Origin of the sequence: Pedobacter frigidisoli, from assembly GCF_004331675.1 — a bacterium.
Lineage (GTDB): Bacteria > Bacteroidota > Bacteroidia > Sphingobacteriales > Sphingobacteriaceae > Pedobacter > Pedobacter frigidisoli.
Genome location: NZ_SJSN01000008.1, coordinates 1 through 115343, shown reverse-complemented (window position 1 = coordinate 115343; position 115343 = coordinate 1). Strand labels below are relative to the sequence as shown.

General features: G+C 36.6%; 91 protein-coding genes and 1 tRNA gene (1 of these 92 running past the window's edge). 69 read left to right on the top strand and 23 right to left on the bottom strand.

Features of this window, described 5'->3' with window-relative positions; genetic code table 11:
- The 18 genes from EZ449_RS11565 to EZ449_RS11490 all read left to right on the top strand — a co-directional run.
- Positions 1–1149 carry the 3' portion of a nicotinate phosphoribosyltransferase gene (locus tag EZ449_RS11565; RefSeq protein ID WP_131558847.1) on the top strand. It extends 309 nt beyond the left edge of the window, so the window shows 1149 of its 1458 coding nt (coding positions 310–1458); its start codon lies off the left edge, out of view; its stop codon occupies positions 1147–1149.
- 64 nt (positions 1150–1213) lie between these two features.
- Positions 1214–1618 carry a hypothetical protein gene (locus tag EZ449_RS11560; RefSeq protein ID WP_131558845.1) on the top strand — a complete coding sequence of 135 codons (405 nt, stop codon included), beginning with the start codon at positions 1214–1216 and terminating at the stop codon, positions 1616–1618.
- 120 nt (positions 1619–1738) lie between these two features.
- Entirely contained in the window at positions 1739–2587 is an 849-nt protein-coding gene (locus EZ449_RS11555) for a hypothetical protein (RefSeq protein ID WP_131558843.1), read from the top strand.
- Positions 2588–2623: 36 nt separating this feature from the next.
- Complete coding sequence (locus EZ449_RS22660; protein WP_165499743.1) at positions 2624–2776, top strand: hypothetical protein; 153 nt, start codon at positions 2624–2626, stop codon at positions 2774–2776.
- Positions 2777–2825: 49 nt separating this feature from the next.
- Positions 2826–4865, top strand: coding sequence for a BatA domain-containing protein (locus tag EZ449_RS11550; protein ID WP_131558841.1), 2040 nt, complete (start codon positions 2826–2828; stop codon positions 4863–4865).
- Entirely contained in the window at positions 4862–6124 is a 1263-nt protein-coding gene (locus tag EZ449_RS11545; RefSeq protein ID WP_131558838.1) for a dihydroorotase, read from the top strand. Before EZ449_RS11550 ends, EZ449_RS11545 begins: the two co-directional genes overlap by 4 nt.
- 153 nt (positions 6125–6277) lie before the next feature.
- Positions 6278–6946 carry a hypothetical protein gene (locus EZ449_RS11540; protein WP_131558836.1) on the top strand — a complete coding sequence of 223 codons (669 nt, stop codon included), beginning with the start codon at positions 6278–6280 and terminating at the stop codon, positions 6944–6946.
- Positions 6947–6964: 18 nt separating this feature from the next.
- The gene (locus EZ449_RS11535) at positions 6965–7534 is read left to right on the top strand and encodes a DUF4199 domain-containing protein (RefSeq protein ID WP_131558834.1); all 570 of its coding nucleotides are present in this window, start codon (positions 6965–6967) and stop codon (positions 7532–7534) included.
- 45 nt (positions 7535–7579) lie between these two features.
- Positions 7580–7744 carry a hypothetical protein gene (locus EZ449_RS22655; RefSeq protein ID WP_165499740.1) on the top strand — a complete coding sequence of 55 codons (165 nt, stop codon included), beginning with the start codon at positions 7580–7582 and terminating at the stop codon, positions 7742–7744.
- A gap of 125 nt (positions 7745–7869) precedes the next feature.
- Positions 7870–8823, top strand: coding sequence for a glycosyltransferase family 2 protein (locus EZ449_RS11530; protein WP_131558832.1), 954 nt, complete (start codon positions 7870–7872; stop codon positions 8821–8823).
- Positions 8824–8893: 70 nt separating this feature from the next.
- Positions 8894–9862 carry a glycosyltransferase gene (locus EZ449_RS11525; protein WP_131558830.1) on the top strand — a complete coding sequence of 323 codons (969 nt, stop codon included), beginning with the start codon at positions 8894–8896 and terminating at the stop codon, positions 9860–9862.
- Positions 9859–10686, top strand: coding sequence for a hypothetical protein (locus tag EZ449_RS11520; RefSeq protein ID WP_131558828.1), 828 nt, complete (start codon positions 9859–9861; stop codon positions 10684–10686). Before EZ449_RS11525 ends, EZ449_RS11520 begins: the two co-directional genes overlap by 4 nt.
- A gap of 113 nt (positions 10687–10799) precedes the next feature.
- On the top strand, positions 10800–12299 hold the full coding sequence (locus EZ449_RS11515) for a GH3 auxin-responsive promoter family protein (protein WP_131558826.1): 1500 nt from the start codon (positions 10800–10802) through the stop codon (positions 12297–12299).
- A gap of 256 nt (positions 12300–12555) precedes the next feature.
- On the top strand, positions 12556–13716 hold the full coding sequence (locus EZ449_RS11510) for a 1-deoxy-D-xylulose-5-phosphate reductoisomerase (protein ID WP_131558824.1): 1161 nt from the start codon (positions 12556–12558) through the stop codon (positions 13714–13716).
- Between the two features lie 29 nt (positions 13717–13745).
- The gene (gene rseP / locus EZ449_RS11505) at positions 13746–15146 is read left to right on the top strand and encodes an RIP metalloprotease RseP (RefSeq protein ID WP_131558822.1); all 1401 of its coding nucleotides are present in this window, start codon (positions 13746–13748) and stop codon (positions 15144–15146) included.
- An 84-nt stretch (positions 15147–15230) separates the two neighbouring features.
- The gene (gene hscB, locus EZ449_RS11500; protein WP_131558820.1) at positions 15231–15773 is read left to right on the top strand and encodes a Fe-S protein assembly co-chaperone HscB; all 543 of its coding nucleotides are present in this window, start codon (positions 15231–15233) and stop codon (positions 15771–15773) included.
- A 175-nt stretch (positions 15774–15948) separates the two neighbouring features.
- A complete protein-coding gene (locus tag EZ449_RS11495; protein WP_131558818.1) occupies positions 15949–16239 on the top strand; it encodes a DUF3817 domain-containing protein in 291 nt (96 codons plus the stop codon).
- Positions 16240–16327: 88 nt separating this feature from the next.
- Positions 16328–16407 (top strand) — tRNA-Leu (locus EZ449_RS11490).
- 136 nt (positions 16408–16543) lie between these two features.
- Here EZ449_RS11490 and EZ449_RS11485 read toward each other — a convergent pair.
- Positions 16544–17311 (bottom strand): helix-turn-helix domain-containing protein, encoded by a 768-nt coding sequence (locus EZ449_RS11485; protein ID WP_317130432.1) that lies wholly within the window; start codon positions 17309–17311, stop codon positions 16544–16546.
- Between the two features lie 323 nt (positions 17312–17634).
- Here EZ449_RS11485 and EZ449_RS11480 point away from each other — a divergent pair, with 323 nt between their 5' ends.
- The 6 genes from EZ449_RS11480 to EZ449_RS11455 all read left to right on the top strand — a co-directional run bounded on the left by EZ449_RS11480 (position 17635) and on the right by EZ449_RS11455 (position 21783).
- Positions 17635–18207, top strand: coding sequence for a DapH/DapD/GlmU-related protein (locus EZ449_RS11480; RefSeq protein ID WP_131558813.1), 573 nt, complete (start codon positions 17635–17637; stop codon positions 18205–18207).
- Between the two features lie 89 nt (positions 18208–18296).
- Complete coding sequence (locus EZ449_RS11475; protein ID WP_131558811.1) at positions 18297–19367, top strand: alpha/beta hydrolase; 1071 nt, start codon at positions 18297–18299, stop codon at positions 19365–19367.
- 22 nt (positions 19368–19389) lie between these two features.
- Positions 19390–19875, top strand: coding sequence for a cupin domain-containing protein (locus tag EZ449_RS11470; protein WP_131558809.1), 486 nt, complete (start codon positions 19390–19392; stop codon positions 19873–19875).
- 241 nt (positions 19876–20116) lie between these two features.
- Complete coding sequence (locus EZ449_RS23065; RefSeq protein WP_262711126.1) at positions 20117–20362, top strand: cyclophilin-like fold protein; 246 nt, start codon at positions 20117–20119, stop codon at positions 20360–20362.
- A gap of 59 nt (positions 20363–20421) precedes the next feature.
- Positions 20422–21354 (top strand): carboxymuconolactone decarboxylase family protein, encoded by a 933-nt coding sequence (locus EZ449_RS11460; RefSeq protein WP_205942994.1) that lies wholly within the window; start codon positions 20422–20424, stop codon positions 21352–21354.
- A 21-nt stretch (positions 21355–21375) separates the two neighbouring features.
- Positions 21376–21783, top strand: a complete 408-nt coding sequence (locus EZ449_RS11455) for a cupin domain-containing protein (RefSeq protein ID WP_131558807.1) — start codon at positions 21376–21378, stop codon at positions 21781–21783.
- Positions 21784–22228: 445 nt separating this feature from the next.
- Here the strand turns inward: EZ449_RS11455 and EZ449_RS11450 are convergent, their stop codons facing one another.
- Complete coding sequence (locus EZ449_RS11450; RefSeq protein WP_131558805.1) at positions 22229–23119, bottom strand: winged helix-turn-helix domain-containing protein; 891 nt, start codon at positions 23117–23119, stop codon at positions 22229–22231.
- Positions 23120–23237: 118 nt separating this feature from the next.
- Here EZ449_RS11450 and EZ449_RS11445 point away from each other — a divergent pair, with 118 nt between their 5' ends.
- The 8 genes from EZ449_RS11445 (at position 23238) to EZ449_RS11410 (ending at position 38140) form a co-directional block, all read left to right on the top strand.
- Positions 23238–24824: a two-component regulator propeller domain-containing protein gene (locus EZ449_RS11445; protein WP_131558803.1), complete on the top strand. Its 1587-nt coding sequence runs from the start codon at positions 23238–23240 to the stop codon at positions 24822–24824.
- 536 nt (positions 24825–25360) lie between these two features.
- Positions 25361–25705: an alkaline phosphatase family protein gene (locus tag EZ449_RS11440; protein WP_131558801.1), complete on the top strand. Its 345-nt coding sequence runs from the start codon at positions 25361–25363 to the stop codon at positions 25703–25705.
- Between the two features lie 384 nt (positions 25706–26089).
- Positions 26090–29071: a SusC/RagA family TonB-linked outer membrane protein gene (locus EZ449_RS11435; protein WP_131558799.1), complete on the top strand. Its 2982-nt coding sequence runs from the start codon at positions 26090–26092 to the stop codon at positions 29069–29071.
- A 28-nt stretch (positions 29072–29099) separates the two neighbouring features.
- Entirely contained in the window at positions 29100–30707 is a 1608-nt protein-coding gene (locus tag EZ449_RS11430) for a RagB/SusD family nutrient uptake outer membrane protein (protein WP_131558797.1), read from the top strand.
- 11 nt (positions 30708–30718) lie between these two features.
- Positions 30719–31834, top strand: a complete 1116-nt coding sequence (locus EZ449_RS11425) for a SusE domain-containing protein (protein WP_225872293.1) — start codon at positions 30719–30721, stop codon at positions 31832–31834.
- A 24-nt stretch (positions 31835–31858) separates the two neighbouring features.
- Positions 31859–32911, top strand: coding sequence for a glycoside hydrolase family 53 protein (locus tag EZ449_RS11420; protein WP_205942993.1), 1053 nt, complete (start codon positions 31859–31861; stop codon positions 32909–32911).
- A 217-nt stretch (positions 32912–33128) separates the two neighbouring features.
- Positions 33129–35696, top strand: a complete 2568-nt coding sequence (locus EZ449_RS11415) for a membrane or secreted protein (protein WP_131558793.1) — start codon at positions 33129–33131, stop codon at positions 35694–35696.
- 11 nt (positions 35697–35707) lie between these two features.
- Positions 35708–38140 (top strand): DUF4982 domain-containing protein, encoded by a 2433-nt coding sequence (locus EZ449_RS11410; RefSeq protein WP_131558791.1) that lies wholly within the window; start codon positions 35708–35710, stop codon positions 38138–38140.
- A 405-nt stretch (positions 38141–38545) separates the two neighbouring features.
- On the opposite strand, the gene EZ449_RS11405 is transcribed toward EZ449_RS11410, so the two are convergent.
- The 3 genes from EZ449_RS11405 to EZ449_RS11395 form a co-directional block, all read right to left on the bottom strand.
- Positions 38546–39760 (bottom strand): acetate/propionate family kinase, encoded by a 1215-nt coding sequence (locus EZ449_RS11405; protein ID WP_225872292.1) that lies wholly within the window; start codon positions 39758–39760, stop codon positions 38546–38548.
- The gene (gene pta, locus EZ449_RS11400; RefSeq protein ID WP_131558789.1) at positions 39745–41832 is read right to left on the bottom strand and encodes a phosphate acetyltransferase; all 2088 of its coding nucleotides are present in this window, start codon (positions 41830–41832) and stop codon (positions 39745–39747) included. Before pta ends, EZ449_RS11405 begins: the two co-directional genes overlap by 16 nt.
- Positions 41833–42508: 676 nt before the next feature.
- Positions 42509–43207 carry an NUDIX hydrolase gene (locus EZ449_RS11395; protein WP_131558787.1) on the bottom strand — a complete coding sequence of 233 codons (699 nt, stop codon included), beginning with the start codon at positions 43205–43207 and terminating at the stop codon, positions 42509–42511.
- A gap of 158 nt (positions 43208–43365) precedes the next feature.
- Here EZ449_RS11395 and EZ449_RS11390 point away from each other — a divergent pair, with 158 nt between their 5' ends.
- Genes EZ449_RS11390 through EZ449_RS11380 form a run of 3 tightly spaced genes read left to right on the top strand, consistent with a single transcriptional unit; the run spans position 43366 to position 47297 of the window.
- Positions 43366–44439, top strand: a complete 1074-nt coding sequence (locus EZ449_RS11390) for a UDP-glucose--hexose-1-phosphate uridylyltransferase (RefSeq protein WP_131558785.1) — start codon at positions 43366–43368, stop codon at positions 44437–44439.
- A 2-nt stretch (positions 44440–44441) separates the two neighbouring features.
- The gene (locus tag EZ449_RS11385) at positions 44442–45593 is read left to right on the top strand and encodes a galactokinase (protein WP_131558783.1); all 1152 of its coding nucleotides are present in this window, start codon (positions 44442–44444) and stop codon (positions 45591–45593) included.
- A gap of 27 nt (positions 45594–45620) precedes the next feature.
- A complete protein-coding gene (locus EZ449_RS11380) occupies positions 45621–47297 on the top strand; it encodes a sodium:solute symporter family transporter (protein ID WP_131558781.1) in 1677 nt (558 codons plus the stop codon).
- 70 nt (positions 47298–47367) lie between these two features.
- On the opposite strand, the gene msrB is transcribed toward EZ449_RS11380, so the two are convergent.
- From msrB to EZ449_RS11365, 3 genes are all read right to left on the bottom strand, one after another.
- Positions 47368–47877, bottom strand: coding sequence for a peptide-methionine (R)-S-oxide reductase MsrB (gene msrB, locus EZ449_RS11375; RefSeq protein WP_131558779.1), 510 nt, complete (start codon positions 47875–47877; stop codon positions 47368–47370).
- A 79-nt stretch (positions 47878–47956) separates the two neighbouring features.
- Positions 47957–49201: a Na+/H+ antiporter gene (locus EZ449_RS11370; RefSeq protein ID WP_131558777.1), complete on the bottom strand. Its 1245-nt coding sequence runs from the start codon at positions 49199–49201 to the stop codon at positions 47957–47959.
- 102 nt (positions 49202–49303) lie between these two features.
- Positions 49304–49636 carry an RNA recognition motif domain-containing protein gene (locus EZ449_RS11365; protein ID WP_131558775.1) on the bottom strand — a complete coding sequence of 111 codons (333 nt, stop codon included), beginning with the start codon at positions 49634–49636 and terminating at the stop codon, positions 49304–49306.
- 225 nt (positions 49637–49861) lie between these two features.
- Between EZ449_RS11365 and EZ449_RS11360 the strand changes: the two genes are divergently transcribed.
- The 3 genes from EZ449_RS11360 (at position 49862) to EZ449_RS11350 (ending at position 55411) form a co-directional block, all read left to right on the top strand.
- The gene (locus tag EZ449_RS11360) at positions 49862–51847 is read left to right on the top strand and encodes a sialate O-acetylesterase (protein WP_205942992.1); all 1986 of its coding nucleotides are present in this window, start codon (positions 49862–49864) and stop codon (positions 51845–51847) included.
- 111 nt (positions 51848–51958) lie between these two features.
- Entirely contained in the window at positions 51959–54475 is a 2517-nt protein-coding gene (locus EZ449_RS11355; protein ID WP_131558773.1) for a beta-L-arabinofuranosidase domain-containing protein, read from the top strand.
- A 72-nt stretch (positions 54476–54547) separates the two neighbouring features.
- The gene (locus tag EZ449_RS11350) at positions 54548–55411 is read left to right on the top strand and encodes an OmpA family protein (RefSeq protein ID WP_131558771.1); all 864 of its coding nucleotides are present in this window, start codon (positions 54548–54550) and stop codon (positions 55409–55411) included.
- Between the two features lie 459 nt (positions 55412–55870).
- On the opposite strand, the gene EZ449_RS11345 is transcribed toward EZ449_RS11350, so the two are convergent.
- Positions 55871–56392 (bottom strand): RNA polymerase sigma factor, encoded by a 522-nt coding sequence (locus tag EZ449_RS11345; RefSeq protein ID WP_131558769.1) that lies wholly within the window; start codon positions 56390–56392, stop codon positions 55871–55873.
- Between the two features lie 413 nt (positions 56393–56805).
- Between EZ449_RS11345 and treZ the strand changes: the two genes are divergently transcribed.
- A complete protein-coding gene (gene treZ, locus EZ449_RS11340) occupies positions 56806–58680 on the top strand; it encodes a malto-oligosyltrehalose trehalohydrolase (RefSeq protein ID WP_131558767.1) in 1875 nt (624 codons plus the stop codon).
- Positions 58673–62731, top strand: a complete 4059-nt coding sequence (gene treY, locus EZ449_RS11335) for a malto-oligosyltrehalose synthase (protein WP_131558765.1) — start codon at positions 58673–58675, stop codon at positions 62729–62731. Before treZ ends, treY begins: the two co-directional genes overlap by 8 nt.
- Before the next feature lie 18 nt (positions 62732–62749).
- Here treY and EZ449_RS11330 read toward each other — a convergent pair whose 3' ends face one another.
- On the bottom strand, positions 62750–63346 hold the full coding sequence (locus EZ449_RS11330; RefSeq protein WP_131559128.1) for a YciE/YciF ferroxidase family protein: 597 nt from the start codon (positions 63344–63346) through the stop codon (positions 62750–62752).
- Between the two features lie 282 nt (positions 63347–63628).
- Here EZ449_RS11330 and EZ449_RS11325 point away from each other — a divergent pair, with 282 nt between their 5' ends.
- The 12 genes from EZ449_RS11325 (at position 63629) to EZ449_RS11270 (ending at position 82205) form a co-directional block, all read left to right on the top strand.
- A complete protein-coding gene (locus EZ449_RS11325; protein ID WP_131558763.1) occupies positions 63629–63826 on the top strand; it encodes a hypothetical protein in 198 nt (65 codons plus the stop codon).
- 349 nt (positions 63827–64175) lie between these two features.
- Entirely contained in the window at positions 64176–64799 is a 624-nt protein-coding gene (locus EZ449_RS11320) for a Crp/Fnr family transcriptional regulator (RefSeq protein ID WP_131558761.1), read from the top strand.
- 360 nt (positions 64800–65159) lie between these two features.
- A complete protein-coding gene (locus EZ449_RS11315; RefSeq protein WP_131558759.1) occupies positions 65160–68327 on the top strand; it encodes a SusC/RagA family TonB-linked outer membrane protein in 3168 nt (1055 codons plus the stop codon).
- Positions 68328–68343: 16 nt separating this feature from the next.
- The gene (locus tag EZ449_RS11310; protein ID WP_205942991.1) at positions 68344–69879 is read left to right on the top strand and encodes a RagB/SusD family nutrient uptake outer membrane protein; all 1536 of its coding nucleotides are present in this window, start codon (positions 68344–68346) and stop codon (positions 69877–69879) included.
- A 54-nt stretch (positions 69880–69933) separates the two neighbouring features.
- Positions 69934–71025 carry a glycoside hydrolase family 43 protein gene (locus tag EZ449_RS11305; RefSeq protein ID WP_225872291.1) on the top strand — a complete coding sequence of 364 codons (1092 nt, stop codon included), beginning with the start codon at positions 69934–69936 and terminating at the stop codon, positions 71023–71025.
- Between the two features lies 1 nt (position 71026).
- Positions 71027–72073 carry a glycoside hydrolase family 43 protein gene (locus EZ449_RS11300; RefSeq protein WP_205942990.1) on the top strand — a complete coding sequence of 349 codons (1047 nt, stop codon included), beginning with the start codon at positions 71027–71029 and terminating at the stop codon, positions 72071–72073.
- A gap of 47 nt (positions 72074–72120) precedes the next feature.
- A complete protein-coding gene (locus EZ449_RS11295; RefSeq protein ID WP_131558755.1) occupies positions 72121–73197 on the top strand; it encodes a cellulase family glycosylhydrolase in 1077 nt (358 codons plus the stop codon).
- Between the two features lie 52 nt (positions 73198–73249).
- Entirely contained in the window at positions 73250–77287 is a 4038-nt protein-coding gene (locus EZ449_RS11290; RefSeq protein WP_131558753.1) for a two-component regulator propeller domain-containing protein, read from the top strand.
- Positions 77288–77668: 381 nt separating this feature from the next.
- Positions 77669–78238 carry a UbiX family flavin prenyltransferase gene (locus EZ449_RS11285; RefSeq protein ID WP_131558751.1) on the top strand — a complete coding sequence of 190 codons (570 nt, stop codon included), beginning with the start codon at positions 77669–77671 and terminating at the stop codon, positions 78236–78238.
- Between the two features lie 174 nt (positions 78239–78412).
- Positions 78413–79735 (top strand): tRNA (N(6)-L-threonylcarbamoyladenosine(37)-C(2))-methylthiotransferase MtaB, encoded by a 1323-nt coding sequence (gene mtaB, locus EZ449_RS11280; RefSeq protein ID WP_131558749.1) that lies wholly within the window; start codon positions 78413–78415, stop codon positions 79733–79735.
- 468 nt (positions 79736–80203) lie between these two features.
- Positions 80204–81352, top strand: coding sequence for a prolipoprotein diacylglyceryl transferase (locus EZ449_RS11275; protein ID WP_131558747.1), 1149 nt, complete (start codon positions 80204–80206; stop codon positions 81350–81352).
- 61 nt (positions 81353–81413) lie between these two features.
- The gene (locus EZ449_RS11270) at positions 81414–82205 is read left to right on the top strand and encodes an inositol monophosphatase family protein (protein ID WP_131558745.1); all 792 of its coding nucleotides are present in this window, start codon (positions 81414–81416) and stop codon (positions 82203–82205) included.
- Positions 82206–82285: 80 nt separating this feature from the next.
- Here EZ449_RS11270 and EZ449_RS11265 read toward each other — a convergent pair whose 3' ends face one another.
- The 5 genes from EZ449_RS11265 to EZ449_RS11245 all read right to left on the bottom strand — a co-directional run bounded on the left by EZ449_RS11265 (position 82286) and on the right by EZ449_RS11245 (position 85542).
- Entirely contained in the window at positions 82286–82837 is a 552-nt protein-coding gene (locus tag EZ449_RS11265; RefSeq protein ID WP_131558743.1) for a NifU family protein, read from the bottom strand.
- An 87-nt stretch (positions 82838–82924) separates the two neighbouring features.
- Positions 82925–84271, bottom strand: a complete 1347-nt coding sequence (gene purB / locus EZ449_RS11260) for an adenylosuccinate lyase (RefSeq protein ID WP_131558741.1) — start codon at positions 84269–84271, stop codon at positions 82925–82927.
- 120 nt (positions 84272–84391) lie between these two features.
- Positions 84392–84589 carry a hypothetical protein gene (locus EZ449_RS11255; protein ID WP_131558739.1) on the bottom strand — a complete coding sequence of 66 codons (198 nt, stop codon included), beginning with the start codon at positions 84587–84589 and terminating at the stop codon, positions 84392–84394.
- A 381-nt stretch (positions 84590–84970) separates the two neighbouring features.
- On the bottom strand, positions 84971–85189 hold the full coding sequence (locus EZ449_RS11250; protein ID WP_047801271.1) for a hypothetical protein: 219 nt from the start codon (positions 85187–85189) through the stop codon (positions 84971–84973).
- A 134-nt stretch (positions 85190–85323) separates the two neighbouring features.
- On the bottom strand, positions 85324–85542 hold the full coding sequence (locus EZ449_RS11245) for a hypothetical protein (RefSeq protein ID WP_131558737.1): 219 nt from the start codon (positions 85540–85542) through the stop codon (positions 85324–85326).
- A 208-nt stretch (positions 85543–85750) separates the two neighbouring features.
- Here EZ449_RS11245 and EZ449_RS11240 point away from each other — a divergent pair, with 208 nt between their 5' ends.
- The 4 genes from EZ449_RS11240 to EZ449_RS11225 all read left to right on the top strand — a co-directional run bounded on the left by EZ449_RS11240 (position 85751) and on the right by EZ449_RS11225 (position 88616).
- Positions 85751–86317 (top strand): RNA polymerase sigma factor, encoded by a 567-nt coding sequence (locus EZ449_RS11240; RefSeq protein ID WP_131558735.1) that lies wholly within the window; start codon positions 85751–85753, stop codon positions 86315–86317.
- Positions 86318–86325: 8 nt separating this feature from the next.
- Entirely contained in the window at positions 86326–87429 is a 1104-nt protein-coding gene (locus tag EZ449_RS11235; protein ID WP_131558733.1) for a S1C family serine protease, read from the top strand.
- A 158-nt stretch (positions 87430–87587) separates the two neighbouring features.
- Positions 87588–88223 carry a peroxiredoxin gene (locus EZ449_RS11230; RefSeq protein WP_131558731.1) on the top strand — a complete coding sequence of 212 codons (636 nt, stop codon included), beginning with the start codon at positions 87588–87590 and terminating at the stop codon, positions 88221–88223.
- 195 nt (positions 88224–88418) lie between these two features.
- Positions 88419–88616 (top strand): cold-shock protein, encoded by a 198-nt coding sequence (locus tag EZ449_RS11225; RefSeq protein WP_131558729.1) that lies wholly within the window; start codon positions 88419–88421, stop codon positions 88614–88616.
- 60 nt (positions 88617–88676) lie between these two features.
- On the opposite strand, the gene EZ449_RS11220 is transcribed toward EZ449_RS11225, so the two are convergent.
- Genes EZ449_RS11220 through EZ449_RS11205 form a run of 4 tightly spaced genes read right to left on the bottom strand, consistent with a single transcriptional unit; the run spans position 88677 to position 92336 of the window.
- Positions 88677–89861, bottom strand: coding sequence for a THUMP-like domain-containing protein (locus tag EZ449_RS11220; protein ID WP_131558727.1), 1185 nt, complete (start codon positions 89859–89861; stop codon positions 88677–88679).
- A gap of 32 nt (positions 89862–89893) precedes the next feature.
- Positions 89894–91168, bottom strand: a complete 1275-nt coding sequence (locus EZ449_RS11215; protein ID WP_131558725.1) for an aspartate kinase — start codon at positions 91166–91168, stop codon at positions 89894–89896.
- 1 nt (position 91169) lies between these two features.
- On the bottom strand, positions 91170–91637 hold the full coding sequence (locus tag EZ449_RS11210; protein WP_131558723.1) for a GNAT family N-acetyltransferase: 468 nt from the start codon (positions 91635–91637) through the stop codon (positions 91170–91172).
- Complete coding sequence (locus EZ449_RS11205; RefSeq protein ID WP_131558721.1) at positions 91638–92336, bottom strand: YggS family pyridoxal phosphate-dependent enzyme; 699 nt, start codon at positions 92334–92336, stop codon at positions 91638–91640.
- A gap of 69 nt (positions 92337–92405) precedes the next feature.
- Here EZ449_RS11205 and EZ449_RS11200 point away from each other — a divergent pair, with 69 nt between their 5' ends.
- From EZ449_RS11200 to EZ449_RS11175, 6 genes are all read left to right on the top strand, one after another.
- Entirely contained in the window at positions 92406–92975 is a 570-nt protein-coding gene (locus EZ449_RS11200; protein ID WP_131558719.1) for a DUF4296 domain-containing protein, read from the top strand.
- Position 92976: 1 nt separating this feature from the next.
- Positions 92977–95355, top strand: a complete 2379-nt coding sequence (locus tag EZ449_RS11195) for an endonuclease MutS2 (RefSeq protein ID WP_131558716.1) — start codon at positions 92977–92979, stop codon at positions 95353–95355.
- A gap of 91 nt (positions 95356–95446) precedes the next feature.
- The gene (locus EZ449_RS11190; protein ID WP_131558714.1) at positions 95447–96535 is read left to right on the top strand and encodes a PQQ-dependent sugar dehydrogenase; all 1089 of its coding nucleotides are present in this window, start codon (positions 95447–95449) and stop codon (positions 96533–96535) included.
- Positions 96536–96830: 295 nt separating this feature from the next.
- Positions 96831–97532, top strand: coding sequence for a CoA transferase subunit A (locus EZ449_RS11185; protein ID WP_131558712.1), 702 nt, complete (start codon positions 96831–96833; stop codon positions 97530–97532).
- 62 nt (positions 97533–97594) lie between these two features.
- Positions 97595–98257, top strand: coding sequence for a CoA transferase subunit B (locus tag EZ449_RS11180; RefSeq protein ID WP_131558710.1), 663 nt, complete (start codon positions 97595–97597; stop codon positions 98255–98257).
- Between the two features lie 146 nt (positions 98258–98403).
- Positions 98404–100341 carry a glycoside hydrolase family 30 protein gene (locus EZ449_RS11175; protein ID WP_131558708.1) on the top strand — a complete coding sequence of 646 codons (1938 nt, stop codon included), beginning with the start codon at positions 98404–98406 and terminating at the stop codon, positions 100339–100341.
- 143 nt (positions 100342–100484) lie between these two features.
- On the opposite strand, the gene EZ449_RS11170 is transcribed toward EZ449_RS11175, so the two are convergent.
- Both EZ449_RS11170 and EZ449_RS11165 read right to left on the bottom strand, forming a co-directional pair.
- Positions 100485–101129 carry a uridine kinase family protein gene (locus tag EZ449_RS11170; RefSeq protein ID WP_131559122.1) on the bottom strand — a complete coding sequence of 215 codons (645 nt, stop codon included), beginning with the start codon at positions 101127–101129 and terminating at the stop codon, positions 100485–100487.
- 2 nt (positions 101130–101131) lie between these two features.
- On the bottom strand, positions 101132–102652 hold the full coding sequence (locus EZ449_RS11165; RefSeq protein WP_131558706.1) for a muramidase family protein: 1521 nt from the start codon (positions 102650–102652) through the stop codon (positions 101132–101134).
- 284 nt (positions 102653–102936) lie between these two features.
- On the opposite strand from EZ449_RS11165, the gene EZ449_RS11160 reads away from it, so the two are divergent.
- Entirely contained in the window at positions 102937–103416 is a 480-nt protein-coding gene (locus tag EZ449_RS11160; protein WP_131558704.1) for a Dps family protein, read from the top strand.
- Positions 103417–103526: 110 nt separating this feature from the next.
- Complete coding sequence (locus EZ449_RS11155) at positions 103527–105362, top strand: UbiD family decarboxylase (protein WP_131558702.1); 1836 nt, start codon at positions 103527–103529, stop codon at positions 105360–105362.
- A 99-nt stretch (positions 105363–105461) separates the two neighbouring features.
- On the opposite strand, the gene EZ449_RS11150 is transcribed toward EZ449_RS11155, so the two are convergent.
- Both EZ449_RS11150 and EZ449_RS11145 read right to left on the bottom strand, forming a co-directional pair.
- On the bottom strand, positions 105462–106991 hold the full coding sequence (locus EZ449_RS11150) for an OmpP1/FadL family transporter (RefSeq protein ID WP_131558700.1): 1530 nt from the start codon (positions 106989–106991) through the stop codon (positions 105462–105464).
- Between the two features lie 21 nt (positions 106992–107012).
- On the bottom strand, positions 107013–108008 hold the full coding sequence (locus EZ449_RS11145; protein ID WP_131558698.1) for a hypothetical protein: 996 nt from the start codon (positions 108006–108008) through the stop codon (positions 107013–107015).
- 197 nt (positions 108009–108205) lie between these two features.
- Here EZ449_RS11145 and proS point away from each other — a divergent pair, with 197 nt between their 5' ends.
- From proS to EZ449_RS11120, 5 genes are all read left to right on the top strand, one after another.
- Positions 108206–109678, top strand: coding sequence for a proline--tRNA ligase (gene proS, locus EZ449_RS11140; RefSeq protein WP_131558696.1), 1473 nt, complete (start codon positions 108206–108208; stop codon positions 109676–109678).
- 160 nt (positions 109679–109838) lie between these two features.
- Entirely contained in the window at positions 109839–110978 is a 1140-nt protein-coding gene (locus EZ449_RS11135) for a cystathionine gamma-synthase (RefSeq protein WP_131558694.1), read from the top strand.
- 208 nt (positions 110979–111186) lie between these two features.
- Positions 111187–112038 (top strand): TIGR02757 family protein, encoded by an 852-nt coding sequence (locus tag EZ449_RS11130; protein ID WP_131558692.1) that lies wholly within the window; start codon positions 111187–111189, stop codon positions 112036–112038.
- 121 nt (positions 112039–112159) lie between these two features.
- A complete protein-coding gene (locus tag EZ449_RS11125) occupies positions 112160–112774 on the top strand; it encodes a Crp/Fnr family transcriptional regulator (protein WP_131558690.1) in 615 nt (204 codons plus the stop codon).
- 519 nt (positions 112775–113293) lie between these two features.
- On the top strand, positions 113294–115343 hold a 2050-nt coding region (locus tag EZ449_RS11120), incomplete at its 3' end, for an Ig-like domain-containing protein (RefSeq protein ID WP_165499741.1).

Here is a 115343-nt window from a genome sequence, read left to right as displayed (position 1 = left end):
ATGGTTTTTAAATCGCTACCAGAGGGCGCTGAAGTTCCTTTGCGAGTTCCAATGTTTACCATGTACAACACCAAACCAGAATTTTTCTGGCTAACCAATTATTTCGAAACATTACTTTCTGCGGTGGTTTGGTTGCCATGTAATTCTGCTACCGTAGCGAAACAATATAGAATAATATTGGATAAATATGCCGCTGAAACATCATCTGTTCCTGAATTTGTAGATTGGCAAGGTCACGATTTTTCGATGCGTGGCATGGGAGGGATAGAAGCTGCTGTAACTTCGGCGGCTGGTCATTTATTAAGTTTTACCGGTACCGATACCATTCCTGCCATCGAATTTCTGGAAGAATATTACAATGCAAATTCCGATTTGGAGCTGATTGGTGGATCGGTAGCCGCAACCGAACACTCGGTAATGTGTATGGGTACAAACATTGGCGAATTGGAAACTTTTAAACGTTTAATTTTAGAAGTTTATCCGAAAGGAATTGTTTCCATAGTTTCTGATACTTGGGATTTATGGAAAGTTTTAACCGAGTATTTGCCTCAATTAAAGGAAGATATTATTGCAAGACCAGGTAAAGTGGTTATCCGTCCAGATTCTGGAGATCCTGTTGATATTATTTGCGGTAATCCGAATGGCAAAAATGAAAACGAAAGAAAAGGCGTAATTGAGCTGCTTTGGGATGTTTTTGGAGGAAAAACCAACGATAAAGGTTTTAAGGAGTTGGTTCCACAAATTGGCGCTATTTACGGTGATAGCATTACGACAGAGCGTGCAACCCAAATTTGCGAAAAATTAAAGGCTAAAGGTTTTGCCTCTACAAATGTGGTTTTTGGCATTGGTTCGTTTACCTACCAATATAACACGAGAGATACTTTTGGTTTTGCGATGAAAGCAACTTATGGAGAGGTAGATGGTGTTGGAAGAGAAATTTTTAAAGACCCCATTACGGATGACGGTACTAAAAAATCGGCAAAGGGATTACTCCAAATTTTTAATAATGCTGCTGGCGAATACGAACTGAAAGATCAATGTACTTGGGAGGAGGAAGCGCAGGGCGAATTGAAAGAAGTTTTTAGAGATGGCAAACTATTGATCGATTATTCTCTTGCTGAAATTAGAGAAAGGCTAAAGAATAGTTAACTTCGCCAAGTTTTTAATCGACTAGCTTTTTAGCTGGTCGATTAATTTTTTTTAAAGATTATCCATGCAAGAAAATTCCACATTTAACCATCAAGCAGATATCGTAAATAGTTCCACTAGGTTTATAAACTCGTGGTTTAAGCAATCTAAATCGATTACTGAAGAATTGAATGATTTTTTCATTCTCCCAAAAGGCAAAATAATTGGCAAGGATGTAATTATTAGCAGATTGAAAGGCATATTCGGTAAATCTGACGAATATGTGGGTGGAAGATTTGATATTATTGATGTTAATTATGAATTGCTTAACGATGGCAAAGGAATGGGCTTTGTAGAGGGCGTTGCAGGTTATAGAAATGTAGTTCAAAAACAATCGAAAATTGTAAGTGGGCCATTTAAACTGTACTTTGCTTTGCATAATAACACCTGGAAAATCGTGAATATTGAGTTTCCAGGATTTGCTTATTGATTTAAGTATTTAAATGAAAATCTAGTTTATATCATTAAATTGCAAATAGGCTACGCAATGCTTCTGTTTATAAAAGAAATTGCAATGCCATAAAATTTTTGAATTATAAAGTAGAAAGATATGACAGCAGAAAATTTACCTGAAGATTCACTTGGAAGCAGTCCTGAAGAAAATTTGAGGATAGAAAATGAGCTGTTGAAATTAAAAATGCAAGCAGAGTTAGGTGCAAAAACGCATGTAGTTAGTGGCGATCTTCCTCCAGAAATGGAAAACATGTTTTTGAAAAACATCATGGCTTTTCACCAGCAATCTAGCGAGCATAAATTAATAACCATATTCAGAAAACTGAAAAGTCCAGAATTTAAGCCTGCCGAGGACTTGGATGATGAGACTTTATCCAACGAATTAATTAAGCTCGAAAACCTTTTGATGAGCGAAAACATCCAGCTTAGCTACTCAAGCGAATATCCCGACCGAACAAAATATAAATTTATTACAGAAGAGTTTTTCGAACTTGAAATAGATGATGTGGAATTACCGGGCATGATGAATTTTTTTGATTATGAGGAATTTCATCCCAATCATAAAAATGATATAAATGCAAGAGCAGAATCGTTTATTACGGCTTGGTTCGATAAAAACATTACCGATGAAAGTTGGGAGCTGGCAGATAATTTTATCTTTCCTGATAAAAGAGTTGTAGAGAAAAAAGCCTTGGTTAATCAAATTCAAAACATTTTTAACTTATCTATAGAATTTGTGGATGGCAAGTTTGAGATTTTCGATATCAGCTTTGATTTGATTGACGATGAAAAGGGAATGGGTTATGCCGAGGGTTTTGCCAGTTATACTGCAGTTTTAAGTGGAGGCGAAAACCAGCCAATTCGTGGTTCGTTTAAAATCTATTTCTCATTGGAAAATGGTTGGTGGGAAATTGTTTATTTCGTTTTTCCGGGTTTTGAGTATTAATTGACCAAATAATTACGGAGCTTTATTTTTAAAAAAATGAAAGATACTTCAGATGAAATTAAAGAAATTCAACTTAAACTGTGGCTTTCAAAAGAACCACAAGAAAGGCTACGTCAAATGTTGGTCGACAATAAAGCTCTCTATGAATTTTGGAATAATGTAAAACCAGTTAAAGTAAAGCCTCAATAATTAGTAAATTTTACAACACTCTCCATATTTTTTCTATCTTTGATTTTTAATGAATTTCCTTTATCCGGGCTTTCTTTTCGCACTATTATCGGTCGCAATTCCGGTCATTATCCATTTATTCAATTTTAGGAAATTTAAAAAGGTTTATTTCTCTAATGTTCAGCTTTTAAAAGAGGTAGAACAGCAAAATTCTTCAAAGGAGAAGCTCAAAAATTTACTGATCTTATTTTCCAGAATCCTCGCCATAATATTCTTGGTGCTGGCTTTTGCACAACCATATATTCCCTTAGCCGATCAAAAAACAACTTCATTAAACAATACGGTAAGCATTTACATCGATAATTCTTACAGTATGGAGGCCATTAATAAAGATGGAAATCTACTCGATGAAGCTAAACGCCGAGCAAAGGAACTGGTAAAAGGCTTCGGAATGAATGATCGTTTTCAGCTTTTAACGAATGATTTTGAGGGAAAACATCAAAGATTATTAAATGAAGATGAGTTTTTAAAGGCATTGGATGATGTAAAAATTTCATCAGCTTCTCGAAATCTTCAGCAAATTTTAAACCGACAAGGAAATGTTTTAACTGGCTCGGCAAATAAGTACAGCTTTCTAATTTCCGATTTTCAGAAGAATATTGTTGCCAATAAAAAGGTCGAAACCAAACCCGAAATTCAATACGCTTTTCTTAAACTAAATGCTACAACGCTACCAAATGTGGCTGTAGATAGCGTTTGGGTGCTTTCGCCGAATCATCAACCAAATGCTAACGAGAAATTAGTTGTTCAGTTGAAAAACTATTCAGAAGAAGAAGCCAAAAATATCCCACTAAAATTGAGCATCAATAATCAACAGAAGGGATTGAGCTCGGTTACAATTCCTGCTGGAAAGATTAGAAGAGATACTTTAAATTTCTCTGGATTAAAAGCGGGGTGGCAAAAAGGCGTAATCAGCATTAAGGATTTTCCACTAACCTTTGATGATACACTTTCGTTTAGTTTTAAGGTTGATGAAAGCCTGCCAGTACTCACAATTAATGGTGCTGCTTCTGGAAATTACATTAAGGCCCTTTTCGCTGCCGATAACTACTACAAGTTAACCGAAAACTCTGAAACGAACATCAATTACAGCAGTTTTGCAAACTACGGATTGATTGTGTTGAATGGCTTAAAGAGTCCATCTAGTGGTTTGGCACAGCAACTAAAAACCTATTTAAAAGTGGGCGGGGCCATCGTTATCTTTCCCGATCTAGATTCCGATATTCAAACTTACAACTCATTTTTGAGTGGTTTATCCTTGCCCATTATTCAAGCCTTAAATAAAACGGAAACTAAGGTTGATCAGATTGATTTGCAGAACCCAATCTTTAAAACAGTTTTCGAGGAAATCCCTAAAAACCTTGATCTACCTATTGTTAATCGCTATTTTTCGTTCGTAGAAAATAGTTCGGCCAATAAAGAAAATATTTTATCCTTACCTGGCGGAAAACTTTTCTTCGCCAAATATGGTGTAGGCAATGGCTCGGTTTATTTATCGGCGACAGGCCTAAATGCAACAGACGGAAATTTTGCTCGTCATCCAGTTTTTGTACCTTTAATGTATCGCCTTGCGCTAAATGCTGGAAATGAAAGTGCATTATATTACAATCTTGGAAACGATAATGCGTTGGCAAGCAAGAGAATAACTTTAGGTAAAAATCAAACGTTAAAACTGAACGCTAAAAACTTTGAGGCTATTACAGAAATTCGTCAGGCTGACGGTAAAACGCTGATTTATGTTGCCGATCAAATAAAAAATGCTGGATTTTATAACCTCAATTTGGCTGATTCCTTAGTAGCCGTATATGCCTTCAATAGCGGCAGAACAGAATCTGATATGCATTATTTGAGTAAAACGGAGCTTGATAATCTTGCCGGAAAAAGCAATTTGAAAATATTTGATACCGATAAAGATGCTGTAAAATTAATTGCAGGTGCCAATAAAATCGGACAAACTTTATGGAAACTTTGTCTAATTTTGTCGCTGATTTTTATTGCAGCAGAAATTCTGCTCATTCGATTTTTTAACAACCCTAAAAAAACAATATGAATCTCCTAGTTAAAAATGTAACCATCTCCGATCCGCAAAGTAATTTTAACAAGCAACAATGCGATGTTCGGGTAGTTGATGGTAAAATTCAAAACATAGGTAAATTAACTATCGAGAAAAATGAAAGCGTTTTCGATGCTCAAGGTACTTTTCTAACACCTGGATTTTTCGATTTAAACTGCGTGGCTGGCGATCCCGGTTTCGAAACCAAGGAAGATATTCAAACTTTAACAGCCACGGCAAAAGCTGGCGGTTTTACAGGCTTAGCCTTGCTTCCACAAACCAATCCAGTTGTACAATCGAAATCTCAGGTGGAATACATCATCAACCGAGCTAAAAATAATTTGGTTGATGTTTTGCCAATTGGTGCGATCAGTCAGAATCGTGAAGCCAAAGAACTTGCCGAGTTGTTTGATATGCAACAGGCTGGAGCGGTTGCTTTTTCTGATGGCGATCGTGCTTTGCAAGATGATGGCTTTATGAGTCGTGCTTTACAATACGCCAAAGGTTTCAATGCTTTGCTGATGGTTTATCCAGAAAATAAATCCATCGCTGGCAAAGCTCAAATCAACGAAAGTAAAAATTCAGTGCTTTTAGGTATGAAAGGTTTACCTGCCTTGGCAGAAGAAATGCATATTGCCCGCGATATTTTCTTAGCAACTTATAACGAAACTAAAATTCACATCAGCAATATTTCTACGGCTGGTTCGGTTGCACTGATTCGCAAGGCAAAAAAAGATGGTGTTCAGATTTCTTGTGATGTAACTGCGCATCATTTGGTTTTTACCGAAGAACTTTTAGGCGATTTTGATAGCAATTACAAAGTAAAACCACCATTACGTAGCAAAGCTGATGTAAAAGCATTGATAGCTGGTTTAAAAGATGGAACAATCGATGCGATTACTTCGCAACACAGACCGGAGGAAATTGAATTTAAAAATGTAGAATTTGAGATCGCACATTACGGCATCATTGCATTGCAAACCGTTCTGCCATTATTGTTAAGGGCTGGTTTAGATGCGAATTTGATCACAGAGAAATTATCGATTAACCCACGTAAATTACTAAATTTAAATATTCCGGTAATAGAAGAGGGAGCTGAAGCCAACTTTACGGTTTTTAACCCTAACGAAAAATGGCTGTACAATGCAGCTAGTAATCATTCAAAATCGGCAAATAGCCCGTTATTGGGCACTGAGCTTACCGGAAAAGTAACGTTAGTTTATAATAATAGTAAGGTGGAGGGTTTAAAGGCTTAAGGAGTAGAGTTTTCCTCCCTCCACAGATTTTTAAAATTAAATTAATAAAATAGAGGATGTAAAAGTCTTGATCGATTAAGATGCTTTAAATTTAGCATGACGAATCTTTAAAAGATGATCTTATAATCCTTAAATCATATAAATCTTGATCCTATGGATAATAGAGTAAAAAAAGCGCTAGTCGCATCTTTAAATAAATATGCTGAAGTTGCGGCTATAAATGTTGAGGGTTTTGAAACGGAGCTCCTTGCTTCTTTCGAACTCGATGTTAACTTTTTAGATAAAGCAACAGCTTTCGACGAGGTTTTCGATTCCCATCCAAAATTTGAAGAACTGCGTGAAGTGTTTTTCGATTTATTGATGGTTAATTTCTTCAGCAATGATGTTCAGAAACTAGAAGAGGATTATTTGGAGGGCGATGAATGGGCAAAAATCGAAGAAGAAACCATTGATAGGGGTACAGAGTTGTTGAATCTTCTGCTTTATATTAAGGAATGTAAGGATGAAGATTTAGATCCTGAATTGGGCGATTTCTTGAAAGAATTTTTATTAGTCGAGGACGATGAATTTCAGGATGAATTTGAGATTTATGAAGAATTGATCAGCAACCAACAATTGGCAGAAAGTAGTGTAGAAGAGATTTGTGATAGCGCACCAACTTTATTCGTTAGTGAAGAAATGCGGGAATTATTCGTTCCTTTCATGGTTTTCTTCCTTGATGCGGAGGGAAGTGGAGAAACTGTGAAAGATTTAATTAAATTTAGCAGTAACAAATCGTTCGATTCTGCGACTTATATATTAATTACAACAATTAATAACTAAATTAAAACTAAAAAAATTATGGACAAAAGTGCTCAAATTTCCCAACTATCCCTTAAGTATGGTTTCATCCTTGCAGCAGTTTCGATTGTAATATCGTTAACAATGCATTTCATCAATCCCGTATTAGTTTATACAAACGTAATAGTCTCTATTGGTGTTTTTGTGCTGTTTATAGCTTTATTGGTTGTTACAGGAATAAATATTCGTAAAGAAATAGGCGGCTTTTGGACGTTTGGAGATGCTTTCAAAGCATTTTTGATTATCTCATTAATTTTGGCAATAACAGCAACGCTATACAATTTTTTGTTAATGAAATTTATAGACCCAGATCTTCCGGCTAAAGCTGCAGCAGCAATTGAAGATGCACAAAGAGCAATGATGGCTAAATTTGGATTGGGCAACGAAGAAATTGATGAGGCTATGGCAAAAGCTGGCAACATGCAAGAAAAGCTTGAGCCAAGTTTTAAAAATACTTTCACCAGTTTTGGCGTTTCTATAGCATCCTATGGTGTAATTTCACTAATATTGGCAGCTATTTTAAAGAAAAAACCACCAGTAACCTTTAACACATTTCCAACCGAGGCTTAACTATCTTTGAACAAGAAAGATGGTCAAAACTTAATCTAGCATCAAATGAGTAATAAAATCGATAATACTGAAATGAGAGAAAAGATAAGGACTGGTCTTAATTTAGCTTTCAAAAAACTAGTTGATTATAAACAAAAAAATGGTGGTGTTCTGGTGTTTTCAGAGAACGGCAAAATTGTTAAAGTAAACGCTAAAGGCATAAAATTATAATAAAGATCAAAAATTTAGAACGTGCAGGTTTTATCATTTAATTTGATGAAATTTGCACGTTTTAGTTTTTAATGGATTTGGTTGAGAAAATCTCAAATCTCAAATCTCAAATCTCAAATCTCGAAATGGATATATCAGTTGTAGTACCCTTGTTTAACGAAGATGAATCACTGCCAGAATTAACGGCATGGATAGCTAAAGTGATGAACGATAATAATTTCAGTTACGAAATTGTTTTGGTTGATGATGGAAGTACCGATAGATCGTGGGAAGTCATTGAATCATTAAAGCTCGAAAATAATAACATAAAAGGCATTAAATTTCGTAGGAATTATGGAAAATCAGCAGCCTTAAATGTTGCTTTTGAAGCTGCCCTAGGTGATGTAATTATTACAATGGATGCTGATCTGCAAGATAGTCCGGATGAAATTCCAGAGTTATTTCGCCGAATTAAAGAAGAAAAACTCGATATTATTTCAGGTTGGAAGAAAAAACGCTATGATCCGATTACTAAAACCATTCCTACTAAATTATTCAATGCGGCAACCCGCAAAATGAGTGGAATCGAATTGAACGATTTCAACTGCGGCTTAAAAGCATACCGTAACGATGTAATTAAAACCATAGAGGTTTATGGCGAAATGCATCGTTATATTCCTGTAATTGCCAAATGGGCAGGTTTTAATAAAATTGAAGAGCAGGTTGTAGAGCACAGGGCTCGTAAATACGGAACGACGAAATTTGGTTTCAGCAGATTTATAAATGGCTTCTTAGATTTACTTTCGATATTTTTTGTCGGGAAATTTGGCAAGCGTCCAATGCACTTTTTTGGCTCACTTGGCGTACTTAGTTTCTTAATCGGAACATTTATGGCCTTATGGATGATCGGTGTAAAACTATATCATATCGCTGCCGAAATCCCTTATAAAAGAGAAATTACAGATCAACCTTTATTTTACATTGCCTTGGTTGCAATTGTTGTTGGTTCTCAAATGTTCTTAACGGGTTTTGTTGCGGAATTAGTTACTCGTAATGCACCAGAAAGAAATCAATATTTAATAGAAAAAGAACTAAAATAGATGTAAAATGTAATTTGTAAAATGGACTTCCATCCTACATCTTACATTTTCCCTTTTCCATCTTCAAGACATGTTTTTCTCCATCATCATTCCGCTTTATAATCGTCCTCAAGAAATTGATGAGCTTTTATACACCTTAACTAAACAGACTTATTTACAGTTTGAGGTTTTAGTTATTGAAGATGGCTCAAAGCAAGATGCAAAGGCAATTGTAGATTCGTATGCCGGCCAGCTTGATGTTAAATACTATTTCAAGGAAAATGCAGGACAAGGTTTCGCTCGTAATTATGCTTTCGAAAGAGCCAATGGAGACTATTTTATCATTTTTGATTCTGATATTTTAGTGCCGCCAGATTATTTGGAGATCGTTAAAAACTATCTGTATGAGCATAAACTAGATGCTTATGGTGGTCCTGATGCGGCACATGATAGTTTTACACCTGTTCAAAAAGCAATTAGCTACGCCATGACTTCCCCTTTTACAACGGGTGGTATTCGAGGTAATAAAAAACATGTGGGTCAGTTTCATCCACGAAGTTTTAACATGGGTGTTTCTCGCCAGGCTTGGGAAAAAGTTGGAGGTTTTATTCTGACCAGGCTGGGAGAGGACATCGAGTACAGCATTCGCATTCACGAAGCTGGTTTTAAAATCGGATTAATTCCCGATGCCAAGGTTTATCATAAACGTAGGACAAGTTTCAGCCAGTTTTACAAACAATTGCATTTCTTTGGCCGGGCGAGGATTAATATTTATAAACACTTCCCGAAAGAGTTAAAGTTGGTACACTTTTTCCCTGCCATATTTACGATTGGCTTTATAATTACAATCCTTTGTAATATCATTTATTGGCCATTAGGAGTTGTAGGCGATTTTATAGTGCTCATGTTCTTTATGTTGATATTTTTTCACTCATGGTCTGTAAATAAAAGTTTAAAAGTTGCATTTTTGAGCATTATATCTTCATTCATCCAATTAACCGCTTACGGCTTAGGATTTATACAAGATTTATTTAAAAGAGTGGTATTCAAACAACAATGATAAATTACCTAAAAGAAAGTACGTTTGCCGTTAACGATGTAATTCAAAAGGCGTGGGGCATTACCAAGAAACATTATTTTTCTATTGCTACGCTATGTTTTTTAATGTTTATAACCGCGAGCGCATCAAGTTTAATGGCTTTCTTTATTAAGGATGTGAGTAAAGTGCTGAGTGTAATCATGGCCATTGTTTTTGTGTTTTTATATTTCACGATTAATCTTTCCCTTTTCAAATACATTTTTCACCTCATGGATGATGAGGATAATGACGTTAAAATTGTTGATACTTTGCCCACTAGGCAACAAATTATCAGGTTTTTAATAGCAACCTTATACTTTGTTGGATGTATTCTTTTTATCGGATTGATTTTATTTCCAGTCTTATATATTCTAGATCCTGTTTTGAGGTATCTGGTTAAAATTGGTTGGGTAGAGAGCTTTCAAACCACTGGGGTTGTAATTACTCAAATTGCAGTCGGCATAGCTATTCTTGCACTATTTATTACTTGGTTAAGAATTTCGTTTTTCCCTTTCTTTATTATTGACAAAAATGCAGCACCATTTGAATCCATTAAATTGAGTTTAGCCATAACAAAAGGAAACTTTACCAAAATTTTGTTGTTATTGTTGGTGCTTGGTGGTGGATACTTAATTTACTTGTTGTTCAACTTATTACATTGGCCATTTGTCGCATTTGTAGTTAATATTTTGAGCTCTTTTATTATTGTCCCATTATCAAGTGTGGCTTTAACGGTTGCCTATCGCAAAATTGCTGGTGAGTATAAGGGCGATGAACATCCAGATATTTTACATAATATCGTTTAACCCCCAATCTCCTAAAGGGGGAGTTTAAAACCCAGAATAAAGAAAATGTTTATCATCTTTAGTAAATTAAATATTAACATTGGAAAGGAGAAGCCCCTTTGGGGCTTAGGGTTATGGGATTAAAAGCGGCACTTAGTAAGCCATTCGCTGCGTTGGTTGTAAATGGCATTAACAAATGGAAAAAAAACGCCCTAAAAGCGCAGGAAGAAACTTTTAAATCGCTTATAAAATCAGCTGCGCACACCGCATTCGGTAAAGATCATCAGTTTAGTGAGATCAAAAATTACAATGATTTTAAACAGAGAGTTCCGGTACAGGATTACGAGGGATTAAAACCTTATGTAGATCGTGTAGTGGCAGGCGAAGCTGATGTACTTTGGAAAGGTAAACCACTTTATTTTGCCAAAACTTCGGGCACAACTTCAGGAGTAAAATATATTCCGCTTTCAAAGGAATCGATGCCAGAGCATATTAAAGCGGCTCGAAATGCCATTTTAACTTACATTCATGAAACGGGTAAAGCGGATTTTGTAAACGGTAAAATGATCTTTTTGCAGGGAAGCCCTGTTCTGAACGTTAAAAACGGTATTAACGTTGGGCGTCTATCTGGAATTGTGGCGCACCATGTTCCTGCTTATTTACAAAAGAACAGGTTGCCATCTTACGAAACGAATGTGATCGAAGATTGGGAACAAAAGGTCGATGCCATTGTTGATGAAACTATCAATGAGGACATGACATTGATTTCTGGTATTCCACCTTGGGTGCAAATGTATTTTGATAAACTGTCTGAAAAATCGGGAGGAAAAAAAATCAGTGAGGTCTTTAAAAACTTCACTCTGTTTATTTATGGAGGCGTAAACTTCGAGCCATATAGAGCAAAAATTGAACAAAGTATTGGCAAGAAAATCGATTCGATAGAGACTTATCCCGCATCAGAGGGATTTATCGCTTACCAAGATTCTCAGAAAGATAAGGGCTTGCTGCTGTTGGTAAATGCCGGAATATTTTATGAATTTATTCCAGCGGATGAATTTCATACTGAAAATCCAACCCGTTTATCGCTTGGCGAAATAGTGCTAGATACCAATTATGCATTGATTTTAAATACTAATGCGGGTTTGTGGGGTTATAGTATTGGCGATACGATAAAATTTGTCTCCAAAAATCCATACAAAATTGTAGTTACAGGTCGCATAAAACATTTCATATCTGCCTTTGGCGAACACGTAATTGGAGAGGAAGTTGAGCATGCCTTGCTAACGGTTGCGAACGAAGAAAAAGTAGAAATTACAGAGTTTACAGTGGCGCCACAAGTAAATCCAAAAGCGGGCGAATTACCTTATCACGAATGGTTTGTGGAGTTTTCATCAGCACCAAAAGATATGGCGGCCTTTAGTGAAAAGGTAGATCAGGTTTTGCAAAAGAAAAATATTTATTACTTTGATTTGATTGAGGGAAAAATCCTCCAGCCCTTAATTATACGTACTTTGCAAAAAGATGCCTTTGTAAATTATATGAAAAGTGAGGGGAAATTAGGCGGACAAAATAAAGTGCCGAGGTTAAGTAACGATAGGAAATTGGCTGATGGGTTGGAAGGATATATTGCGTAGGATCTGTCATTCTGAGGAACGAAGAATCCCTATGCTATTAACACTGCTCGAAAAAACTTCACTAGCATTTTTTTTTGAGGTGGGTTAATTGAAGATTGTATTTCATCGATTTCAGATTCTTCGTACCTCAGAATGACAGCGTTATTGACGGTTAATAATTGACTGATTAGCATTTTAATAAAGACGAGCTTCTCAGCATGACAAAATGAATTAATTTGATGGTTGAGTTTTCAATCATTGTGATATTATAAATAATTTGAAAAAAATCACCATATTAGGTTCTACAGGAAGCATAGGTACGCAGGCACTCGAAGTTATTCGAGATAACCCGACGATATTTAAGGTTTCCGTATTATCTGCATTAAAAAATTCAGAATTACTGATTCAACAGGCTAAAGAGTTCAAGCCAGAAGTTGTAGTAATTTGTGATGAAAGCCAGTATTTACATGTGAAAGAAGCCCTATCTTCTTTTGATATTAAGGTTCTGGCTGGCGAGGAGGCTTTATCTGAAGTTGCTACTTATCCACAAAGTGATATTGTTCTCACTGCATTAATGGGTTCAGTGGGTTTGAAACCAACCATTTCCGCTATAAAAGCAGGTAAAAATATTGCCTTAGCCAATAAGGAAACTTTAGTAGTTGCTGGTGAATATATTACACAATTAGCTGCGGCGCATCAGGTTAAAATTCTTCCGGTTGATTCAGAGCATTCGGCGATCTTCCAATGTTTGGTAGGCGAGGAGCAGAATGAAATTGAAAAAATTTATTTAACGGCATCCGGCGGACCGTTTCTTGGTAGAGATCAAGATTTCTTATCAACAGTAAAAAAAGAACAAGCCTTAAAACACCCTAATTGGGTAATGGGCGCTAAAATCACAATAGATTCAGCATCGCTGATGAATAAAGGTTTAGAGGTTATCGAAGCTAAATGGCTATTTAATCTTGATGTTGATCAGATTGATGTAATTGTTCATCCGCAATCTATAATTCATTCTCTGGTGCAGTTTACCGATGGATCTATGAAAGCGCAAATGGGCGTTCCAGATATGAAGTTGCCCATTCAGTATGCATTAAATTATCCGGATAGGCTAAAAAACAATTTTAAACGTTTTAATTTTTTGGATTACCCAAGCTTCAGCTTTCAAAAAGCAGACATGAAAACCTTTAGAAATTTAGATTTAGCATTCACATCCATAAGAAAAGGGGGAAATATGCCTTGTATATTGAATGCTGCTAATGAAATTGTGGTAGAGGCATTTTTAAAAGATAAGATTGGTTTCCTGCAAATGAGCGATGTAATTGAACAATGCATGGAAGAGATTAACTTCATCGAAAAACCGCAATTGAGCGATTATTTAGAAACTGACAAACATAGCCGTATCTTAGCGGCCGAATTAGTAACAAAAAGTAAAGTTTAACATCTAACATAAAAATTTTAGAATAGAATATGAATGGATTGATTATGGCGGGGCAGCTGCTGCTTGGATTGTCTTTATTGGTAATTTTACACGAATTAGGGCATTTCTTGGCAGCCAGGGCATTTGGTATTAAAGTAGAAAAGTTTTATTTATTTTTTGATGCTTGGGGCTTCAAGCTTTTTAGTTTCAAAAAAGGAGATGTAGAATATGGTGTGGGATGGTTACCGCTTGGCGGTTATGTAAAAATTGCCGGAATGATTGATGAAAGCATGGATACCGAGCAAATGGCTCAGCCTGCTCAGCCATGGGAATTTAGATCAAAACCTGCTTGGCAACGTTTAATTGTAATGCTTGGTGGTATTATTGTGAATGTTATTGTAGGTGTTTTAATCTTTTGGATGCTAACATTTACTTACGGAAAAAGTTATACAGTAAATGAAAAATTAACCAATGGTATTGCTGTTGGCAACATTGGTAAAGAAATTGGATTAAAAAATGGCGATAGGATCTTGGCTATTAACGGAAATAAACTGATCCGTTTTGAAGATGCCATTTCTAGTAAGGTTTTATTTGATGGCGCTCAATTAACCGTTTTAAGAGCAAATAAGACATTATACATATCAGTTCCCGATACAATTTTAAATAAACTTTCTAAAAATGATAAGGATAACTTTATCTCTCCAAGATATATAATGGAGCATATTGATAAAGTTACTGTTCCAGATCCAAAGGTAGATGAACAATCTTTTATAGGTAAAATACTCGATAATATATTTGGAAGAAAGTTCGAAAAACCTATTTATCCTGCTTATAGTGCAGGAATTAAACCTGGCGATAGCATATTATCCGTAAATGGTAAACCAATCACTTTCCTCGATCAGTTTAAAGAAGAAGTTTCTGCAAATAAAAATAAGAAAATAACGATTGAGGCCTTACGAAAGGGTAGAGCAATAAGTTTTAGTCCTATTGTTGGTAAAGATGGTACCATTGGTGTAGGCCCAAATGTTAAAGAGCCAGAATCTGCACATGTTGATTTTAGTTTTGCCCAATCGTTACCTGAAGGAGCGAGTATGGCTTGGAGCACATTTGTAGATAATGCAAAAGGTATTGGCAAAATGATTACCGGAAAATTGAGTGCCCGCAACATCAGCAGTCCAATTGGTATTGCAAAGGTTTATGGTAGCACTTTCGATTGGATTAAATTCTGGACCTTAACCGGATTAATTTCTATGGCATTGGCATTTATGAATTTACTTCCAATTCCAGGCTTAGATGGTGGTCATGTAGTTTTCCTTTTGATAGAAATGGTGCAACGCAAACCAGTAAGCGAAAAGGTATTGGAAAAGGCGCAAATTGTAGGGTTCGTGATTTTAATTTGTTTAATGGTATTTGCCTTTGGTAACGATATTTTAAAATCTTTCGGGAAGTAAAACCTAATTTATATCATTACCGCAGATGTACTGATCCGATTTATTCGATCTGTATATCTGCGGTTTTTTAATTTAAATTCAATCATGAGCGAACAAAAAAAACAGCTTAATTATTTCGAGTTTTACGATTTACCCATACAATTTAATCCAGATCAAAATGCAATTAAGGCAAAATTTTATGGCCTTAGCAAGAAATTTCACCCCGATTTTTACGCCAATGAAAGTGATGAAAAACAGCAAGAGGTTTTAGATTTATCAACGTTGAATAATAAGGCTTATCAAACGCTCAGCAATCCCAAAAAAAGATTGAGATATGTTTTAGAACTTAAAGGGATTGTAGAAACGGATGAGGGATACAAATTGCCACAATCTTTCTTGATGGAGATGATGGATGTTAATGAAGCGCTGATGGATCTGGAATTTGAGCCAGATGCAATTAAGTTAGCTGAAGTGGGTAATGATGTCGATTCTATAGAGAAACAGTTGGAAAACGAATTAAATATGCTGGTAAAGCAATTTGACGAAAATCCTGATGACTCTGAAAAGCTACTTCCAGCGATAAAAGATATTTTCTATCGTCAGAAATATATTGCTAGAATACGAGAGCGCCTACCGAAAAAGCTTTAGGATAGAGACACATCTACAATCGAAATCACTTAGTGTTTGATTCTCAGTCTTTACAAGGCTATAATTTTCCGTGTTTTCTGCGTTTCCGTGGTAAATATAATCTCTACATTGTAAAATCATTTTTTAGTTTCTGATAGCCGTTTCGTTTACCTTACTTTCGAGCAAAATCAGATTCATGAGTTCACTTTCCATTTTTCGTAAGGTTGCCGTAGCAGAAGGGATTTCCTATTTGCTTTTACTATTTATTGCGATGCCCATTAAATATATTTTTCATTATAAAGAGCTAGTTAAATATACTGGCTGGGCACATGGCTTGCTATTTGTACTTTACGCAGCCACATTAATATTGGCTTGGCAAGAGCAGAAATGGAAATTTGGGAAAGCAGTATTAATCTTCTTGGCCTCACTTTTACCCTTTATGCCCTTTGTTGTCGATCGAAAATTGAAAGATGAACGTCCAAGATAATTGATGTTCAGTGAGTTGAAATTAATTGAAAATAATTTTGTGATTTAGGGTTTCGTTACATACATTTGCAGCCCTACCCAATACAAATGCCCAGTTGGCGGAACTGGTAGACGCGTCGGTCTCAAACACCGATAGGAAACTGTGCCGGTTCGATTCCGGCACTGGGTACGAAACACGTGAGGTACATATACCTTGCGTGTTTTTTTCTTAAATTTACTTCCCGACCCTCAAACGAACTTTATCTATTTATGTTTAATTGAAAGTGGTACATCTCCTCGGTACAAATCAACTTTTAAAAAGGCCATTAATTTAAACCTCTATATTCATTGGGAGTCATCCCTGTTTTTTGTTTGAACAGTCTTGTGAAATGCTGCTGGTATTTAAACCCCAGATCGCTGGCAATTTTATTGAAGGTTTTTGAACGATCAAAAATGTAGGTTTTTGCATGGTCTATCATTTTTGTCTGGATATAATCCAGTGCGGTGCTGCCAGTTTCTTTTTTGATCAGGTCGCCAAAATAGTTAGGAGAAAGGTGCAACTGGTCTGCACAATAGGCCACACTTGGAAGACCCAGTTGTGAAGCCTTGCCAGATTGGAAATAATCGATCAACAGGTTTTCGAAGCGTACCAGAATATCCTTGTTTGCATGGTTACGGGTTATAAACTGGCGATCATAGAACCGCATACAATAGTTCAGGAACAGTTCGATATTGCTAACGATAAGTGTTTTACTATGCCTATCTATATTCTGTTTTATTTCTGCCGAAATCTTTTCTAGGGACTCAATTATCGTCTTTTTCTCCTTTTTTGAAAGGTGGAGTGCTTCGTTAACTTCATACGAAAAGAAGCTGTACTCTCCAATGGTCTTCCCGAGATGTGTCCCCTTTAATAGATCAGGATGAAATATCAGCCCATAACCGGAAGGGATCACCGCTTCGCCGTGGCTATCTATTCCATATACCTGTCCGGGCCGAACAAATACCATGGTGCCATCCTCATAATCATACGTCTGGCAGCCGTAGGTCATGTTTCCACATTTGATGTTTTTGAAGAAGATGGCATAGATATCCATATAATGCCTGTAATGTATAATGGTAGGCACTTCGTGAAAGTTCACAACACTAACAAGGGGATGTAGTGTATGTACCCCAACGTAATCATTATACTGTCGGACAGTGTCCAACCTTTTCACTTCTTCCATATCGTTGTTTTATAATTCAAATTTAGGAAAAATGAACCCTTGTTGCTCAGCCTTGGCGTCGAATCAGTAAAAGTGGTAAACAAAACAGTATTCTGTATAAAACGTAAGCCAGCCCCACTACCGATATTTGCATTATAGATTTTGGGTAAGGCAAGCGCACCCAGAACGGTACATAAAATTTAAAGTTGATAATTATGAATATAGCAGTTGAGCAAGAAGATATTTTAGATAGGTTAAAATCTGGCGAACCCATTAGGTTTAACGACCCTGAATACTACAGGATAAGTGAGGTTGTTGATAGAACGATGAAAATCTCGCAGCTGCTCAATGCTGCAACTGATATCCATTCAGTGCGCAGTATGCTTAGCGATATCATTAGCGCCAGAATTGATGAGAGCACAACCATATTCACCCCCTTTTACACCAACTTCGGAAAGTTTACCAATATAGGAAAGAACGTTTTCATCAATCATGCCTGTTCATTTCTCGATATGGGCAGTATCACCATTGAAGATGATGTACTGATCGGGCCAAGGGTTAACTTGGTAACCGAAAACCATCCATTGGATCCAGCAGATAGGCGTACCCTGATTACAAAACCCATTATTATCAAGCGAAACGCTTGGATTGGTGCTGGAGCAACTATACTACCAGGGGTTACCATTGGAGAAAATGCGGTCGTTGCAGCTGGAGCCGTTGTCTCAAGGGACGTTGCTCCAGATACAATTGTCGGAGGGGTTCCAGCAAAATTTATTAAAAACATTTAAACATGAAACCAACATGAGTATACCACTCACAAACCGAGATGAATATGCTCATGTTAGCTTCATTACCATTAAAAACAAAATTATATTCAATGAAAAAATCAATTCTTATTGCGCTAACTACAGTTCTTTCTTATGTTACCGTAAGCGCACAATCAACATCAAATTCGGTACAGATGAAAGAAATATCAGGAAAAAAATATTCTACTTTTAAGGTAAGCGATAAGGTAACCATATACGCGGTTACGTTCAAGAACCAATATCAGATGGCAGTTGCAGGGCATCTATTTATCCCCAACAACATGGACAGAAAGACAAAGAACCCCGCAATTATTGTCGGCCACCCGATGGGGGCAGTAAAGGAACAAAGTGCCGATGTATATGCTTCGAATATGGCAGACAGAGACTTTATCACTTTGGCAATCGACCTGTCTTTCTGGGGCGAAAGTGAGGGCGAACCCCGCAACGCGGTTTTGCCAGATATGTATGCTGAAGATTTTAGTGCGGCAGTAGACTTTTTGGGCACAAGGCCATTTGTAGACAGGAATAATATTGGGATTATCGGCATTTGCGGAAGTGGAAGCTTTGTGATCAGTGCGGCCAAGATCGATCCCAGGATGAAAGCCATAGCAACAGTAAGCATGTACGATATGGGTTCTGCCAGCCGCAATGCCCTGAACCATTCGCAAACCCTTGAACAACGCAAGAAAAATCAGGCAGAGGCTGCAGAACAGCGATATGTTGAATTTTCTGGTGGCGAGATCAAATATACAGGTGGAACTACCCACAAGCTAGATGAAAATACCCATCCGATACAGCGTGAATTCTATGAATTCTATCGCACCTCAAGAGGCGAATATACCCCAAAAAGCGGTTCGCCAGCAAATACCACACACCCTACACTGAGCAGTAATACAAAGTTCAACAACTTTTACCCGTTCAATGACATAGAAACCATTTCCCCCCGTCCGATGTTGTTCATTACTGGAGATAAGGCCCACTCCAGGGAATTTAGTGAAGATGCCTACAAACGTGCAGGCCAGCCAAAAGAACTGGTCATCGTTCCGAATGCAGGACACGTAGATCTTTACGACAAAACCGACCTGATCCCATTCGATAAGCTGGAAGCCTTCTTTGCTAAGCATCTGAAAGAAAAAAGATAATTATAACCTAAAATCAAAATATATGAAAACATTATCGTTGATCGCATTTACTTCAATGGTGCTCCTGAGCATTAGTAGTAGTGCGCAGATCACCAGTAAGGCAGATAATAATAAACTGAATTTTATATTTCAGAAAGGTGAAATTGGACCTGCTGAAAATTTTACAGGTAAGGCCTGGAACATCGGTCTGGTAGAAAATGATTCAGTTTATAACACAGTTGTGGGAAATGTTTATTTTGAGCCTGAAGCTATAAGCAACTGGCACATACATCCCTCGGGACAGATCCTGATCATCACAGATGGAATAGGCTACCATCAGATAAAAGGGCAGCCAAGACAGACCCTCAAAAAAGGCGACATAGTGATGTGCCCGCCAAATGTAGAACATTGGCATGGTGCAAGCCCCCAAACCGGAATGCTACAAATGTACATCTTGCCAAAGACAGAAAATGGCATGGTAACCTGGTTGCAGAAAGTAACCGTTGAAGAATACAGTAATCATAAATAAATATGAAATATCTATTAATAACCGTTATGATGCTCGTTTCCTTATCTTCAAGCATATCGAGCTGTGGCAAGGGCAATGATCTTAGGCCAACAGTAGAAAATGAGAACAATACTAATGAAAACACCAGCAATCCAACAGGAAGCAAAATGAAGATAACAGTTGGAACCGCTGTTTTTACAGCAACACTAAACGACAACCAATCGCTAATGCATTCAAGGCAATGTTGCCACTCAGTATCAAAATGGAGGATCTCAACGCGAACGAGAAATTTTATAATTTCACTAGCACCTTGCCAACCAATGCTTCTGTGGGAGGGAATATTCAAGTTGGGGATCTAATGTTGTATGGCAATAACTGTTTAGTGCTTTTTTACAAAGGCTTCAATACTTCATATAGTTACACCAGGCTTGGTAAGATTGATAATGTAAGCGGGCTTTTTGCTGCATTGGGTTCTGGAGATGTAAATATCAGGTTCGAATCACAGTAAGAATTATAAGGAATATTGAAGAATTCAGTTAAGCCAAAAAAATTGAAAACAGAAAAATAATGATAAAAACTTCGCTAATTACAATGTTAACTTTGGTTACATTCATAAGCATTGCTTATTCACAGGAAACCAAACAGCAGGTCAAATCGAAAGTAGAAGCAATTTCTCCTACAGACGAGCCCAAAGGCAAGTTAGAAAGCAAGGTCAATAACCAAAAAATAAAAGAGATAACTATTATGACACGTATGGAGAATAGCGAAGAAAAATTTAAACAGTTGTTTGGCGAAGGGATAAATGGCATAGAAGCAACTGATCCTGATTTTCAGGAAATAATGAACAGTTTCATTTTTAAAGAGGTTTATAAACAGGGCAAACTCGATAATAGGATGCGTGAGCTCACCACAATAGTTGTGCTTACAGTAAACCAAAATTTGCTCCAACTTAAATCACAGGTTGCTGTGGCACTAAATATTGGAGTAACGCCCATCGAAATAAAAGAAGCAGTTTACCAGTGCGCACCATATATCGGTTTCCCAAAAACATTGAATGCTGTAAATGAAATAAATGAGGCATTTAAAGCAAATAACATTTTGCTACCCCTTCAAAGTCAAAAGACGGTAACGAAAGAAACTCGTTTAAGTAAGGGAATTGCTGTCCAGACAGAAATATTTGGTGATCTCATACCAAAAATGAGGGCAAATGCGCCTGAAAATCAAAAACATATACAAGATTATTTATCTGGATTTTGCTTTGGCGATTTCTACACCCGTGGCGGGCTTGATTTAAAAACGAGAGAATTGTTAACACTCAGCATGGTAAGCAGTCTTGGTGGCGCCGATAGTCAGGTGAAAGCACATGTACAGGCCAATAAGAATGTTGGGAATAATAAGGCAACTTTGATTGGCGTGATTACTCAGTGTTTACCATATATGGGGTTTCCAAGAACACTTAATGCACTGGCTTATGTAAATGAAATTTTTATCGAAAATTAATATACAATAAAATTTAACGCAATGGCAAAACACGAAGAAGTACAAGATGGAATTATTTTCCCAATAGGCGAAAAAAATGATGCATACGCTCAATACTTTATTGGACAGAGTTATTATAATGCTTTAGTCGCAGACCCTAACATAAGCGTGGCCGTAGGTAATGTTTCCTTTGAACCAGGCTGTAGAAATAACTGGCATCGGCATAATGGTGGATTTCAAATTTTGATGGTAACCGGTGGTGAGGGATGGTACCAGGAATTTGGAAAGTCTGCGCAAGCCCTGAAAGTTGGAGATGTGATCGTAATTAATGATGGTGTCAAACACTGGCATGGTGCCGCAAAAGATAGCTGGTTTGAGCACATTGTAATCACGGCAGGGACGCCTGAGTGGTTGGAACCTGTAGATGATGATCATTACAATCAGATTTAAATTCCTTGTGTTTGTCATTATTACCTTCCTCCAAACCACAACAACTGCGGTTTGGAGGTTCCATTCAGACGCTCTTTTGCTCAGGAAGTATCACTGGTGCTTAATACAAATTAGACAAGCAATTATAGCTTTTGCGTTATACATTTTGCCTAACTATACAAAATTATTTCCGCACGTAATAATCAACATATTAATTTATTTAATTGGTAGTGAGGTGATTAAAGTTAATTAATAAACGAGTTCTACTTCAGTACATTCGTGGGGTACTTCCCCTTTTTACGAAAGTAAAGAGGGTTTTTTTATTTAAAGCCGCTACATTTATCCTTGCAAGAGGTTCTTGTTAGTTCTATTTCTAATTAGGATAAGTTTTTCTGTAAACCACGAGATTCTGTTTACAATGCCCAATTAAATTTTAGCAAGATCAGTTCTTAGCTGGAGATTATTTCTAAACTTCAATCTCAAGCTTGTATCCTTTACCGCGTATAACAACAATATTTATGTTCGGGTCAAACTCCAATTTTTTTCTGAGCTTTGATATGAACATATCCAAACTGCGCCCCACAATAATACCTTCATCTTCCCATATCTCTTTTTGCAGTCGGCTTCTCTCTATAGTTTCATTGGGAGACAGTGCGAAAATGAGCAATAAACGGCTTTCAGTCCCAGTGAGGTCTATTGTTTTTCCATCTATTATAAGCTTACGATTCTTTGAATCAAACAAAGCTGAACCCAAATTAAACATTTCATTATCCAGAATAGCAGGCAAAGTTCTTTGTGGCTTAACCGATCTCAAAAATATAAAGCCAACGAATGCTAAAAATGGCAAGCTAGCTAAAACGTATCTATTCTTCGTTGTGTTTATGGCTGTCGGCTTGAATTTAATGTCGATCATGTAAGATGCTATGGGTTGCTTTCTTCCTTTACATGCTATAATATCATCTTTTTTGTTTTCAGATATTGCGTATCCATAAGCTACGCTAGCATCGCTGCTGTTCAGTACATTAACAATATAATCACCTGCGAGTGGGTCTTTGGCCAACAAACGTCGCGTAGTATTCACCAGAGAATCGGGTTGAAAAGTGAAATCATGCTCAAACTTGATCCGGTATTGATTATCGGCAATCTTTTGTACTGGAAGTACACGTGATATACTGTCGCCCGACTGTAAGAGTGTTTCATGTCCGATTTGGCGTAACAAAACTTCTTTTTTGGCGAAATCAAAATCGTCACTACCCTCCATGCTAAAAGCCACGCAGACTACAGATACAAAGGAGAGTAAAATTAATGCAAATAGGTATTTGTGTTTTCCAGTGCGGATCTTTCGACTAAGATGCATAATGTCAAGTTTTTATTTACAAAGTTTACATTTTTTTTTACAATCCAAATCAATCAAGCCAAAAAATATCAAAGTAATTTTGCTAAATCAATTCTGATAGGATCAATCAATAAAAATTATGAAATACATACACGTACATGCTTTGTTTTTAATGTTTGTTTTTCTCACTTCATGTGGACAAAACCAAACGAACGCACCAAAAGATAACATCAAGTCCGAAATTAAAGACATAGGACCTAATATGATGGTTCGTAATGTAAAAAGAGGAAGAAATGGAACCATTTTGATTGCTGGCCCTAACAACTCATCATTTGGCGATGTTTTTCGATACAATGGAAAATCTTTTACTAATCTTACAAGTCAAATAGGCTCTCACCGCTTTTGGGATGTCATGGAAGATCGACGAGGAAATATTTGGTTTACTTCTACAGATTCGGGCGTTTATTATTACAACGGGAAATCCATTCAACATTTCACAACCACAGAGGGACTTGCCAATAATCGAGTGATGTCTGTTTATGAAGATAAGGCTGGCATTATTTGGTTCGGCACCGGAGATGGAATAAGTCGTTACGATGGCAAATCTTTTCGAAATTTTACCTCTCCGAACGCCCCGCTTTTTTATAAGAAAGGGCATTTGAATAATGATATTAATATAATCATCGAAGATAAAAAAGGAAAATTGTGGGTTGGTACAAGGGGCGACGCCTTTGTTTATGACGGTAAAAAATTTACCACTTTAACCCATAAAGGCGAACCCTTTCTCGACGTTTGGGGTATAATGGAAGATAGCAAAGGCAATATTTGGCTCAGCGGTTTCAATGGCTTTAAAGTAAGCCAAACCGGTGGCCTTTGGCGTTATGATGGCAGTACTTTCACTAAAGCATCGGAGAGAGGTGCTTATGCTATAATCCAAGATAAAAAGGGAAACATCTGGACTACCGGCTCAGTAAATCCTGCAAATCCGGGTGTCCAAGCACTTTCGCGTTATGATGCAAAGTTCCTGTATAGCAAGAGGCCCACCGTAACAGAAATTAAGTCAGGAAAGGCTTTTTTGGGGCTGTTGGAAGCTAAAGATGGAAGTATTTGGTTTGGAGATGCGACAGGAGTGTATCGTTATAATGAAAATACAATCACTGACTTTTATAATAAAGAAGGTCAGAAAAAATATATTATTGATACGAAGCAGAGTGTTGTAATGTGGAAAGGTTCTATGCTACTTGGTACATGGGAAGGTTCTATGTTAGTTAGTGATGGATCCAGTAGCGGGAACGTAAATATATCGAAAGGGGAATTGTTGATCGAAAAAAGTCATCTAGTGGGCGGTGCAGTTGAAGTCGACATGAATACAATTGAACAAAAATTTGATGATCAACCTCTACACAATAAATTACCTGAATTTTTTGATACCAAAAAATTCCCTGTTTCTACATTCGCAATTACTAAAGTTGAAACAGGGAATGGTGAAAATATAAAAGTTGCTGGGAACCTGACCATTGAAGGTAGCACGAAAGCAGTTACTTTTCCAGCTAAAATGTATTTTAAGGACGGAATGGACGGAACTGTCGTGATAAATGGTACGCTGATTATTAATCGAACAGATTGGGGTATCGATTATAGATCAGAAAAGCTCTTTGATAAGTCTGGTGATGTAACCATTTCAGACGATGTTAAACTCTTTATGAAAATCGTAGCAAAAAAATAAGAATCTATAAAAATATGCTAACCTCAAGGTTATTGTATTTCGGTATAATAATTTGAGGTAGATTTTTATTGGAAATAAGGTCAGTTTCCGAATAAGTTGGTTTGAATTTAGTGGGTATGGAGTAAAATAAATAGGGATCCTCAACAGGATCCCTATTTATTTTACTCCATGATCTTGTTTTGACAATCAATTACTGCATAGATTACCCACTAAATTTATTAATTATTTTCATTGGCGATCTCAGCAAACCCAAATTTAGGTTTAGTCAGTTCTACTACATTATGTTTAGCTCCCCGCTAAAGTATATGACCTATGAAAACTCAAATCGTTTTTATTAAAAATTCCAAACTAACATAATCAAAATCAACAATAAGTTTAATTTGTACATAAAGCAAATGATTGTCAATGGTATTTCTGTGCGCCAGATTTTATAGCACGTGAATTAAATAATCAGATTCGAATCAAAACGAAATATAATCAATCAACGTAAAAAACACGCTATAACCGTGATTAATAAAAATTTTAATTTGAAAAACATGAAAATTATATTATCCCTTGCAGTACTCCTCATTGGCAACTTTGCTCAGGTACAAAATACACCGACACGAATTTTGGTACTTGGATTGGATGGTTTTAGTTCTGAAGGATTTAGAAAAGCTAAACATCTAAATTTAGATAGAATGATCGCAGATGGTGCGTTATCGCTAACAACTAGGCCGGTAATGCCATCAGTAACTTTACCAAATTGGACTAGCCATTTACGGGTTCTGGACCTGAAGAGCATGGAATTACTAATAATGCGTGGACCATTGAAAAACATGATCTTCCTGGAGTTGAAAATGATCAAGATGGTTATTATCCATCTATATTCAAGGTATTAAAGGATCAAATCAAAAACGTAAAAATAGGTTATTACTATAATTGGAAAGAATTGATTTATCCTATAAATAAAAAATATATAGATGAAGTATTCTTTGAAGAGAATGATTCTTACAAAGGCAACTATGCAAAAGCCTATGATTTTATTATTCAAAATAAGAAAGCTTTCAAAACCTTTCTCAGGATACATCATGTGGGCAATATAATAGGTGGAGTAATTATATTCCTCCATTCATCATCTATAGTTAAAATAGCTCTTATGCACATAATCACTTGCTTTTTAAGCTAAATTATGTCCATTTGCACAAAAGAAATGTACAATAGAACAAAGGGAAATAACAGATATAAACGTGATTTGTACAGTTAATTTCTAACCATATATTTCTATGCACATTTTTACATCTTTTCTCAAGAGTAACAAGCGAACACTAATGCTTTTGCTATTGATTTTTACCAACGGATATCTTTTTGCACAGCAGGCAACCATTACCGGTGTTGTAAAAACAGCTCCCGATAATTTGGGGATGCCCGGCGTAAGTATTCGCCTAAAAGGCACAACAATTGCAACCTCATCAGATGCTAACGGAAACTTTAGCATTAAGGTTCCGGCTAAGGCAGGGATCTTGGAATTTACTTCTGTAGGTTACAAAACGCAAGAAATTCCAGTCTCTAAAACAGCAACACTGAACGTAACCTTAATTGAGGATGCATCTAACTTAAATGATGTTGTTGTGATTGGCTACGGAACAACTCGTAAACAAGATTTAACGGGCTCGGTAGCGGTAATTGGCGTAAAGGATTTCCAAAAGGGAAGCATCAGTACACCAGAGCAAATGTTATCGGGAAAAGTCTCTGGAGTTGCAATCACTTCAAATAGCGGGCAACCAGGAAGTGGAAGTACAATCCGCATTCGTGGCGGTTCTTCGCTAAATGCGAGTAACGATCCCTTATTCGTTATTGATGGCGTACCATTAGAAAGCGGTGGCGTTTCAGGAGCATCAAATCCTTTAAGTTTTATTAATCCGAACGATATTGAAACCTTTACCGTTTTAAAAGATGCCTCTGCTGCGGCCATTTATGGTGCTAGAGCGGCAAATGGCGTCATCATCATCACCACAAAAAAAGGTGTTGGTGATGCGCTTAAAGTGAGTTTCAATTCAGTAAATTCTATTTCCAAATTAACCAAACAGCTCGATGTTTTAAGCGCCGATGAAATTCGTTCCATTGTAAATTCAAAAGGAACAGTTGCGCAAAAAGCGCAGTTAGGAACTTTTAATACGAACTGGCAAGATCTCATTTATCAAGACGGTTTCTCTACAGATAATAACATCAGCATCAGCGGTGGTATAAAAAAACTGCCTTACCGCTTATCCGTTGGTTATCAAAATCAAACAGGTGTTTTAAGAACCGATCAATTGGAAAAAACTTCAGCTGCGCTGGTTTTCAATCCAAGGTTTTTTGATAATCATTTGAAATTGGATATCAACCTAAAAGGAAGCATGCAGAAAACACGTTTTGCAAATACTGCCGCCATTGGCGGTGCAGTAAGTTTCGATCCAACACAGGCCACTTACACCAACAAAACAGATTATAATGGTTATTGGGAATGGGTGAACCCTAGCACAGGGGAATTGGTAAACTTGGTGGGTCGTAATCCGGTAGGTTTGTTAGAGCAACGTGAAGATAGAGCGAAGCCGATGCGGAGTATTGGCAACGTTCAATTGGATTATAGTTTTCACTTTTTGCCAGAATTGCATGCCAATTTGAATGCTGCTTATGATGTCGCTTCGGGTAAGGGAACGGTTTATGTAGATCCAAATGCTGCAGAATCTATTTTGAGCAACGGCGTTAGCAATCAATACAAACAGAATAGAAGAAACACCGTTTTGGATTTTTACCTGAATTATGTTAAGGAATTTAAATCAATTAAAAGTAGGGTAGATGCAACTGCGGGATACTCTTACAACGATTATTTAACGACACAATATTATTTCCCTAGCTTCGATGCTTATGGAACTAAGGTTGCGAATTCTGATCCCGCTTTTGCTTTTAACAAGCCGCAATACAGATTAATCTCCTATTTTGGTAGGTTAAATTACAGCTACGATGATCGGTTTTTGTTAACGGGAACCATTCGTAGAGATGGTTCATCTCGCTTCGGTCCAGCCTTTAAGTATGGTGTATTTCCATCAGTAGCTTTAGCGTGGACAGTTAAGAATGAATCATTTTTAAAGGATAGCAAAGTTATTTCTGCATTGAAATTTCGTGCAAGTTTCGGTATTACTGGCCAGCAGGATGGGATTGGAAATTATAGCTACATGTCTACTTATGGCTTAAGTTCGTTAAATGCATCTTATCAATTTGGAAATACTTTCTATCAAATGTATCGCCCAAGTGCTTACATCGCAAATATCAAATGGGAAGAAACGGCGACAACCAACATCGGTTTAGATTTCGGTTTGTTCGATAATCGTGTAACAGGAAGTTTAGATGTTTACCAAAAGAAAACAAGCGATTTATTAAACCTGATTCCTCAGCCTGCGGGCACAAACTTTTCTGCAAATGCCATTGTAAATGTTGGCGATATGGAAAATAAGGGTGTGGAGCTTACATTGGGTTTTATCCCGATTAAGGGTGAAGATTTTAACTGGGATTTCAGTTTTAATGCGACCTACAATAAAAACACCATCACCAATTTAACAGTTGTGCCGAACGATCCAAACTATGCGGGTTTCCCTAGCGGAACCATTGCTGGTGGTATTGGCGGGCAAAATGCTTTCATTAATGCTGTCGGCGGACCGAAAAGTACGTTCAACCTATTCGAACAAACTTACGATACAAATGGAAACCCAATAGAGGGTGTTTATGTAGATCAAAATGGCGATGGAATTATCAATGAAAGTGATTTCAAAAAGGGAAAACAAGCTGATCCTAAATTGTTCTTGGGCTTCAGCAATAATTTCAGCTATAAAAAGTGGAATTTATCTTTCACACTTAGGGCAAATCTTGGTAACTACGTTTACAATAATAATTTTAGCCAAAGTGGAAATTTAAATCAGATTTTGGGTACCGCAGTAATCTTAAATGCATCACCAAACTACTTGACAACAAACTTTAAAGCGCAACAATTACTGAGCGATTATTATCTTCAAAATGCCTCTTTCCTGAGGATGGATAACGTTAATCTTGGTTACGCATTCGGGAAAATTCTGAAAACAAAAGCTAATCTACAATTAACGGCTAGTGTTCAAAATGTATTCGTGATTACTAAATATCAAGGTTTGGATCCAGAGGTTGCTTCGGGTGTAGATAATAACATCTATCCAAGACCACGCATTTTCTCTTTGGGCTTAAATGTAAATTTTTAAGATTATGAACTGCTTTAACAAAAAATATATGAAACTACGCGTTTTACAATTATTCATTCTGGCTTGTACGACTGCGGTTTTTACCTCATCGTGCAACAAGTTAGATTTGGTACCAACAAACGATCTTACTGCTGATAAAGTTTATACTTCGGCGGCGGGTTACAAACAATCGTTGGCAAAGGTTTATGGCGCTTTCGCCTTAACGGGAAATGCATCTACAGGTCTGCCAGATATTCCAACTGAGATTATTAAGGATGAAGGAAATTCAGATTTTCTTCGTTTGTATTGGAATTTACAGGAAATTACTACTGATGAGGCCGTTTGGTCTTGGCAAAATGATGCAGGTATTCAAGGTTTGCATGAACAAAGTTGGTCGTCGATTAACTCGATTATCAATGGATTGTATTATCGCTCGTTTTTCCAGATTACGCTTTGTAATGATTTTATCAATCAATCATCAGATGATAATTTGAGCAAAAGAGGAATTGTGGGTGTTGATGCAGATCAGGTTCGCAGATTTAGGGCTGAGGCTCGCTTTATTAGAGCATACCAATATTCAGTTTTAATGGATATTTATGGCAACCCACCAATGGTAACCGAAACCACTGAAATTGGGGGCAAGGATTTACCAAAGCAAATTGCCCGTAAAGATTTGTTTGCTTATGTAGAATCAGAACTTAAGGCCATCGAAAATGATTTAGCAGCGCCGAAAGCGAATGAATATGGTCGTGTAGATCGTGCTGCTTCTTGGGCTTTGCTTTCGAGAATTTATCTAAATGCTGAGGTTTATACAGGAACAGCCAGATATACAGATGCGATCACCTATTGCAATAAAATTGTTGCTGCTGGATATAAACTTCATGGAAATTACCGTGAATTAACCATTGCCGATAACCATTTAAATACTGATGAAAATATTTTCACCATTAACTACGATGGTACAAGTACTCAAAATTATGGGGGTACAACTTACCTAATGCATGGACCTGCAGGGGTTCCAGGAGATGTATCTGGATCAAGCGGTAATTGGGGTGGACTTAGAATTACACAACAATTTGTGAATCTTTTTGCTGATAAAACAGGTTCGACCGATACCAGGGCACAGTTCTATATGTCTGGCCAAAATTTGGAAGTGAATGATCTTTACGTATCAACCGATGGTTATTCGAGTACAAAATTTAGAAATAAAACCAAAACTGGCACACCGGCACCACACCAAGATGTGGCCAAGGATTTCTCTGATATTGATTTTCCACTTTTCCGTATGGGCGAGACTTATTTAATTTATGCAGAGGCAGTTTTGCGTGGCGGTTCTGGCGGAAGTTTAACAACAGCTTTGGAATATGTTAACAATTTACGTACTCGTGCTTATAATGGAAGTTTAGCTGGAAACATCACTTCTAGTGCCCTAACAACCGACTTCATTTTAGATGAACGCGGTCGTGAACTTTGGTATGAGGCAACCCGTAGAACGGATTTAATCCGTTACGGAAAATTTACTACAGCAGCTTATTTATGGGCTTGGAAAGGTGGGGTGAAGGGCGGTTCTGGGGTAAACAGCAAATACAATTTGTTTCCTTTGCCTCCAACTGATCTCTCAGCCAATCCAAATCTTCATCAGAATACAGGTTATTAATTCTCTACAAAATGAAAAAAATATCTCTTCAAATGATATACACTTTCCTTTTTATCAGCCTATTTTTCGGCTGTAAAAAAGATGCAAGCACAAATATCATAACGCCGCCAACCGCGGGTTCACTGGCTTTTAAAACTTCAGTATCAAGTGTGGTTTTATCAGCCGCTACAGATGCAAGTACGGTGGTTACCTTTAATTTTAAAGCAGCAAGTTTTGGTGCAAATGTAGTTCCGACTTATTCTTTGGAATTTGATCTGCCAGCAGATACTTCTGGCGCAAACGCTTGGGCGAATGCAGTGATCGTAAAACTTCCGGCAGGTACATTAAGTAAAGCTTATTTAGGCTCAGATTTTAACTCGCTATTGGCCAATCAATTGCTTTTGCCTACTGGTACAGTAAGTACGCTAGCCATCAGACTTAAAGCAGAAGTAAACCAAAATACCGGTGCAGTTTCTGTCATCAAGCCAATTTATTCGAGCTTAACAATGGCCGTTAATCCTTACAAAGCAACCATTGAATATCCTGCCTTAATTGTTAAAGGTGGTAACTCATGGAAAACCCCAACGGTTAGATCTAATGGTTTTGTGTTAACGTCTAGTAAATTTAATTCGAAGTATGAGGGTTATTTGAACTTGCCAAATGCCGATGGTTATGGTGGCGATGCTTTTCAATTGGTTTCATCAAAAGATGCAACCAAAGTGTATGGTTGGGGCGGAACAGCAACAACCATGAATTTAACTGGCGGTAATTTGTATCTTTCTCCGTCGCCAGCTTACATGAAAGTAAATGCCGATGTAGATGCGTTAACGATCACTTATACACCTGTTAAGTTTTTCATTTCTGGTGATGATAATGGTTGGAGTACTTCATCAACACCCTTAGTTTATAATGCAACAACGATGAAGTGGGTAGCGGCAAATGTATCTTTAACCGCCGGAAAGACGTTTGTTTTTACTGCAAATGGAGGATATGATATCAGTTACAAGGTTGATGCAACTGGGGCATTGGTTTATTCTGGTGCACCAACTTGGGGCGGAATTAATATACCGATTACCAAAACAGGAATTTTTACCATTACTTTAGATCTAAGTGCTGGTGATGGAAATTATACTTACTCAGTTAAATAAGCAGTGATGTTAAAAGGAAAGAGAATGAACCGAATAAAATGGCTAGGCCTTATCTTATTGTTCGTGATTACAAGTGCTGCTTGTAAAAAATCAGTAAAAGGTGAAACACAGGTTTACCCAACTCCAGATCCTGTTGGCACTTATGCTTTAGGCGCTGACGTGAGTTGGATTACTGAAATGGAGGCTGCAGGAAAGAAGTTTTATAATGCTGCTGGTGAGCAACAAGATTTACTTAAAATATTGAAAGATAAAGGTATCAATACTATTCGTCTTCGTGTTTGGGTAAATCCAACTTCTGGTTATTGCAATACGGCTGATGTTTTGGCCAAAGCAAAAAGAGCCAAAGCGGCTAATATGAGGCTATTAATCGATTTCCATTATAGTGATTCTTGGGCTGATCCTGGGCAGCAAAATAAACCTGCAGCCTGGGTTTCGCAAGATTTTGCTACCTTAAAAACTTCTGTTTATAACCACACCGTGGATGTATTGACGGTTCTAAAAATCAATAAAATCGTTCCAGAGTGGGTTCAAGTAGGTAATGAAACCAATAATGGTATGCTGTGGAATGATGGAAAGGCATCAACAAACATGAAGAATTTTGCTGATTTAGTATTATCAGGATATAATGGTGTAAAGGCGGTTGATCCGGCGACGAAAGTTGTTGTTCATATTTCTAATGGTTACGATAACAGCTTGTTCCGTTGGATATTTGATGGATTGAAAAATAACGGTGCAAAGTGGGATGTAATCGGCATGTCGATGTATCCAACAGCAACAGATTGGTCGGCAAAAAACACGCAATGTTTAACCAATATGACTGATATGGTTTCTCGTTATGGTTCGGAAGTGATGATCTGCGAATTGGGAATGCCAGTTACGGATGCCGTTGCCTGTAAGGCTTTTATTAAAGATTTAATAGCTAAAAATAAATCACTGTCAAATAACAAAGGTTTAGGAGTTTTTTATTGGGAACCACAATCTTACAACAGTTGGAGTGGTTACAAATTAGGTGCTTTTGATGATACAGGTAAACCCACGGTGGCGATGGATGGGTTTTTGACACCCCCAACCCCCTAAAGGGGACTTTTAAAACCCAATTGGAAATACGTCATCGTAATTTGCTCAGCCATTAATAGTTGTGTTTTACCATTTTGACGATGTGGAATATACCATAAACGATAGAAAGTCAAAGCCCCCTTTAGGGGGTTGGGGGTTTACTTACAGTTGATTTCCTTTTGTTTAATAAAAACTAAAAAAGATTACTTATAATCGAACACTTTACCACATTGTCTGTATGAAATATTACATAAACGATAGAAAGTCAAAGCGCCCTTTAGGGGGTTGGGGGTTTCTTTTACTGATGCTTTTACCTGTATTTTCTTTTGCCCAAAACAAGCAAGGAATATACGTTGATGCATCTGGTGTAATCCGTTGGGAGAAAGACAACAAAAAAGCAGCATTTTTCGGTACAAATTATACTGCGCCATTTGCCTATGGCAATCGGGCAATTTTGAGAGTGGGGCAAAACGCAGAACAGGCGATTAAAGATGATGTTTATCACTTCTCCCGACTAGGTTTTGATGCTTTTCGTGTTCATGTTTGGGATCAGGAAATTTCAGATGCCAAGGGAAATTTAATCAATAACGAACATTTGCGTTTATTCGATTTTCTAATTGCTGAACTTAAAAAACGCAAGATCAAAACTTTAATTACCCCGATTGCTTTCTGGGGAAATGGCTATCCTGAGAAAGATGAAAAAACAGGTAGCTTTTCCAACATTTATGGAAAGCAAAAAGCTTTGGTTGATGAAAATGCCTATAAAGCACAAGAAAATTATTTAACGCAATTCTTTAAACATAAAAATCCTTATACAGGTTTAACTTATCAGGCAGATACAGATATTTTAGCCGCTGAGGTAAATAACGAGCCGCAACATAGCGGACCAAAAGAGCGGGCTACAGAATACGTTAATCGTATGGTTGAGGCTATAAAAAGTACTGGCTGGACTAAGCCCGTTTTTTACAATATCAGTGAATCGCCTTGGTATGCCGATGCTATTGTTAAGGCCAATGTTCAAGGCCATAGTTTCCAGTGGTACCCAACAGGATTGGTTGCTGGGCATACTTTACAAGGGAATTATTTGCCCAATGTTGCACAATACAAAATCCCTTTTGATACGATTCCTGCGTTTAAAAACCGTGCTAAAGTGGTTTATGAATTTGATGCTGGCGATGTGATGCATCCGATTATGTACCCGGCAATGGCCAGAAGTTTTAGGGCTGCAGGTTTTCAATGGGCAACGCAATTTGCTTACGATCCAATGGCAACCGCTTACGCCAACACCGAATATCAAACGCACTACTTAAATTTAGCTTACACGCCATCAAAAGCAATAAGTATGTTAATTGCCTCAAAAGTTTTTCATCAGAATAAAAGATTGGAAAATTCGAATGATGAAAATGCTTTCGGATCTTTCAAAATAGATTACAAAAATTCGCTCAGTGAGATGAATAGCGACGAGGAATTTTATTATTCAAATTCGACATCTTCGCAGCCTTTAAATTCTAAAAAGTTAATGCATATTGCTGGAGTGGGTAGCTCAAAAATTATTAAATATCAAGGTAGAGGGGCTTATTTTGTTGATCAAGTTGAGGCTGGAGTTTGGCGTTTAGAAGTTATGCCTGATGCTATTTTAATAAAAGATCCATTCGAAAAAGCATCGCCAAAAAAAGCGGTAACGCTAATTAACTGGGCAACTTTGCCAATAGAGATTAGCCTGCCAGATTTGGGTGATGGGTTCATTGTAAAAGGTTTAAATCAAGGAAATCTTATTAATTTAATTGCATCGAAAAGCGGTTTTATGGTTTCCCCTGGAAGTTATTTGCTGATAAAAAAGAAGCTAAAAACCAGTTTGAATGCACAAAGCAAGTATGAATGTATAACTTTGGGAGAATTCGTTGCACCGAAAGCCTCAGCTTCAACTGTATTGGTGAAGCATCAGGCTTTATCAACCGTTTCAGAAAACACACCTTTTAGTGTAAATGCTGAAATTATTGGTTTAACACCAAACGACTCCGTTTTTGTTCAATTGAATGCTGCAAATCGCTGGAATAATATCCCAATGCAGAAAGCGGATGGTTACAGTTTCTCAACTGAAATTCCTGCGGAACAAGTTAAAAATGGACTGATGAAATACCAAATTATTATTCATCAATCAAATGGCGATTATGTAACTTTTCCTGCAAACGAAAAAGGAAATCCCTATGCTTGGGATCGATTGGAGTATGCAAGTTATGAAACCTTTGTCGCAGGAAAAGAATCAGTACTGGAGATTTTTAATGCGACCGAAGACGGTAAAAACATCAATATTTACAATCCCGATTGGGCAAACAATAAGGTCGAATATCTTTCAGATGAAAATCCATCGGAACTCAGTTTAAAGCTATCGATGAATCAGCCTCAGGCAAATCAATTGATGGGTTTTCAAAGTTTTTTTGCCGATAAAATGGCTGGAAGATTAACTGAACTTAACCAATTCAAAATGTTAGTCATTAAGGTGAAATCCAATGTTGAAAACGCAAAAGTTAAGATGGGTTTAATTGATGCTGATGCACATTTCTTCTCCACTGAAATTTCATTAAATAAAGAATTTCAGTTAATTGAGATTCCGTTAAACCAACTGAAATCTGATGCTCAACTTTTACTGCCAAGATCATATCCTGGTTTTTTACCGCTTTATTATCAAGCTAAAAACCAAGCTGTTTTTAATTTGAAAAACGCAGAAAAAATTGAAGTTACTTTTGGCTATAATTCCAATAAATTACCTGTTAATATTTCCATTGAAAATATTTATTTAAAATAATATCACCATACATGTTGCGATTTAAAACCATCTTCCTCACGCTTATCATTTCCAGTTGCGCTTATTTGAATGCCGTTGCGCAAAGAACCGAAATCTTGTTGGATGAGGGTTGGAAGTTTTCTAAAGGAAGTTTTCCAACCGCAGCCGAACCTAATTTTAACGATAAAGCTTGGGAAACAGTAAGTGTACCTCATGATTGGGCAATCAGTGGTCCGTTTGATAAGGAAATCGATAAACAGATAACAGCAATTACGCAAAACGGAGAAAAAGTAGCAAGTGAAAAGACAGGCAGAACTGGCGCTTTACCTTATATAGGAGAGGGTTGGTATCGGAAAAACCTTAATCTTCCAATATTAAAACCGAATCAAAAAGTGCTGTTGCAAATCGATGGTGCCATGAGCGAACCTCGGGTTTATCTCAATGGAAAACTTGTTGGACAATGGAATTACGGGTACAATTATTTTTATATCGATATCACTAATGATTTAAAATCGAACGGAAATCAATTGGCTATTCACCTTAATAATAAACCGAAATCTTCTCGTTGGTATCCTGGAGCTGGATTATATCGCAATGTTCATTTAATTATTAAGGATGAAAAAAGTGTCGATCAATGGGGAATAACTGTAACGACGCCAATTGCAAAAAAGGAATTTGCCAAGGTTAATATCAAGACTAAAATTACGGGCAACAATGTTCGGTTAGTTACTCAGATTTTAGATCAATCAGGAAAGCAAATAGCTATAGATACTGCGAAATCATTTTTTGGTAATGAGGCTGATCAAAATATTCCGATTTCCAATCCAAATCTTTGGTCGCCAGAAGCGCCTTATTTATACACTTCGGTTTCGAGTGTTTATGATGGGAATGTGCTTAAAGACGTAGTGAAAACCAGGTTTGGCGTAAGAGAAATTAGCTATCAAGCCAACAAAGGATTTAGTTTAAACGGACAAGTGAGAAAGTTCAAAGGCGTTTGTTTACACCACGATCTTGGTCCGCTGGGAACTGCCATAAATACTGCCGCATTACGGAGACAACTTACTATTTTAAAGGAAATGGGTTGCGATGCAATCAGAAGTTCGCACAACATGCCATCGCCAGAGCAATTGGAATTGTGTGATGAAATGGGTTTTATGTTCCTTGCAGAAAGTTTCGATGAATGGGCAAAGGCCAAGGTAGAAAATGGTTATCATTTATACTTCGATACAGATGCCGAAAAGGATATTGTAAATTTAGTCAAAGCGACAAAAAATCATCCATGTATTGTAATGTGGAGTTCGGGCAATGAGGTTCCAGATCAGTTTGGTGCTGAAGGTGTAAAAAGAGCAAAATGGTTGCAAGAAATTTTCCATCGAGAGGATCCAACTCGTCCGGTAACGGTTGGAATGGACCAAGTTAAAGCAACCATGCAATCTGGTTTTGGTGCTTTGCTGGATGTTCCCGGTCTAAACTATCGTGTTCACCTTTATAACGACGCCTATACAGCATTTCCCCAAGGATTCATTCTAGGATCAGAAACGGCCTCTACAGTTAGCTCCAGGGGAATTTATAAATTTCCGGTAGTAAAAGGATTCGATAAACAGTATGAAGACTTCCAATCTTCATCGTATGATATGGAATATTGTAGCTGGTCTAATTTGCCAGATGATGATTTTGTAATGCAAGATGATAAACCTTGGGTTATTGGCGAATTCGTGTGGACAGGCTTCGATTATTTGGGAGAACCAACACCTTACGATACCAGCTGGCCATCAAGAAGCTCTTATTTCGGGATTTCTGATTTAGCAGGTTTACCGAAAGATCGCTACTATCTATACAAAAGTAGATGGAACAAAACCGAAGCAACTTTGCATATTTTACCACATTGGAATTGGGAGGGAAGAGAAGGACAAACCACTCCAGTTTTTGTTTACACCAGTTATGATAGCGCAGAACTTTTTCTTAACGGTAAAAGTTTGGGCATTCGGAAAAAAGATAAATCATCACCTCAAAACCGTTACCGTTTAATGTGGATGGATGTTAAATACGAACCTGGAACGCTTAAGGTTGTCGCTTTAGATAGCAATGGAAAACCAGTAAAAGAGGCGCAAGTTAAAACAGCAGGTAAGCCAGCGAAGATTATTTTAACAGCCGACAGAAATGAAATTACTGCTGATGGAAAAGATTTGTCTTACGTAACTGTTTCTGTCGTTGATAAGAATGGTAACATTTGTCCAACTGCTACTGATCAACTAAATTTTGAAGTAACAGGAGCAGGGAAATTTAAGGCTGTTTGTAATGGCGATGCAACTTCGCTTGAATCATTTGAGATGCCAACCATGAAATTGTTTAGTGGGAAGCTTGTGGTTACCATTATATCTGATAAAAAAGGCGGTAAAATACAATTGAACGTAAAAGGTAAATCGCTAACCAGCGGATTAATAGAAATTGTTTCGACTAAATAATGGATTAAATTCAATTTCAGGAGGACTAAGCATGAAAGATGCTGAATCAAGTTCAGCATGACGAGGTGGTTAGGCATGGTTGTAATGGCGATGGGTAGGCAAAATGCCAAAACAACTTACATAAACGCTCGTCCTCCTGAACTTGGTTCAGGATCTTAATAGCAGGAACGCTTAGCATGAAAGATGCTGAATTAAGTTCATCAGGAGGAATTGACTGAACCAAGTATTAAAACACTTTACACGAACTGTCGTCTTCCTGAACTTGATTCAGGATCATAATAGCAGGAACGCTAAACATGAAAGATGCTGACCATGAAGTAGCTACAAGACCTAACAATAAAATAAATAATACTTGTAAATCAAATTCACCATTACGTAATCGGCAAGAAACCGAAATCCTCAAACCTAATTCAACAAACCATAACACTGTGAAGCAATTTCATACTCTTCATTTGTTGGAATCACCAAAATCCTAACTTTCGAATTACGAGAACTTACATCCATAATGCCTCCATTATATTGCGCATTTGCATCATTATCTAGCTCAATTCCCAAATAATCCAATTCCCTACAAGCACTCTCACGCATTGCCATATCGTTTTCGCCAACACCTGCCGTAAAAATAATTGCATCTACACCATTCATAACCGCGGTGTAAGCGCCAATAAACTTTTTAATTCGGTAAGCGTAAAGCTCCAGGGCCAAAATTGCATCATCATTTCCCTCAGCTACCAACTTTCTAATGTCACGCATATCACTCGATCCGCCAACGCCTAACAAGCCAGATTCTTTATTAAAAAGTGTGCTCAGTTGCGAAAGACTATAACCGGCATGTTCAATTAAGTGAAAAATAACCGATGGATCAATATCGCCAGATCTTGTGCCCATTACCAAGCCACTTAGCGGCCCAAAACCCATACTGGTATCAATCGATTGACCATTTTTAATGGCTGTCATGCTACATCCATTGCCTAAATGAATACTGATAATCTTCGATTCCTTTTTATCAAGCCACATTATAGCTTGCTCACTTACATATTTGTGACTTGTTCCATGGAAACCATAAACCCGAATTCCATCTTCCTTATAATATTTATCTGGAATGGCATACCTAAATGCTTCTGCTGGAATGGTTTGATGAAAAGCAGTGTCAAAAACGGCTACTTGAACAGCATTTTTGAAAGTTTGCTCTGCTACCTCAATGCATTTTAAATTAACTGGATTATGTAGTGGCGCAAGCGAGAATAATTTTTTTATCTGCGCTTTCACCTCATCAGTAATCAAAGTTGGGCCCGAAAAATGTTCTCCGCCATGCACAACTCTATGGCCGACGGCAGCAATATCTTCAGGACTAGCGATTACCGGTTTTTCACCGCCAGAAAGCATTGCTAAAACTTGTTTAAGTGCCTCGCCATGATCTGCAATACTTCCCGATTTTTCGGTTACCAATTTCTCTCCGTTGGAGAAAACAGTATGTTTAATATATGATCCATCGATTCCAATTCGCTCAACCAATCCGCTGCAAATTGGCGATTGGTTTGGCATTTTGAAAAGTTGATATTTTAGGGAACTGCTTCCCGAATTGATTACTAAAATGTTCATTTCTAAATTTCCTGACATTGAATGGCTGTAATTACAACCGTGTTAAAAATATCATCTACCGTACAGCCACGACTAAGATCGTTAATTGGCTTATTCAATCCTTGCAGCATTGGGCCAATGGCCAATGCACCTGTTTCTCGCTGTACAGCTTTGTAAGTGTTATTTCCTGTATTTAAATCGGGGAAAATTAATACACTTGCCCGGCCTGCAACTTCAGAATTTGGCAGCTTTTGCTTTCCAACAATTGGATCAACAGCGGCATCATATTGTATCGGACCCTCAATTTTTAAATCTGGAAACCGCTCGCGTACAATCGCGGTAGCTTCTCTAACGCGTTCCACATCTTCGCCCTCGCCAGATGTTCCCGATGAATACGATAACATGGCAATTCGTGGTTCGATGCCAAATCTGGCGCTACTTTCTGCTGATGAAATGGCAATCTCTGCCAATTGTTGTGCCGTTGGATTAGGGTTTACCGCACAATCGCCGAAAATAGCAACACGCTCTGGTAAACACATAAAAAAGATTGACGAAACCACCGAAACACCTGGTTTAGTTTTTACAAATTGAAGCGCTGGTCTGATGGTGTGTTGCGTAGTATGTACCGCTCCAGAAACCATTCCATCGGCATCGCCCTTGTAAACCATCATCGTTCCGAAATAAGAAACATCAGTCATCATATCTCGAGCCATTTCCATGTTTACGTTTTTGGCTTTTCGAAGCTCGTAAAGGGTTTCTACATAATTATCATAATGTGCTGAAGATGCCGGATTGTGGATGTGAATGGCATTAAGGTCAAGAGTTAAACCTAAACGTTTGATCGAATTTCCAATCTCAATCGGGTCGCCAAGCAAAGTAATATCCACAATATCTTGAGCAATTAATTTTTCTGTCGCCTTTAATATTCTATCATCATTTCCCTCTGGAAGAACGATGTGTTTTTTCGATCGCTTTGCCCATTTTACCAATTGATATTGGAACATGTGCGGCGTAATCCCTTGATAACTAAACGTGATTATTTTATCGTCTAACGCTTTTAAATCGACATGTCTTTCAAAAATATCGATTGCCAATTCGATTTTCTTTTTATTATCTATCGTAATTTTGGAGTGGATAGCACCGATTGTGGTGGTGGTTTCAAATGTTCCCTTTTGAACAGCAATAATCGGAATAATGGTTTGCAATCCCTCGATTAAGCGAATCATAGGTTCATCGGGCAAAGTTCCAGCGGTCAAAACGATTCCTGCAATTTTTGGGTAATTGGCCGATAGATTTGCCTGCAAAGATCCAATAATAATATCTCCACGGTCGCCCGGTGTAACAATTAGGAGATTATCCTTTATGTGCCTCAAAAAATTGGGAAGCATCATGGCACCCGTCACGAAATTATCTACCTGATTATCCATTAAATCGGCGCCAAAAAGTACATCTGCATTTAGCGCAGCGGTAATTTCTTTCATCGTCGGACTTTGCAAACCGCTTTCAATTGGTATCACAGCAATCAACAATTCCGGCGGAAGCTGGTTTGTTAACGCTTGCTTAATGCGATCTGCTTCCTCTGGATTAACCATGTTTGCTACTACGCCTAAAACCTGAACATCCCTCAATAAAAAGTTACGGTAAATATTAATGGCCGATTTAAAAGTTTCGCTTGCCGTTTTATTCTTTCCAGAAACAACAATGAGTACAGGAGCACCCAAGTTTTTCGCCATCAAAGCATTCGATTCAAACTCAAAAGCACTGCCTTCGCCAAGAAAATCGCTCCCCTCAATTACGGTAAAATCATAATTATCTTCGAGTTTTTTATACTTACTAATAATGGTATTGATGATTGCACTACTATCTTCCGATTGATGAAGCATATCTTGTCGCGTAAAAGCGAAAGCATCTTCATAAGGTACAGGAAGTGAAAAATAATCAAGCATGGCTTGAACATGTTCATCTTTTTTATTCGGATCTTCTTGCGCAATAATTGGCTTGAAATAACCAACCTTTTGTGTTTTAGCCAGTAACATATTAATCATGCCAAAGGCGATCACTGATTTTCCGGTATAAGGCTCTGCTGATGCAATAAAGATGTTTTTAGTCATGGGTAGGATCGTAAGATATGAAAACCAACAGCGACGAATATAGTTGTAAAATTTATAAATCGGTTAAAAACAAATGTCAATCGTTTGCATTTTATTTTCTTTGATAAGCATTAAAATCCATTCGCCTTGCGGCATGTAACGATGTTTGGAAACCGCAATTGATGATTGAAAAACCTTGGCTGTGTTATTGTCGGGGCTGAAGCTACCATAAAAATGCTCCCGTTCATTTTCAAGAAACACTTGCAAATCAAATTCTGCTTACGAAACTTTATTCCGTTTATTATAACGCCAACCAAGGGCTTAATTTTTAAGGCTTAGCTAGCTTGATGTGGTTATTATTTGGAAATGAATGGTTCTGAACCTTTGGCATCTTCCGCCCCGCTTTACCTATTGCCGTGAAAAACGGCATTCGTTCAATCGGGTTTAGGTACATAGTACAGTGCAACAACGCCTTTGTTGAAGTAATAAATGTTTAAAAAAACATGCCTTCTTAGGAACGGCAGCCCCCGATTTAAGCATTTGTCATTCATTTTTTAGGTATGCTTGCTTGTTGTATAGGTTTTCTATCGGGGCTAAAGCAGCCATAAAATGCTACCGATCATTTTTAAGAAAAAAATGCCAATGAACCCCAAAAGTTCAAAACGCTTTAAAAGGTTTGCCACAGATTATAGCAAAATCAGCTTTTTAGATTCGGCATCAAGTTTAAAAAAGCCTGAGAATTTGCACTGTATTTCTTTTTATCAAGCTTAAAATAGAAAGCACCTTTTTTCGAGCCTGAACGATCTTTTTCTTCGAGTTTGATTAATAAACCCGTAGAAGTGATTTTACGACTGAAATTTCTAGTATCGATTTTGGTATCATTTACTTCCTCAAATAAGGTATGAAGTTGCGGGATGGTGAATTGTTTAGGCAGCATTTCGAACAAAATAGGGTGTAATGCAGCTTTATACCTTAGTTTTTTTCTAGCATCGGCAACCATTTCATTGTGATCGAAAATTAACTTCGGACGATCGTTAATCAAAAACCACTCCGCTTCGTAATCATCGTTCAACTGCGTTTCATATTTGTGAATATCAATTAAGGCAAAGTAACCAACCGAAAGCGTTCGCTCAATTGGATCGCGGCTAGGTTCGCCATAAATTTGCAGTTGCTCCAAATAAACACCTTCCAAGCCGGTCATTTTTTTAAGCACACGGTTTGCTGCATCATCCGGACTTTCATCTGCACCAACAAAGCCACCCATTAAACTCCACTTGTTTATTTCGGGCTCCAAACCCCTTTTAACCAATAAAATTTTAAGGTGTTCGCCATCAAATCCAAATACAATGCAATCTACAGCAACTAAGTAATGCGGCTGTCTGGAATACTCTATCATCTTTTATAAGTGGTTTGAAAGCTTAATATGTCTATTTTTTTACGAATATAAAAATTATTATTAATTGTCGTTTTGACAATTAATAATAATTTTATAATTTGCGCCGTAGATAACTAAACCACAAATAGTTTTAGGTTCTAACCAATACAAATAAAAACATGAATCAAACATTCGAACTGGACAATAATCCGCATACACGATTAAATATTTTAACAGGCGAGTGGGTTTTGGTATCTCCACACCGCACTAAAAGACCTTGGCAAGGTAAGGTTGAGGATATTACTCCTGATGACCGCCCCGAATACGATCCGAAATGTTATTTATGTCCGGGAAATGGTAGGGCAGATGGCGAAACCAATCCAGATTACCAAGACAGTTTTGTTTTTAACAATGATTTTGCTGCATTGTTGGCAGATACGCCATTGGGGAAAATGAATGAGGATGATTTGCTGGTTGCGAATAACCAACGAGGTGTTTGCAAAGTAATCAGCTTTAGTCCGAAACACAACCTCACTTTACCAGAAATGAGTGTGGAGGCCATTACTGCGGTGGTTAATGTTTGGCAAAGCGAATTTAATAGCTTAACAGAAAATGAATGGATCAAATACATTCAGATTTTTGAGAATAAGGGCGAAATTATGGGTTGTAGCAACCCACATCCACATGGCCAAATTTGGTCGCAAAGCGATATTCCTTTAGAAATTGTAAAGGAAACTGCTCGCCAGAAAACTTATTATGCCATACACAGAAGAAGTTTGCTTGCTGATTATTTGAAATTGGAGCTTAAAAAAGCGGAGAGAATTGTTTTTGAAAACGATCATTTTGTGGTGCTAGTTCCATTTTGGGCAGTTTGGCCTTATGAAACAATGATCATCAGCAAACGCCATATCAACAGCATTAAACTTTTTACCACTACTGAAAAAATTGCCTTAGCCGAGGCAATAAAAATCACTACTACGAAGTACGATAACCTTTTCGAAACCTCGTTTCCATATTCTGCAGGAATGCACCAATCGCCAGTTAACAATGGCGATTACCCAGAATGGCACTGGCACATGCACTTTTTCCCACCGTTATTACGCTCTGCCTCCGTAAAGAAATTTATGGTTGGTTACGAAATGCTGGCAAATCCGCAACGCGATATTACGCCAGAATTTGCGGCAAATCGCTTGAGAGAAATGTCAACCGAACACTATAAAATCAGCAAGTTAGCTGAAAATCAAAATAGCTAAAAATGAATTTAGAACATTTAAAGGCAACATTTAAAAGCCTTTTCCATGCAGATCCATTGGTGGTTCGTTCTCCGGGACGAATTAATATTATTGGTGAGCATACCGATTACAATGAGGGTTTTGTAATGCCTGCAGCGATAGATAAGGCAATTTACGTTGGCATTTCAAAAAGAGATGATCATGAAGTTCATTTATTCTCAGAAAGCTACCAAAAGCTGGATGTATCGTCAATAAAAGACCTTAAAAAATCGGATAACGATTGGGCAAACTACATTCTTGGTGTAGCAGATCAAATTCAAAAAAGAGGCTACATTTTGGGTGGTTTCAATTTTTATATTGATGGCGATGTGCCCTTGGGTGCAGGTTTATCATCATCTGCAGCTGTTGAATGTGCTACAGGTTATGCATTAGATCAACTGTTCGGACTTTCCATTTCAAAAATGGATATTGCCTTGATCGGGCAAAAAGCCGAACAGATTTTTGCTGGTGTTAACTGCGGAATTATGGATCAGTTTGCCTCTGTTTTTGGTAAAAAGGACCATGCCATAATGCTCGATTGCCGCTCGATGAAATACATTTACATTCCGCTGGAATTAGATGGTTATAAATTGGTGCTACTAAATACCAATGTTAAACACTCGCTTGCAGATTCTGCCTACAATAAAAGAAGAGCAGCTTGTGAGCAAGGCGTGGAATGGGTTAAGGAAAAATTCCCAAATGTAAATAGTTTACGTGATGTAGATTTATCGATGCTGGAGGCTTACGTAAAACCAAAAGATCTTGATGTTTACACCAAATGCAGTTTTGTAGTACAAGAAATCGGTCGCCTTTTAAATGCCGCAGAACAATTGAAAAACGGAAACTTGCCAGCTTTAGGTAAACTGATGTTCGAAACGCATAAAGGTTTGAGCGAAGATTACCAAGTAAGTTGTGCTGAATTGGATTTTCTTGTAGATGCGGTAAAAGATCTTGAGTATGTTTTGGGCGCCAGAATGATGGGCGGTGGTTTTGGTGGTTGTACCATCAATATCGTAAAGGAAGAAAATATCGACGATTTAATTGAAAACCTTACTGCTCAATACGCAGAAAAATTCGGACTAAAACTTGGTGCATACACCGTAACTACAGATATGGGAACGAGCGTTGTAAGCTAAAACTATCATCATAACCAAATAAATAAAATGAAACATAATTTACTAGACACGAAAGATTACATTGTATTTGCAGTGTATTTCGTTATTGTAGCGGCTTACGGTCTCTACATTTACAATAAGAAAAAGTCTGAATCTACAGGTTCGAAAGATTATTTCCTTGCCGAAGGTTCTTTAACATGGTGGGCAATTGGTGCTTCGCTTATTGCTTCGAATATTTCTGCCGAGCAGTTTATCGGCATGAGTGGCTCGGGCTTTAAAATGGGTTTAGCCATTGCTACTTACGAATGGATGGGCGCCGCAACCTTAATTGTTGTTGCTGTGTTTTTTATTCCGGTGTATCTAAAAAATAAGATCGCTACAATGCCCCAATTCTTGCATCAACGCTATAACGGAACGGTTGCCATGATTATGGCGGTGTTCTGGTTATTGCTTTATGTGGTAGTTAACTTAACCTCAATCCTATATTTGGGCGCATTAGCAGTGAGCAGTATTTCTGGCTTCGATCTCGATTTCTGTATGTACGCTATTGCTGCATTTGCTATCATTATTACCCTTGGCGGGATGAAAGTAATTGGTTATACCGATGTTATTCAGGTTTTCTTTTTAATTCTTGGTGGTTTAGCAACAACCTATTTGGCCTTAAATTTGGTTTCAACACATTATGGAACCAGTGGTATTTTAGAGGGTTATAATTTAATGACTTCTAAAGCTTCGGAGCATTTCCACATGATCTTAAAACCTGATAATGAAAATTACATCGATTTACCGGGTTTGAGTGTGCTTGTTGGTGGTATGTGGATTGTAAACCTAAACTATTGGGGTTGTAATCAATACATTACGCAACGGGCTTTGGGCGCAAACTTAGAAACCGCTCGTGGCGGACTTCTTTTTGCAGCGCTATTGAAACTCTTAATGCCAATTATTGTGGTTTTACCAGGTATTGCGGCTTATGTTTTATACAAGGACGGTGCTTTTCAGGCAGAAATGATTCAAGATGGTGCTGTGAATCCAGATCGTGCCTATCCAGTTTTATTAAATCTTCTTCCGGCAGGATTAAAAGGGCTTTCTTTTGCGGCTCTAACGGCTGCAGTAGTGGCTTCATTGGCTGGTAAGGCAAATAGTATCGCTACCATTTTCACTTTAGATATTTATAAGAAAGTATTAAAGGTAGATGCTACAGAGAAAAACTTGGTTAACACTGGTAAGGTTTCTATTGTTGTGGCGATGATTCTCGGCGTTTTAATTGCTCCACATTTAGGTATCGATAAAAAAGGTGGTTTCCAATATATTCAAGAATATACAGGTTTCGTATCGCCAGGTATTTTTGCCATGTTTATTTTAGGCTTCTTCTGGAAAAGAACTACTTCAAGCGCAGCTTTATTTGCAACAATTGGTGGTTTTGGTTTATCAATATTCTTGAAATTCTTACCAACCATGGCCGATCTTTCGTGGTTATCAGGTATGGGATTCTCGGTAAAAAATGCAGTTGGCGTTTATGAAATTCCTTTCTTAGATAGAATGGGCTTTGTATTTGTATTCTGTATTGTTGGAATGTTCATCATCAGCATGTTATCAAACAAACTTAAAGCAGAAGAAAAAGGACTTGCTATTGATGCTAAAATGTTTAAAACCTCTACAGGTTTTGCGGTTGGTGCATTATTAGTTTTAGGTTTAATCGTAGCGCTGTACAGCGTTTATTGGTAGAAATCCAAACCAAATAAATACTATGTGTAGGGATAAAGTCTTTTGATTTTATCCCTTTTTTATGAAACGATTATTTACCCAGACCATCAGGATCAAAATCCAAGGAAACCGAATTCATGCAATAACGTTTGAAAGTAGGGGCAGGACCATCATCGAAAATATGACCCAAATGCGAATCGCATCTTCCGCAACGTACTTCAACCCTTTCAAAGCCTAAGGAATTATCGGTTTTGTAAATGGTACTTCCTTTATGGGTAGTTTCGAAAAAACTTGGCCAACCGCAATCACTGGCGAATTTGGCTGTTGATCTGAATAATTCATTTCCGCAAACAGCACAATAATAAGTTCCCTTTTGTTCCGAATTCCAGAGCTTTCCTGTAAAAGCTCTTTCAGTTGCATTTTCTCGAGCCACAGCATATAATTCTGCTGGCAAAATCTTCTTCCACTCCGAATTTTTTACTTTCAGCTTTTTGGTATCCGTTCTCGAATAATAGGGGTTCTTAACTGGGGCTGACTTTTCCTGGGCAATTGCAGCACAGCTGATGCTGATTAGGATGATGATATTCGCTAAAAGTTTCATGATGTCTTTTTAAATCTTAATCAATGTAACGATAAAGATTGCTTATTGGATTTGGCGAACCGTAAATATTACACAGCGCTTATTTAGGTGTAAGCTTTCTCACCAACCAAGGCAAGGTAAGTCCTTGGCCAATTAACGTAAATAATACCACAACTATCGAGATGAAAATAATGGCGTTCCGTTGTGGAAAAGCACTTCCATCTAATAAAGTTGCAGGCAATCCAATCGCAATGGCTAAGGAAACAATTCCCCTCATACCAGACCAGCTGATGATTAAGCTGTCTCTTAAATCCAATAATGCTTCTTCTTTTGCATTTTTTCTGCCCTTATTAAATGCTTTCTGCAAACTAAACCGATGAAGAAACACCCGTACAATTCTAATTAGAAGTGCCACAATGGTAATCACAAAAGAATAGCCGATGTATAGGAAAATATCATTCGTATTAAAACTTTTGTAGATGTATGGAAATTGTAAGCCAATGAGGATGAAAATCAAGCCATTAAGCAGAAATATGATAATGTCCCAAATGTTTTTTGATTGCTTTTTAAATTCTTCAGGGAAAACCTGATTGCTTAATCTAGAAATTCCCAAGCCTAATATAACTACCGCGATAACACCCGATACATGAACTTCTTCCGCAATAAGATAGGTAACAAATGGTGTTAAAAGCATTAAGCCAATGGTTGCTAACCTATTATTGTGTATTCTTTTTATAATAAATTCTAGGGTTTTAGCCATGATCACACCAATCAATAATCCACCTGCCATTAATGCCACAAATGTTAAAGAGGCTTTCCAAAATACAAATGCAGTTCCGGTTACGGCAGCCACCGCAAAACGATAAGCTACCAATGCCGAAGCATCGTTTACCAAACTCTCGCCCTCTAAAATGGTGTTCGCTTTGTGCGATAATCCTAAACCTTTTGTAATGCTCATCGCCGCAACGGCATCGGTAGCAGAAAGTATAGCACCCAAAACGAAAGATAACGGCCAGGTCATGTTTGGAATCATGTAATGCGCCACAACCGCAATCCAAATGGTGGTTAAAAATACGAGTGTTATAGAAAGGGTAGAAATGGTGCTGATGTTCGTTTTAAATTCCTTAAAAGAAATATTAAAGGCGGCATCATATAAAAGCGGCGGCAAAAATATTAAGAATATAATATCGGGATTAATGTCTATCGCTGGCAAAGATGGTATAAATCCAACCGCAATACCAGCCACAATTAATAGAATAGGATAGGGGATTTTAATTTTATCGGCAACAGCCGATAAACCAATCATCACCACTAAAATAAAAATAACAATGCTGTAGTTTTCCATGCTGGGATCTCAAAATTATGGATACCTACTTAACCATTTCATCCCATAGTTTATGCCATGAGGTTTGCAAGAATCCCCTAGCAGGCAAAGGATAGGGAAAAATTAACGTTGTACTCTTGGCCTTTTACTTTTGTAAGCTTGACTAGCAGCTCCAACCCCGGCTGGTTTTGGTTTAAAACTTTTCTTAGGCGCTTCATCCTCACAAAGTTTAACTGTGATTACATTTCCCTTAAAAGTTTCTCCATTCAACATAGAGATGATGTTTTTGGCATCCTCAATATTTAGCAGTTCGATAAAAGCATAACCCTTACACTTTCCTGTAGCCCTATCGCGAACAACTTTAATCGTTTCAATTTTGCCATGAAGACTAACAAAAACAGCCAAATCCATCTCTTGAATATTGTCTGCAAGACCACCAATAAAAATTTTAACCATTGATTATGCGTTTTTAGACCTAACTGAATGTGGCCATTTTTAGGCTGTTATTCAGGAGAATTTTTTAACATGCGCAAATTAAGTAAAATGATGCTTTAACCCAAACTAATTGATAAAATTTAACTCATATTTTAACATTTTTTGAAGCTTAACAATACACATATATTGATCTTCATTGATATTAGCTGTACATTAGCTTATCTAATCATCTATAAGTTTTAAAAAATGAGCAATTTTAAGTTTCGAATATCCTTATTTATTTCCTTTATAATTTTTAGTTCTCAATTTGTTAGCGCAAAAGTTGTTTTGCCATCAGTTTTTAGTGATAACATGGTACTACAACAAAAAACAAATGCCGCAATTTGGGGTAAGGCAAATGCCAAGAAAGCTGTAAAGATTACAGTATCTTGGAATAAGGTAAATTATGGAACCATAGCCGATGCAGATGGAAATTGGAAAATTAAGGTGGCTACACCGAGTTACGGCGGGCCATACATCATCACCATTTCTGATGGGGAAACCATCACCCTAAAAAATGTATTAATTGGCGATGTCTGGGTTTGTTCTGGGCAATCGAATATGGAAATGCCTTTGGCGGGTTGGGGTAAAATTGCCAACTATGATCAAGAAATTGCAGATACTAATTACCCTAATATTCGCCTTTTACAGGGTGAAAAAATTACCAGTAATGTTCCTTTAAGCGATGCAAAAGTAGCCAATGGAGGTTGGCAAGAATGCAGTCCGAAATATATTGCAGAGTTTTCTTCTACGGCATATTTCTTTGCTCGAGAAGTTTATCAAAAAACAAAAATTCCAATTGGCTTAATTCATACTTCTTGGGGAGGAACAATCGCCGAAGCGTGGACAAGTGCAGAATCGCTGAAAAAAATGAGTGATTTTTCTGCTGCAGTTGATAAAATTCAAAACGCTGCGAAAAACTCATCAACAACAACTTATGAGGATAAATTAAGCAATTGGATGAAATTATCTAGTGCCAAGGATTCTGGATTTGTAAATGGTCAGCCAAAATGGAATGCCACTGATGCCGCACAATGGAAAACGATGCAAATTCCAACGCTTTGGGAAGATGCTAGTCTTAAGGATTTTGATGGAATTGTTTGGTTTGCTAAAAAGATAAATGTACCTGCCAATTGGGCAAGCGGAAATATCCAGCTTAATTTAGGTGTTATCGATGATAATGATATCACTTATGTAAACGGTCTTAAAGTTGGAGAATCAATCGGCTATAACGTAGGCAGAAAATATGCGCTTCCAGCAAATTTGCTTAAGGCTGGCGAAAATGTGGTTATGGTTAGGGTATTCGATTCTGGTGGTGGCGGCGGACTTTATGACAATGCCAAGGAAATATATCTGGCCAATGCCGCTGGTGAAAAAATCTCTTTAGCTGGAGATTGGAATTATAAGGTAGGGTTAGACTTTAAAATGCTGGAGCCTATGCCAACAACAGAAAATGGACCGAACCGACCAACTGTGCTGTATAATGCAATGATTCATCCTTATATTCAATTTGCTATAAAAGGTGCAATTTGGTATCAGGGAGAAAGCAATGCCGATAGAGCTTACCAATATCGCGAACTTTTCCCTACAATGATAAAAGATTGGCGCCAGAAATGGGGACAAGGGGATTTTCCTTTCTACTTCGTTCAATTGGCAAATTTTATGAAAGTTGATGCTGAACCAGTTGAATCTGCCTGGGCCGAACTACGTGAAGCACAACTCAAAACCTTATCGCTTCCTAATACCGGAATGGCAACCATTATCGATATTGGTAACGACAAAGATATTCATCCAAAAAACAAACAAGATGTTGGTAAAAGGTTGGCATTTATAGCTTTGGCTAAAAATTACGGACAAAAAATAAACTACGCCGGACCAACTTATCTATCTCAAAAAGTTATTGGAAAACAAATTGCGCTAAGCTTCAGCAATGCTGATAGAGGATTAAAAGCAGCCAGTGGAAGCGAATTAACAGGGTTTGCAATCGCTGGTGCCGATAAGAAATTTTATTGGGCAAAAGCTGAAATTAAAGGAAATCAAATTTTAGTGGGTAGCGATAAGGTACAAAATCCTGTAGCGGTGAGGTACGCCTGGGCGAACAACCCAACTTGTAATTTGGTTGATGATGCTGGTTTGCCCGCTTCACCATTTAGAACCGATACTTGGCAAGGAATCACTTTCAATAAAAAATAATTTTAACATAGAATAAGAGAGATTATAATTCCAATGAGCTTTACTAAATCGTTTTATTATTCGAATTGATTTAGTAGTTTTATGGCTATTATCTAACCGGTTAGAATTTTTATGAGAAAACTTATCAATACAATTTGTTTCGTTGTTCCATTTTTATCGATTCAAAGTTTAAGTGCACAAGTAAGTCAGAACGAATTTAATAAAGCGCCCCTAAAGCAAAATGTTTATGTGCAATTGCCAATTGGCAGCATTAAGGCTAAAGGTTGGTTGCTCAAACAATTGGAGCAACAAAGAGATGGTGCAACAGGCATAGCCGAAGCTTTATATAGTGATGATAACGATCTTGGGAAAGGAACCGACTGGTTAGGTGGAAAGGGCAGTGGCTGGGAGCGTGTTCCTTATTATGTGAAAGGTTTGGTTGCCCTGGCCTACACTTTAGATGATGCCGCATTAAAAGCGAAAGCTCAAAAATACATCGATTGGACGCTCAATAATCAGCAGGCTAATGGATTATTTGGTCCGCCGAAAATGAAAGATTGGTGGCCTCGAATGCCTATGATGTATGCTTTGCAAAGTTATTACGAAGCCACAAGCGATAAAAGAGTAATCCCTTTCCTTACCAAATATTTCAAATACGAATTGGCTAATCTCGATGCAGATCCGCTTAAGGAGTGGGGAAAATCGAGAGCTGGCGATAATATGGAAATTGCCATTTGGCTTTACAACAAAACTGGCGATCAGTATTTATTAAAGCTGGTAGAAAAATTAAAGGATCAAGCTTATCCTTGGATAGATATTTACACCAATAATCAGTTTTACTTTTATGGCGATGATTTTCAGCCAAAACACATGGTTAACGTGGCGCAAGCGTTAAAATTTCCTGTAGTTTACGCCCAACTGAAAGATACCCAGATCAACCGAGATGCGTTGATGAAAGGCATCAATCACATTATGCATGATCATGGTCAGCCAGAAGGGTTGGGTTCTGGAACAGAATTTTTGGCTGGAACAAGTTCTATTGAAGGAGTTGAAACCTGTACCGTTTTAGAGTGGATGCAAAGTTTGGAAACTGCCGCTAAAGTTATTCACGATGTAAATATTGGAGATCAGTTGGAGAAAGTAGCTTTCAATGCTTTGCCGGCACAGTTTGATAGAGAATTTAAAAATCATTCTTATTATACCTTGCCCAATCAGGTGATAAGTGTTCACGGTGAACATGGTTTTAATCAAGATTACAGCACGGGGATTGTTTCAAGTCCGTATTCTGGTTACGGTTGCTGCCGATATAACATGCACATGGGTTGGCCATATTTTGTAAAAAGTAGCGTTGTAGCCACGCCAGATAAAGGTTTGGCCATGATTACTTATGGTCCGATGGAAATAGAGACCTTGGTAGCTGATCAAAAGAAAATCAAAATCACAGAGGAAACAAATTATCCGTTCGAAGAACAAATACAACTTAAACTTTCACTTTCGGGATCGGCTTCATTCCCGCTGATTTTAAGAATTCCGACTTGGAGCGTTAAGCCGACTGTTAAATTAAACGGTTCGGTTTTGAAAGACGTTAAAGCTGGCGAAATGCTTAAAATCGATAGGGTTTGGAAAGATCAGGATCAACTGGAGCTAAACTTTCCGATGGAGATATGCACTCAAAAACAAGTAAATAATTCGGTAAGTATAGAGCGTGGACCAATTGTTTATGCTTTAGAAATTAAAGCTGAGGCTAAAAAAACTAAAACACACTCAGTCGCAGGTTTTACTGATTACGAAATCTTGCCTCAATCTGCATGGAATTATGGATTGTCACTTGGAAAAGGAAATTTAAGTACTTCGATTAAAGTTATTAAATCGGCAATGCCCGAGAATCCATTTGTAGCAGCAAATGCTCCAATTAAATTGAAAGTCCAAGCTAAAAAAATTCCATCATGGGGATTAAACTATAACAAGGTATCGGCTTTCGATGTTCCTTTTAGTCCAGTAGCATCAACAGAAAAAGAGGAAGAAATTACTTTGGTGCCATATGGATCAGAAAATATTCGTTTAAGTTGCTTCCCAACTATTGGGCAACCAAAAAATAGGAGTGCCAGCTTAATAGAGAATTTTGAAAATGGAATGGCAAACGATTGGGTTTTTTATGGCGGCGGTTGGTTTTGGAAAGATGGGTCAGTTAATTCAGCCTCAAATGCCGGTTCTGGAGGTTTCGGGATAAATGGCTCCAAGTACATTGCGAATGGAACAGATTTCAAAAATTTCACTTACCAGGCTGATGTTAAAATTAATACCGCTGGAGATGCTGGCTTAATGTTTAGGGTTTCTAATCCAGCAATTGGTCCTGATGCTTACCAAGGGTATTACGTAGGCTTGAATTCTACTTCGGGAGAAATTCAAATTGGAAAAGCAAGCGACCAGAAATGGATGGTGATTAAATCTGCCAAATATCCAGTTGAGATGAATAAAAGTTACCAACTTAAAATTGTAGCTAATGGGAATAAGTTTGATGTTTATATTGATGGTGCTAAACAAGCAATTCTTAATGCTATAGATAGTCAATATCAATCTGGAAGTATAGGATTAAGAGCATATAAGGCATTAGCAACTTTCGATTCGGTTAAGATTAATACGCTTTAACATAGTTAGATTGGTATTTAAAACATTGCGGCAAGGAATTTGTTAAAGTATAATCTATAAAAAAACAAGATTATGAAATTTTACAAATCAATCCCCATAATGCTCTTTTCAATTGTTCTTGTTTCTGGTTGTGTAAGCAATAAGAAATACACAGAACTGCAGGATACCTATTCTAAGTTAAGGGATAGGAATCAAGAATTAAGTAATAAATACCAAGATAGCCAACGCGAACTCACTGGCGCAACCAGTAGGGTTAAAAGTTTAGAAGAACAAATTGCCTCAGAAAAAGCAAATACTGCTGCCTTGCAAGATGCCTTGAATAAATGTTTAAACTCTAGTAGCCAAGGAAATGTAAATATTTCTAAATTGGTTGATGAGATTAACAGCTCAAACAAATACATTAAACAATTGGTTAACGCCAAAAACAAAAGTGATTCGCTTAATATGGTGTTAACCAATAACTTAACCCGTTCATTAAGTAGAGAAGAGTTAACAGATGTTGATGTTCAGGTTTTAAAAGGCGTAGTTTACATCTCGTTAGCTGATAACATGTTATTCAAATCTGGTAGCTACGAAGTATCTGATAAAGCTGGCGAAACATTAAGTAAAATCGCTAAAATTATCACTGACTACAATACATACGATGTTCTGATTGAAGGTAATACCGATAATGTTCCGATCTCGCAAACGAATATTCGTAACAACTGGGATTTAAGTGCTTTACGTGCATCATCAGTTGTTCAGGTTCTGCAAACCAAGTATTCAGTAGATCCTAAACGTTTAACTGCTGGCGGTAGAGGAGAATTTAATCCAGTTGCAGAAAATACAACACCTGCTGGAAAAATTAAGAACAGACGTACGCAAATTATCATCACCCCTAAATTAGACCAGTTTATGGATTTGATTGGTAAGGCACCGGAATCATCGCAGAAATAAAAATTAGATATATTTTCAACAGGGCGGCCTAAACTTTAGGCCGCTTTTTTTATGCGAAAAATTATGGTTCACTCAAAATCTTTAAAGGAAATTATTATATTTTGAGCATAATTTAATGTTCAATTCCTATATGAAACTTCGCTCTCCAGAGTACATAGGCCCTAAAACCTAACTGCTTTCTTGTTTTATTTTCGATGAATACAGCTGCAACAGTGACTACGAATTGAATAAGATAATTGGATTCATTAAGCTAAAAAATTTATTTCTATTTTGAAGAAAGATTTATTGCTGAAATAGATGAAAATTTGTCACACATTGGTGAATTGAAGTTCTCGATCTTCTTAGGGATTACTGAGTAATGTATCAGAACTCAAGTATTTGGTCAGATAAATCCAATAACAAAAAAGCATGGCTTCTTTTTGCGGAAACCATGCTCTTATAGGTAAAGGTTATTTTTTATTATGCGTAGCTTTCAGTTTTAGAATACATTTTTAAGTATTTCTTAAGCATTTCGCGGGCAACATGAATACGAGTTTTTACCGTTCCCAATGGAATTTGTAGCTCATCAGCAATTTCATGGTATTTAAAACCTTCAAAATACTTAATAAAGGGAACACTGTAAGCTTCGGGGATGTGATTCAAAGCTTTTTGGATGTCATCAATAATTAATTTACTCACACTGCCATTCTTTTCAGCACTCATCATTAAATTGGCCGAAGAAATTTCATCGTCTTGCGTAATTAAGGTTTTTGCTTTTGCATTCTTACGGTAATTGTTAATGAATGTGTTTTTCATTATCACAAAAAGCCAACCTTTAAAATTTGTACCCTCTTGAAAGTTTTGGTAAAATCTAATGGCTTTTAGCATCGTGTCTTGAACAAGGTCGTTTGCATCTTCAACATCTTTAGTAAAATTTAAAGCATGCATTCTGAGCGATAATGAATGGCTGTTTACCATGTTGTTAAATTCGATTTGAGTCATGATGTTTTAGGGTTTGGATGATGATTATGTTTTAACAAATGTTATACCAATTTAGTAGGAAATAAATCTATCTGTATGCAGATTTTGGATCAAAAACATCAATTGGAGGTGTTTAAGGGCTTTTTTGGTTTTTAATTGTACCTGCAATAGTTTAACTTCTAGTATTAATACCCAGAATTTTCACTTACATAATATTTCATTCTAGAATATTGAATATTAATTAATACAATGATGTTTTTAATTATTCGCAAAACATTTTCAACAGATTTCCGCTTTCATATTAGTGAATCGAAACCATTTAAGCATTAATTAATCAGCTTTTAGAATTTAGCGGTAGGATTAAGATCATTTTACCAAGATAGAATTCTTAAAACAAGACGCATTTTAAATCAAAAAATCATAGCTCGGCATTAATGGAAATTGATATCCTTAAAAGAAAGATAGGCTTAAGTTTTGCAGAAAATGGAAATGCAGAAATCTGGCTTTGGGCACCTTTTGCCCTTAGCATTTCTGTTCTGATTAAAGCAAGTGGCTTGAAATTAATAATGCACAATGAGGATTTCGGGTATTGGTTTATTCAAACCGAAGAAATTAAATTAGAAGATGAATACGAATTTGAAATTTGTTCCGCCGATGCAACTGAATCTGATTCTTCAAAAATTAAATACCTACGCCAGGCAGATCCAGCTTCAATTTACCAAAAAGATGGTGTTTCTGGTCTTTCAACCGCAGTAAACCTGGACGCTTTTCATTGGACAGATCAAAATTGGAAAGGGTTATTGGCTGAGGATTTTATAATTTACGAATTGCATACAGCCACATTTACATTCAACGGAGATTTTGAATCTATCGAAAGCAAACTTGATTATTTAGTGGATTTGGGCATAACCGCAATTGAAATTATGCCGATATCACAATTTCCTGGAAATAGAAATTGGGGTTACGATGGTGTCTATCCATTTGCTGCTCAAAATACTTATGGTGGGCCAAAAGCGTTACAGCACCTGGTAAATGCTTGTCATGAAAAGGGCATTGCTGTAATTCTTGATGTGGTATATAACCACATGGGGCCAGAGGGTAATTTCCTTAATGATTTTGGACCGTATTTCACTAATAAATATCAAACGCCGTGGGGTAAAGCGATTAATTTTGATGATGCCTACAGCGATCCTGTCCGAGATTTTTTTATTGAAAATATATTGATGTGGTTTCGAGATTTTCATATTGATGCTTTAAGATTGGATGCGGTACATGCTATTAAAGATTTTAGTGTTTTACACATTCTTGAAGAAGCTAGAAGTTATGTTAATAGGCTTTCTGCCATCATGGGGAGGATTTATTACTTGCATGTTGAGTTGGATTTGAACGATAATAAATACATCAATCCCCATTCAGAAAAAGGTTATGGCATGGATGCACAATGGCTTGATGAATTTCACCACGCCTTGAGAGTTGCCGCAGGACAAGAAAAAATAGGTTACTACTCAGATTTTAACGGTATTGATCATTTAGCGAAATCCTATCAAGACGCTTATGTTTACGATGGGCAGTATTCAGAGCATAGAAAGAAGAAATTTGGCATAAAAGCCGATGAAAATCAAGGCAAACAATTTATCGTTTTCTCACAAAATCATGATCAGGTAGGAAACAGAATGCTGGGAGAACGAACCAGTAAACTTGTGAGTTTCGAAATGCTAAAACTAATGGCTGCGGCAGTATTTTGTAGTCCTTTTTTACCATTGATTTTTATGGGTGAGGAATATGGTGAAACCAATCCATTTCAATTTTTTACCAGTCACAGTGGGAAAGATTTGATAGAAGCGGTTAAAAAAGGTAGAAGAGATGAGTTTGCAGCTTTCCACAATTCAGCTGATGTTCCAGATCCACAAAGTGAGGCAACCTTTAATGGATCTAAATTGAATTGGGATCTATTAAATGTAGGTAAGCACCAAAAACTGTTATCCTATTACAAGGCGTTAATTAATCTTCGGAAAACAGTCCCAGCTTTAGCTAATCTCAATCGAAACCAATTGGAGGTTAAAGCTTTTGCAAACCAAAATAGTTTGATACTTAAGCGTTGGCACAACAATCAGCAGATAATGTGTTTAATGAATTTCTCCGCTAAAGAACAAGTCTTACCCTTTAAAATTGCGTCTAACTATAAAATTATTTTCAATTCCACAGCTCAAAAGTGGGGAGGAAAACAGACCGAAGAAATACTTTTATCAAGTACCACCATTCCAATTTATCCAGAATCGATCCTAATTTTTAAAAGCGAACATGTTTAAACCAAATATTACCTACAGAATTCAATTTCATAAAGATTTTAATTTTAAATCGTTTAATAAAATCATTCCTTATCTTAAAAAGTTAGGTATCGATACCATTTATGCATCACCCATTTTTGCTGCTATTCCAGGAAGTACTCACGGTTACGATGTTATAAATCCACTTATTATTAATCCAGAAATAGGAACCGAAGCAGAACTTTTTGCTATTTCTGAAAAGCTGAAAAAGGCTGGAATAAGTTGGCTGCAAGACATTGTTCCTAACCACATGGCTTATCATCCAAAAAATATGTGGTTAAAGGATGTTTTAAAAAATGGCGAAAAATCTGAGTTTGCTTCGTTTTTTGATATCGATTTCTCGAATGGTGGAAAGGTAATGGTTCCCTTTTTAGGCGATGATTTGGAGAACGTTATTAAAAATTTGGAATTAAAAATTATCAAAATTGAAGATCAATTTTACCTTAATTATGCAGAAAGTAATTGGCCAATTAACGCATCGTCACTTAAAAAACTCGCTAAAAGAAACATCGAAGAAATTAATAAAGATCAAGCTGCTTTAACATCGATTGCCAAAAATCAATATTATAGATTGTGCAATTCGAAAGAAACAAATAGCCTTATAAATTACCGAAGATTCTTTACCGTCAATAGCTTGATCTGTTTAAATATTCAAGATGAAAAAGTATTTAATGTTTACCATGAATATATTTTCAAGCTAATCAAAAAGGGAATATTTCAGGGACTAAGGATTGATCATATTGATGGACTTTATGATCCAAAACAATATTTAGATCGCTTGAAGAATGCAGTTGGCGATGATATTTACATTGTGGTAGAGAAAATTTTAGAAAGTGATGAGCAAATGCCTCAAAACTGGAAAACGAAGGGAAGTACAGGTTACGATTTCTTGGCTATAACCAATAATCTTTTCACAAATAATGGAGCGAAAAATACTTTTAATAAACTTTACAAGAAAGTAATAGGCAAGGATCTAAATCCGCAAGCACTTATTCATCAAAAGAAAACTGATATTCTATTCCAGTACATGCAAGGAGAATTGCACAATCTTTTCAATTTGTTTGTTAAGCTTAACCTTGCAGAAACGAGTGAGATTGAAGAAATAGGGAAAGAAAATATGGTACAGGCAATTGGTGAAATGCTGATTCAAATGCCCATTTATCGATATTATAATTATGATTTTCCACTAGAAGCAGAAGATCAACAAAATGTTGAAAGGTTATTGAAGCCCATTATAGAACATGCGGATTTGGCGGATGCTGGTAAATTATTGTGGCAAGTTCTATTGGAAAATCCATTAAAAGGAGATGAAATATACAATCAAAAATTAAAGCAATTCTATCAGCGCTGCATGCAATTTACTGGTCCTTTAATGGCAAAAGGCGTAGAGGACACCGTGATGTTTACCTACAATAGGTTTGTTGGCCATACCGAAGTTGGCGATGCACCCGATGCTTTTGGTTATACTGTTGAAGAATTTCACGAGAAAATGATCTATCGAAAAGAGAAGTGGCCATTAGCATTAAATGGCAGTTCTACGCACGATACCAAAAAGGGAGAAGATGTTAGGGCAAGGTTAAATGTTTTAACCGATATTCCTGAAGAATTGGGAAGTGTTGTCTCTCAGTTTTTTAGTGACATACAAGATTTGAAAAAGAAAAATCCAACTGATAAATTGCCTCATCAAAACGATTTGTACCTAATTTTCCAAACCATTTTAGGTGCTTTGCCAATGCCTGGTGAAGATGAGGATAACTTAAAAGAGCGCTTAGCACAATACATCGAAAAAGTACTTAGAGAAGCCAAAAAAAGATCAGACTGGGCAGAACCTGATGAAAATTACGAACAAATTGTAAAAGCATTTGCAGATAAAATGCTTAATAAAACCGAAAAAATTTACGCAACCATAGACTCGTTTTTAAACAGAATTGCAGATTTTGGCATTATAAATAGCTTGGCCCAATTGGTGTTGAAATTTACTTGCCCGGGTGTGCCCGATGTTTATCAAGGTACAGATTTGTGGGATTTGAGTTTGGTCGATCCAGATAATCGAAGACCGGTTAATTACAAGAAAAGAGCTGATTTTATATCTGAATTGAAAGCTGATGTCACTTTCAAACACTTGTGGGAAGAAAGATATTCGGGTAAAATAAAATTGCGGTTAACTCAGCTTTTAATCAATTTTAGAAAAGAGAATTCGCTTGTTTTTGAGAAGGGAGATTATTTTCCAATCGAAATTACTGGCAAATATGCCAAACATATCATCGCTTTTGCCAGAAAGTACAAAGATAAAAGCGTTATAGTCATACTTCCGCTCGGACTTGCGGCAATTGCGAAAAATCCAGAACCCGAAGCGTTCAATTGGCTTGACACGCAAATTATTCTGCCAAAAGATTTACCAACTAGCTGGAAGAATATGGTTTCTGGCAATAATGGTGTTAAGGATTTCTTAAATAATGGAATCTTAGTTAATCAGATTTTTTCGGAAATTCCAATTAGCTTACTAGAATTAAAGCAGAAAAAGAATAATCGTTCTGCAGGGATTTTAATGCATATTACATCTTTGCCATCGGCTTTTGGAATAGGCGATTTAGGGATTGAATCCAAAAAATTTGTCGATTTTCTAAATGATACCAAACAAAAGTACTGGCAAATATTGCCCATAAATCCTACAAAGGCAGAAAATGGACATTCGCCTTATTCGAGTAATTCTGCAATGGCGGGTAATATTTTGCTAATTAGCCCATCGCTTTTAGTAGATGATGGCTTACTTAATTCAAAAGAACTCGAAAATGCTAAAACTGAGGTAACTGATAAAATTGATTTTCCTACGGCTGAAAAAACGAAACGTAAGCTATTGGCCAAAGCCTATCAAAATTTTTTATTAGATAAAGATTCCACTTTAAGAAAAGCTTATGATATTTTTTGTGAGAATGAAAAAGATTGGCTCTATGATTTTGCCATTTACACAGCCATTAAAAAGCATCACCAACATTTGGAGTGGTACAATTGGCCAAATCATTTTAAAAAGAATGATCCCAAAACAGTTTCTGCTTTCAGCAATAAATATCAACTAGAAATTGATGAAGTAAAATGGCAGCAATTTATCTTTTACAAGCAGTGGCATCAGTTAAAAGAGTATGCAAATGGGAATGGTGTAGAAATTATTGGTGATCTTCCTTTTTATCTAGATCATGATTCTGTAGAGGTTTGGTCGCACCCCGAACTTTTTATGTTAGATCAAAAACTCAATCCTGAGAAAGTTGCAGGTGTTCCTCCTGATTATTTTAATGAGAAAGGGCAGCTTTGGGGAATGCCAATCTTCAACTGGAAAAAGATGAAAGCTGATAATTTTAATTGGTGGATTAAACGTTTGAAGAAAAACATGGAGCTATTCGATTTGCTTCGTCTTGACCATTTTAGAGCATTTTCATCTTATTGGGAAATTCCTGCCGGAGATACAGATGCCATTAATGGAACTTGGAAGAGTGGAGTAGGGGAAGATTTCTTTAGAGTCGTTAGAAAAGAATTGGGTGAATTGCCTTTTATCGCTGAAGATTTGGGAGAGATTTCTGAAGCTGTTACAGGTTTGAGGGATCATTTTAAGTTACCAGGAATGAAAGTATTACAGTTCGCCTTTGGAGCTGATTTGGTTTCTTCCATCCACATTCCCCATAATTATGAGACAACAAATTGTGTAGTCTATTCTGGAACACATGATAATAACACATTAAAAGGTTGGTTTGATGAAGAAATAGATGAGCATACTCGCGATCGAATTAGCGCCTATTTCGGTATCAAGATTGGAGAAAATAATATTAATGAGGTAATTGCTCGTTTGATTTATGCTTCTTCGGCAAAAACTGCAATTTTACCCATTCAGGATGTTTTAAGCTTAGGTGAAAATGCTAGAATGAATGTTCCAGGAACTGCTAGTGGAAATTGGCTGTGGAGATTAGCTCCAGAAATGCTAACTATTGTGTTGCGTAACTGGTTATCAGCCCAAACAGAAATGTACGGAAGAAGTAGTTAACTTCTTCCGTACAAAAAATTATTCAGCAGCTGCTTCTTCATTAACGAAGCTCTCTGCCACTACGGTTAAGGCAACATCAGTTGCTTTTTCGTTTTCTAATGTCTGATTTAACAAATCAGCAACCGCTGTATGTCCCATGTTTTCTGCAAAAACTTTTAACGTTCCATAAGTTGCAATTTCATAATGCTCAACTTTTTGAGCTGCAAGAGTAAGTCCTGCATCTCTAATCATTGTACCTTTATCTGTTTCTTCAATAATGCCATTGGCTTCCTCAAGCAGTCCCGCCATTGCGTCACATTTTTTAGCTACGGCTTTTTCTTCTAAAAGGGCAAATACCTTTTCTAAGGTTTCGATATGTGTTTCTGTTTCAGCAGTATGTTTTTCAAATGCTTGGGCCAACTCGGTACTAGTCGCCGCTTTTTTCATTTTTGGTAAAGCCTTAACCAAGTGTTTTTCTGCCCAATAAATATCCTTTAATTCATCAACAAAAAACTTATGAAACTCTGAATCTTCCATTTTGCCTGTTTTATTTTGAGGCTTTGTCGATTTTGCTTTCTGACTAACTGAAGATGTTACAGTTGTTTTTGTTGATGCTGATTTTGTTGTAGTTGCCATATTTATAATATTAAGATGTTGCTTAAAGAACCATTTCAATTTGAGAAAGGTTTAAGAAATCTTAAATAAGATAGCCATGTGCGGCAATAGAAAATTCCGTATGTCAGACTAATTAATTCTTGATGTATGTGGCAATGGTTTGATCAGATTAATTAAAAGCTTCTCTTGAATCTTATAATTTTATAGCTTTTAGTTGTGCAAATATTGCCATCTGTGTAATTTTAGATATACAAATTTTGCTATAATTGCGAAGTTTTTTAGATAATAATTCCATTGGAAATAATGAGTGACTTCTTGATAGGAGCCGTAACAGTAATTAATAAGGATTTAGGCGTTGGAACCATAATGGATGAAAATTGCCAAGACATTCCTTTTTTTGTTAAAGATGCACCACATAATATTGAATTGAATTCGAGGGTAAATTTCGAAATCATATTGGGGGAAGCAGGTTTAATGGCATCTAATATTAAATTGATTTAATTAAGTTATCAAAATAAAATTTTAATAAACCTATTTCTTTAACACCCTCATCTACAACATATTACCTAATATTAGCCTTTTTTATATTGGTTACAGCTTACTAACCTTTCATACGAGAAGGACTCATACAAATCAGGATTAAAATATGATGCCAATATGCACGATTTGGTGATCGTGAGAATTAGCTATATGTAAATTATGGGTGATCTTAAATTCATTTAATCTCTTATCAAATTTGATTTTTTTTTAAACAAATTATTAGTGTATATGTTACTATTTAACAGATAGATAAACTAAATTAGTGCTCTCCGAGTAATAAAATATTTGCAGTTACCTAATAGTTTAGAAAATGAATCCCGATAAAATTTACACTCAAGACAAGTGGGCCGCTTTCGATGGTTTCTCTCCAATTATTTCTTTGTTCAGAAGCTTTCATAATTTAACCCCTGAGATAGAATTTATACTAAATACACAAACTTTTCCTGTAAATTTTAAAAAGAACAAATTCATCTCCTCGCCGCTGCACAGAAACAAATACATTTTCTTCGTTTTAAAAGGTACTGCGAGAGGATACATGAAAGAAGATAATAAGGAAATTACTACTTGGATAGCCAAGGAAAATGAACTTATTGGCAACATCCGTAACCTTTGGGATGAAAATGAACCTACGGAAGAGTACGTACAAGCAATAGAAGATGTGGTTGCCATAGCTGTGCCGCATGCTATGTCTCGTCTTTTATATACAAATTTCGATATTGCTAATTATATAGGACGAAAGATGACGCAGCTTCATTATCTTCAAGCTTGTGAAAGGGCTTACATTTCTAGATTGCAATCTGCAGAGAAGAGATATATTCGCTTTATTAAATCTTATCCAGAGCTTGTCAATAGAGTCCCACTCAAACATATTGCCTCATTTTTATGCATGCGATTGGAAACTTTAAGTCGTATTCGCTCCAAATTGGCAGATTAATTAATTTTGCCATTTCCTTTTCCGTATTTCTACTTAAAATAATTTCATGTAACAGATTGTTTTGTATAATGCTTTGATTATCTTTTAGTTAAGGTATTGTTTTGCTTGTGTGTAATTTTTTGTTAGGCTTAAAAATCAACAATTGTTATAGCTTTAGATACAATTTTTACATCAATTAGTCTGCTAATTCTCTAAAATTGCTATGTGGTAAATGATCCAAAAATTTAGCACACTAACTAACCAAATATTAACTTATAACTCATGTCATGAAAAGGAGCCAGTCATGTATGCTAATGAATGATCTCGTCGCAGATCTTTCACCCAATCCATCTACTAACCAAAATCAAATGTAAATCAATTATGAAAAAAGAAATTTTACTTAATGTATTTCATAATCATCAGGTAAGTAATTTTAAGAGGATACTCATTTTACCGCTAGTTGCAGCGGCGATGGTATTTCCAAATTACGCCCAAGCGATTAATAAAAATGCCTTTGAAATCAAAAAAAATAAAGCTGATATTCAAGTTACAGGTACCGTAACTGCATCATCTGGAGAAACTTTACCAGGCGTTTCGGTAAGTTTAAAAGGTGGTAATAAAGTTGTAGTAACCGATGTAAACGGAAGGTACAGCATCTCTGTACCAGAAAACTCAACACTTGTTTTTAACTATATTGGTTATACAGCTAAAGAAGTTGCTGTTGGATCAAATACAACAATCAATATTGCCTTGGAATCATCTAATACAGCTTTAGATGATGTTGTTGTTATCGGTTATCAAACCATCAGAAGAAAAGATTTAACTGGTGCAACTGGTTCAGTTAATACTGGAAATACAGAAAAATTGGTCTCACGCTCTTTACCAGAGGCATTGCAAGGGCAAACGCCAGGGGTTGCTGTAAGAAATGGCGGTGCGCCAGGTCAAGAAGCTGTTGTAAATATCCGTGGTTTAGCAACTTTTGGTAATGCAAGTCCACTTTATGTTATCGATGGAATGATTGCTGATCCTAATACTACGGTTAGCCCAAATGATGTAGAAGATATCCAAATTTTGAAAGATGCTTCTGCAGCAGCAATTTATGGTTCTAGAGCAGGTAATGGTGTAATTTTAATCACCACTAAAAAAGGTAAGGAAGGGCCAGCTAAAATTTCGATCACATCGAGATATAGTATTTCTCAAGTACCAAAAACTTACGATATGATGGATGCGGCAGAATATGCGGCAACCAATACTAAGGCATATCAAAATTCTGGAATGGCGGTTCAGCCAGGCGTTGCGAATTACAATGGGAGAGTAAATACCGACTGGGTAGATGAAACACTTGGAACGGGATCTGTACAGGATTACAATGCCAGCATTTCTGGTGGTGGTAACGGATCTAAGTATTTAATTTCTGGCGGTTATTTTAAGGATAAAGGTGTTTTAATAGCAAGAGAATTCGAACGTGCATCTTTTAGGGTAAATACAGAAACCACCAAAGGAAGATTCAAATTTGGAGAAAACATTGCTTTTTCATCATCTACTTCAAGATCTCCATTTCAAGGTGGCGCATTTGCTGGCAATCCATGGTATGATATGTTTAGCAGCGTACCCTTAATTCCGGTTCAGGATAATGCCTTAATTAGCACTAACAATCCAGGCGGTTGGGGTTATGGCTCGAATGCAAGCATCAATACATTTTCTCGTAATCAAACTGCAATTGCAAACATCACTTCAGTAAAATCGAACTTTGCCAAGCTTTTAGGAAATGCGTATGTAGATTTCAAAATTATCGATGGTTTAAACTACAAGTTTAACGCAGGTATAGAAACTAGTTTTGATAAAAGCAAGTCAATTAGAAAAGATGGGTCATGGTATCAAAACCAGTCGCCAGATTTTAGTCAGCTAAGTGATAATCGCAGTCAATTCCTGAGTTATCTTTTAGAACATACACTTAATTATAATTACAATTTCGGTAAGCACAGCATCAATGGTGTAGTTGGTTACACAGAACAAACTACACAAACTGATAATACATTTGGTAGCGGAGTTAGGCTAACACAATCTGGTAATGATTACTTTACGACGTTAACTACTACATCAGGCGACGGGCGAAACTCATCAGGTAATTTGTCTAAATACCTTTTAAATTCTTATTTGGGAAGGTTTAATTATGCATACGCTGATAAATATCTCGTGTCACTAACTTTTAGGGCAGATAAGGATTCACGTTTTTCTCAAGATTTCAAGACTGGATATTTCCCATCAGCAGCGTTAGGCTGGAGAATTTCTAAAGAAGATTTCTTTAAGGTTGATTGGATCTCAGATCTAAAATTACGAGGCTCATTTGGTATATTAGGGATTAATACATTGGCCAACTATGAATATATCGGCGTACTTAATCAAGCGCCAGATGCTGTATTTGGAACTGGTCAAACAACTTATCCTGGAGCAATACAATCAAGATTAGCATCAGGAGATTTAAGATGGGAAGAGAAAAAAACAACCAACTTGGGTTTCGATGCAGGGCTTTTTGATAATAGGTTAACTGTTAATTTTGATATTTTCAGATCAATCTCAAAGGATGTTTTACTTAACCCGCCATTACCGGCTTATGTAGGCAATCTAGGGCCAACACCTCTCGTTAATATTGGTTCAGTCCAAAATCAGGGTATAGAGTTAAATGTAGGTTATCGTCCGAAATTAGACGGTGATTTTAAATGGGATATTGCAGGGAATATTAGTACAGTCAAAAACAAGGTTTTATCATTGGGTAATTTAGGTATAGATGCCGAAACTGGCCAGCCTAAAAACTATATTCAATCAGGTAATACCAGAACACAAGTTGGACGATCAATTGGTGAATATTATGTTTTAAAAACTGATGGTATCTTTCAGAACCAAGCTGAAATTAATGCACACAAAGCACAAAGTGCCTACGCAAAACCGGGAGATATTCGTTACGTTAACACAGTTGATGGTGGAACAAACGATGATATTAATGATAAAGATCGTGTTTTTGCTGGGTCAGCTTTTCCGAAATTTACCACAGGTTTGCAGTTCAATTCTAGCTATAAAAACTTTAGTCTTTCGTTACAACTTTATGGCGCATTTGGGCAAAAATTATACAACGATGTATTGAGGGAGTTAGATAGTTATGGCAACTCCAACTATAGAAAAGACATTAATCCTTGGACACCAACCAATACTGATACGACTTTCCCAAGATTAGGATATCAATTTGCGGCTAACGATAGAGGCATAAATGAAAACGCAAGAGGAAACACAGATCGTTGGGTTGAGGATGGCTCATTCTTAAGATTGCGTAATGTAGAATTGGGATACAGCTTCCCAACAAAACTTATTTCCAAAGCAAATATCAGCAGTGTTCGCCTATATGTAAGTGCACAGAATTTATTCACCATAACAAAATATAGCGGGCTAGATCCTGATGTTGTTGGCGCAAACGCTAACCTTGAGCCAGGTGTAGATAATGGAAATTATCCTTCATCTAGAATTATTTCTTTTGGTTTAAGTGTAGGATTCTAATTAAAATATAACAATCATGAAAAAATACATAATCATATTAGCTGCATCATTTATAGCCATTTCGGGATGTAAGAGAGATTTTGAAATGGATAATCCAAACGCACCAACTTTAGTAAGTTTTTGGAAAAATGGAGCAGATGCTACTAAAGGAATTAACGCAGTTTATAGCACGTTCTACCGCACGGCAAGTTTATATTCTCGTTGGATGTTCTATCATGGAATTTTAAAATCTGATGAGGGCTTCGGCTCTGGAGGAGACGGAGGATTAAATAACCTTATGCGTTTCAATCAAACCAACTATGACGACGGTTTAACTGCACAGACTTGGGCTACCTTATATGTTGGCGTATTCAGAGCTAATCAAGTGATTACAAATGTACCCGCAATTAGCATGGATGATACCAGTAAAAAAAGAATAATTGCGGAAGCGAAATTCCTAAGGGCGTTGTTTTATTTCAATTTAACATTGTATTACGGCAGGCCACCATTAATGTTGCAACCATCTCAACCAAGAGATGTGCCTGCCAATGCAACAACAGAACAAGCTTATGCTCAAGTAGCAAAAGATTTAAATGAGGCTATTGCGGATTTACCAGTGAGCTATCCAGCTACTGATTTAGGAAGAGCTACAAAAGGTGCTGCTTACGCACTCTTAGGGAAAACTTATCTTCAGCAGAAAATGTATCAACAAGCTGCAGATGCATTTTCATATTTAGTAACTGGTGCCGGAAGTTCTACTTATAGTTTAACAGCAGATTATCGTGATAACTTTATTATCACTAAGGAAAATAATAGCGAGTCTGTTTTTGAAATTCAATTCAGCGAAAACTTATCCGAGAGTACAGATGATGATACGGATGAATCGAGAATCAATAATACCGGAACTTCTATTTCTCAATTTTTTGCACCTCCAGGTGTAGGCTTCTCCGATGGAGCTGCACGTAGGTGGGTGGTTGACGAATTTTTGCAGGAAAAAACAACTACAAATGCTCAAGATCCGCGTTTAGCTGCGTCGTTTATTTTTAATAACGCAAACCCAGCTGGTCCAACTGCTACAATTGTGTATGGACAAACATTCCAAAGCCGTTACGGAACGGGACCTGATGCGAATGGCGTTTGGTTTCGTAAATTGTTAAACGATCATTGGAAAAATCAAGAAGGTTTTCGTTCTCCAAATAATTATCGCTTAATTCGTTATGCCGATGTTTTGTTGATGTATGCGGAGTGTTTAAATGGTTTGAATAGAACTGCTGAAGCTTATCCTTTTGTGGATAGAGTAAGACAAAGAGCTGGCTTAGCGACATTAACAGTTGCTAAACCAGGCCTAAATCAAACTCAATTTTTAACCCAATTAAAACATGAACGACTTACCGAACTTGCCGGCGAAGGATGGCGTTGGGCAGATTTAGCTCGTTGGGGAGATTTAGGTCCAGGTTTGGCCTCAAGAGATGCAGATTTTTCTGGCTTTATTGTTGGTAAGCACGAATTGTATCCTATTCCACAAACCGATATAGATTTGAATTCTAATTTAAAGCAAAATCCTAAATACTAATTTTATAAAGCTAGCGACCTTATCGTCGCTAGCTTTTATCAATATCAAATACCTATGATGAACAATCTAAAACTCAAGAAAATCAAACTTTACCGTCTGATTTTTGGATTTATGATCATTTCCGCATCTCTATCCTGCGGGAAATCAAGTACACCAACTCCAGAAGTTCCCGTTAATCCCCCAACAACGGTAAGCACATTTTCAAATCCATTAATGAATGGTGCCGATCCTTCGGTGTTTCAAAAAGATGGTGTTTATTATTATTTGCAAACCAATGGTAGCTCAATTAATTTGTGGACAACCACAGCAATGTCTAAATTGAGCTCATCTATACCAAAAACAGTTTATGCACCACCAGCTGGCGGCCAAAACTCAAGAAATGTTTGGGCACCAGAACTATTCTATCTTGATGGCAAATGGTATATTTACTACACTGCTGGTAATGGGGCCGATATTAGCCAAAGAACATGGGTTCTAGAAAATAGCAGTGCCGATCCAACTACCGGAACTTGGGTAGATAAGGGAAAAATATTTAGTACTAGTGCCGATTTTTGGGCAATCGATGGAACGGTTTTCGAATCGGGCGGGAGCAGATATTTTCTTTGGTGTGGAAGACCAGATTTAACGAACGTTAATTTGACACAAAATATTTACATATCAAAAATGACAAATCCTTATACCTTAGAGGGCGTGGCAACGAAATTAACGGAACCAGAATTTAGCTGGGAAAAAAATGGATTTGGCGTAAACGAAGGTCCGGAAGTATTGGTTTCTTCTGATAATAAGGCGTCTTTAATTTATTCTGCAAGTTTTTGTGGAACAGACGATTATGCATTGGGAATGATGAATTTAAAAGTAGGTGGAAATCCATTGGTTAAAGCTGATTGGACAAAATCTACTCAGCCTGTGTTTACCAAACAGCCTCAAAGTAATGCTTTTGGTCCGGGCCATAATTCGTTTTTTAAATCTCCAGATGGAACTGAAAACTGGATTATTTACCATGCAAATTCTGCCACCAACCAAGGCTGTGCAGATCAAAGAAACATAAGAATGCAAAAATTTACATTTAATGCAGATGGAAGTCCGAATTTTGGCCAGCCTGTAGCCACCGGATTACAAATCGCTAAACCATCTGGAGAAAAATAAAATGGTAAGAAAAAAAATCCTCCTTAAAATTAGCTTAGTATGCTTCATATTGTTTGGTGCTCAATTCAGTTTTGCCCAAACTTTTACCAATCCTTTATTGCCTTCAGGAGCCGATCCATGGAGTATTTATAAAGACGGCTATTACTATTACACCAATTCTATGCAAAACCGATTGGTGATTTGGAAAACGAAAAACTTAGCAGATTTAAAGACTGCCGAAAAGAAAACGATTTTTATTCCTCCAGCTGGCAAAGCTTATTCTAAAGAATTGTGGGCGCCAGAGATTCATTTCATTAATGGTAAATGGTATGTTTATTTTGCTGCCGATGATGGTAACAATAACAACCATCGTATGTATGTACTGGAAAATTCAAGTAAGGATCCTCTTAAAGGAAATTGGGTTTTCAAGGGCAAAGTGGGCGATGCGACTAATAAATGGGCCATTGATGGTTCAGTATTTACTTATCAAAATCAGCTTTACATGATTTGGGCAGGTTGGGAGGGAGACATCAACCAAAAGCAAGAAATTTTCATCGCTAAAATGAAAAACCCTTGGACGATTGATGGTGAAAGACATAAAATCTCTTCTCCTGAATTCGAATGGGAAAAACATGGCGACTTGAATGACGCTGGCAATCCTCCACATGTAGATGTTAACGAGGGTCCGCAAATTTTAATCAATAAGGGAAAGGTTTTCTTAATTTATTCAGCTAGTGGATGTTGGACAGATTTTTACGCTTTAGGCATGTTAACTTTGAAAGGAAAAAATCTTTTAGATGTTTCTTCATGGGAAAAAAGTACGCAACCAGTTTTTAAGCAATCTCCTGAAAATGGAGTATATGCGCCTGGCCATAATTCATTCTTTAAATCGCCTGATGGAAAGGAAGATTGGATTCTTTACCATGCTAATTCTGCTCCTGGGCAGGGCTGCGGTGGAAAACGTTCGCCAAGGGCACAAAAATTTACTTGGAATGCAGACGGTTCCCCGAATTTCGGAATCCCCGTTAAGGCTAATCAAGAATTAAATATACCTTCACAAAAAAAATAATTATTGTCGGCATAAGCTGATTATTCAATCATTCTAAACATTACACAATGAAAAAGTATTTCAAATATTTACTGTTAGTCGGCATGTTTTTTACGGCAACAGCAAATGCTCAAACTGCAACGCCAATAGTTGGCAATGTATGGTCCATAGAAAAGGCCAATGCTTGGTATAAACAATACAAATGGATAAATGGAGCCGATTTTTTGCCAAGTACAGCGATTAATCAATTGGAAATGTGGCAAGCAGATACTTTCGATCCTACTACAATTGATAAAGAACTTGGCTGGGCAGAAAGCATTGGTTTCAATACCATGAGGGTGTACCTGCACAGTTTAGCGTGGACGCAAGATAAAGAAGGTTTTAAGAAAAGAATCGATCAATATTTGGCCATTGCCGATAAACACAAAATCAAAACTGTCTTTGTATTTTTTGATGATTGCTGGAATAAGGAAGCCAAAATAGGAAAACAACCTGAGCCAAAACTAGGGATACATAACTCTGGGTGGGTTCAAGATCCTGGAGATCCTAATTCCAAGGAAGCAGCAAATTTCCCTGCTCTTGAAAAATATGTTAAAGATGTAATGACCCGTTTTAAATCTGATAAACGCATTCTTTTATGGGATTTATACAACGAACCAGGAAATTCTGGCAAGCTTACAACTTCATTGCCACTTTTAAAAAGTGTGTTCACCTGGGCAAGAGCGGTAAATCCTACCCAACCCATTAGCGCTGGTCTTTGGGCTTGGGATTATGAAGAGTTAAACGCATTTCAAGCATTAAATTCTGATGTAATAACATACCACGATTATGAAGAACCACAATGGCATCAAAGGGTAATTGATATGCTAAAATCTCACGGCAGACCAATGATTTGTACAGAATACATGGCCAGAACTCGTGGTAGTCGTTTCGAAAATGTAATGCCAATGCTGAAGAAAGAAAATATTGGTGCTATTAACTGGGGTTTAGTAGATGGAAAATCAAATACAAAGTACGCTTGGGATACCCCATTAAAAAATGGTGAAGAACCAAAAGAATGGTTTCATGAGGTTTTCCGTAAAGATGGAGCGCCTTACAAAAAAGAAGAAACTGATTTGATTAAAAAACTAAATGATATTAAATAATCGGTCAGCTGTATAAAGATCGCTATATTGTCTTTATTGATCCTAACCATGTATGATAATTAAAAAATTAAGCAGGGCATTAGCCCTGCTACTTTTTTTTGGCTTTTTTGCAGTTCAGCCAGCACTTGCACAAAAAATATTTTTTAGGCACTATACCGTTACCGATGGTTTGTGCGCCAATACTATTTGGGATATCGAGCAAGATGATCAGGGTTATATGTGGTTCGGAACCAAATATGGCTTAAGCAGATTTGATGGTTACAACTTCAAATCTTTCCAATATCAAAAAGGGGTTGTTGGTAGCTTGGGGAATAATTTCATCAGAAAAATATTTAGGTATGATGCTAAAACGTTTTGGATAGGTACTGATGAGGGAATTTATATCTTCAACTTGGAAACGGAGAAATTTGCCTTATTTGCCCCACTTAAAAACATTTTTATCAACGATATTATTAAGTCGAAAGACGGAGCTATTTGGATTGCTACTAAAGAAAGAGGCGTTTTTTGCTTCAACACCAATACAAAAAAAATCAATAATTTTTCTGTTTCATCAACACTCAAAATATCATCAAACGAGGTTTCTAAACTGCTACAAGATAATGATGGAAATATTTGGATTGGAACCTACGGGAAAGGTATTGATGTTCTAAATCCACATCATAACCAAATTCGGCGTTACACATCTTCTACCACTAGCGGATCGTTATCCAGTAATGTTATTTTGGATTTGTACAAAGACAGTAGTGGAAGCATTTGGATTGGCACAATGGCGGGCGGCTTAAATGTTTGGCTTAAAAATTCTGATACTTTTAAAGTTTATCAAAAATCTACTAGCAATTCCATCAGCGATAATATTGTTAGGGCAATCTATGAACCAAAACCTGGTTTCCTCTATTTAGGAACAGAAAAGGGGTTGAATATTTTTGATCTTAAAAATCAACGGTTTACAGTCTATCAAAATAAAAATAATGACCCTTTTAGCATTAACGATGATGCAGTTTACAATGTTTTTAAAGACAAAGAGGGTGGCATTTGGGCTGGAACTTATTTTGGGGGCTTAAATTATTACCACGAAAGCAGTTTGGGTTTTGAGTTTTATTATCCATCGGGTGTAAAAAATTCCTTATCAGGGAATGCCGTAAGCGCTTTTTTAGAAGCAAAGCCCGGTAATATTTGGGTGGGTACCGAAGATGGTGGCCTAAATTATTTCAATGCAACTGATAAAACCTTTAAAAAATTCCCATTTTCTGCTGGTCAGGATAGTTTATCATATCACAATATCCACAGTTTATATAAAGACAAAACTGAAAATATTTGGATAGGGATGTACACTGGCGGATTAAATATTTTAAACCCAGTAACAGGAAAAATTAAGCGTTATAAAAGTGATCCCAACAACCCCAATACGCTTAGCGATAACAGTGTTTATTCCATTGATGAAGACAGGCAGGGTAGGGTTTGGGTTTCTACAATTTCTGGACTTAATCTTTACGATAAAGCAAACGATAGATTTATCAGAATAAAGGGAAAAAATCTCGAGAAAAGCTGCATTTATCAAGTTTATCAAGATAAGGATAATATCATTTGGATAGCAACTTACGATAATGGCTTGATTAGAATGGATGAGCATAATCAGCTCACTCAATATGCTTATTCAAAAAAGGCTGGTTCCATCAGCTCAAACAAAATCATTTGTATGCTCGATGATGATCAAGGTAATTTATGGTTAGGAACCGATGGCAGCGGGCTAAATGTTTTAAACAAGAAAACAGGAAAGTTTAAGGTTTACGATGATGAAAATTGGATAAAAAGTGCGGTAGTTTATGGGATAATTAAAGATGATGCCGGTAAAATGTGGTTTTCTACCAACAATGGTGTTTTCGAGTTCGATCCAAAATCTAAAAGCAAAAGAAGCTTTGGTAAGTGGGATAATCTTCAAAGTCAGCAGTATAATTACAAGGCCTATTACAAAGATTCTTCTGGTAAGTTATATTTTGGAGGCATCAACGGCTTTAATGCATTTTACCCAAATAAGGTTAAATCCAGTGTTTCTATTCCCCAAATATCGTTTACCAATTTTCAGTTGTTCAATAAGGATCTGGCTATTAATGATGGCAAAAGTCCTCTGGAAAGGTCCATTAATTATGCAAATGAAATTGTTTTAAATCATGATCAATCTGTTCTAAGTATCGAATATGCCTCACTAAGTTTCATTGCACCCAACAAAATTCAATATGCCTTTAAAATGGAGGGATTTGATAAAAATTGGAATAATGTTGGGAGCCAAAGAAAGGCGACTTACACCAATCTTCCTGCAGGAGATTATGTTTTTAAAGTTAAAATTGTAGATGATTTAGGGCTTTCTAAACCTCAAATTTCTACTATTCAGATCAAAATTCTACCACCTTTTTATAAATCAATTCCTGCATATATTTTCTACTTTATTATTCTTGTAGTAACCGCAGTTTTGTTGCGAAGATATATTTACAATAAAGAACAGAAGCGTAATGAAATTAAGTTAGAGCGTTTAAAAAATAAGAGTGAGCAAGATTTTTATAAACAAAAGATTGAGTTTTTTACTGCAATGGCGCATGAAATCCGAACGCCATTATCGCTGATTATTGCGCCATTGGAAAGACTTCTTTCCAAAAAGGAAAAAGATCCAGATAGTTTGGATCAACTGCAGGTAATGGAGGAGAATTCTGATCGCCTGCTTACACTGGTCAATCAATTACTCGATTTCCGTCGAATTGAAAGTGATATTTTTGAGATTCATCCCGAGCCAATCGAGCTAATTTATTTGATCAATACCATTCGTGATCGATTTTCGCCGATTGCCATTAAAAGAGGATTGGAATTTTCGGTGAGCAGTGAATTTAAAAAACTCGATATAAATGCAGATCCTGAAGCCTTAATGAAAATTTTGAGTAACCTGCTCATAAATGCATTCAAGTTTGCTCGTAAGAAATTGGAAATTAAAATTAATGATCTTGATGTAAGCGAAAACGGAGAAAAGATGATTTCTATTAGCGTGGAAGATGATGGAATTGGGATTCCGAAAACACAGCTAGACTCAATCTTCAAAAAATTCTTCAAGGTTTCTACCGAAGAACATCAATACACCAACCTCGGTGGAACTGGTATCGGACTTGCCTTGGCAAAATCGCTAAGTGAAAAACACGGCGGCTTGCTAAAAGTAGAAAGTGAAGAAGGCGTTAAAACCACATTTACGGTGCTCATTCCATTTAAACAAAATGAAGTAGGCATGGGGTCAGAGTCTGAAGATGTTATTGATGAAGCCGAAGGACAGCAAACCGTATTGGTTGTGGAGGATGATCCATCTTTACTGGAGTTTTTATTTAAGAGTTTCGTTGCTGAAGGTTACCATACTTTAAGATCGAAAAATGGTAAGGAAGCCTTAAAACAGCTGGATAAATATCATGTTGATATTGTAATTTCTGATGTAATGATGCCAATTATGGATGGCATCGAATTGTGTAAAACAATTAAAAACGATATCAATTATAGTCATTTACCCGTAATTCTACTTACCGCAAAAACAAATACCGATGCAGAAATTGAGGGCTTGGAAAGTGGTGCAGATGCGTATATTTCAAAGCCATTTAAGTGGAAACAGCTTTCTTTGATTATCAAAAACCTGCTTGAACTACAATCCAATTTAAAACAACGTTTTGCCCAAAATCCTTTCGAGGGTACAGATATTTTAATCAGCGGCAATCGTGATAAAAAGTTTCTTGATAAAATCACGGAAATTATTGAAGAAAGAATCTCCGATCCACAATTATCAATCGAAGATCTAGGCAAAGAGCTGGGTTTAAGCCGATCTAGCTTGTATAAGAAAGTAAAAGCGAAAACAGGTTATGTGCCGAATGAATTTGTAAGGTTAATTAGGTTAAAGGCTGCGGCAAAACTTTTAACGCAACAAGAATATAATATTTCAGAAATAGGTTATATGGTTGGTTTTAGTTCGCATTCCTATTTTTCAAAATGTTTTTACACACAATTTAAGCTAACACCAACAGAGTTTTCTGATAATTATAAGAGAAATAACGCTGTAGACCAAAATTGATCACGATGGCGTGATAATAAATTTAATATTTTTTTTAAGTGACTTTATTAACCAAATCTGTATGCTTTTCTACAATAATACTTATTAATTCTACAAAATAATTACCAAAAGCATCTATTTTTAGATCAAAATTTGCCATTACTTTAAATTGTTTCAATTTTTATATTTTTTATTTTACTGATAATCAGGGTTTTGCAAATTATGTTAAATTTATGTTCGTGATTTGTACGATTTAACACTTCACCATTATCTTTTTTTAAAAAATTATATATATTTGTTCTTACCCTTTCGAGGGTATGTTTTTCATAGGTAGATGTAGGGTCAGAACTTTGTTCTGGCCCTTTTTTGTTAATTGTTTCTATATAAAGCTTATTTTTGTATATGATTAAAAAGAAAGTAGTTGTTGCAGTTACCGGAGCAAGCGGATCTATTTATGCAAAGGTTTTATTCGATCAGTTGTTAGAACTAAAAGATCAAATTGAAGCAGTAGGGGTGGTAATGAGCGATAATGCTAAAGAGGTTTGGCAATTCGAACTCGATAATGAAGATTATAACCACTACCAAGACTATACTTTTTACAATAAGAATGATTTTAATGCACCTTTTGCGTCTGGTTCTGCCAAATACGATACCATGATTATTATTCCTTGTTCTATGGGAACATTAGGCCGAATCGCCCATGGTATTTCTAACGATCTAATTTCTAGAGCTGCTGATGTAATACTTAAGGAAAGAAGAAAATTACTAGCAGTAGTTCGTGATACTCCATTCAGCTTAATTCATATCAATAATATGAAAACGGTAACCGAGGCTGGAGGAATTATTTGCCCTGCAAACCCATCTTTTTACAGCTTGCCAAAAACTATAGAAGAAGTTGCTGGAACAGTGGTTAGTCGCGTGTTAGATTTGGCTGGCTTTGAGCAGGAAAGTTATCGTTGGCAGGAGAAATAGTTAGGAGGCTTAGAGTTTAGAAAGCCCAAAATATTTTTTCCAATTTCATACGAATACCTTACCGTTTAACATACTCCAAATGCCCGGCTTAATTGTTATCTAACTGTAATTTACCTTTTATCTTAAATCTCCTATCTTCATAGTCAAATCTATTTTCCTATCTTTGCAGCCTCAATGAAAAAGGTCGCATTTTATACATTAGGTTGTAAATTAAATTTCTCAGAAACATCTTCCATCGGTCGTTTATTTACCGATGCAGGTTATGCTGTGGTAGAATTTCAAGATCAAGCTGATGTGTATGTAATCAACACTTGTTCGGTTACCGATCATGCAGATAAAAAATGCCGCAAGGTTGTTAAGGAGGCATTAAAATACTCTCCAAATGCTTTTGTAACCATCGTTGGTTGCTATGCACAATTAAAACCACAAGAAATTGCCGAAATTGAAGGCGTTGATATGGTTTTAGGTGCTGCAGAAAAATTCAGGATTGTGGAATATATTACCGACTTAACCAAGCAGCCAAAAGCTATTGTGCATCAACAAAGCATAGAAAAGGTAAATCATAACTTCATTGCATCTTATTCTTTTGGCGATAGAACGCGTACTTTCTTAAAGGTTCAGGATGGTTGCGATTATCCTTGTACTTACTGCACTATTCCATTGGCTCGTGGCGCAAGTCGTAGCGATACCATTGAAAACGTAGTTAATCGTGCTAAAATGGTTGCCGAAAGTGGTGTTAAGGAAATTGTGCTTACGGGAGTGAATCTTGGCGATTTTGGTATTCGTGATGGTGAGCGTGAGGATAAATTCTTCGATTTAATTAAAGCCTTAGATGAGGTAGAGGGAATCGAAAGAATCCGTATTTCTTCAATCGAGCCAAATCTGTTAAGTAATGAGATTATCGAATTCGTATCAACTTCTAAAAGATTCGTACCGCATTTTCATATTCCTTTACAATCTGGTTCCGATAAAATTTTAGGCTTAATGCGCCGTCGTTACCGTAGTGATTTATACGTAGAGCGTGTTGCTAAAATTAAGGAAGTGATGCCGAACTGTTGTATTGGCGTTGATGTTATCGTTGGTTTTCCAGGCGAAACTAAAGAAGACTTTCTCGATACCTACAAGTTCCTAAACGAACTCGATATTTCCTATTTACACGTATTTACCTATTCTGAGCGTGAGCAAACTGCCGCTGCCGAGATGAAAAATAAAGTTGCGGGCAGCGAACGTAATGACCGAAATAAAATGCTTCACATTCTTTCTGATAAAAAACGTAGGGCATTTTATGAGTCGCAAATTGGCGCTAATGCCGAGGTCCTTTTCGAGGCCGATCATAAATTGGGTTACATGCATGGTTTTACCAAAAACTATGTTAAGGTTCGAGCTAAATACGATCCATTAATGGTTAACGAGTTAAAAGCAGTAAAGCTTTTAGAACTTACTGCCGATGGAGAAGTAGATGTTGCAGAACTGGAAACAGCTTACGCTCATCATTAAACTGAATTATTTTTCTGAAAAGCATTTGTCTAACACCTTTTAAGGTTAGGCGGGCTATTCGCTAAATCTTTTTGTCATTGTTAGTAATCATAATTAAAGTTTTTACAAACAAAAAGGATATCGCTGCTATCCCGTTTATTTTACTCCGGGCACCACTCTAAAATTTGGCTTGCTCTTGATATCTTGCCAAGACCCACAGAAATACCCCATTTTAAACCGGATCGGAGCGAACATGAGCATTAGCCTTTTTCTGGCTGATGCGAATAAAGCATAGAGCAGGGCAGGTATAGCCAATGAAAAGCCGAACATTGCTTTCCAAGTAAAAAATTTAAGTTTTTAAATAAAAAATCTCTCCTCGAAATCTTAAAAGTAAGACTTCTTACACGCTCTCAGCTTTGGTCTTTAATCCGTAATCTTTGGCCTTTAGTCTTTCAGCTTTCTTTCCTATCTTCGCAACAAATATTTTTTATGTTTCCTACCGTTTCACATTTTTTAGAATACTTATTTGGGATTAATTTGCCCTTGCCATTTAACACATTTGGCGTTTTTGTAGCGCTTGCATTTGTTGCTGGCTATTGGGCATTTACTAAAGAATTACAACGGAAAGAAGCCTTGGGTGTGTTGCATCCATTCAAGAAAATTGTTGTTGTAGGTAAGTCAGCAACTACTTCAGAGATGATTATGAACGGCCTTTTTGGTTTCATTATTGGCTACAAGTTGGTTTATGCGTTAGTGAATTATAAATTGTTTGTTAACGATGCACAATCAGTTTTAATGTCAACCAAAGGGAATATTATTGGCGGCTTGTTTTTCGCTGGCTTATTTGCCTATTGGGATTATAAAGAAAAAGACAAGCATAAATTAGCGAAAACAAAAGAAGTAGAGGTTACTGTTCATCCTTATCAATTGATGAGTAATTTAATTGTTTGGGCAGCAATTTGGGGCTTTTTAGGTGCTAAGTTTTTCGATAATTTGGAGTATTGGGATGATTTTGTCGCACACCCAATCGAACGACTTCTATCCTTTAGTGGTTTAACATTTTATGGTGGCTTAATCTGCGGTGGTGCTGCAGTATTAATTATCGCTAAAAGAAATGGGATTAGGCCACTTCACATGCTTGATGTAGGTGGACCCGGAATGATGCTGGCTTACGCAGTCGGACGAATAGGTTGCCATTTATCTGGTGATGGAGATTGGGGAATTGTGAATCCAAACCCAAAACCATTTTCTTGGCTGCCAGATTGGTTGTGGTCTTACAAATACCCAAATAACGTGGTAGGCGAGGGAATTCCAATCCCAGGCTGTAGTGGCAAATTTTGTAATGAATTGGCGCAAGGTGTTTACCCAACACCAATTTATGAGGTTATCGTCTGCTTAATACTATTTGCTTTTTTATGGAGCATTAGAGATAAAATAAAAGCACCAGGTTTGATGTTTGGTATCTACATGATATTGAATGGTGTTGAACGTTTCTGTATCGAATTATATCGTGTTAACTCTAAGTACCATGTTTTTGGCTTATCATTTACTCAAGCTGAAATGATCTCGACTTTCTTAGTTATTGGCGGTATTGCGTTAAGTGTCTATGCCTTAAGAAACAAAAATAAACTGGCCTAATTTTCTGGACAATAAGTTCATTTTAACTCCAACAACCTGTAAAGGTTTTTGTTAAATAACTATGAATTACGAATTACTATGCAACAAAGTGATATCGATTGTAAAGCTTACCGGAAATTTTATCCGCAAGGAAGCGATGCAATTTGATGCCAACAAAATCGAATATAAAGGTTTAAATGATATGGTTTCTTATGTTGATAAAACAGCAGAACAGAAACTTGTTCAAAATCTCGAAAAACTCATTCCAGATGCTGGATTTATAACAGAGGAAAAAACGATTAGTCGCGAGGGTAAAACTTATACTTGGATTATTGATCCACTGGATGGCACCACAAATTTCATCCATGGCATTCCAGCTTACGGGATTAGCGTTGCGCTTTACGAAGATGGCGTTTCAGTTATCGGTGTAGTTTACGAGCTAAACAGAGGGGAGATCTTTTATTCCTATAAAGGTGGAAGTGCTTTCTTAAATAAAAAAGAAATACGGGTTTCAATCAATCCTGATTTAAAATCGAGTTTATTGGCGACGGGCTTTCCTTATTATCAATTTGATAAACAACCGCAATATTTAAAGTTGTTGGAAGAGATGATGCAAAAAAGCCATGGTGTTCGCCGTATTGGCGCTGCAGCAATTGATTTAGTTTACACAGCTTGTGGTCGCTTCGATGCTTTTTTTGAGTATAATTTACAACAGTGGGATTTTGCTGCAGGCTGTTACATCGTTCAGCAAGCAGGAGGAGAGGTTTTCGATTTCTCAGGAGGAAACGAATATTTTACCAAGCGGGAAATATTGGCAACCAATGGAAAGTTAACAGCTGAAATGTTAGAAGCGATAAAAAGGCATTTCAAGTAATTCTTAAAATTTTAGTGCATAAAAAAGTCCCGATTCTCACCGGGACTTTTCACTATATATGTACTATGAAAAATGCTAAATTATAAAGCTTCAGAAACTACTTCTGTAACTTCAGGTACCATTCTTTGTAATAAGTTTTGAATGCCTGATTTAAGTGTAATGGTAGAAGATGGGCATCCACTGCAAGATCCACGTAATTCTACGGTTACAACACCCTCATCAAAAGATTTGTAAGTAATTGCACCACCATCTTGCTCTACAGCTGGACGAACATAATCATGCAAGATTTGCTGAATCTTAATTTCAGTTTCCGAACCTTCAAATGCAGGAGCTTCTTCTGCTGATTCTTCCTTAATTTTTAATTCTGATTCTACAGCACCTTTAACAAATTCTTTTAAAATGGCTTCTATATCAGCCCAATCTGCATCCTCAGTTTTGGTAACTGTTACAAAATTACTGGCGAAAAATACACCAGATACAAAGTTAAACTTGAACAATTCTTTAGCAAAAGGAGAATGTTCGGCACTTTCCTTAGTCGCAAAATCTTCACTTCCGTTAATTAACAGCTTGTTAACCATAAATTTCATGGTTGCTGGATTAGGAGTCTGTTCTGTATATACGTTAATCGTCATGTCTTAATCAATTTGAATAAACAAAATTAACAATTACTCATCAATAAAGCCTTGGCAAGCTGTCGGTTCTACGTCAATTTAATTTGACTAGAAAACGCCAGTATAATTAAATGGTGTAATCGTTCTCAGCTGTATTTTCACAGCCTCAGCAACTTCCAATCCCTCAATAAATGTCGCAATGCTTGTTGCATTAATTTTAGAATTTGTTCTGGTTAACTCCTTTAAGGCTTCATAAGGATTTGGATAATTTTCCCTGCGTAAAACAGTTTGAATCGCTTCGGCAACAACTGCCCAATTATCATCTAAATCTGCGTGTAGAGCAGCTTCGTTCAATAAAATTTTATTCAATCCACGCAAAGTAGAATTTATAGCAATTAAGGTATGTGCTAATGGAACACCAACATTTCTTAAAACTGTAGAATCTGTTAAATCTCTTTGCAAACGTGAGATAGGAAGTTTCGCTGCAAAGAATTCAAACAAGGCGTTTGCAATTCCTGCATTTCCCTCTGCATTTTCAAAATCAATAGGGTTAACCTTGTGTGGCATTGCCGATGATCCAATTTCCCCAGCTTTGATCTGCTGTTTGAAATAATTTTTGGAGATGTAGGTCCAAATATCTCTATCTAAATCTATAATAATATTGTTAATACGCTTTAAGGCATCACATTGAGCCGCGAATTGATCGTAATGCTCAATCTGTGTGGTATGTTGGGCACGAGTTAAGCCCAAAGTTTCATTTACGAATTGATTGGAGAAATCGACCCAGTTTACTTGCGGATACGCAATATGATGTGCATTGAAATTCCCTGTTGCCCCACCAAATTTAGCACTGTTCGGTATGGCTTTTAAATTTTTTAATTGAATACTTAATCGCTCTGCGAAAACCAAAAACTCTTTACCAAGTTTGGTAGGAGAGGCTGGCTGACCATGAGTAAAAGCTAGCATTGGAATATCTTTCCAGTCTGTTGCCAAAGCATTAATCTTTTCAATTAATGATGATATTGCTGGATAATAGCTATTGTTTAGGGCTAATTTTATTGAATAAGGAATTGCAGTATTATTAATGTCTTGTGAGGTTAATCCGAAATGGATAAATTCCTTATAATCTTGGAGCGAAAGCGAATCAAATTTATTTTTGATAAAATATTCAACTGCTTTAACATCGTGGTTGGTTACTTTTTCAGTCTCTTTAATTTCTAAGGCATCGGTCTCCGAAAAATTTTCGTGTATTAAGCGTAGTTGCGTATAGAGAGATTTATCAAAATTTTCTAAACCTGGTAGGTTAATTTCGCATAATGCAATGAAGTATTCAATTTCTACAAAAACACGGTATTTAATTAGTGCCTCCTCAGAAAAGTAAGCGGCTAAACTTTCTGTCGTTTTTCTGTAACGACCATCAACTGGTGAAATTGCTTGTAGTGCGGTTAAATTCATTATGCAGATTATAATTTTGGCGCAAATTTACTACAATTGATGGATTTTAAGGTTATTAAAACAGTTAAAACAAAAAAAGACCTATGGTTGCCCATAAGTCTTTTTAAAATGTTTTAAAAACTACATTTTTTTAGTAGTATCGGCCATTGTAGTATCAACCGCACTAGTGTCAGTGGTAGTGGTGGTGATGGTTGTATCAACAACAGTTGAATCGGTAACCGTTGTATCAGCACCATCAGCTTTTTTATCAGAGCTACAAGCTACTACAGATAACGACAAAGCTAGACCTAGAAAACCTAATTTGAATGAATTTTTCATGTTTTTTTGTTTTGTTGTGGGATGTGAGATTGATTATTTACAATTAATACGATTTAGAACCTAAAGTAACCCAAATTTTCTGTTAAAAAAAACATTCTTAACGAGTTTAAAGTTTTTTTTATTTATAAATTGAGATAAATTTAGATCTTTTATTGAGTTTGAGGAATAACAGGTTTTAACCAAGCAGTTTTATGTTAGAATTAAAGAAAAGTGCAATAAGTAGTTGCGGATAAAAAGATTTAATACTAAAGAGATTATTTTTTCAGCATATTTTATTTTAGGTTAAAGGTTTAATTTCTCTTAAAGAAAAATGAAACTAAATTTATTTCATAAAAAAAGGCTTTAAGCGAACTTAAAGGCTTTTCTATGAGTAAAGTTAGACTAGTGTTTAACTTCAGTTTTTTCAGTAGTTACAGCAACTGTAGTATCTTTTACAGTAGAATCTTTAACTGTAGTATCTGTTGCAGTAGTGTCAGTAACGATAGCTGAAGAATCAGTTAAAGTAGTATCAGCACCGTCAGCTTTTTTTTCTGAGTTACAAGCAACAACTGATAAAGATAAAGCTAAAGCTAAAAAGCCTAATTTGAATGCATTTTTCATTTTGAAATTCTTTTAAGTAATTAATTAATTCAACCTTAATACCAGAAACCTAAAAAGGTAACCCGAAAAAAGTAAAAAAAACAAAAAAGGCTTTAGGAGAAATCCCAAAGCCCTTTTGTATAAGTAAAGTTAGACTAGTGTTTAACTTCTGTAGTAGTTGTTGTAGCTTTTACTGAAGTATCTTTTACAGTAGAATCAGTAACTGTAGTATCAACTTTAGTTGTATCAGTAACGATAGTAGAAGAATCAGTTAAAGTAGTATCAGCACCGTCAGCTTTTTTTTCTGAGTTACAAGCAACAACTGATAAAGATAAAGCTAAAGCTAAGAAGCCTAATTTGAATGCATTTTTCATGTTTGAATTTTTTTAAGTAATTAATTAATTTTCTTGTTAATGCCGCAAAGGTAAAAAGGTAACCCAATAATTTATAAAAAAGTGAAAATATTTTTTATCGCATCGTTGGGTTACCCTTAATGTTGAGATCGTATTAAGCAATCATAGTAGCAATAAATATTTTTTTGTCTAATATTGGGTTACTATTTTTAGAAAAATGTATTAACTAGTGAATAACAGTTTAAAGAGTTCAGTTCCAACAGATAGAGAAGTTATTTTAGGTATTCTAAATAACTCTGAAGATATACTTAACAAGTTATATAAGGCTTATTATGCAATGGTATTGCAATTTATCCTTAATAATAACGGAAATGAAGACGATGCAAAGGATGTTTACCAAGAGGGAATTATCGTTTTATATAACAAGATTAAGGAAGGTAACTTTGAGTTAAGTAGTAAACTGAAAACATATATTTACTCTGTTTGTAGAAGAATTTGGTTAAAGAAACTAAGCCAGAATAGTAAAAAAGCTGGCAACATAACAGATTATGAAGATGTTTTTGCGGTAGAAGAGGATGTTGAGCATCACGAGGAAAAAGATGCAGCTTTTGTTAAAATGCAATCTGCTCTCGATCATCTAGGTGAACCCTGCAAAACTATTATTCAGGATTTTTATATCCACAATTTATCCATGCAGGATATTTGCGAAAAGTTTGGTTATACCAATACTGATAATGCAAAAACGCAGAAATATAAATGCTTACAGCGGTTAAAGAAAATATTTTTTCAACCATAATAATTGAAATGAGAAACGATTTGGAGTTAGATGCAATTATTGAAGATTATCTTTTAGGTAAACTTAATCCACAAGAAACGGAGGCTTTTGAAAATCTGCGTCGCAATGATGCTGCTGTAGATCATAAAGTGGTTTCACATAAATTCTTTTTAGAATCTATGGAGGTGTTTGCTGCACAATCTCGATTGAAAGAACAGTTAAATAATATTCATTCAGAAATTGATGTAGAAAATCTAGCTTCTACATTAAGGCCACATCCATCTAAGGTTGTTCAATTATGGCGCAAACATAAATCTGCAATAGCGGTTGCGGCGTCATTTTTGGTGTTGTCATTGGTATCTGTTTATTCTATTCAGCATAATACCAAACAAGAAGAACGTTATTCCCAAATGCGTAGTGAACTTTCTAGAGTTAGAAATTCTACAAAGGATTTGATTAGAACAATAAACTCTAATACTACCGCTGATGCAACCACGAAAAATATAAAACCAGGTAATTATGGAGGAACAGGCTTTGCAGTTTCTACTAACGGCTATATTTTAACAAACTTACATGTTATTAATGGTGCAGATTCTTTGTATGTACAAAATAATAAAGGTGAGTCTTATAAGGTAAAAGCGATATATTCTGATCCGCAAAATGACATCGCTATACTTAAGATTAGTGATAAGAATTTTAACAATTTATCATCTATCCCATATACCATTAAAAAGAGCACAAGTAGCATCGGCGAAACGGTATATACCTTGGGTTATCCGAAAGATGATGCTGTTTTAGGTGAAGGTTATGTAAGTTCTAAAAATGGATTTATTGGCGATACTACACAATATCAGGTTTCTATTCCTGTTAATCCAGGTAATAGTGGTGGGCCATTATTGGATAACAACGGTAACTTGGTTGGTATTATTTCTGGTAAGCCAGATCAAACTGAGGGTGCTGCGTTTGCGATTAAATCAAAATACATTTTAGAGGCTATGAGGGCTATTCCACAAGATTCTCTAGGATCAAATAGAATTTCATCATCTAAAAAAAGCGTACTATCGGGATTAAAACGTACCAAGCAAATTGAAAAATTGCAAGATTATGTTTTCATGATTAAAGTTTATAATTAATTTACCCAAACAAATTAATATTCTTGAAACCCTGTTGATTAAACTCTTCAGGGTTTTTTTATTGATTTATAATTTGATTGTATTAAAATTATATTATGTCTATGTATTTACTATACTATTGTTTAAGTTTGTGCTAATCAATTAAAAACAATAATATTATGAGCATAAGATTAGGCGATACAGCACCAAATTTTCAGGCAGATACATCAATAGGAGAAATAGATTTTTACGATTATTTAGGTGATGGTTGGGGAGTGCTATTTTCTCACCCAGCAGATTATACACCAGTTTGCACAACAGAACTCGGTCGTACGGCTGCGCTAAAAGACGAATTTGATAAGCGCAATGTAAAGGTATTGGCATTAAGTGTTGATACCGCAGAATCGCACAAAGGTTGGATTAGCGATATTAATGAGACGCAAAACACATCAGTGGAGTTTCCGATCATTGCAGATCCTGAAAAAACTGTTGCGAACTTGTACGATATGATTCATCCGAATGCATCCGAAACGTTAACCGTTAGATCGCTTTTTGTGATTAGTCCTGATAAGAAAGTGAAATTAACCATTACCTATCCAGCCTCTATAGGTAGAAATTTCAATGAGGTGTTAAGGGTAATCGATTCTTTACAGCTTACTGCAAATTATAGTGTGGCTACACCTGCAGATTGGAAAGATGGAGAAGATGTAATTGTAGTAAATAGTATAAAAACTGAGGATATTCCATCGAAATTTCCGAAAGGACACAAAGTTATTATGCCATATTTGCGTACTACTCCTCAGCCGAATAAATAAATTAATTTTTTTCTTTTTAACCGCAATTTTATAATCAAATTGCTGAGATAAGATTGGATTATAGCTATAAATTATTATATTTGATAGTTTAGTTTCATTTATTGGGATTTAATTTGATATTTTATACTATAAATCACAATAATTTTGAATCAGATAGTAATTAAAGTATAAAATTTTATTATTAATACAGTTTTTATGGCAAACGGAAAAGTTAAGTGGTTTAATACTCAAAAAGGGTTTGGATTTATTGTGCAAGAGGACAATAAAGACTTATTTGTTCACTTTAAGGATGTTTTAGGTGGGATCGAAACCTTAAAAGAAAATGATCCTGTGGAATTTGAAGTAGCTGATGGCAAAAAAGGTTTGCAGGCAGTAAATGTTAAAAAAGTTTAGTCAAAATATATTGTTTCATTCTACATACATCAAGCCTTTCTTTAGAGAGGCTTTTTGCTTTTAATAGTATTGAACAATCGTGGCTTTCACAACAAGATTCTCCCCATCAGCTACTTTTGTAAATATCAAAAATTGATCTTTACTTGATTTTATTTTATGTTTTTTTACTAAATCTTCTGGCTTAGCCGGATAATTCCTAACGATTACATTTCCAGTTAACTCATGCGATTTCTTAAGGTCTCCGGTTGATAGCACCTCATCAATTTTAAAAATTCTTCCGGGAAAATCTCTGTTTACCGTATTCGATAAATATAATTGTGTTTGAGAATGAAGTTTTTGTAGTTCGTGTCTGTTCCCAATAAGATTAAAGGCACCAGACTTTAACAACGCTGCATCTGGCTCATATAAATAAGAATTAGCTTTAATTTCATTGCTAAACTGAGGACTAACATTGGCCTCCGATTTAAAAAAAGAAAAATGTTTTTCTTTTTCATTTAAGGTTACCGCAATAATTTTTGTGTCACCAGTAAAATCTTTATCAAGTACCCAAAGTAATTCTTTACACTCATTTTTTACGCTTAAAATATAAATTTCACTTACATCTCTCAATTCACTTAAGCCAGCGGTAATATCCAGTAATGGTGCCGTTTTTATAATGATTCTTTTAGTCTTAGTTAAGAGCTCATCAAGATTACTAATTATATCAGGTGTACAATCTTTAAGCATAAAAACTTTGCCTTTCTCTGCTCGTCTTGCCGGATCGACGTATATGTTGTCGAAAGCTTTTTCGCTTGATTTAATATAAGAAATACCATCTGTAGCTAAAAATTCGATATTACTTACAGCAAGAACATTAGCATTATGTTGCGCAATATCTGATAAATCACCATTGATTTCGCAATGTGTAACCTGCTTTAAAACCTTGGAAAAATAATAGCTATCAACGCCAAAACCTCCGGTAATATCGATTAAGGAATCTCCTTTTGCCAATTTGGACTTATATTTTGCTGTAATTTCTGAGGAAGTCTGTTCGATGGAGAGTGGCGGAGGGTAATAAATGTGCCCAGCATTAAACCAAGTTGAGAGCTTTTTTTCGGATTTTTTCTTCGCTGCTATTTGTCCCGCAATTTCTGCAGAAGTAATTCCATCGAATTGGCTTTTAGCTAAAGCGATTTGGTTTACATCAGCATTTAAGTTTGCATTAATGTAATCCTGTACAGCCTCAGCTAAAATATTTTTATTCATGATTATATTTTTCGACCAAATGGAAAAGCACTTTAAATGTTAGGCTTTCTGTTTTTCATCACCATTTGGCAAGTATGTCTGCTTTTAACTTCTAATAAAATATCTTTATCAACGGTTACTCTATCAATGGTTTGCTGGTTATAATAGCGAATGGTTACCAACTCCAGGCCTTTATTGTATTTAACTGTAAATTCTTGAGCCAAATCCTTAATCAACTTTTCAATTTGTGCAGGATGATCATCAACACTTACCGAAAAACTAATCGCAGAATTAAGCATTGTATTAATCTTGATTTTGTGCTTATGGAAAAGCTCAAAGATATTACTCAAGTTTTCCTCAATAATGAATGAATAATCTTTTGGGAAGATGGAAATTAAGGCTTGATCAATTTTAAAAATAAACGACGGAATGGGTAATGGATTATTATCTTTAGTAATGGCTGTTCCGGCTCCATCTGGCTGAATAAAAGACCTTACAAATAATGGGATCCCTTTGTTTTGTAATGGCTTTATTGTTTTTGGATGAATAACTGTTGCTCCGTAATAAGTTAATTCTATTGCATCGTGATAAGATAGCTGAGCAATTTTTTCAGTTTCATCAAACCATTTCGGGTCTGCGTTTAAAACACCTGGAACATCTTTCCAAATGGTTAATGCAGTGGCATCTAAACAAGAAGCGAATATTGCAGCAGAATAATCAGAACCCTCTCTTCCTAAAGTGGTGGTATAATTTTCACTGGTGCCACCAATAAAACCTTGAGTTACAATAATATTATCTTCTAATAATGGCATTAAATCCTTTTGGATAATTTGATTAGTTTTGATCCAATCAACTTTTCCTTCACGGTAGGTATTATCTGTTTGGATGTAATTTCTTGCATCGGCCCAAAGCGCCTTGTTACCGGTTTTATTTAACCATGCGGCAACAATTTTAGTAGAAATAACTTCGCCAATAGAAACAATTTGATCATAAATATAATCATGGTTACCGTCTGGTTCATCCTCAATTAACCAATCAATTTCGACAAATGTGTTAGCAACATCATCATAAACAGCATTGGCCTGGCCCTCAAATAACTCTTCAATAATATTAAAATGGAAGTGTTTTATCTTTTCGAAAATATCATGGGCATCCTCATTATGATTTAAATAAGCATGTGTTAAATCTTCTAATCTGTTCGTTATTTTTCCCATTGCTGAGATTACGATGACCAGTTTTCCCTTTTTATAATCTTGAACAATGTTAGCTAAATTTTTTACTCCTGCTGCATCTTTAACCGAGGCACCACCAAACTTAAAAATATCCATATTAAAATGCCTTAACTTGTGCTGAAGAAAGGCTAGCGTTAAGCCAACCATTTTCTAAATGAGCAGTGTATTTATTGTAAAAGTTTATGGCAGGTTCATTCCAATCTAGCACTTGCCATACCATTCCAGTATATTTATCGCTTTTGGCTTCTTCAATTACTTTTTCAAAAAGCGTTTTTCCAATTCCCTTACCACGCATATCTTCGGTAACAATAAAATCTTCTAGGTATAATCTGCATCCTTTCCAAGTAGAATAACGAGTGTAAAATAAAGCGAAGCCAACAATAACATCATCTATTTCTGCCACAAAGGCTTTCCAAACGGGGTCATTTCCGAAGCCTGCTTCAACAAAATGATTTATATCAACCGTTACCTCTTCGGGCGCACGTTCATAAACAGCCAATTCATTTATCAACTCTAAAATTCTTGGGCAATCTTCTGCAATTGCAGTTCTTATCATTAAATTCATTTAGTTTTCTGATAGATTTTTAAAGTGTTTGATAATTCTTTTTCCGAATATGCTGCTGCCAATTCTAACCATTGTACTTCCTTCTTCAATAGCGATTTTATAATCAGCGCTCATTCCAGTAGAAATCTCCTTAAAAAAATCATCCTCACTAAAGAAGCTCGTTTTAATGCCATCAAAAAGTACCTTTAGTTCACGGAATTCGATTGCAATCTGCTTTTCGTTTTTAGTATTCGTGGCAATCCCCATTAAGCCTACAATCCGAATATTCTTAAGCTCTTGATATTCTTCAGATCTTAAAAGCTCTATCACTTCATCAAAACCTAAACCAAATTTTGTGTCCTCATCTGCAATGTAAATCTGTAGTAAACAATCAATTATTCTTTTGTTCTTTGCTGCTTGCTTGTTTATTTCCTGAAGTAATTTAATGCTGTCTACGCCATGAATTACTTTAACAAATGGTGCAATATATTTTACCTTATTAGATTGTAAATGTCCGATTAAGTGCCACTCAATATCTGCAGGAAGTTGCGCTTGTTTATCTACCATTTCCTGCACATGGTTTTCTCCAAAAATGAGTTGCCCCGCATTGTAAGCTTCTAAAATTGCTTCTGTAGATTGTGTTTTTGAAACGGCAATCAGTTTTACATTACCTGATTCGACTTCGTTTTTATATTGTTTAAGATTATCAGCTATGCTCATTTATAACTATTTTTGGTAAAATTAATAACCTTGCCGCAATTTGGGCAAAAAATAATATTTTAATTGACAATGAAACGATTAATGTGGGCTTTGATGGCATCTGTTTTGTGGTTTGGGTGCAAGCCAAGCATACCATCTGATATAATTCAAACAGATAGAATGGAGAAGATTCTTTATGATATGCACATTGTAGATGGCTATCTTTCTACAATTTACGTTGTGGATTCGGCAAAAAAAGTTGCAGCTTCATATTACAATGGTATTTATAAAAAATTTGATACCGATTCTGTAGAATATAACAGGAGTTTAATTTATTACAATAACAACCCGAAAGAGTTGGAGTTGATGTATAAGAATATTCAAAAGGCCCTAGCGAAGCAAAAGAAAGGTGTGGATGTTGCAGATGCAATGATTAAGAAGAAAAAATTCAAGGCAGATTCTTTAGTCATCGTAAAAAAGTTTAAAGCAGATTCTATATCCATTAAGAAAAAAATGAAGCCAGATTCCTTATCAAAGGTTAAGGCCATAGCAGAAATCGCCAAGAAAAAGAAAAAGGCAGATTCGTTAATAAATTTAAAAAAATCTGGAGAGTTAGTACCTGTTCCTACGCTCGCTCCAGCACCAATAGCAGTACAATAATATGTTATATCCCGAAAATTGTTTAGAACGTTTAGGATTTGTAGAGATAAGGCAGCTGATTAGCAAACATTGTTTAAGCCCCATGGGGCAGGCAATGGTGCAAAAGATGCAAGTGATGAACCGTTTTGATCAAATTGATAAATTTTTACGACAAACAAATGAGTTTAAAAGTATTCTGCAAAATCAGGAGCCTTTACAAATAAATACCTTTTTTGATATTAAATCCCTAGTTGATAAAATTAGGGTAGAAGGAACTTATCTTTTAGAGGATGAGTGGTTTCAGGTGTACACTTCCTTGCAAACCGTTTTTTCTGTTTTGCGCTTTTTTGAAGAAAGGGCGGAGGTTTACCCAACACTAGAGGCTTTGTTTGAACATTTGCCCATAGAGAAAAATATTCTTCGAAAAATTGAATCTGTAATTGATCAAAAGGGAAAGATTAAGCCAAATGCATCGAAAGAATTGCAGGAAATTACTTCTTCAATTTCAAAAGCGGAGCAAGATGTTCGTAAACGAATGGATTCAATCTATAAACAAGCCATTGCCAACAATTGGGTTGCCGATGGAAGTTTAACTATTCGCGATGGAAGGATGTGTATTCCGGTTCTAGCAGAAAACAAGCGTAAGTTAAAGGGCTTTATTCATGATGAATCTGCCACTGGCCAAACCGTTTATATCGAACCAGAGGAGGTTTTTACGTTAAACAATAAGCTTCGGGATTTAGAATTCGATAAACGGCGTGAGATTATTAAGATTTTAATTGCCCTTACGGATGATTTACGTCCATATTCTGCTTTACTACTTTCTTACCACGGGTTTTTAACCAAGTTGGATTTTGTAAGAGCCAAAGCCTTATTTGCTTTAGATATCGAGGCTGAAATGCCTGGTTTATTAAAAGAACCTAAAACGAAGTTAATAAATGCAAGGCATCCTTTGTTGGCAATATCATTTGCAGCTGAAAAGAAAACTGTAACACCATTAAATATTCATATTGATGCAGAAACTCGTGTTGTATTGGTTTCTGGGCCTAATGCTGGCGGTAAATCGGTTTGTATGAAAACCGTTGGCTTACTCCAAATTATGTTGCAAACAGGTTTATTAATTCCGGTTGATGCAAATAGCGAAGTTGGTATTTTCGAAAACATTTTTGCCGATATCGGTGATGATCAATCTATAGAAAGCGATTTAAGTACCTACAGCGCACACTTGAAAAAGATGCGCTATTTCGTTGAACATGCTTCGCCAAAAACGATGGTATTAATCGATGAATTTGGTACGGGAACTGATCCGCAATTTGGCGGACCAATGGCTGAAGCTGTATTGGAAGTTTTGAATAATAAAAAAGTTCGGGGTGTAATCACCACTCACTATTCTAATTTAAAGCTTTTCGCTGGAAACACACCAGGATTGGAAAATGCCTCAATGCTTTTTGATAATGCTAAAATGAAGCCACTTTACATTCTGGAAATGGGTAAACCCGGAAGTTCTTATGCTTTCGAAATTGCGCAAAACATCGGTTTGCCGAAAGAAGTAATTCAATTGGCCAGACAGAAAACAGGTTCGAACCAAAACCGTGTAGATACCATGTTGGTTGATTTGGAACGAGAAAAGAAAACCATTTACGATGCTAAAGTTAGCTTGGCCAATCAGCAGAATAAGGCTAAAAATCTAGTAGAGGAAAATGAAAAGCTGAGAACTTTTTTAGATGAAAATAGACGAGTTTTGATTAAGGAAGCCAAACAAGAAGCGCAAAATATTATAAAAAACGCCAATAAACTTGTAGAAAATACCATTGCAGAAATTAAAGAAAAGCAAGCGGATAAGATTGTTACTAAAGAACTTCGCCAGAATTTGCAACGTGAATTGGTCAAAAATACTGTGCCAAAAGAACGACCAAAACCGGTTGAGGTAATTGTTGGCGGTGAAATTGAAGTAGGCGATTGGGTGAAATTTACAGACAGTGAGACCACGGGACAGGTATTAGAAATTAATCGGAATGAATTAGTTTTGGCCATTGGCGATTTACGTTCGAATGTTAAACGCAACCGCATACAGAAAATAAGCAATAAGGAAGCAAAAAAAGTAATTCAAAGTAGCGCAGGTTCTTTTGCTGGCAGAATGAATGATGCGGTTTCAGGATTTAGGGCGGAATTAGATCTTCGTGGGAAACGTACTGAAGATGCGCTCTTCGAAGTCGAAAAATATTTGGATAAAGCCATTATGCTTGGTTTTCCATCAATCAAACTGATACATGGTAAAGGCGATGGGATTTTAAGAAAAATGATTAGAGAATACTTAAGGAAATATAGTCAAGTAAATAGGATGGAAGATGAACATGCTGATAGAGGTGGGGATGGAATTACTTATGTTTATTTAAATTAAGAGGTAGTTGTAGCTTTATAGAAGCAAAGATAGATTTCAATTTTTAAAACCAACTTCTTGTAAATGTGTTGTTTATTAAAACGTTACGGTTATGAGAAGAATCTTAATCTGTCTTTTTGTGGTATTGTTTACTACAACTTGCAAAAAAGATAATAATAGTAATGAAGATCCAGGTTCCCTACCTGATGTCAATCTTAAATCAAAAGTATTAGTTTCGGGCCTCAATTTACCTTGGGAGATCGTTTATGGCCCCGATAATTCCATTTGGTTTACTGAAAAAGCAGGTAAAATTAGTAGGCTAAATGTTTCAACTGGGCAAGTAACGAGTTTGCTCACCATTACTGAGGTAAGAACGAATGGCGAGGGTGGATTATTGGGCATGGTTCTACATCCAGATTTTGTAGCTACCCCATACATGTACATTGTTTATGATTACGGAAACGCATATAAAGCGAAAGTTGTTCGTTATACCTATTCGGGCGGAACTTTAATAAATCCTCAAACGCTAATTGATCAAATTCCAGCCTCATCCATTCACAATGGCTCTCGGCTATTAATTAATGGTGGCAAATTATTTATTACCACTGGTGATGCTTCAGATATGTTGTTGCCTCAAAATGTAAATTCAATCGCAGGAAAAATTTTAAGGTTAAATTTAGATGGCTCTATTCCATCAGACAATCCCTATCCAAATAATCCGGTTTGGTCTTTTGGCCACCGAAATGCCCAGGGCTTAGTACAGGTCGGGAATAAAATTTTCGCCTCAGAACATGGTCCAGATTCTGATGATGAAATCAATATAATCGAAAAGGGTAGGAATTATGGTTGGCCAAATATTAAGGGATTTTGTAATGAAAGCGGCGAGCTACCATTTTGTGCTAGCAATAATATTGCAGAACCATTAATTAATTGGACGCCAACCATAGCGCCAAGTGGCTTAACCTATTACAATTCGAATTATATCCCTCAATTTAAAAACTCATTATTGCTTGCTGTATTAAAAGGAACAAAATTAATGCAGCTTAAGTTAGATGATTCGCAATCTAAGATTACCGAGACAAAAGATTTTTATGTTAATACCTACGGTAGAATACGAGCAGTTTGCCAATCTCCAGAAGGAAAAATTTATATCTGTACCAGTAATGGAAGTGATGATAAGATTGTAGAGATTTCTAAATAACCGTGTTATTTTTTATTTCCAGGGCACTTTTTACAACGTTTGCCCTTTTTAAATTTCTCACAACACTTTTTATGCTCTGCGGAACAGCTCAATATAAATCCCATACCTTTTTGAAATTCAGGATCGTTGGGTAGGATAAATGTGTTTTCTTCTCTCTCGTAAATCATTGCAGTACAAAGGTAAGCGTTGTTTAGAACAATTCCAATTAAAAATTATTCCTCAGGGATTTAAAGCTAAAAATGCTGTGTTCTTAAAGTCAATTAGTAATTTAGCGAACTAACCAAAAATTCATAAAATGATAAATAAAGTCGTTTCTGGTGCAGAAGAGGCAATAAAGGATATTTCAGATGGCGTAACCCTTATGCTCGGTGGCTTCGGACTTTGTGGAATTCCCGAAAATTGCATCACTGCCTTGGTTGATAAAAAAGTGAAGAACTTAACTTGCATTTCAAATAATGCTGGGGTTGATGATTTCGGCATTGGGCTGATGCTAAAACAGCGTCAGGTCAAAAAGATGATTTCATCTTATGTGGGTGAAAACGCGGAGTTTGAAAGGCAATTACTGAGCGGAGAGTTAGAAGTTGATTTAATCCCTCAGGGAACCTTGGCTACAAGATGCTTGGCTGCAGGATATGGGATGCCCGCAATATTCACGCCTGCGGGTGTTGGTACGGAGGTAGCCCAAGGTAAGGAAGTTCGAAATTTCGATGGTAAAGATTATTTATTGGAATATGCTTTTGATGCTGATTTTGCCATTGTAAAAGCTTGGAAAGGCGATACCGCCGGTAATTTAATATTTAGATCTACCAGCAGGAATTTTAATCCAGTTATGGCAATGGCAGGCAAGATAACCATTGCAGAAGTTGAGGAATTGGTAGAAGCTGGAGCGCTAGATCCCGATCATATTCATACCCCTGGAATTTATGTTCACCGAATTTTTCAAGGTAAAGATTATGAGAAAAGGATAGAGCAAAGAACTATTAGGAAAGCGCAATAATTCATTAGTCATCATTCTTTTCACTCACTCATTCATACTCATTAATTCAATAATTTGTTAATATGTCGTTTTCTAAAGAAGAAATTGCTCAGCGTATTGCTAAAGAAATAAAAGATGGTTACTATGTTAACTTAGGCATAGGAATACCTACACTCGTGGCAAATTATATCCCAAAAGGAATAAATGTGGTTTTACAATCCGAAAATGGTTTACTCGGAATGGGACCATTTCCATTTGAGGGAGAAGAAGACGCCGATTTAATTAATGCAGGTAAACAAACAATAACTACGTTGCCAGGCTCATCAATTTTTGATTCGGCGATGAGTTTTGGAATGATTAGGGCGCAAAAAGTAGATCTCACCATTTTAGGCGCTATGGAAGTTTCAGAAAATGGTGACATTGCCAATTGGAAAATTCCCGGCAAAATGGTGAAAGGCATGGGTGGTGCGATGGATTTAGTAGCTTCTGCAAAAAATATTATTGTGGCCATGCAGCATGTAAATAAAGCTGGTGAGAGTAAATTGTTGCCAAAATGTACATTGCCTTTAACTGGAGTTAATTGTATTAAAAAGATTGTAACAGAATTGGCGGTTTTAGATATTTTGCCTGGCGGAGGTTTTAAGCTTTTAGAAAGAGCTCCAGGAGTGAGCGTTGAATTTATAAGGCAATCTACTTTGGGCAGGTTGGTTGTTGAGGGAGAAATACCAGAGATGAGAGTGGATTAAAAAAAACTATTTAAGCGAGGTAATATCTTCTTAAAATCAAGGATGAAATATTGTGATTCTATCAGGATAAATATTACGGATATCCACTGAAAGACATATTATTACTAAATTGGTAGTTAAAATGAGTAAACTGTAATAATTTAGTAATGAAAGGATATCTATTATCGCTCGTGTTAATGCTCATTATCGTAATCAATACTGAGGCTCAAACAACAATATTTTTAAATGCCAACGACAGTGGGAGGGTTTTTGAGGGTATAGGTGCCGTTAGTGCTGGGGCATCGAGCCGTAATTTAATTGATTATCCAGAAAAACAGCGAAATGAAGTGCTCGATTTGTTATTTAAACCCAAATTTGGTGCTGGTTTACAACATCTAAAAGTCGAAATAGGAAGTGGTGAAAATTCTACCTGCGGGAGTGAGCCATCTCATGCCATTACAAAGGAGGAGTTACTTAATCCAAAAGCGAGGGGCTGCGAATTTTGGCTTATGTCTGAAGCTCGTAAGCGCAACCCCAATATAATTTTGGACTGCCTCCCATGGGCTTATCCGGAATGGGTGGATGATCGATTTTCACAGTCATCTGCCGATTATATTGTATCTTTTTTAGAAGTGGCTAGGAAAAATTTCGGGATTGAGGTTGATTGGGTTTCTGCTGCTCAGAATGAAATGGGTACAGATCTTAATTGGATAGTAAAAAAATTACGACCAACCATGGATGCTCATGGTTTTCCAAAAGTAAAACTTCAAGGACCCGACGATGACAGTGAATATTGGCAAGTATTTGATGAGCTAGAAAAGAATACAGAGGCTAATAAATTAATCGGAGCCGTGGGTTACCATTATGTAAATGGGCGTGAGCCTTGGGAAATTGATCAGAGCAACAATCATCCTGTAACTGATAAGGCTAAACAGTCTGGTAAAGCGCTGTGGGCTAGCGAAGAATGGAGCCAAAGTGGAAAGGAATGGGGAGGAGTGGGTGCACTTTATCTTGCTCGTTTAATGAATAAAGTATATACACGCGATCGAATAACCAAATATGAAATTTGGTCGCCATTTGATGGCATTTATGACCAGATTATTTGGCAGAGTACTGGCGCATTACAGGCCGATTCGCCATGGGACGGAAGCTACACCGTATGGCCAGCTGTTTGGACGCTCGCACATACTACTCAATTTGCTGAGCCAGGCTGGGTATATATGGATAGCGCATGTGGACAATTCGACTCCTCTACATGGAAAGGAAGTTACGTGGGAATGAGAAATCCTAAAACAGGTGATTGGTCTGTGATAATGGTTACCGGAGAGAAAAGGAAAGTGAAGATTAATATAGGCCAAGGTCTTAAAAATGGATTGGTTTATACATGGAAATCAACAGAGAAAGAACAATTTATTAGGCAAAAGCCCTCAAAACTAGTTAATGGTTTTATAGAGATTGAACTTGAACCTAATGCAATTTACACCGTTACAAATACAACCGGGCAAACTAAAGGTTCCTTTGAGTCTTCACCAGCAAAAAAACTGTTCCCATTTCCTTACAGGGAAAATTTTGAGGGATATTCTGCAGGAACCACAGCGAAATATTTTTCCGATCAAAAAGGTACTTTCGAGGTGGAGAAATATTCAACAGGAGGGATGTGCCTAACCCAAATTGTACCTGAACAAGGCATACTATGGTACAATAACTGGTTATTAAAGCCGCATACTTTATTTGGTGATGTTCAATGGAATGATTACGCTATCGAAGCGGATGTTCTACTCACCGGCGGCGATGTTGAGATAGGCGGCAGATACAATGGACGGGATCAATTGGGTTACCGATGGATTCTTACCCGAGATGGTCGCTGGCAGTTGAACTATCAATATGTTTGCCTTGCCTCTGGTCAAATTTTGGAATTTAAGCCAGGAGAATGGTACCATTTGCGTCTTGAAATGAATGGTAGCCAGATTATAGGGAAAATAAATGGAATAACAACAACAACTGTTCTCAGCACATTAGGTGCTAAAGGAATGGCCGTTTTGGCGAGTACTTACAACCATAATAAGTTTGATAATATCTTTGTGGAGCCTCTTTCAGTGAAATAGAAACTAGAAAGGTAATGCGTTTAGACTGAACTTTGTTTAGACTGTTTTTGTGAAATAACTTAACATAAAACGAAAGAATATTTTTATAAACGAAAAGGGGGTAAGTTTTTTAAACTTACCCCCTTAATATCGAATATATTTTTCTATTGTATATCCACCAAAATACTATTTCTCAAATCATTTGAAATATCTTCTGTAATGGCGATAATTTCATCTGGTTCGTTCGTATTATTCATCACTACTTTATGGCATTGTTCTTTGTAGGGCAGCAAAAATTCTTTGTAGGCGGGCACAACATGATTATGCCATTTGTATAAAACATCTTCTTCAGGGTATCCACGTTCCAAACCATCGCGTTTAATGCGGCGATCTAGTGCAACCTGTTCATCAGCATCAACAAAAATAGTATGATCTAATAAAGCTGCAATTTCCTTAAAATGAAGAATAAAAAGTCCTTCAACAATAATAATAGGGGCAGATTTAATTTCTAAAATTTTAACAACAGCCAAAGGGTTATTAAAATTGTATTCTTTCTTGTAAACAACTTCACCGCTGGTGAGTTGCTTAATATCTCTTAGAAATTGTTCGCTATCAATTGTTGATGGAAGATCGAAATTAAATAACTTATTTTCTTCTTGAGACATGTCTCCGGCAGGAATGTAATAATCATCCTGCGAAACCAAGGTAACTTCATCCTGTTTAAAGTGATGAAGAAAGCAGTTTAAGAAAAATGTTTTACCCGATCCGCTACCACCGGCAATCCCAATTATAAATGGCTTTTTGTTCAAACTCATTGAGCACTATATGTTAAATTGCAGAAAAAACGTTTGTCTAGAGCACCTAATGAATCGGCAACTGCTTTAGTCATTACAATTATAACATCTTTTGTGGATTCGTTCTCAGTAAATTTACCAACAACTTTTGCGAATGTTGTTCTGTTGGTCATTGGGTTGGTAATTTTAATCACCCTACCTACTGGTGCAGTACGGTGTAGGACCAACATTTTCGATCCATCCAAATCGGCATCAGCTATCCAAACTGCAGCACCTTTTTCCTCAATCTGGCTTAATCCGTAAACACTTGGATCGCGGCGAAGCTTAGGATCCTTAACCATCGTACTGTCAGGTTCGTTTTCTTGATCTTCTTTGGATAAATCGTTAACCGATTTTGGTTGAGGAGGTTTTGGAATAATTAATTTTTGATCAACCTTGATCGAATTATCATCTAATTTATTAGCGGTTCTAATTTGGTAAGCCGTTAGGTTATATTTTTTAGCAATGGTAAATATGCTTTCACCTGTTGCAACAGTGTGGATAAAGCTTTCTTCTTTCGAGGTGGAAATAGGAACTTGTTTAACTTGCTCCGCTTGTTTCTCCTTTGGAACTTGTACGTCTGTAATTATTCCACCCGGAACTTTTATAAGCTGCCCAATAGTGAGTGCATTATCAGGTAGATCATTTAATTTTCTTAACTGATAAGCCGTAACTCCGTATTGCTTAGCAATGGTGAAAATGGTTTCGTTTCTTAAAACTGTGTGAGTTCCAACTGCGTCAGCAGATTTATTTTCTTGAACAGGCTTTTCTTCAGCAACGCTAACCACTTTACTTTCCTCAATATTTTTTGTAGCAGGAATTTTTAATTTTTGGCCAATACGAAGATTATTTCCTGATAAATTATTGGCCCTTTTAACTTCTTCTACAGTTGTTCCATACTTCTCTGCAATCTTCCCTAAAAATTCTTTGGGCGCAACAGTGTGCTCAATCATGGTTTGGTTGTATTCTGATGAAGTTTCTTGAACCGCTGGAGTAGGATTTGCTTTTGCTATTTGTGTAATTGGTTCTGGCGTTTGGCTTTGTACACTTCCTTTCACTGGTATTTTTAAAACTTGCCCAATACTTAAATTATTGCCAGAAAGTTTATTGATTCTTTTAATCTCGTTGATTGTTGTTCCATACTTTTCTGCAAGCATGTTTAGGTTTTCCTTTGCCTTAATGGTGTGTTCAATTATGCCACCATCCGCAGTTGTAGCAGGGCTAGAAGAACTGGTAGATCCCCATGGAATATTGGTTGGAACCTTTATAATAACCCCAACTTGTAAGAATTTGTTATCGTTAAAAGACATGATATCTTTTGGCGAAACATTGTATCTTCTGGCAATAGAGTAGTAGGTGTCTTTGGCAACAGTTTGGTGTACGATAAGTTTCTTGCCATTGTTGTTTTCTACGCCGATAGAGTCTCTCGACGTATTTGCTTTAGCATTTGCAATGTTTAGTGCAAATAGAACTACAGCTGATAAATATATTTTGTGCATTTATTTTTATATAAATTTCAAAGTCAAAGAAAGCAATTATACGAATAATATTGTTAACCTTATTGTGAACAATGAGTGGTTTTTAAGCAAAAACAAGTATGCTCTCCTACACTAAAATTTGTATGTAATTCATTCACAATTACTTGTAAAAGCCACTATTCGCATGGTATTGCTTAATAAACGAAGTAATAAATAAGGTATTGTATTGATGAGAATTTAGATTAAAACTTTTATAAATTTGGTTTGTTACGTAGTCATCAAAATAACAATAAATTACAATTAAAATGGACGCTAAAGAAATAAGCTTAAACGAAAAAGAGGTAAAACCTGTTGTGGATCTTTTAAATGATTATTTGGCTAATTACCATATTCATTACCAAAAATTAAGAGGTTGCCATTGGAATATTAAAGGACAAAACTTTTTTACACTTCACGTTAAATTTGAAGAATTATATACCAACGCACAATTAACCATTGATGAAATTGCTGAACGAGTTTTAACTTTGGGAAAACCACCTCACAGTCGTTTTGCAGATTATATAAAAGAATCTCAAATTAAGGAAATCGATACCATTGGACTAAAAGACCTAGATATGGTTGATGCCGTTTTGGATGACATGGCTAAATTAATAGAGATTGAAAGAGAGTTACTGGAAGCCACCGATAAAGCTGGAGATGACGGATCGAATGATATGGTGAATCGTTTCATGCAGTTTAAGGAGAAAAATACCTGGATGTTACGTTCTTTCGCAGGAAAGAAATAATAACCGATAAAAAAAAGGTTAAAGAAGCCTCAAGTAAATAGATTAAATGTAAAATCTGTTTATTTGAGGCTTTTATGTTTTATAGAAATTCTAATTATTTATCTTTGAGCATGGCGTACAAAAGTTTAGCAGAATGTGTTTCCGATCTAGAAAAACATGGTCACTTAATTAGAATAAAAGAGGAAGTAGATCCTTATTTAGAAATGGCTGCCATCCATTTAAGGGTTTACGAAAATCAAGGTCCAGCGCTGTTATTCGAAAACATTAAGGGAAGTCCATTTCCAGCGGTTTCAAATTTATTCGGGACTTTAGAGAGATCAAAATTCATTTTCCGGAATACTCTACCCAAAGTGCAGCAATTGGTTTCGTTGAGGAACGATCCGATGAAAGCGCTTAAAAATCCATTCAAATATGCTGGCTCTGCTATGTCTGCATTGTCGGCTCTGCCGATGAAAACAACATCGGCAAAAAAGAAATTCCTAAAAACCTGTATTAGCAAATTACCACAAATTGTAAATTGGCCGATGGATGGCGGCCCTTTCGTTACCATGCCACAAGTTTACACTGAAGATGTAGATAAGCCAGGAATTCTAAATGCAAACTTGGGTATGTATCGTATTCAGCTTGGCGGTAACGATTATATCCAAGATCAGGAAATAGGGTTGCACTACCAAATTCATAGGGGAATTGGTGTTCATCAATCAAAAGCCAATGCTTTAGGTCAGCCTTTAAAAGTTAGTATTTTCGTCGGCGGACCACCATCACATCCTTTAGCAGCGGTAATGCCATTGCCCGAGGGCTTATCTGAAATGACTTTCGCTGGTGCGCTAGGGGATAGGAGGTTTCGTTATTTTTACGATGACGAGGGATTTTGTATTTCTGCGGATGCCGATTTTATCATCACAGGAACTGTTTATCCGAACGAAAATAAACCAGAAGGGCCATTTGGCGATCACTTAGGATATTATAGTTTGATGCATCCATTTCCGCTAATGAAAGTGCATAACGTTTATCATAAAAAAGATGCAATTTGGTCGTTTACAGTTGTCGGGCGACCGCCACAAGAAGATACAAGTTTCGGTGCATTAATTCATGAAATTACAGGTTCGGCCATTCCACAGGAAATTCATGGTTTGAAAGAGGTTCATGCGGTTGATGCTGCAGGAGTTCATCCCTTACTGTTCGCAATTGGCAGCGAGCGTTATACACCATATTTAAAAGAAAGACGACCGCAAGAAATCCTCACCATCGCCAATCATATTTTAGGAAAAAATCAATTAAGCCTAGCTAAGTACGTTTTTATTGCAGCTAGGGAGGATAATGAGCAATTAAATACACACCATATTGAGGAATTTCTTACGCACATTTTAGAAAGAATAGATTTTACTAAAGACATTCACTTTTACACCAATACCACCATCGATACACTTGATTATAGCGGAGATGGACTAAATAGCGGATCGAAAGTAGTTATAGCGGCGGCAGGTAATAAAAAACGTGATTTGTGGAGTCAGATTCCAGCTGATTTGAAATTTGGAAATGGTTGCTATCAAGCACACCTTGCAATACCAGGAATTGTTGTTGTAGAATGTGATAAATATGTAAGTGCAGAGAAAACTGCTGCTGAAATTGCCTTATTGAACATTGCCTTGATCGATCAAGATATTTCTGGTTTACCATTAATTGTTATTTCCGATGATTCAGAATTTACCGCTAAGACTATTGATAATCTAGTTTGGGTAACTTTTACCAGAAGTAATCCCGCGGCTGATATATACGGAATAAACGATTTTACCATAAACAAACATTGGGGTTGCAAAGGTTCATTGATTATTGATGCTCGAAAAAAACCTCACCACGCACCTGAATTGATAAAAAGTGCTGAAGTTGAAAAAAAGCTAGATAAGATGGCTGAAAAAGGGAAACCGCTTTTTGGAATAATTTAATTGATATAGTCATTTTATGAAACTGAAGTAATTTCCGTAAAAAACCCATAAAAAAAGCCCCTGAAAATTTCAGGAGCTTAAGAAATATTTTAATAATTACTAAAATCTAACACCAAAAGTTAGAAATACATTATTTCTGTTGCTTTTTACATCTGCAACTGGTTCAGTATAATCATCCAATAGGTATGGACTAGAACTGAAATTTGTTTTATAATTTTGATAAGCCAAATCGAAATAATAGTTGTCAACTCTATATCCAAGACCGGCAGTATAATATTGGCCTTGATAGAAAGAGTTATCGCCACCTTTAATTCCATTTCCATTTACTCCATAGCCACCTCTTAAACTAATCTCGGTGTTTACTTTCACCTCGGCACCAACTCTGTAATTGATGGCCTCTTTGTATGATGCTTTTATGAAAGCATTATTATCACTAATTGTTGATGAGTTTCCGCCATCATCGGCAGAGAAGCGCATTGATGAATAATCAATGTAATCTACATCTGCAGAAATTAATGCCATACCACCAATAACATAACTTAAGCCAGCAGATGCCTTTAACGGCGTACGTAAGTTATAGCTGAAATCATAATATTGAGTTGGATTATTTGATGTTGATGCTGTATTAGTAGCATTTCCATATAAGCTAGCTTGTAGGGTTTCCGCAGTTTGATCTTGAATATTCATCCAAGTTGGCGTTTGAAAATTCAATCCAATTCTCAATTCACTAACCGGACGATAAATTAAGCCTAATTTTAAATTGAATCCACCACCTTTAGTGATCTGATTCCTCAAATGTGATAATGTGTAATTTTCATTTCCTGTATAAGCTGGTACAGTTAACTTGTCATCAAAGGAATTTACAATTCCAGATTCTGTATATACTGCGTCACTTGTATATTTAACATTTACAAAACTCGCTGTTGCTCCAATATAAACTTTATTAGCGAAATTTAATGCTCCAGCTACGTTAAATTCTGATGTTGAGCCCAATCTGCTCTCACTCCAATTTTGCTTAAAAGTTGCATTATTATAAGGTTCGGCAGAAAATCCATTAGGAAAATTAGTAGCATTTCTATTAATTAAATAGCTATTATATGCATCTCCAGCGATTGAATTTTGAATTCCAAAACTATTTGCTTGATCAACATAAGAATCCCTAATAGAACTATTGGTGTTAGTACCATTGTAATCGATATTGTTTAAAAAGTCGTTGTTCCTAGTATAGCTTAACCCAAATACACTACTCACTAAACCCTTATCAACGTTAGCACCTTTTAATTTAGCCACTGGGCTGTAAAAAACAGCACCGATATTATTCAAGTTGATCTGACTTTTGCTCGATTTAATGTTATTTCCCAAATAAGCACTTTCATTTGAAACACTGTTAAATTCGGGGGTAATGCTAAATTCTGATTTAGTAAAAAGACCTAATCCTGCAGGATTCGCATTGATAGAGCCAATATCACCACCAACTCCAATCTGTGCACCACCCATTCCTTTAAATCGTGCTGAACTACCGTAATTAGTTTGAGAAAAACGAAAGGCATCAGGAGCATAACTTTGTGCGTATGCTGAGCCAATGGTAGCTACTGTAGCTACCAATGACGCTAAAATATATTTTTTCATTTGTTGTGTTTCTAATTGAAATTAACCTCTGCCAGCTCTTGATGGGCGTGAGCCACCTCCGCCGCCACCGCCACCGTTTGATCCACCGCCACTACTTCCACTACTCGATGGTGGTGGAGAGTAGGTTGGTCTACTACTTTCGGTTCTTTGAGGTTGTTGAGGTGTATAATTTTCGTTTCTAGTAGGTCTGCTGCTTTGCGTACCTTGAGATGGACTGTATCCATTATTGCCGCCAGATTGTGCATTACGTGTAGGCCTTCCTGCATTGTTATTAGGAGCATAACTTTGCATAGTTTGTCCGTTTTGATTAACTACTCCAGATCTTGATGGTCTGCCAACGTTTCCTGCTGATGAGCCGCCAAAATTATTGCCATTTCCTCTATCATTGCTTCCAGGTCTTGGTCTATAGTTGTTGTTTGTGTAAACTCCGCCACCATAATAGCCGCCGCCTACACCCCAGCCACCGCCGTAGTATCCGCCACCGCCCCAACCGAAACGATCATAGTAAGAATACGGACCCCAAGAATTCCAGCCAAAATTATTGTATCCGTAGCCATAATTTCCATAGTAAAAAGGATTGTTCCAAATGCTGCCGTAACCGAAGCCACCGCCAAATCCGCCACCCCAAGCACCTAGGCCATACCCATTACTCCAACTATTTCCATAGCCTAAATAATTAGTAGCACCATAGCTATTTCCACCATAGTAATTATCAAAATAAGGATCGTAGTAACCTTGGAAGCTATATCCATTATAAAAACGGTTTATTCTTGAAGAGTAATCCATATCATAATAAGGATTACTGGTTCCATAATATTCATCATCATAAGCGGGTTGACCTTGTTGCGTCTGTGCTTGATTTTGAGGTGCAATATATGGTTCAACCTCTCTCGCTTTTGCGACAGTGTTGTAAACATCATCAGATGGCTTAACTGACGCCAACTTTGATGTAGAGCATGATGCCACCAACCCAGCGGTGGCAATCATAACAATGGGTAAAAATTTAATTGGTTTCATTGTGTTTATATTTAGTTGTGTGTGTTCACAATTTAATGATAATCTTCAAAATTAACTAATTATTAACTATTTAATTAGTCAAAAGAGTGTTATAAAATAAATGCTAGTTAATCTTAATTGTTTGTAGGCATAAATTTATAAATTTGCCTACCAATTTTACATTTTTTAACACACAAATTACGTTCCAAATACATAACATGAGCAAAGAAATTACAAGCAGAGCAGCCGATTATTCCCAATGGTATAACGATATCGTAATTAAAGCGGATTTAGCAGAACATTCTGCCGTACGAGGATGTATGGTTATAAAGCCAAATGGCTATGCAATTTGGGAAAAAATGCAAGCCGTGCTCGATAAAATGTTTAAAGATACAGGGCATCAAAATGCCTATTTTCCCTTATTCATACCAAAGTCATTTTTTTCTAAGGAAGCCTCTCACGTTGAGGGCTTTGCAACCGAATGCGCAGTTGTGACACATTATCGCTTAAAAAACGATGGTAACGGAAATATTGTGGTAGATGAAACTGCAAAATTAGAAGAAGAATTAATTGTTCGCCCAACCTCAGAAACCATTATCTGGAATACCTACAGAGGCTGGATTCAATCTTACCGAGATTTGCCAATTTTAATTAATCAATGGGCAAATGTTGTGCGTTGGGAAATGCGTACGCGTTTATTCTTACGTACTGCAGAATTTTTATGGCAAGAGGGGCATACTGCTCATGCAACTGCACAAGAAGCCATTGAGGAAACTGAACGCATGTTGCATATCTATGCAGATTTTGCCGAAAATTGGTTAGCCATTCCGGTTATCAGAGGTAAAAAAACGACCAATGAACGCTTTGCTGGTGCTTTGGATACTTATTGTATTGAGGCATTAATGCAAGATGGTAAGGCTCTTCAAGCCGGAACTTCTCACTTTTTGGGTCAGAATTTTGCTAAGGCTTTTGATGTAAAGTTTACCGGAAGAGATGGTAAGTTGGATCATGTTTGGGCTTCCTCTTGGGGTGTTTCAACACGTTTAATGGGTGCATTGGTAATGGCGCATAGCGATGACTCTGGATTGATTATTCCACCAAAGTTAGCGCCAATTCAAGTTGTTATTATTCCAATTTATAAGGGCGATGAAGATTTGGCAAAAATAACAGCTTATGTAAATGAGCTGAGCATGCGTTTGAAAGGAATGGGCGTTTCAGTTAAGTTTGATGATCGTGATACACAGCGTCCTGGTTTTAAGTTTGCAGATTATGAGTTAAAAGGCGTTCCAATTCGCATTGCCATTGGTGGTCGCGATTTAGAGAACAAAACGGTAGAAATTGCCCGTAGAGATACTAAACTTAAACAAACTGTTCCTCAAGAAGGCTTGGATATTTACATCGTTAAATTATTGGAAGAAATTCAATCAGCAATGTATAATAAAGCCCTAGCTTACAGAGACGAGCACATTACTGAAGCCAATGGCTACGAGGAATTTAAGCAATTGCTAGATGAAAAGGCTGGTTTTATTTCTGCCCATTGGGATGGAACACCAGAAACTGAGCAAAAAATCAAAGAAGAAACTAAGGCAACGATACGCTGCATTCCTTTAGATAATCAATTGGAGGATGGAATTTGTATTTATTCAGGTAAACCATCAATTCAAAGAGTACTGTTCGCAAGAGCGTATTAAGGGAGTCTGGAGGCTTGAGTTGGGAGTCGTGAGTCTCCTTGCTAAGTTTTAAAAAGTCTGGAGTTAGGATTCTTCTTGCTTAGGTTAAAAAGTATAGAATCTTGATCTTAAATACTCCAGTCTTGATACTAAGTACTCGATACTATTACAACATATAAAAATGAAATTCGCAACAAAAGCTATACATGCAGGTCAAGAGCCTGATCCAACAACCGGTGCCGTAATGACACCCATTTATCAAACATCAACTTATTGGCAAAAATCTCCTGGAGATAACAAGGGTTACGAATATTCTAGAGGAACAAACCCAACACGTAAAGCGCTTGAAGATTGTTTAGCTGCTTTAGAAAATGCTAAATATGGTTTGGCTTTTTCTAGCGGAATGGGCGCTACAGATGCCGTTTTGAAATTGCTTTCTCCTGGCGATGAAGTGATCACTGGTAACGATCTTTACGGTGGTTCGTACAGAATTTTTACCAAGATCTTCACTAAATATGGCATTAAGTTTCATTTTCTTGATCTTTCCAAGCCAGAGAATATGTTACCTTACATCAATGATAAAACGAAGTTGGTTTGGATTGAAACACCGACTAACCCAACCATGCAAATTATTGATATCGAGGGTGTAGCAAAGATTACTAAAGAGAAAAATTTAATCTTAACAGTTGATAATACTTTTGCATCTCCATATTTGCAAAACCCGATTGATTTAGGTGCAGATATTGTAATGCATTCTGTTACAAAATACATTGGTGGTCACTCAGATGTGGTAATGGGCGCTTTGGTAACTAACGATGAACAGCTTTACAAAGATCTTTGGTTCATTTACAATGCTTGTGGCGCAACACCTGGTCCACAAGACTCGTTCTTGGTTTTAAGGGGAATTAAAACCTTGCATTTGCGTATGAAAGCACATTGTGAAAATGGCGAACGCATTGCCCATTACTTAAAAAACCATCCAAAAGTTGATAAAATTTATTGGCCAGGATTTGAAGATCATCCAAATCATGATGTTGCTATAAGACAAATGCGTGGTTTTGGAGGTATGATTTCCATCACTTTAAAAGGCGCAGATTTGCAGGAAACTTTCAGAATTTCTTCAAACTTTAAGGTTTTTACCCTTGCAGAATCTTTAGGTGGTGTAGAATCTTTAATTAATCACCCAGCAACTATGACTCATGGCTCAATTCCTAAAGAAGAGCGAGAAAAAGTGGGCGTTATCGACAATTTGTTGCGTTTAAGCGTTGGGGTAGAAGATATTGATGATCTTTTAGAAGATCTTGAAAATGCTTTGGCATAAAGTAAAACTTTCGGACAGATCACATTTATTTGTCCGAAGGTTTTTTTGTAAAGCGAAATTCTGCAACTATCAATGCTGCTCCGGCTTTACACTAAATCTTTTTTGTGAGCGCTTTCTGTAATATAAATTAGTACGCAAAAAAGGATATCGTTTCAATCCGGTTTAGGTGGCAGCATTTGTGCTGCTATTTTTGTATAAACAAACCCAAATGCAATTTCTAGAGTTAAAGAATTTTCTTGATAGCAAAGTTGATCAGTATAATCGGCCAGATTTCATTGCGAATGACCCTATTTGTATTCCTCATCAATTCGAAAAGAAACAAGATATAGAAATTTCGGGCTTTTTTGCGGCAGTTTTGGCTTGGGGGCAGCGTAAAACCATCATCAATAAATGCCGAGAATTGCTAAATCGAATGGATAATGCACCATACGATTTTGTGCTGAACCATTCCGATGATGATTTGAAAAAACTCTTGAATTTTAAGCATCGCACATTTAACGATACCGATCTGCTTTATTTTATCTCATTCTTTAAAGCACATTACGCTAAATGCCAAAGTTTAGAAGAAGCATTTGTTCCCAACCAGACTATTACTTATCCCTTAAAAGTAATAGTTCCCTCATCAAAACAAAAAATAAAACGTTTACCGATTTTAGAAGTTAATATAGAAAATAACTTCAGTATTGAGGAGGCGTTAAATTATTTTCGAGGTTACTTTTTTTCTTTAGAGGATTTCCCACACCGTACTAAAAAGCACATTTCTTCTCCTCAACAAAAATCAACCTGTAAACGCTTAAATATGTTTTTACGGTGGATGGTGAGGCAAGATAATAATGGCGTCGATTTTGGGATATGGAATACGCTAAAGCCCAGCAACTTAATTTGCCCTTGCGACGTGCATGTAGATAGGGTGGGGCGATTATTAGGGTTAATCAATCGGAAACAAACAGACTGGCGAACTGCGGTTGAACTAACAGAAAACCTAAGGCAATTCGATCCTGCCGATCCAGTTAAGTACGATTTTGCACTTTTTGGCCTAGGAATTGAAAGAATTATGTAAATATTGTACATAAAAATTGAGAAAAGTCAATTAAAACTTCTTTTATTCAATCAAACTTCATATACTTACATAGTAATTCTACAAATATCGTAGTATTAAAGTCTATCCTTAGCTCACAAACATGATTGCAGTTAATTTATCTGATGAAGATAGGTGGAAAAAATACAACAACTTTTCCCCTTTAATTTCAATTTTCAAAAAGTTTCATCCACTCAACGGTGAAATTGAAAGACGCATCAATCAGCATACTTTTCCAATAAGCTATAAAAAAAACAAATACTTAGTATCACCCGTTGATCGTAACAAATACCTTTTTTTAATTGTAAAAGGCGTTGTGCGAGGTTTCATTAAAGATGGGAATACCGAAATTACAACTTGGATTGCGAAAGAAAATGAAGTCGTGGGTACCATTCGTAATTTGTGGATAGATGGAGATTCTGAAGAGTATTTGCAAGCATTAGAAGATGTAGATTTAATTGCCATACCTCATGTACTATCAGAATATCTATATGAGAACTTTCCAGAAGCAAATGTAGTTGGCAGAAAAATGATGGAACTGTATTACAGGTCGGCCGAGGAAAGGGCTTACTTGTGTAGAATATCTTCCGCAGAGAAACGATATAAAAGATTCTTACTTTCATTTCCCGATTTAATTAATCGAGTTTCACTTAAGCACATAGCTTCATTTCTTGCTATTAGATTAGAAACGTTAAGTCGCATCAGAGCGAAAATTTAAGCGATTAAAAAATATTCAATATTACAATTTCTTTATACGGCAATGGGTCGAGATTTAATAAATCTGGGCCTTTTTTTTTGCTTTAAAAATTCATTTCAGCCTCTAAAGTGTCTTATAAATTATACATGTGATTAGATAGTTGTTGATTTTTATCAAAAAAACTCTATCGCATTACCTAATTATAAGTAGTCTTACAAGAAATTAAATTCTTTTTTAGTTTACTTTGTAGTATTGATAAGACAGTTTTTAGCAATTAAAGTATAATAATCTACCCCTAAATTACTGGTTTTAGCCACTTGCGAGAGCGCAATAAATAATATACTTTTGCCGCCCTCAAAAATAGAGTATTTAAAAGTCGTTTATTCTTGTAAAAGTGATTAGTTATCAGCTCCTAAAGCTGATTAATTCGTTATTTCAAAACATCAATCTTCAAGCTTTTAACTTGCACTTCGAGAAGATTTTGTGCTCATCGTTTGAGAAGCTTAAATACGTTTTTACTATGTTATTTCCATTTGGAAAATGAATAAGATTATACAACGCTTTCCTTTTACAATTACGTCTACTTTTAAATTATTAGGCTTATTAATTGCGATCTTAACAGCAAGCATATCTAAAGTATCTGCTCAGTACGGTGCGAATGCACTTTATACAGACTATAATGGATATTGGACATCAGCTGTAGGCGCCATTAATCCAATTCAGCCAGATAATAAGCACAACCTACTTGGTTTTACCTGGAATGGAAAAACTTATTCAACAGGGGCAGGAGACGCGATTTTAACAAACAAGGGTGTAAATTTTTCTCCTGGTACTTACCAAGCATTTCCAGTTAAAAATATTCCCTTACCGGGTACAGCATCAAACTTTGTTGGCTTAGGTCAGTTGGAGGATGGGGTTGATAATGGTGGAGCTTACCCATATTCTGTACCGATTACTGTACAACAAATATTAACTAGAGGAATCAGAGGCCTCGATATGGGCTCTTGTATAACAAATATTCCCGCTACTGCACAACCTTTAAGCTTTAATTTTGGTGCAATTACAAATGATACTCAAATTGGCGATGGTATTCCAGATATTGTTATTACTCAAGTAGCTCAGGCTACTGGCGCTTTAGACGAGGTTTATTTTGAAGATGGAAATGGCAACTTAATTGGTAATAAAATCAGCATTAATCAGGCGGCAATCTCATCAATGGGGAATTGGCTGCCAGATTTTTACGACCCAAATACAGGTGTAATTCAACCAGGTTTTATTAAAACAGATAGACCAATTAGAATATGGGCCGCAGATGCAAGTGCGTTTGGAATTACTTCTGCCAATTACTCTCAACCGCTCGTTTTAAGGTACAAACTCGGTGGGAGTAGTGATCCAGCATTTATCGCATTTAACACTAAGTTTATCACATTGGTAACTGCAAACGATGATTTAGTAGGAACATCTTTAAATCAACCAATAAATATTCCTGTATTGGCAAATGATTTTCCAACTAGTCAAGGTAGTTTATCGAGTTACATTGTGCCAATAACTTCTGCACATGGTACTATTGTAAAAGAGGCCAATGGTACATTAACTTATACTCCAAATACTGGTTACTACGGACAGGACTCTTTTACATATACCATTTGTACAAACATCAATGGCACAATTACTTGCGATGATGCCGTGGTATCAATAAATATTTCACCTAATGTAGATTCTCCAGTTTTTAATGCTGGAGGAACAGCTTTAAGATGCCAAGGTACGGGAACAAGCTCCTATACAGCATCAGCTACTTTTGCTACTGCGATTACTTTTGCCATAAGCCCGAACACAGCCGGAACAATTTCAACTTCTGTAACAACAATCAACAGTTCCACAAATACTGCTATCGCTACAGGTACTGTTACTTGGGCCGCTAATTTTTCAGGAAATGCTGTAATTACAGCTGTTGCTGCTGGTTCTAATGGGCCAAAATCGACGACATTTAATGTCGTTGTGAATCCTATAATTGATAACAATATCGTTACTGCGGCACAAACCATCTGCACGGGAACGGCACCAATTGCATTGGCTGGAACCTTGCCAACAGGAGGTAACGGAACGTATACTTATTATTGGGAGCAAAATTCATCAGGCACTTGGGTCGCTGCTGCAGGAACGAACAATACCCAAAACTACACGCCCGGAACCCTTACACAAACCACCCAATTTAGGAGAACGGTTACCGCAGGAGTTTGTGCGGCGAGCGTAAGTCCGGCGGTTACGATAACAGTAAATCCGCTGGTTGGAAACAATACGATTATCGCCGACCAGACCATCTGCACGGGAACGGCACCAATTGCATTGGCTGGAACCTTGCCAACAGGAGGTAACGGAACGTATACTTATTATTGGGAGCAAAATTCATCAGGCACTTGGGTCGCTGCTGCAGGAACGAACAATACCCAAAACTACACGCCCGGAACCCTTACACAAACCACCCAATTTAGGAGAACGGTTACCGCAGGAGTTTGTGCGGCAAGTGTAAGTTCGGCGGTTACGATAACGGTAAATCCGCTGGTTGGAAACAATACGATTACCGCCGACC

Coding starts and splice junctions, on each gene's coding strand:
- EZ449_RS11415 (WP_131558793.1), top strand. CDS start 33,129: ATGAAATATTACATAAACGATAGAAAGTCAAAGCGCCCTTTAGGGGGT.
- EZ449_RS11470 (WP_131558809.1), top strand. CDS start 19,390: ATGAAAACATTATCGTTGATCGCATTTACTTCAATGGTGCTCCTGAGC.
- treY (WP_131558765.1), top strand. CDS start 58,673: ATGTTTAAACCAAATATTACCTACAGAATTCAATTTCATAAAGATTTT.
- EZ449_RS11355 (WP_131558773.1), top strand. CDS start 51,959: ATGAGAAAACTTATCAATACAATTTGTTTCGTTGTTCCATTTTTATCG.
- EZ449_RS11250 (WP_047801271.1), bottom strand. CDS start 85,189: ATGAAAAATGCATTCAAATTAGGCTTTTTAGCTTTAGCTTTATCTTTA.
- EZ449_RS11305 (WP_225872291.1), top strand. CDS start 69,934: ATGATGAACAATCTAAAACTCAAGAAAATCAAACTTTACCGTCTGATT.
- EZ449_RS11150 (WP_131558700.1), bottom strand. CDS start 106,991: ATGAAAAAATATATTTTAGCGTCATTGGTAGCTACAGTAGCTACCATT.
- EZ449_RS11560 (WP_131558845.1), top strand. CDS start 1,214: ATGCAAGAAAATTCCACATTTAACCATCAAGCAGATATCGTAAATAGT.
- EZ449_RS11155 (WP_131558702.1), top strand. CDS start 103,527: ATGGCGTACAAAAGTTTAGCAGAATGTGTTTCCGATCTAGAAAAACAT.
- EZ449_RS11290 (WP_131558753.1), top strand. CDS start 73,250: ATGATAATTAAAAAATTAAGCAGGGCATTAGCCCTGCTACTTTTTTTT.
- EZ449_RS11125 (WP_131558690.1), top strand. CDS start 112,160: ATGATTGCAGTTAATTTATCTGATGAAGATAGGTGGAAAAAATACAAC.
- EZ449_RS11555 (WP_131558843.1), top strand. CDS start 1,739: ATGACAGCAGAAAATTTACCTGAAGATTCACTTGGAAGCAGTCCTGAA.
- EZ449_RS11300 (WP_205942990.1), top strand. CDS start 71,027: ATGGTAAGAAAAAAAATCCTCCTTAAAATTAGCTTAGTATGCTTCATA.
- EZ449_RS11440 (WP_131558801.1), top strand. CDS start 25,361: ATGAAAATTATATTATCCCTTGCAGTACTCCTCATTGGCAACTTTGCT.
- EZ449_RS11460 (WP_205942994.1), top strand. CDS start 20,422: ATGATAAAAACTTCGCTAATTACAATGTTAACTTTGGTTACATTCATA.
- EZ449_RS11390 (WP_131558785.1), top strand. CDS start 43,366: ATGAATCAAACATTCGAACTGGACAATAATCCGCATACACGATTAAAT.
- EZ449_RS11550 (WP_131558841.1), top strand. CDS start 2,826: ATGAATTTCCTTTATCCGGGCTTTCTTTTCGCACTATTATCGGTCGCA.
- proS (WP_131558696.1), top strand. CDS start 108,206: ATGAGCAAAGAAATTACAAGCAGAGCAGCCGATTATTCCCAATGGTAT.
- EZ449_RS11285 (WP_131558751.1), top strand. CDS start 77,669: ATGATTAAAAAGAAAGTAGTTGTTGCAGTTACCGGAGCAAGCGGATCT.
- EZ449_RS11310 (WP_205942991.1), top strand. CDS start 68,344: ATGAAAAAATACATAATCATATTAGCTGCATCATTTATAGCCATTTCG.
- EZ449_RS11245 (WP_131558737.1), bottom strand. CDS start 85,542: ATGAAAAATGCATTCAAATTAGGCTTCTTAGCTTTAGCTTTATCTTTA.
- EZ449_RS11275 (WP_131558747.1), top strand. CDS start 80,204: ATGTTTCCTACCGTTTCACATTTTTTAGAATACTTATTTGGGATTAAT.
- EZ449_RS11430 (WP_131558797.1), top strand. CDS start 29,100: ATGAAACTACGCGTTTTACAATTATTCATTCTGGCTTGTACGACTGCG.
- pta (WP_131558789.1), bottom strand. CDS start 41,832: ATGACTAAAAACATCTTTATTGCATCAGCAGAGCCTTATACCGGAAAA.
- EZ449_RS11360 (WP_205942992.1), top strand. CDS start 49,862: ATGAGCAATTTTAAGTTTCGAATATCCTTATTTATTTCCTTTATAATT.
- EZ449_RS22655 (WP_165499740.1), top strand. CDS start 7,580: ATGAGTAATAAAATCGATAATACTGAAATGAGAGAAAAGATAAGGACT.
- EZ449_RS11435 (WP_131558799.1), top strand. CDS start 26,090: ATGCACATTTTTACATCTTTTCTCAAGAGTAACAAGCGAACACTAATG.
- EZ449_RS11185 (WP_131558712.1), top strand. CDS start 96,831: ATGATAAATAAAGTCGTTTCTGGTGCAGAAGAGGCAATAAAGGATATT.
- EZ449_RS11395 (WP_131558787.1), bottom strand. CDS start 43,207: ATGATAGAGTATTCCAGACAGCCGCATTACTTAGTTGCTGTAGATTGC.
- EZ449_RS11365 (WP_131558775.1), bottom strand. CDS start 49,636: ATGGTTAAAATTTTTATTGGTGGTCTTGCAGACAATATTCAAGAGATG.
- EZ449_RS11515 (WP_131558826.1), top strand. CDS start 10,800: ATGGGATTAAAAGCGGCACTTAGTAAGCCATTCGCTGCGTTGGTTGTA.
- EZ449_RS11220 (WP_131558727.1), bottom strand. CDS start 89,861: ATGAATAAAAATATTTTAGCTGAGGCTGTACAGGATTACATTAATGCA.
- EZ449_RS11330 (WP_131559128.1), bottom strand. CDS start 63,346: ATGGCAACTACAACAAAATCAGCATCAACAAAAACAACTGTAACATCT.
- mtaB (WP_131558749.1), top strand. CDS start 78,413: ATGAAAAAGGTCGCATTTTATACATTAGGTTGTAAATTAAATTTCTCA.
- msrB (WP_131558779.1), bottom strand. CDS start 47,877: ATGAAACTTTTAGCGAATATCATCATCCTAATCAGCATCAGCTGTGCT.
- hscB (WP_131558820.1), top strand. CDS start 15,231: ATGAGCGAACAAAAAAAACAGCTTAATTATTTCGAGTTTTACGATTTA.
- EZ449_RS11165 (WP_131558706.1), bottom strand. CDS start 102,652: ATGCACAAAATATATTTATCAGCTGTAGTTCTATTTGCACTAAACATT.
- EZ449_RS11210 (WP_131558723.1), bottom strand. CDS start 91,637: ATGAATTTAATGATAAGAACTGCAATTGCAGAAGATTGCCCAAGAATT.
- EZ449_RS11160 (WP_131558704.1), top strand. CDS start 102,937: ATGGACGCTAAAGAAATAAGCTTAAACGAAAAAGAGGTAAAACCTGTT.
- EZ449_RS11235 (WP_131558733.1), top strand. CDS start 86,326: ATGAGAAACGATTTGGAGTTAGATGCAATTATTGAAGATTATCTTTTA.
- EZ449_RS11230 (WP_131558731.1), top strand. CDS start 87,588: ATGAGCATAAGATTAGGCGATACAGCACCAAATTTTCAGGCAGATACA.
- EZ449_RS11455 (WP_131558807.1), top strand. CDS start 21,376: ATGGCAAAACACGAAGAAGTACAAGATGGAATTATTTTCCCAATAGGC.
- EZ449_RS11200 (WP_131558719.1), top strand. CDS start 92,406: ATGAAACGATTAATGTGGGCTTTGATGGCATCTGTTTTGTGGTTTGGG.
- EZ449_RS11205 (WP_131558721.1), bottom strand. CDS start 92,336: ATGAGCATAGCTGATAATCTTAAACAATATAAAAACGAAGTCGAATCA.
- EZ449_RS11265 (WP_131558743.1), bottom strand. CDS start 82,837: ATGACGATTAACGTATATACAGAACAGACTCCTAATCCAGCAACCATG.
- EZ449_RS11180 (WP_131558710.1), top strand. CDS start 97,595: ATGTCGTTTTCTAAAGAAGAAATTGCTCAGCGTATTGCTAAAGAAATA.
- EZ449_RS23065 (WP_262711126.1), top strand. CDS start 20,117: ATGGAGGATCTCAACGCGAACGAGAAATTTTATAATTTCACTAGCACC.
- purB (WP_131558741.1), bottom strand. CDS start 84,271: ATGAATTTAACCGCACTACAAGCAATTTCACCAGTTGATGGTCGTTAC.
- EZ449_RS11345 (WP_131558769.1), bottom strand. CDS start 56,392: ATGACTCAAATCGAATTTAACAACATGGTAAACAGCCATTCATTATCG.
- EZ449_RS11425 (WP_225872293.1), top strand. CDS start 30,719: ATGAAAAAAATATCTCTTCAAATGATATACACTTTCCTTTTTATCAGC.
- EZ449_RS11325 (WP_131558763.1), top strand. CDS start 63,629: ATGAGTGACTTCTTGATAGGAGCCGTAACAGTAATTAATAAGGATTTA.
- EZ449_RS11215 (WP_131558725.1), bottom strand. CDS start 91,168: ATGGATATTTTTAAGTTTGGTGGTGCCTCGGTTAAAGATGCAGCAGGA.
- EZ449_RS11535 (WP_131558834.1), top strand. CDS start 6,965: ATGGACAAAAGTGCTCAAATTTCCCAACTATCCCTTAAGTATGGTTTC.
- EZ449_RS11545 (WP_131558838.1), top strand. CDS start 4,862: ATGAATCTCCTAGTTAAAAATGTAACCATCTCCGATCCGCAAAGTAAT.
- EZ449_RS11370 (WP_131558777.1), bottom strand. CDS start 49,201: ATGGAAAACTACAGCATTGTTATTTTTATTTTAGTGGTGATGATTGGT.
- EZ449_RS11540 (WP_131558836.1), top strand. CDS start 6,278: ATGGATAATAGAGTAAAAAAAGCGCTAGTCGCATCTTTAAATAAATAT.
- EZ449_RS11130 (WP_131558692.1), top strand. CDS start 111,187: ATGCAATTTCTAGAGTTAAAGAATTTTCTTGATAGCAAAGTTGATCAG.
- EZ449_RS11195 (WP_131558716.1), top strand. CDS start 92,977: ATGTTATATCCCGAAAATTGTTTAGAACGTTTAGGATTTGTAGAGATA.
- EZ449_RS11145 (WP_131558698.1), bottom strand. CDS start 108,008: ATGAAACCAATTAAATTTTTACCCATTGTTATGATTGCCACCGCTGGG.
- rseP (WP_131558822.1), top strand. CDS start 13,746: ATGAATGGATTGATTATGGCGGGGCAGCTGCTGCTTGGATTGTCTTTA.
- EZ449_RS11225 (WP_131558729.1), top strand. CDS start 88,419: ATGGCAAACGGAAAAGTTAAGTGGTTTAATACTCAAAAAGGGTTTGGA.
- EZ449_RS11480 (WP_131558813.1), top strand. CDS start 17,635: ATGAATATAGCAGTTGAGCAAGAAGATATTTTAGATAGGTTAAAATCT.
- EZ449_RS22660 (WP_165499743.1), top strand. CDS start 2,624: ATGAAAGATACTTCAGATGAAATTAAAGAAATTCAACTTAAACTGTGG.
- EZ449_RS11405 (WP_225872292.1), bottom strand. CDS start 39,760: ATGTCAGGAAATTTAGAAATGAACATTTTAGTAATCAATTCGGGAAGC.
- EZ449_RS11410 (WP_131558791.1), top strand. CDS start 35,708: ATGTTGCGATTTAAAACCATCTTCCTCACGCTTATCATTTCCAGTTGC.
- EZ449_RS11315 (WP_131558759.1), top strand. CDS start 65,160: ATGAAAAAAGAAATTTTACTTAATGTATTTCATAATCATCAGGTAAGT.
- EZ449_RS11445 (WP_131558803.1), top strand. CDS start 23,238: ATGAAATACATACACGTACATGCTTTGTTTTTAATGTTTGTTTTTCTC.
- EZ449_RS11525 (WP_131558830.1), top strand. CDS start 8,894: ATGTTTTTCTCCATCATCATTCCGCTTTATAATCGTCCTCAAGAAATT.
- EZ449_RS11350 (WP_131558771.1), top strand. CDS start 54,548: ATGAAATTTTACAAATCAATCCCCATAATGCTCTTTTCAATTGTTCTT.
- EZ449_RS11450 (WP_131558805.1), bottom strand. CDS start 23,119: ATGCATCTTAGTCGAAAGATCCGCACTGGAAAACACAAATACCTATTT.
- EZ449_RS11175 (WP_131558708.1), top strand. CDS start 98,404: ATGAAAGGATATCTATTATCGCTCGTGTTAATGCTCATTATCGTAATC.
- treZ (WP_131558767.1), top strand. CDS start 56,806: ATGGAAATTGATATCCTTAAAAGAAAGATAGGCTTAAGTTTTGCAGAA.
- EZ449_RS11295 (WP_131558755.1), top strand. CDS start 72,121: ATGAAAAAGTATTTCAAATATTTACTGTTAGTCGGCATGTTTTTTACG.
- EZ449_RS11320 (WP_131558761.1), top strand. CDS start 64,176: ATGAATCCCGATAAAATTTACACTCAAGACAAGTGGGCCGCTTTCGAT.
- EZ449_RS11190 (WP_131558714.1), top strand. CDS start 95,447: ATGAGAAGAATCTTAATCTGTCTTTTTGTGGTATTGTTTACTACAACT.
- EZ449_RS11420 (WP_205942993.1), top strand. CDS start 31,859: ATGAACCGAATAAAATGGCTAGGCCTTATCTTATTGTTCGTGATTACA.
- EZ449_RS11485 (WP_317130432.1), bottom strand. CDS start 17,311: ATGGATATCTATGCCATCTTCTTCAAAAACATCAAATGTGGAAACATG.
- EZ449_RS11495 (WP_131558818.1), top strand. CDS start 15,949: ATGAGTTCACTTTCCATTTTTCGTAAGGTTGCCGTAGCAGAAGGGATT.
- EZ449_RS11520 (WP_131558828.1), top strand. CDS start 9,859: ATGATAAATTACCTAAAAGAAAGTACGTTTGCCGTTAACGATGTAATT.
- EZ449_RS11530 (WP_131558832.1), top strand. CDS start 7,870: ATGGATATATCAGTTGTAGTACCCTTGTTTAACGAAGATGAATCACTG.
- EZ449_RS11475 (WP_131558811.1), top strand. CDS start 18,297: ATGAAAAAATCAATTCTTATTGCGCTAACTACAGTTCTTTCTTATGTT.
- EZ449_RS11380 (WP_131558781.1), top strand. CDS start 45,621: ATGAAACATAATTTACTAGACACGAAAGATTACATTGTATTTGCAGTG.
- EZ449_RS11135 (WP_131558694.1), top strand. CDS start 109,839: ATGAAATTCGCAACAAAAGCTATACATGCAGGTCAAGAGCCTGATCCA.
- EZ449_RS11255 (WP_131558739.1), bottom strand. CDS start 84,589: ATGAAAAATTCATTCAAATTAGGTTTTCTAGGTCTAGCTTTGTCGTTA.
- EZ449_RS11385 (WP_131558783.1), top strand. CDS start 44,442: ATGAATTTAGAACATTTAAAGGCAACATTTAAAAGCCTTTTCCATGCA.
- EZ449_RS11270 (WP_131558745.1), top strand. CDS start 81,414: ATGAATTACGAATTACTATGCAACAAAGTGATATCGATTGTAAAGCTT.